Here is a 112781-nt window from a genome sequence, read left to right on the forward strand (position 1 = left end):
GGTACTCATTCCACAGGCCGACGAAATTGAGGATCGCCACCGTCGCGATGCCGGGACCGGCGAGCGGCAGCATGACATGCCGGAACACTTGGAAATCCGAGCAGCCGTCGATGATCGCCGCCGATTCCAGTTCCGAGGGCAGCGAGGCGAAGAAGCCCTCGAGCACATAGATGCTGAACGGAATGGAGAGTGCGACATAGACGATGGAAAGCCCGGTCAGGCTGTCGCCTAGCCGCATCGTCGTCATGATGACGAAAAGCGGCACGAAGAGCAGCGGTATCGGCACGCCCATGCCGAAGGCAAAGAAGTTGGACAGCGCCTGCCGCCCGGCAAACCGCCCACGGCTCAGCACATAGGCGGCCGGGACGGAGACGAGAAGCAGGGCTGCGACGGAAACGGAGGTGACGATCAGGCTGTTCAGGAAATAATCGCCGAAGCGGTTGTTCACCCACGTCTTGACGTAGTTGCCCCAGGCAGGATCGATCGGAATGGACCACGGCTTGCCGAAGAGGTCGCGATTGCGCTTCAGCGAGGCGAGGATGATCCAGAGGATGAAGAAGACCGAAAAGGCCGACCAGCCGCCGACGACGAGATAGGAAAACCCGCGTTTTGCACCGCGCAACGTGAGGAACTTGTTCATCTCAATACTCCACCCGCTCGCGCTTGAAGACGAAGCGCAGGAGCACGATCGTGACCAGGGTCAGGAAGAACAGCGCGACGCCGATGGCGGTCGAATAGCCGAGCGCATAGACGGGTTCGCGCTGGCCGAAGCCCATGATGTAGAGGTAGATCGCCGGCGTATAGAGGTTCTGGTCGATGTTCGGCCCGCCGAAAGCATAGGGAAACTCAACGATCTTGATGGCGTGGATCGACCACAGCACCAGCGTGATCAGGATGACGTCCCAGATCATCGGCAGGGTGATCAGGCGAAAGATCTGGAAGGTACTGGCGCCTTCGAGACGCGCCGCCTCATACATGTCGGTCGGCACCTTGTCGGCGCCCGCAAGAATGAGGATCGTGTAGAAGCCGGCCGAAATCCAGACGAGACCGACCATCATCGCGAAGAAGACGTTTTCCGGCGCTGTCCAGGAGATGGAGGCAAGGCTCGTCAGGCCGAGCGCCTTCAGCACGCTGGTCAGAAGCCCGTAGCGCGGCATGAAGACGAAGGACCAGAAGGTGGTGATCGCGACGACCGCGATGATGTTCGGGAGGAAGATCAGGGCACGGAAGAGCTTCTTGCCGCGCAGGCCCGAATTCAACAGCATGGTGAAGAGGAAGGCGAGACCGAAGGTCGCGACACCGCCGACGACCATGATCATCGACATGTTGCGTAGCGCGCCCCAGAAAATCGGGTCCGACAAGAGCCGCGTGTAGTTGCCGATCCCTACCCAGGTCGGCGTGTCGCCGAAGCCGGAGGTCTCGAACAGGCTCAGATAAAAGGCCTGAAGTGCCGGAAAGATCAGCAGGCCCAGATAGAGGATGAGGGCGGGCGCCAGAAACGCCACCACCATACGTCGCCTCATCATCGCGGATTCTCCATTCAGCAAAACCGTTCATGGCCGCAAGGCCGGTCGAAGCGATACGACTGCACCGCCCCGACCCGTTGCGAAAGCCCTATTGCTGGCTTGCCCAATAGTCCTTCGTCTTGTCGACGAGGACCTTGACGAAGTCTTCCGGCGTCGACTGGCCGAGGAACATCTTGCTGAATTCAGGCGTCAGCACCGTCGCGTTGAACTCCGGATAAGAAACACCGAGACCGCCGCCGAAGCCGGACAACGCCGTGGCGTTTTTGGCCGAGGCATAGGCATCCGAAAGCACCGGCGGCCATTCGACGCCATCGCGCACCACGCCGACGCCGCCATCCGCAACCAGTGTCTTCTGCGCTTCCTCAGAGAGGAGATAGCTGACGAAACCCGCCGCTTCCTTGGCATTCGGCGAGGCCTTCAGGACCATCACCGACACCAGGCCGACTTCGATATCGGTCGCCTTGCCGACGCCGCCGGCGACGGCCGGGAAGTTGAAGGCGCCCCAGGGGAAGTCTGCGCCGGCACTTTCCGTCAGTTCGGTCGGAAGCCACGAGCCGACGAGCTCACCCATCGTGTCGCCGAGCGCGATCGTCTGCTGACCTGCCGGATACTGGAAGCCGCGAGCGTCTTCCGCAATACAGCCGACCTCCCAGAATTTGCGGGCCGACTTCGCAGCCTCGAGCACGGCCGGATCAGACCAGCCGGAGCCGTCCTTGACCTCGAAGGCCTTGATCATGGCATCCGAGCCCTTGGCGCGCGCCAGAAGGTGGGAGAAGAACAGGACCTGGTAGAAACCGACATTGCCTTCGGTCACCAGCGCGTGTTTGCTGGTTTCCTTGAGCTTGCCGCAGAGCGTGAAGAGTTCGTCGAGCGTCTGCGGGACCGTGCCGCCGACTTCCGCCAGCATGTCCTTGTTGTACCAGATGTTCACGGTGTTGTAGATGTAGGGGACCTGTTCGACCTTGCCGCCGGCCGCATAGAGATCGAGCACGCCGGGCAGCAGAGCGGCCTTCGCGTCGCCGAGGTCCGCGCCAATCTCGTAGCCGAGCCCTTCCTTCTGCAAGCCGCCGGCGAGCTGGTCGCCATCCTGGTCTGCAAAATCAACCTGCGTGCCCGCCTGTAGGGCGGCGCGCAGCTTCGTCTGATTCTGGCGGCCGTTCCAGACGACCTTGAAGGTCGTTTCCGGGTGGGCCTTGGTGTAAGTATCCATGATCCTGCGCAGCGCCGCGGCCTGCGGCTCCGGCTCGTTCCACATGGACCAGAAGACAAGTTCGGCTGCATTGGCGGCGCCCGCCATCATGCCGAACGAAAGCGCAGCCGCAGCGGCAGAGCGCCACAAAATCGTGTTCGTCATTCAATCCTCCCAAATTGAAAGCGCGCTGAATTGACCCGTGTCTGCGCGGCTTCGAAATGTACCTTAGAGGATGAATTTGAAGCTTTGCAACAGGAAATTCTCGCAAAGCTTCATTTTTGTAATTTTACTACATTTACTCATCAAGGGCAGGCACGTTCGCGCGTTCGAGCAGCACTGTGTCAATCTCCATGCGAAACTGAGCCGATTATGCAGTGAATTCATGAGGCTGGACGCTGAAGCACTTCAAACGTGGCGGCGGCTATCTGGGCCTCAGTCCGCCATCCATTGTGAAGCGCGGCAGCTCTCCAGCCCGGTCATAAACCTGCCAGTCGATCCCGTCCGTGCGGATCCGAAACACCGCCGTGGCGAGCGTGTTCTCGTGGTCCGGGTCATCGGGCTGGGCACGATAGATTGGAAGCGGCGATACCGCCATGTCCCAGAGGATGTCGAGAGGATCGGGGGATGTCCCGGTGGCGTCACCGAGCATGGCATCGCCGCGCTGCTGGCGTGCGCGGGAGGAGCCGGTGATGATCTGTTTTTCGCCTCTCATCACTTCATGGATGAGATGATTGGCATGGCACTGGGGTCGTTCGATCGTGCTGACCGAGCAGGATGCGTGCGTGAACTCGATGCTGAGCAGACGCGGATCGCCCTTCTGGCCGAGCGTCATGTGAAACGCCCCGGCACGCTCGGCGGTTTTCAAGAGGCGGACGGCGTCGTCAAGCGTGCGGCAATCGAAGAGAGCCCGGCCGAGGACCATGCGCGGGATGCCGATGCCGATCCCGCGCGAGCGGATATTGTTGACGGTCTGGATGAGGCCTGCGTCCGTCGCGGCGAAGGTATGGCCGGGGATCGATGCGGGATAGATGAAGCTTGTAAAGGCGACACCACCCTCCGGGCGGACATGGGCAAGCGCGCAGTGGCCACGAAAGCCCGGATCGCCATCCTCGTTGTGGGCAAGAACCGGTTCAGACCCCGGCATCTGCACCGTCGTGCAGCCATCCGGCGCAAAAGCCCAGACATCGCCGCGGCAATTCCAGAGGAAAACATCATCGAATGGAAGATCGAGCCCCATGGCGAGCCCCTGCAATTCGGCCCAATATTCTGGGAAACGCGCTTCGACCAGCCCGCGCATGCCCGCCACGCGGGGATCATCGCGGAAGGTCATGACGGAGGCCCAGGCATGACCCGCGATGAGATGGCGGTGGACGATCTCGCGGCCGAAGCGGCCGAGTTGCACGCCGATTTCGAACGGCGTGCCGGCCATTTCGACGAAACCCAAACCATTGTCAGTGAACATGCTGCAAGAACTCGCGAAGGCGGGGATTTTCCGGGTTGGCAAGCAGGGCGGCGGGGTTACCGTCGACCGAAATCTTGCCGTCCTCCATGAAGATGAGCCGCGTGCCGACCTGGCGGGCGAAGGCTATCTCGTGTGTCACCACGATCATCGTCATACCCTCTTCGGCCAGCGCCTGCATGACGCGCAGGACCTCGTGGCGCAGTTCGGGGTCGAGTGCGGAGGTCGGCTCGTCGAACAGCATCAGTTTCGGCTTGACGGCAAGTGCGCGGGCGATCGCCACCCGCTGCTGCTGGCCACCCGAGAGTTCCGATGGATAGTGATGGCCGCGCTCGGCAAGCCCCACCTTGGCCAGCAGCGCCTTCGCCTGCTCCAACGCCTCGGCACGGGTGACGCCGCGAACGCGGCGGGGGCCGAAGGCGACGTTGTCGAGTGCCGTCATCTGCGGGAAGAGGTTGAACTGCTGGAAGACCATGCCGGCTTCCTGACGGATATGGCGCACCTGCGAGCGGCCGGCCTTGACGCTGATATTGTCAACGACGAGATCACCACCGTTGATCTCTTCCAGCGCGTTGATGCAGCGCAGCAGCGTCGACTTTCCCGAGCCGGACGGCCCGATCAGCACGACCACCTCGCCCTTGTCGATGTTGAGATCGACCTCGCGCAGCACCACAACGGGGCCAAACGTCTTGGTGACGTTGCGAAATTCCACGATGCTCATAGGATCCGCATCCTCTTTTCGGTGACACGCAGGACCAGCGTCAGGGTACCGGTCATCAGGAGGTAGAGGATCGCCACCGCACTCCAGATTTCCACTGCACGGAAATTCGCCGCCATGATCTCCTGCCCCTGGCGGGTCAATTCGCCCACGCCGATGACGATGAAGAGCGAGGTATCCTTGAGGCTGACGATGAACTGGTTGCCGAGCGGCGGGATCATGCGCCGGAAGGCGACCGGGCCGATGATGTAGACAAGCACCTTCCACATCGGCAGGCCAAGCGCGAGCCCCGCCTCCTTCAGCCCCCGATGTACCGAGAGGAAGGAGCCGCGCACGATCTCGGCGATATAGGCACCGGCGTTGACGACGATCGCCGTGACGGCAGCGGTCATCGGATTGACCCTGATATCGGCGAGCACCGGCAGCGCGAAGTAGATGAACATCACCTGCACCACGATCGGCGTACCGCGGATCAATTCGACATAGGCGAAGGCGACGGCATTGAGGAAGGCGTTGCCATAGGCACGCATCAGGCCCGCAAGGAACCCGACAAGCAGGCCACCGACCAGGCCGGCGATGGTGATGAGGATGGTAAGGCGCGCGCCGCTAAACAGGGCGGGCATGGCCTCGCCTATGATGGACCAGTCGAATTCCATGAGTGGGCTCCCCGGGGTGAGGAGAGCGCGCCGGAAAGGTCGGCGCGCTCGGCTAAGGCATCAAAGCTTCGGCTCGGCACCGAACCACTTCTTGTAGATTTCGGTGTAGCGGCCGTCTTTTTTCATGTTGGCGAGCGCCGCATTGACCTTTACGACCAGCTCGCTGCCTTTCGGGAAGCCGATACCGTATTGATGCGCCATCATCTGTTCACCGACAGCCTTCACCTTGCCGCCGCCGGCGGTTTTTACGTAGTAGAGCACGTTCGGCGTGTCATGCATGGCGGCATCGACACGGCCGGTCTGGAGTTCCAGATAAGCGTTGTCGATATTGGGGAACTGGCGCAGTTCCGTTTCCTTGAAATGCTCCTTGGCATAGTCCGTCGAGGATGTGCCGGTCTTGGTCGCCAGGATCTTGCCCTTCAGGTCTTCGGCGCTCTTGACCGCGCTATCGGCCGGCACCATCAGCAGGAAGCCGCTGTCATAATAGCCGTCGGAAAAATCGATCGCCTTCTTGCGCTCGTCCTTAATGGTGATGCCGGCAAGCGCCACGTCCACCTGCTTGGTCTGAAGCGCCGGAATGATGCCGTTGAAATCCATCGGCTGCAGCGTGTAGGTGGCGCCGATCTCCTTGGCGATGGCATCCCACAGGTCGATGTCGAAGCCGACATATTTGTCGCCTTCCTTGAATTCGAAGGGCACGAAAGCCGTGTCGGTGGCAACCACCAGGTCTTCGGCACGCGCGCCGGGAGCCAGGGCGATCGCCGTGGCGAAAGCGGCAAACAGAATTGAACGCAGTTTCATGGTAGTTCCCCTTTTGCTTGGTTATGCGTTTGAAAGAGCACGCGTGGCGGCGTCGATGGCATCGCCCAGCCGTTCGACGATGCGGCCGATATCGGCGCGATCGACGATGAAGGGCGGGGCCAGCAGCACATGGTCGCCGAGGCGGCCGTCGATGGTGCCGCCCATCGGGTAGACCATCAGGCCGCGCGCCATCGCCTCCTTCTTGATGAGGGCATTCAGCTTGAGTTTCGGATCGAACGGCCGCTTGCTGGCACGGTCCGCAACAAGCTCGACACCGCGGAAGAGGCCGCGCCCGCGGATATCGCCGACATGGTGATGGTTGCCGAGGCGTTCGGTAAGCTGGCGCTCCAGCTCCGCGCCCATCGCAACCACATTGGCGAGCAGATTTTCACGACGGATGACCTGTTGCACGGCAAGGCCGGCCGCCGCCGCCATCGGGTGCCCCATATAGGTATGGCCGTGCTGGAAGAAGCCGGATCCGCCCGCAAAGGCGTTGTAGATCTTCTCCGAAAGCAGCACCGCGCCGACCGGCTGGTACCCGCCGCCAAGTCCCTTGGCGATCGTCATCAGGTCGGGCGCAACACCGTCCTGTTCGCAGGCATGCAGCGTGCCGGTGCGACCCATGCCGCACATCACCTCGTCGAGGATGAGCAGTACGCCATAGCGGTCGCAGATCGCGCGGATGCGCTTGAGGTAATCGGCAACGGGCGGCACGGCGCCGGCCGTGGCGCCCACGACGGTTTCAGCAACGAAGGCGATCACCTCATCGGCGCCAAGTTCGAGAATCTTGTCCTCCAGTTGCCGGGCGGCTCGCTCGGCATAGGCCTCATCGCTCTCGCCCGGCTCCTGTAGGTGATAGGCGTAGCAGGGATCGATGTGGTGGGTTTCGATGAGCAGCGGCTTGAATTGTGCGCGGCGCCATTCGTTGCCGCCTGCGGCAAGCGCCCCCAGCGTGTTGCCATGATAGCTCTGCCGACGTGCGATGATGTGGCGGCGCTGCGGCTCGCCCTTTTCGACGAAATACTGCCGCGCCATCTTCAACGCCGCCTCGACCGCTTCGGAACCACCGCTGACGAGATAGACGTGGCCGAGCCCGGCCGGCGCATCCTCGATCAGGAGATCGGCGAGCCCCTCGGCGGCTTCGGAAGTGAAGAAGCCGGTATGGGCATAAGCGAGCCGGTCGAGTTGTTCGTGCAGGGCAGCAAGCACGGCCGGATGGGCATGGCCGAGGCAGGAGACCGCCGCGCCGCCCGAAGCATCGATATAGGCATTGCCCCCGGCATCGAAGAGTTCGATGCCCTTGCCGCCAACGGCGACCGGCATGCGGGAATGAATGGCGCGATGCAGAATGCGGGTCACGGACGCTTCATCCTTGTCTTGAGATGGGTATTGAGGGCGGCGGACTGGCGGTCGACGCCGGCAAGGGCCGCACTGGCAGCATCGCCGACCTGCCCTGCGACCAGCGCACCCAGCACTTCCGCCACAACGAAGGCCGGCGACATGGCGTGCAGAAAGGACGGGCTTTCTGTCGGTACGACGACCGTGCAGGCGGCACGCTGGGCGAGCGGGGCAACGGGGCTGTCGGTGATGGCGATCAGCGACACGCCCGCGTCGCCGGCATAGTCGGAAATCTCGATCGTCTGGCGCGTATAGGGCAGCACGCTGACGGCGACCATCACGTCATCGGCGGTCGCGCTGCCGAGGGCATCCGCGCCGATGCCGCCGACGGTATCCAGCATGACCGAGTGTTTGCCGGCGAGGGAAAGTATGTAGTGCAGGTGCCAGGCCGGCGAATGGCTGGAGCGCAGGCCAAGGCAATAGATGCGCCGCGCGGCGCTGAGCCGCTGCGCCGCCTCGACCAATGTGTCGAGAGCGGCGGGCTGCGAGAGCTGACCGACCTGCGCGGAGATGCCGACCAGCATGTCGGCCGCCAGCGCATGGTCGCCCTTGAGTTTCTGATTTTTCGCCTGCGCCCCGACACGGCCGGCAAAGCCCGTCACGTCATTACGCATGGCATCGGCATAGAGCTGGCGGATATCCTCATACCCGGCAAGACCAAGATGTTTGGCGAGCCGCGTCATCGTGGCGGGTTGCACGCCCGCCTGCCTGGCCTGTTCACGCATGGAAAGAAGCGCGACGTCGCGCGGCTGGTTCAGCACATAGCGCGCAGCCGCCTGGAGCTGCTCCGACATCGTGTCGAAGGACTGGACGATCGGATCTGCGAGAGGGCCAGTTTGCATGGGCATCGGATACACTCTTCCTTCGTGAATTGCAACATATGTTTCATTAACGTATAAAAATGATCCATATGAATCATTCTTAGGATCCATGGATGACAGACCCCTATAGACCGCATCGGGTGGCGATTGCAGTGGCGCCGAACGGCGGGCGCCGCACAAAGGTGGATCATCCCGCCATTCCGCTGACAGCGGCGGAACTCGCCCGCACCGCGGCCGAATGCAGGGATGCCGGCGCCTCGATGATTCACGTTCATGTGCGCCACCCGGACGGTCGCCACCTGCTCGACGCCGATGTCTACGGCCAGGCGATCGCTGCCATCCGCCAGGAGGTCGGCGACGGACTTGTGATCCAGATCACGACGGAAGCCCTCGGCATCTACAGTCCGGCTGAACAGATTGGCGTGCTGAAGGCCGTGCGGCCAGAAGCCGCCTCGCTGGCCCTGCGAGAGCTCGTTCCGGACGCCGCCGCCGAGCCGGCCTTTGCCGAAACGCTCGGCTGGATGAAACAGGAAAACGTCCTGCCGCAGATCATCCTCTACGATCCTACGGAAGCCGTGCGACTTGCAGGGATGATCCGGCGCGGGCTGATACCCTGGCCCGACATTCCCGTGCTCTACGTGCTCGGCCGCTACACCGTCTCCCAGACATCGCAGCCCGCCGACCTTCTCCCCTTCCTCACGCCGGACATGCCGCGATTTTCCCATTGGAGCGTCTGCGCCTTCGGTCAGCACGAAGCCGCCTGCGTTACCGCCGCGGCCCTCATCGGCGGCCATGCCCGCGTCGGTTTCGAGAACAATCTTCACCTGCCGGACGGCACCCTGGCCCCCTCGAATGCCACGCTCGTCACAACCGTCGCCAAGTCAGTTCGCCAGCTTGGATACGATCTCTGCAATGCGACCGATGTCCGCGACACGGTTGCCCGTCAGGGCTGAAGGATCGAAGCCTCGACGTGTGGCTTGCACCGCAGCTGTGATCGGAATGCCAACTTCCGGCATGCTGGTGCCGGGAACGTGCAACAGACCGTGAATTCAGACAATATTGAAGGCGGGATTCATAGTACTCTCCAATTGGACGAGGCCGGGGAAGGCTGAGGCGAAACGAGAAAGGCGATCCAACAGGGGCGGCTCCGCCGCCCGGGCGCCTGAATGAGGATGACCTTGTGCGCGACCTGCAATTCGGACCGTTCACGCTCGCGCCTGCCCGCCGCACGCTTCTGCGCGATGGCAGGCGCGTGGTGCTGGGCAGCCGGGCGGCCGATATCCTCATTTTCCTTGCCGCGCACGCGGGAGACCTGAAGACCAATGCGGAAATCGTCCGGCATGTCTGGCCGGACACGTTCGTCGAGGAGGCCAATCTTCGCGTCCATATTTCCGCGTTGCGCAAGGCTCTGGACGATATCCAGAAGGAACCGAAGGCCATCGCCAGTTGTCATCGTGCCCGGCAGGCATGTCGACATCGCTCCCGAAGGGGCGGGCAACGGCCTTCTGATTATCGGCGAAAATGCGCAGTCGCCGCTTTGCGCGGCGACGATACTCATACAGGCCGTTGCCGAGATGCGCCTGCGGACATGACACCGGTGCGGGGGCAAGCGAAAGCCCTTTGCATCGATTTACGACGCTTAACTCGTGTTGTGGCCTGGCTTGCGTCAATCTCATGTTGATCAAAGAGACACGGAAAATCCGCACAGGAGGCAAGTCATGCATGAACGAGCCATTGCTTTTCCGGTCGAAGCCACGCGCCGCGACCTTCTTCTTGGCGCTGCTGCCGGCCTCGCGGCGCTCGCCTTGCCATTCGACGCCTTCGCTCAGGCATCGACCAATGAAAACAGCGAAACGAAGGGAACCAACGCCATGCCTTTCATCAAGACTGCCGACAATGTCGAAATCTTCTACAAGGACTGGGGTCCGCGCGATGCGCAGCCCATCGTGTTCCATCACGGCTGGCCACTTTCGGCCGACGATTGGGACAACCAGATGATGTTTTTCCTCAATGAGGGTTTCCGCGTCATCGCCCATGACCGCCGCGGCCACGGCCGCTCGACGCAGACCGACACCGGCAACGAGATGGACACCTATGCCGCCGATGTCGCTGCGCTGACCGATGCGCTCGACCTGAAGGATGCCGTCCATATCGGCCACTCGACCGGCGGCGGCGAGGTGGTGCACTACGTCGCCCACGCGAAGAAGGGGCGCGTCGCCAAGGCGGTCATCATCGGCGCCGTTCCGCCGATCATGGTGAAATCCGACAAAAATCCGGGCGGCCTGCCGATCGAGGTTTTCGACGGTTTTCGCGCGGCGCTCGTCGCCAACCGCGCGCAATTCTTCCTGGATGTGCCGGCCGGCCCCTTCTACGGCTTCAACCGCCCGGGCGCGAAGGTTTCCCAGGGGTTGATCAACAACTGGTGGCGGCAGGGCATGATGGGCGGCGCGAAGGCCCATTACGACTGCATAAAAGCCTTCTCCGAGACGGATTTCACGGAAGACCTGAAGGCGATCGACTTGCCGGTCTTCGTCATGCATGGCGATGACGACCAGATCGTGCCCTATGCGGATTCCGCCCCGCTTTCGGCAAAGCTGCTGAAGAACGGCACCTTGAAGACCTATCAAGGCCTGCCGCATGGCATGTGCTCGACCCATCCGGAGGTCGTCAACCCGGACCTTCTCGCCTTCATCAAGGGCTGATCCGCGCCTCCCGACGCCCCGCGCGCCGCGGTCTCCGCCGGCCCGGCGCGCGCCTTTCCCATCGTGCAGAGGGTTTTGGCATGCGCATCCATCACCTCAATTGCGGCTCGCATTGCCCTTTGGGCGGTGCGCTGTTCGATGGGGCAAGCCGGGGGATATTTGCGCATATCTGCACCCACTGCCTGCTCATCGAGACGGCGGACAGCCTTGTTCTCGTCGATACCGGCTATGGCCTTCAGGATGTCCGGCCGACGGCAGGCAGGCGGCTGGCCTTTACCTGGCCGTTGCTGCTCAACACGCAACTGCGCGAAGGCGACACCGCGATCCGCCAGGTGGAGGCGCTCGGCTATTCCCCGCGCGATGTCCGCCATATCGTGCTCACCCATCTCGATTTCGATCATGCCGGCGGCATCGCGGATTTTCCCGAGGCACGCGTCCATGTGCTTGCCAGCGAAAAGGCGGCGGCGGAAAGGACACGCCGCGGCTTCATCACCCGCCAGCGCTATCGGCCGGCCATGTGGGACTGCGTGCGCGATTGGCGCATCTATGCCGCAGGCGGGGATGATTGGTTCGGCTTTGAGGCCGTACGCCGGCTCGACGGCCTGTCCGAGGATATCGTGATGGTGCCGTTGCGTGGCCATACGCTCGGCCATGCCGGCGTCGCGATCCGCACAGCGGAGGGATGGCTCCTTGATGCCGGCGACAGTTTCATGTCCCACGGCGAACTGGACGTCCGGCCACACTGCCCCGTGGGACTGCGCGCCTATCAGGCGATCATGACGAGCGACCGCCAAGCGCGACGCGCCAACCTCGAACGGCTGCGGGCGCTTCAGCAGGATACCTCTGCCGGCGTGACGATCTTCGCCGCTCATGACGATATCAGCCTTGCTGCCCTCAGAGGAGCAGCCGGTTCGCAATAGACCAGACAGGGAAGGGAGACCAGCAATGCCCGATTTCGAGACCAACACGCTTCATGCCACCCGTCGGCAACTGCTTCTGGGCGCGGCCGCGACGACCGTCTCTTTGGCCTTGCCGCGCCATGTCCTTGCGGCGCCCGCGCATACATTCACCCACGGAGCCTTCGACATCACGGTCGTCAGCGACGGGATGCTGATGCTGCCGCCGGAAATCCTGCTGCCCGATGCCAATGCCGAGGAGCGCGCCGATTTCCTGAAGCGGCTCGGCGGCAATGAGAAGGGCGCGGCGGTACAGGCAAACATCCCCCTCATCCGCCACGGCAGCGACCTCATCCTCATCGACACCGGCGCAGGACCGTATTTCCAGGCAAGCGCGGGGCGCCTTGCGGAAAACCTCAAGACAGTTGGCGTCAAGCCGGAGGAGATTACGAAAGTCGTCTTCACCCATGTGCATCCCGATCACTCCGGCGGCACGACGACACCCGACGGCAAGCTGCTTTTCCCGAACGCGCATTATTATGTCGGTGAGGCGGAGGCCGCGTTCTGGACGGACCCGGCCTTCGAAACCCGCCAACCCGCCCCCCTGCACGGTTTCGCCAAGGGCGCGCAGCGCGATCTCGGCGCCGTCGAGGATCGCCTGACACTGGTCAAGTCGGGCGACGAGATCGTGCCCGGCATGGCGGTCTTGCCGACGCTCGGCCATACGCCGGGGCATCTCTCGCTCGAACTGGCCGGCGACGGCAACCTGCTCGTCACGGGCGATGCCTGCACCAGCGATACCATTTTCTTCGCGCGGCCGGACTGGCATTTCGGTTTCGACACGGATGCGGAGATTGCGCTGAAAAGCCGGCAGACGCTGCTCGACCGGGCTGCTTCGGAGAAGATCAAGATGCTGGGCTATCACTGGACCTATCCAGGGGTCGGTTATGCCGAGCGCAACGGTGCGGCCTATCGCTTCGTACCAACCTGACACTTTCTGCGGGAGACGTGTCATTCAATTCTGGGTCGACGCCGCCCGAAGACCGGGTTACCGGTCGACGGAAGCACCCAGCACCGAGCCGATCAGCCCCGGAAACCGTGCCTCGAGGTCGTCCTGCCGGAGGCTGAGGCGGCGGCCGCGGCCCAAAGTCTCGTTGCGGATGACGCCCGCCTCGCGCAGCACCTTCATCAGATGCGACTTGGTCGATTTCGGCGTCGAGGGGTCGGAGAGATGACATTGCGCCATTTCGAGCGGACCATCGGCAAGCTGGCGCACGATGGCCAGCCGTTCGGGATCGCTCAAGGCAAAAAGCACGTCCGTCAACCGCAGATCGGTGCGGTCGGGATGGGGAAGGTCGGTGATATCGGGCGCCATGGTTCGAATTTAGTTGAACTGTTGCGGAAATAATAGTAGCAATTGGTTCGATATTTTTCGAACCATAAGGTGTCCTGTGGCCGATACGATGCTTTCCATGCCGCTGCGCAGTCACGCGGGCTTCCGCATTACGCTTGCCGGCATGGCGGTGATGATGGCCGGCGCCAGCGCGCCCTCGCCTTTCTACCCCTCGCTTCAGCAGGAGATCGGCTTCTCGGCGGCGACGCTGACCGGCATTTTCGCCGTCTATACCGTCGCGCTCTTGATATCCCTGCTCGTTACAGGGTCGCTGTCGGACCATGTCGGCCGGCGGCCGGTGATCTCCGCGGGTTTTGTCCTGATGGCGTTGAGCCTGCTGCTCTTCTGGCAGGCGGGGGATGTCGCCGGGCTGATGGTGGCGCGCACATTGCAAGGCGTCGCAGCCGGACTGCTGCTCTCCGCACTGTCTGCGGCCGTGGTCGATCTGGAGCCGAGAGACCGGCCGGGCAGCGCCTCGGTGTGGAATTCTGTCATTCCGCTCGGCGGGCTTTCCGTGGGCGCACTCATATCAGGCATTCTGATGGACGTGACCGAGATGGCGGAAGCCGATGTGTTCGGCACGCTGGTCGTCGCCTATGTGTTGTTTGCCGCCGTGATCTGGCTCATCCCCGAGACCGCACCGCGACACGAGGGCGTCTGGGCATCGCTTCGGCCGCGGGTCGGCGTGCCAGCCACGGCTGCCAAAGCGTTTTGGCGCAGCGCGCCGGCCGTTGTCGCGGGCTGGGCGACCGGCGGGCTCTATCTCTCGCTCGGCGCGCCGATCGTCCGCCACGTCTTCGGCGCGGAAGACCACGTCACGCAGGCCGGCGTGGTCGCGCTGCTCTGCGCTGCCGGCGCCGTCGCCTGCTATCTTGCGCGCGGTCACTCCTCGCGGCAGGTCACGCTCTATGGAACCTCCGCGCTCTCGATCGGCACGGCATTGACACTCCTCGCAATCGGCTGGCAGTCGCTACCCGCCTATCTCGCCGCGCTGATCATTGCCGGAACGGGTTTTGGAACCTGCTTCTACGGCGTGCTGCGCTCCATCGTCCCAGTGGTGCGGCCGGACGAGCGCGGCGAACTCTTCGCCTCGCTGTTCACCCTGAGCTATCTCGCCTTCGGCCTGCCGACGCTGCTCGCCGGTATGGCCGTCGGCATCTTTGGCCTGACATCGACGACGCTGGGCTATGGCGCGCTGATCGTGCTTTTCTCGGCAACGGCCGGCTTGTTGCGGAGGTTCGGAACGCGGGATTGACACTGTCCTGCCAACCGCCGCGCGACGACGGTTCCATCCGCCCCAGGGAATGTAGGCGTCAATCGGCCGACGTCGGATCGATAGCCAAGGCTCGCACGGCAAGGTCTACCTGTTCCGTCGTCGAAAGAGCGACATCGACAACGACGCCATCTTCATCCGGGCCGAGCGGTTCGAGCGCTGCAAGCTGCGATTCAAGCAAGGAAGCCGGGAAGAAATGCCCGGCGCGATGCGAAAGCCGGTCGGCCAGCACCGCGCGGTCGCCGTGGACATGCACGAAGCGCACGCGCGGCGCGCCGCTGCGCAGGATGTCACGATAGGCGCGTTTCAGCGCGGAGCACCCCAGCACGGAAGACCGGCCGGCGGCTTCGTCGCGGGCGATTTCCGCAGCCAGGGCCTTCAGCCAAGGCGCGCGATCATCGTCATCGAGGGGAATGCCGGCAGACATCTTGGCGACGTTCTGCGGCGGATGAAAGCTGTCGCCCTCGATGAAGCGCCAGCCGAGCCTTTCGGCCAGCGCCTCGCCAACGGTGGTCTTGCCACTGCCGGAAACGCCCATGACGACGATATGCTGTAATCTTCCGTTCATAGCAGCCACCATCCGACGAGCGCGAAACCGAAGCCGATAACGCCAAGCAGGGTCTCCATCACCGTCCAGGTTTTGAGCGTGGTGCGCTCGTCCATCTGGAGGAAGCGGCCGACCAGCCAGAAGCCGGAATCGTTCACATGGCTGAGAACCGTCGCGCCGCAGGCGATGGCGATGACGAGGAAACACAGATCGAGAGAACTGAGCCCCGTCGTCGCAGCCACGGTGGGCGCCAGCAGGCCCGCCGTCGTGGTCAGCGCCACGGTGGCCGAGCCCTGCGCGACACGAAGCGCGGTGGAGATCAGGAAGGCGGCGACGATCAAGGGCATGCCGACCGTCTCAAGGCTGCCGGCAAGCGCCTGGCCGATCCCGCTCGCGCGCAGCACGCCGCCGAACATGCCGCCGGCCCCCGTCACGAGGATAATGCCGCAGATCGGTCCCAGCGCCCCATCCATCAGCTTTTCCATGTCCTTCGCCGTTCGCTCACCGCTGAGCGTCCACATGCCGACAAGGACCGTGATGAGCAATGCCACCGGCGTCTGCCCGGCCATGCGCAGGACATTCACCCACAGGGCGGAACCGTCGATCGCCTTCGCGGTCGCCAGCGTGGTGAGCCCCGTATTGAGGAAGATCAGCACGAGCGGCAGCAGCAGCACGAGCATCACCGTGCCGAAGGACGGAGGCTGGCGGTCACGCGCCGCCTCGCTGCGCACGCCGAGAATTTCCGGAACCGGCAGTTGGAAGCGCTTGCCGGCCCACAGGCTGAAGAGATAGCTGCCCAAATACCATGTTGGCAGGGCGATGACGAGACCGACCAGCACCAGAAGGCCGATATCCGCTCCCAGCAGCTCGCTCGCGGCGACCGGGCCCGGATGGGGCGGTAGGAAGGCATGCATCACCGCGAAGGCACCGGCCGAAGGCAGCGCATAAAGCAGCACAGAGCCGCCGAAACGATGGGCGACGCTGAAGATGATCGGCAGCATCACCACGAGCCCGGCATCAAAGAAGATCGGAAAACCGAACAGCAGCGAGGCGACACCGAGCGCGAAAGGCGCACGGTCATGCCCGAACTGTCCGATCAGCCGATCGGCCAGCACCTGCGCGCCGCCCGAGACTTCGAGCATTCGCCCGATCATCGCGCCGAAACCGACCAGCAGCGCCACCGAGGCAAGCGTCGAGCCAAAGCCTTGCAACAGGGTCGGGACTACATCCTGAAAAGAGATGCCCGTGACCAGCGCGGTGAGCAGGCTGACCAGCACCAGCGCCACAAATGCATGCAAGCGGAAACGCAGGATAAGCAGAAGGAGCAGCGCCACGGCTGCCACCGCGATCAGCAACAATGTGGCTGTCCCGTAGACGGGTTCGATCGAATTCATGTGTCCTCCCTCGGCAAATCGAGTCAAAGTCCATGTATTCCATGGTCTTTCTTCAAAAAACTATGCCGAAACAGGGACGACGGAAAGCGACGACTTCGATAGTTCACAGAAAGACGGCCGCGCTTCGTCGGAAAGCGCGGCCGCCATCATCATTTGACCTGCGTCACGGTCAACTTGCCGTTTACGCGCTCGGCAACGAACTGCACCTTTGCGCCGACCTTGAGCTTCTCGAGAAGTGCTTCATCGCCAACCTGGAAGACCATGGTCATGGCGGGCATTTCGAGGGATTTCAGCTCTTCGTGGATCAGCGTGACCTTCTTGGCCTTCTCGTCCACTTTCTTCACCGTGCCGTTGGTGAACTCCTGCGCGAACGCGCCGGTGGCGGAGATGAGGGCGATTGCGGCGGCGATGGTGATCTTCGCAATGTTTTTCATGTCGGTTTCCTTTGAGGTTTACTTCTTTGCGACCGTGACGTCGCCGTGCATGCCGGCGTCGTAGTGGCCAGGCACCAGGCAGGCGATCTTGAACGTGCCGTCATTGGTGAATTTCCAGACGATCTCGCCGGTCTTGCCGGGAGCGAGACGGATGGCGTTCGGATCGTCATGTTCCATATCCGGGAACTTCTCCATCACGGCCTTGTGCTCCATAACCTTGTCCTCCTGGTCGAGAACGAACTCATGATCGAGCTCACCGGCATTCTTGATCGAAAACACGATGGTCTGGTCCTTTCGGACGTTGAAATTGTTCGGCGTGAAGATCATCTTGCCGTCCTCGGTCTCCTTCATGGTGACCCGGATGGTCTGGGTGGCCTTGGCCTTCTCACCGGGCTCACCGGCGGCCATTTCGCCATGGCCGCCCTCATGGCTGCCGGAGGCAAGCACAGGCGTCGCGAGCGTGGCGAGCAGCAGGCCGAAATATAGAGGTTTCATGTCATTGTCCTTGATTTGCGGTTTTTCGGTTGGAGTTTTCGTCAGCCGTGGTCCGAATGTTTCGGCGTGAGCTTCGTCTTCGCATCCTTGGCCTTGGGGATATCCGGTAGCGCGCCCGTCCATTCCCAGGCCTGCGTGCCGGGCGGGTTTTCGTACCAGCCCGGATCGCTGTAATCGCCCGCGGAGATGCCTTCGCGGACCTTCACAACGGAAAACATGCCGCCCATTTCGATGGGGCCGTGCGGTCCCCATCCCGTCATCATGGGAATGGTGTTTTCCGGTATTTCCATCGACATCTCGCCCATGTCCGCCATGCCGGCGGTGCCCATGGGCATGTATTCGGGACGGAACTGCCTGATCTTCTTGGCGACCTCCTTCTTGTCGACGCCAATGAAGGTCGGAATGTCGTGACCCATGGCGTTCATGGTGTGGTGGGATTTGTGGCAATGGATCGCCCAGTCGCCGACATATTTGGCGTCGAACTCATAGGCCCGCATTGCTCCGACCGGGATGTCGATACTGACCTCCGGCCAGCGCGCTTCTGGCCGCACCCAGCCGCCATCCGTGCACGTCACCTCGAAGTCGTAGCCATGCATGTGGATGGGATGGTTCGTCATCGTCAGATTGCCGACGCGCACACGAACCTTGTCGTTCTTGGAAACCACCAGCGGGTCGATGCCCGGGAACACACGGCTGTTCCAGGTCCACAGGTTGAAGTCGGTCATTTCCATGATGCGCGGCACATAGGTGCCGGGATCGATGTCGTAGGCGCTGAGCAGGAACACGAAGTCGCGGTCGACCGGCATGAATTTTGGGTCCTTCGGATGGACGACGAAGAAGCCCATCATGCCCATCGCCATCTGGACCATTTCGTCCGAATGCGGGTGGTACATGAAGGTGCCGGACTTGATGACATCGAACTCGTAGACGAATGTCTTGCCGACCGGGATATGCGGCTGCGACAGGCCGCCGACGCCATCCATGCCTGACGGCAGGATCATGCCGTGCCAATGGATCGTCGTGTGCTCCGGCAGCTTGTTCGTCACGAAAATACGAACCCGATCGCCTTCGACCACCTCGATGGTCGGTCCCGGGGACTGACCGTTATAGCCCCAAAGATAGGCCGTCATACCTTCGGCCATCTCGCGCTCGACGGGCTCGGCAACAAGGTGGAACTCCTTCACGTCGCCGTTCATGCGATGGGGAAGCGTCCAGCCGTTCAGGGTGACGACCGGCGTGTAGTCCGGCCCTGTGGTCGGACGGACCGGAGTCTGGGTGGCTGCCGTGTCCATGATCGCGGCTTCCGGCAATCCCATATTGGAGGTCTGCCCCCAGGCGGTGGAGGAGACGAGCGCCGCACTGGCAGCGCCGGCGCCAAGAAATTGTCTTCTGTTGAACATCATCGTTTCCTTTTCAGTGACCGCCGCTTTCGGCGTCCTCGGCCGATGCGACCTCGGCTTCCGCCACGGCCGACCCGGTGCTGCCGCCATAGATGACGGGAGCAAGGTTCGCTTCGGCGAGCCAGAAATCGCGCTTGGCGTTGACGGCGAGAATGGTGGAGTCGATCTTGTCGCGGGTATCCGCGATCAGCTCGAACGTGCTGGTGATCATACCGTTGTAGGTGAGGAGGGACTGCTCCTCGATGGCACTGCGCAGTGGCAGGACGCTGTTGCGATAGTGCCGCGCGATGTCATAGGTCGAGCGGTATGCCACGTAGCCGGAGCGCGCCTCGGAGCGAACGTTGACGGCCTTTTCCGCAAGCTGGTTGGCGGCCCGCATATAGGCGAGTTCACCCTTGCGCATGCGCGCCTGGCCGGAATCGAAGATCGGTATCGTGAACTCGAGGGATGCGGTCTTCGAGATGTTGCGATGGATCTTTCCATCCTCGCGTTCCCGCTCCTGTTCCAGCGTGCCGACCAGCTCGATATCGGTGACGAACCGGGTGGCATCCTCCAGCTTGTAGGACTGCGCTGTCGCGTCGAGTTCCAGGCGCGAGACCTGAAGGTCCATGCGTTTGTGGATCGCTTCGGCCTCGATATCGTCCCGCTTGATCAGGGTCTTCGGCAACGAAGGCAAGCGGTTGGGAACCTGGAAGGCGATATCGGCCCCGGACAGGCCCATCAACCGGACCAACTCTTCCTTCGCCAGCTTTGCCGCCAGCCGTGCCTTGGCGGTTTCACCGGTGAGCTCGGCGTAGAAGACATGCTCACGCGCCTGATCGCCCTTGGTCATCGATCCGGCTTCGCCGATCTTCTTGGCGAGTTCGGATGCGGAGTCGGCAGCGATCTTCGCCTGGTTGAGATAGCCGACGTTCTCCCAGGCCGCCACGGCATTGATCCAGGCGCGGCGGGTTTCCGACGCAAGCGAGATCGTCGCCAGGGCTGCATTCAACTGGGCCTGCCGGAAGCGGGTATCGGCGAGCTTGATGTCCTTGTCATAGGTCGCCAGGGCCAGGATGTTGGTGGCAATCGCTCCTTCAAGAACCCGATATGCCTCGAGGCCCGGCGTGCCGATGCCGGAAAGCCCGACCGAAAATTTCGGAAGAACGGAAAGCTGCGTCTGCCATGCGTCGGCGGCGCTATCGCCGAGGTCGGCGTAGGCGGCCTGCAGCCCCTTGTTGTTCAGGAGCGCAACCTGAACCGCCGTTTCCACGTCGATGGTCTTTTTCGCCATCAGCGCATTCACGCGTTCACGGATTTGCTCGGCCTGCTGGCGGTTCTGGACCCAGACCGTCTGCTTGCCGGTTGCTTCAGCACTCCTTGCGGAGGCGTTGGCGAAGCCCGCATCCTTGGCGGAATAGCCGGCGCTGACGCAGCCGGTTGCGAAAACGGGAAGGACGAAGGCCGAGATCAGTTTGATTTTTAACGACGCCATCATGCACCTCCATCCGGTGCCTGCGCATCGTTGAGATTGCGCCACGGCTTGGGATCGACAGGCATGCGATGCGAATAGGCGCCTGCGGGGTTCTTGTAGGCGATCGGGATTGTATCGATTGCCGTATCGGGATGATTGGCCGAGGCAACGACATCAGGCAGCGTGGATGCGCATCCGCTCAACGCGAGCGGAATGGCAACCACCAGGAACACATGTTTCATGGTGAAAATCCGAGAAATAGATGACGGGTGCGTCACGGCGCGAGATCGCGCACGGACACAGCAACACCCTCAAAGGGCAATCACTTCTCAGATATTGGGCGGCAGATGGAGGCTGGGCGCCAGGCCGACATAATGCGCGTCGTCGAGAAGCGCATGAACCAGTTCGAGGCGTGGATGGGTAAGTGCTAGCCCGCCACAATCGATGGCCGCGACACCACAGTAATCCTGACAGCAGGTGTTTTTCGAGCTTTTGGAGTCTGCGTGATCGTGCTGATCACCACCGTGATCCATGTCGGCGGTAGCCGCATGATCGCTGTCATGGGTCATGGAATGATCCATTTCGACCAGCATCGCTTCGCCCGGCAGATCCGGATGCATCGCGGCATTCACGGTGGACAGGCTATATCCTGCCAGTGACACAACGATCACCAGCCGAAAAAACAGCGCCACCGCTGAAGATGCGAATCGCAACATTCCGCTCATACCTATCTAGATCAATGGAGCCTTGAGAATTGTCAACCGGCAAGCCTTCAGGCCAGGAGTTCGTGCCGCTGTGCGCAAGCACTGTCAGGCGCATCACTCCGCGGATCGCGTGCGCCCGGCAACCTGCAGGACGCCGGGCTTGCGCTCGCTTGCGACTACCTGCGGTTCTTCTTCAGATAGTCGGTCATCGGATCGATAGTGGACACGATGCCGTAACGGCTGTTCGTACGTTCGACTTTGCCATTGTCGAGCACACGGAAGCTGACATCGGGATCGGAGGATGAGGACGCCGTGTCGCCGGACGCACCATGTCCCTGCGTGATTTTCGAAATGGGCGAGGCGGTCTCGCTGAGGGTCGTATTGGCGAACGCGCCTGATGTGACGGACATCACGACGATAAGCGCGACGGTGATTTTCTGCATCATGATCTATTCCTCGTTTGTAGCTGCCACATGCAGCATCGAGACTTTGGACCATGCGTTTTTCAGGCGCCTGTCGCGCACTATACAAATTTGTAAAACCGGACGGCGAGAACTTGCCGCAAGAATGCCCGATTTCAAAGCGCTGAAGATGAGACTTGAACTGTCACCTGCGCTCGAAACCAAAGACGACGACTTCACGCATGAAAATACTTCTTGTCGAAGACGATCAAACCACGGGATCCTATATTCAGAAGGGTCTCAGCACGGCTGGGCATGCCGTCGATTGGCTGCGGGATGGTCGCGATGCGCTCGCGGCGGGCCTCGATGTCGGATACGATGCGCTGGTCGTCGACCGGATGATCCCGGGGCTGGATGGCCTGAACCTCGTCAAAAGCCTGCGCGCCGCCTCGGTGCGAACGCCGGTCCTGTTTCTGACGGCGATGAGCAGCGTGGACGACAGGGTGGAGGGGCTCGATGCGGGAGGCGACGACTACCTCGTAAAACCGTTTGCCTTTTCCGAGCTCACTGCCCGGATCAATGCTCTCGTTCGACGCCCACCCATGGCAACCGAAAGGACAAAGCTGCAGGTCGGCGACCTGGAAATGGACCTGGTCGCCAGAACGGCCTATCGCGATGGACAGCGCATCGATCTCCTGCCGCGCGAATTCTCGCTGCTCGAACTCTTGATGCGCAATGAAGGGCGGGTGCTGACAAAGACGATGTTTCTCGAAAAGATCTGGAACTTCAACTTCGACCCGCAAAGCTCCGTGGTCGAGACACACATCAGCCGCCTTCGGGCGAAAATAGACAGGCCGTTCGCTACCCCCCTCCTGCACACCGTAAAAAACACCGGCTATACGCTGCATGCCCGCAGGTAGCCTTTTCAAAAGCACCGCTGTCCGGCTTGCGATCCTCTACATCGCTCTGTTCGTCATTGCCTACCTCCTCGCCAACATTGCTGCCTACCAAATGGTGGTGCGGTTCCTCGACGAGCGGCTGAACGCCAGCGTCATGGAACGGTATCGCGAAATTACGACGGCCTATGAGGCGCGCGGCCTCGGCGGCGCTGTCCAGATGATCGAAAGCCACGGCCCCGCCATTCGGGGCCAGGAAACCATCTACACCTTGCGAAGGGCGGTGGGTGAACCGATTGCCGGCAATAGCGACCTATCCGACGTGCCCGAGGGATTTTCCACGCTGCGACCCGAAGACCAGAACGGGAGCGCGCCCCTCTACAAGCTGTTCAAGGGGTCATTGGGTGACAATGACCTGATCGTCGGCATCAGCTATGACGACACGGACCGGCTGGCCCACATCGTCCTGACGAGCTTCGGATGGGCCACGGCCATTATCCTCGTCGTGGGAATGACAGGCGCCGCGATCCTGGCTTACCGGACGCGCGAGCGCATCATCGTCCTTTCCCAGACCGCACACGCGATAGGCCATGGCGCGCTCTCAAGGCGGCTGCCCGTTTCCTCCCGGATGGATGACATCGATATCCTTTCCAGCGAGGTCAACATCGCCCTGTCCCGCCTCGAGATGAGCGTCGTCGTCCTGAAACAGGTCAGTACCGATATCGCGCACGACCTGAAGACGCCGATCGGCCGCACGTTTCTGATGCTGGAGGATGCCCTGCAATCGGACGAGACCGATGCGATGAGGGATGGCATCGAAGCCGCCTTGGCGGAACTGGCCTCCATTGCAAAGACGTTCGACGCGCTGCTGCGGATCGCCCAGCTGGAATCGCAAAGCCGGACCGCAAATTTCACGATTTTCGACCTGAAACCATTGGTCGACGACCTTTACGAAATCTACGACGCGACCGCCTCCGAAGCCGGCTATTCACTGACACTGGACGGCACCACAGCCGCATGCTGGATCGAAGGTGACCCGGACCTGATCAGACAATTGATCGCAAATCTGCTGGCGAATGCGATGCGCCACACACCCGCCGGATCGCAAATCGTGCTTAGCCTCTCCCATCGCTCCCGCCTCATCCACCTGAGCGTCGCCGACAACGGACCGGGTATTCCGCCCGAGGATCACGCACGCGTTTTCGACCGCTTCTACCGGGTCGAGAAAAGCAGAACGACGGCGGGCACAGGACTGGGTCTCAGTCTGGTGAAAGCGATAGCGGATCTCCACGGCGCAAGAATGATGCTGTTCGACAATGCCCCAGGCCTACGTGTTGTCGCCGAATTCCCGGAGGCGAAGGCGGTAGACGGCAACGCCCCGGACAGGCAACCTGGCTAAAGGGCGGCGTAACAGCTTTTCGTAATTCGCTCGTCCACGCTACCGGGGTCCACGATAGCGCAGCGCATCGACGAACAGCTTGAAGGCGGCCGACGTGTGTCGGCGGCTGGGATAGTAGAGGTGGTATGCGGGTAGCGGCGGCGTCCATTCGCCAAGCACGCGCACAAGACGCCCGTTCTCCATATGCGCCTCGACCTGATCCAATGGCAGATAGGCGAGACCGAGGCCGGCGACCGCCGCGTCGAGGATGAGATCGATCGTATTGAAGATCAACGGTCCCTCTACCCGCACCCGCACCTCGCGACCGTCCTGGATGAGCCGCCAGGCATTCAACGTGTCCGACGTCGGCAGGCGCAGGTTGATGCAGCGGTGATCGATGAGCTGTTGGGGCTCTGATGGCGCGCCGTGCTTGCGCAGGTAATCGGGCGCGCCGACGATCGCCATGGGAATGTCGGGCGACATGCGCACGGCGATCATGTCTTTGGCTACCTGCTCGCCAAGCCGCACGCCCGCATCGAACCTGTCTGTCACCACATCGGCGAGGCCGTAATCAACTGTCAGTTCGACCGTGATGTCGGGATAGTCCGTCAGAAGCGGCTTCAGTGCCGGTGCAATGATGGTCTTGGCCGCGTGCTCCACGGTCGTGATGCGGACGAGGCCAGCCGGCTTGTCACGGAACTCGCTGAGATCGGCCATGCTCTGGTCGAGATCGCGTAGCATCGGCGAAAGCCGCTGGACGAGCCGCTCGCCCGCCTCGGTCGGCGCGACGCTGCGGGTGGTGCGGGCCAGCAGGCGAATGCCGACCCGTTCCTCCAACCGCCGCACGATGCCGCTCAGCGCGGACTGGGAAAGCCCGAGCTTTGCGGCCGCTCGGGTAAAATTCCGCTCCTCGGCCACCACCACGAAGGCGGTCAGGTCTGCCATTTCCTCGCGCCGCATTTATCACTCCAGTGATAGGTTCAAGCAGTTCACTGCCATAGAGTGATAGGCGAGAGAGGCCTATATTTCCAGTCATCCAAGCCGGAAAACATTTTCAACTCCGGCCAAACCGAGGAGACCACCATGGGCAAGATCAGCTTTACCAACACCAACAACCCGGCCGTCACGCTCTCGGCCGTCATCAATTTCCCGGAAGGCTTTAGCGAAGCCGGTAGCTATCCGGCCGTCGTGGTTTCCCATCCGGGTGGCGGCGTGAAGGAGCAGACGGCAGGCACCTATGCCAAGAAACTCGCCGAAGCCGGCTTCGTCACCATCGCCTACGACGCCTCCTACCAGGGAGAATCCACCGGCGAGCCGCGCCAGCTGGAAAACCCCTATATCCGCACCGAAGATGTCAGTGCCGTCATCGACTACCTGACGACGCTGCCCTACATCGACCAGGAGCGCATCGGCGCCATGGGCATCTGCGCCGGCGCCGGCTACACGGCCAATGCCGCCATCCAGGATCGCCGCATCAAGGCGGTCGGCACGGTCAGCGCCGTCAATATCGGGTCGATGTTCCGCAATGGCTGGGAAAATAACGTCGCCTCGATCGAGGCCCTGCCCTATGTCGTCGCCGGCTCGAATGCCCGCACCGCGGATGCCAAGGGTGGTGCAGCCGCCATCATGCCGCTCGCCCCGATGAAGGAAGAAGACGCACCGAACGCCGAACTGCGCGAAGCCTGGGAATACTACCACACGCCCCGCGCGGAATGCGCCACGGCGCCCGGTTTCGCCACGCTGCGCAGCCTCAACCAGATCATCACCTACGACGCCTATCACATGGCCGACGTCTACCTCACCCAGCCGATCCTCTCGGTCGTCGGCTCGGCCGCCGGCAGCAAGTGGATGAGCGACGACCTGCTCGCCCGCGCCGCCAGCACGGACAAGGCCATGCACATCGTCGAGGGTGCGAACCACATGTCGCTCTATGACGGCAAGTCCTATGTCGACGAAGCCGTCTCCGTCCTCGCCCCCTTCTTCCGCGCAAAGCTTGCTGGCGAAGCCGCCCGCCAGGCCGCTGAATAACCCATCCACACAGTCGGGCGACACACGGCCCCGGCCTCTCTTGGAGAAAAGACATGAAAAGCGTCACATTCCAGAACCCGGACATGGCCTGGCCCATCGCCGCGACCATCCAGTTCCCGCCGGGCTTCGACGAGACGAAGACCTATCCCGCCATCGTCAGCATCCATCCCTTCGGCAGTTGCAAGGAGCAGACCTCGGGCAATGTCTATGGCAAGGCGCTGGCCGCGGAAGGCTTCGTCGTCATCGCCTATGACGCCAGTTTCCAGGGTCAGTCGGGCGGTGCGCCGCGCTGGGTCGAGGACCCGACGCAGCGGGTCGAGGATGTCAGCCGCGTCATCGATTATCTCGTGACCCTGCCCTATGTCGACGAGAACCGCATCGGCGTTCTCGGCGTCTGCGGCGGCGGCGGCTATGCCGTCAACGCGACCATGACCGAAAAGCGCATCAAAGCCGTCGTCTCGATCACCGGCGTCAACATCGGCCGTCTCTTCCGTGAAGGCTTCAGCGGCTACAACCCGCTCGGCGCGCTTTCTGCCATGGCCGCCCAGCGCACGAAGGAAGCACGCGGCGGCGAGCTTCAGGGCAACGAACTGCTGCCCGCCAGCCTCGACGTGGCGAGACAGGCTGGCCTCATCGAACGCGACGTGTTCGAGGCGACTGACTATTACAAGACCCCGCGTGGCCAGGAGGAAGGCGGCGCGACGCGCATGCTCTTCTCCCACGCGCAGAAGACGCTCGCCTGGGATGCCTTCGCCTTTGCCGAAACCCTTCTCACGCAGCCCGTGATGGTGGTGATCGGCCAGAAGATCGGCGCATTCGGCGCCTTCCGCGACGGCATGGAAATCTACGGCCGCGCCACCGCGTCGAAGGACCGCCAGTTGGTCTCGCTCGAGGACTGGTCGCACTACGACCTCTACGACAAGCCGGAGCCGGTCGGCCTCGCGCTCGAGAAGGTAACGCCCTTCTTCAAGCAGCACCTCGCCTGAAAAAAATGGGTATCCGCCATTCCCGAACCGGGAGCGGCGGCCACAGACAGCGAAACCGAACCGTACCCGTCGGACAGACGGGTACGGTTCGGCGGAAGGCGGAAGGCGGAAGGCGGAAGGCGGAAGGGTCAGTTGATCCTGAGACCTTCGGTAGAGAAAAGGTGGATTTTCTCTGATTTCGGCATGAGATGGATGTGCTGGTCAGGCTTGAGATCCACTCGACGGTGCAGCACGATGGCGGCCGTCTGCGTGCCGACGCGCACCGAAAGATGGGTTTCCGCACCCGTTGGCTCGACGGTCAGTACCCGCGTGGGTATGCCGCTCTCCGCGAGTTCGAGGTCCTCCGGGCGAATGCCGTAGGTGTGCGCCTCGCTATGGCCGCCATGGGCCGGCAGCGGCAGGGTGACTCCGCCCTCGATATGGAAGACGCCATCCGCGACGACGCCCTCGAACAGATTCATGGACGGCGAGCCGATGAAGGTGGCGACGAAGGTGTTGCCGGGGCGGTCGTAGAGGTCGAGCGGCCGACCGACCTGCTCGACGCGGCCGGCGCGCATCACCACGATCTTGTCCGCCATGGTCATCGCCTCGATCTGGTCATGCGTGACATAGACGATGGTGGTGCCGAGCCGCTGGTGCAACTCCTTGATCTCGCTGCGCATGGTCACGCGCAGTTTTGCGTCGAGGTTGGAGAGCGGTTCGTCGAACAGGAACACCTTCGGGTGGCGCACGATGGCGCGGCCCATGGCGACACGCTGGCGCTGGCCGCCGGAAAGCTGCTTTGGCAGGCGCTCTAGCAAGGGTTCGAGGGCGAGGATACCGGCGGCTTCGTTGACGAGCTTGTCGATCGTTGCCTTGTCACGTCCCTGAAGCTTCAGCGCGAACCCCATGTTTTGCCGCACCGTCATGTGCGGGTAGAGCGCGTAGCTCTGGAACACCATGGCGATGTCCCGCTCCTTCGGCGCGACGTCATTGACGGCGCGCCCGTCGATACGGATCTCGCCGCCGCTGATCTCCTCCAGCCCCGCCAGCATGCGCAGAAGCGTGGACTTGCCGCAGCCCGAGGGACCGACGAGCGTGACGAACTCACCGTCCTCGATATCCACGGATACGCCATGGATGACGGAAGCCGCGCCATATTGTTTCAGAACCCGATCGATCGCTACCGATGCCATTGTGTTTCCTCCCTCAAAGTTTCAGCTGCCAGATTTTTGCAGCAGCGACGGTGCCGGTGAGCCTTGCCGAACGCGCGGCGGAAAAACCCGGAATGCGCTTGGTGCCGGTCCAGCGACCGTTGTCGGCAAAAACCTCGATGGAGCCGGCATCGAGGAAGATGCGCAATTCCTTCGGGTTTGCACCGGCGGCGATATAGCGCGGCGGCGTCTTGCCCGTGCCGACATCGAAGACGATGGCGAGGCCCTCGTCATCGAGCCGTACGCCGAGTTTTACATCCGGGTGATCGAAAGCGAGGTCGAAGGCAGCGCCTAGTTCGGCAAGATCAAGCACGATCTCGACGGCGCCGTTGCCGAGCGGCACGGCCTCGCCGGCCGCGAGTGCGGTGTCGTCGATGAGCGTGTGACGCAGGCTTTCCACGGCCGCGATGGGCGGCGTCAGCACGGCGTCGCCATCGAGCAGCACGCGGCGCGGCAGTGTCATCGCTGTCGGGAAATCCTCCTTCTTGGAAAAGTCCGTCCAGTTCGCCAGCCAAGCCATGCCGACAGGCTCCTCGCCATCGACGAAAGCCTGGAAAGCATAGGCGTCGGAACCGAAGTCCAGTTCCTGCTCGAACTCCGGTTCAAAGCGTCGACCATCGAAGCGGCCGACGGTGACGGAGGTGAGGTTACGGCGGCCGGTGGCCGGATCGCGGCTGGTGAGAAGGCCGAAGATCAGCGCCCAGCGCGTCTTGGGATCGTCGCCCTTACCGCCGAGCGGCACCATGCACGGGCATTCCGCCGCCGTCATGCCGAAACGATCCTCGCGGTGGACGATCCCGACGAAGGTCCAGCCGTCTGCGCCCTGCGGATCGGTGGTCTCGTAGAGTAGCACGACGCCGCCCATCTGGTCGCGGCTGCCGAGCAGCATCTTCCAAAAACCATCCGGACCTTTGAAGACATACGGATCACGGAAATCGGTGGTGAGATTCAGCCCCTCCGGGCGCAGCGGCAGCACGATCTTGGATGTGCCGGCGACGATGCCATCGCGGCTGACGGCGGAAAGCTGGATCTGCTCCTCCGGCTGCCGATCGCGAACATGCTCCGTGTAGAAGATGCGGATTTCCTCCCCCTCGGGGCCGGCGATGGGAATGGCCGAACCGGAAAAGGCACCGCCGCGGCCATCGTCCTTTTCCGAAAGATGTGCCGCCGGGAAGAGGAATATCGGCAGATGCGTCCAGCGGAGGAAATCCTGCGAGACCGCGTGGCCCCAGTGCATGGTGTTCCAGCGCGGGTCGTGCGGGTAGTGCTGGTAGAACAGATGTGCCTTCCCGCCGAAACGGCCGAAACCGTTCGGGTCGTTCATCCAGCCGAAGGGCGGACGGAAATGGTAGCTTTCCGGCACCTGCGGCGGCGCGGTCCGGGCATCGCGATGGAGCACATGAATGCCCTCTTCCAGCACCGTGTCCGGACGGAAGGCATAGGCGATGGAGAGCGTCGTCGTAGTGACATCATAGGCGAGCACGGTGCGCCCGCCCGTCCCGAGCGTGACCTCGAAGAATTCGAATTCCTCAATGCGGCGGGTTGACGGATCGGCGACATCGCGGCGCTCCACGGTGACGAAGAGCCTTGCCTCGTCGCCGTCACCCCACGCCTTGAGCCAGAGATGCAGCACCGTTCCGGCCGGAAGGTCGGCCTCGATCGTCTGGAGCATGGGGGCCACGGATTCTGCTTGGAGTGTCATAGTCAACCTTTCACGGCGGAGCCGACGAACGAGCTTACGAACCATCGCTGGAAGGCGAGGTAGAGAATGAGGACGGGGATCATCATCAGCACGGAAGCGGCCATGGCGCGGTCCCAGTAGATGCTGTCCTGTCCGAAGAAGGTGGCGATGGCGACGGCGATCGGCCGGGCATAGTCGGTCTGGGTAACGAGCGTCGGCCAGAGATATTGGTTCCAGCTCTCGATACCCATCAGAATGGAGACCGTGGCGAGTGCCGGCAGGCTGAGCGGCATATAGATCGACCGGTAGATGCGGAACGCCGAGGCGCCATCCATTTCCGCTGCTTCATAGAGTTCCTTCGGTAGCTGCGCGAAGAACTGGTAGAAGAGGAAGACATAGAGCGGGCTCGCCACCCAGGGCAGGATCTGCACCGCAAACGTGTCGGTAAGGCCGGCGCGCGACATCATGACGACCAGTGGCATGATGATGCTCTCCTGCGGGATGACATAAAGCGCGACGACAAGTGCAAGCAGGATCGCCTTGCCGCGCAGCGAGCCCCAGGCGAGCACGAAGCCGGCCATGGAATTGACGATGAGGCCGGAGATCACGGTGACGACCAGGATCGCCAGCGAATTGAAGAGATAGCGGCCATAGGCCAGTTCCCCAGAGAAATTGGCGATCTCCTTGTAGTTGGACAGCGTCGGCTCGCTGACCCAGAAGGCGCGGAAACTGCCCATGTCGGCAAGGATCTGGAAGCGGTCGTCCTTGAGGCTGGCAATCAGCAGCATGAAAAGCGGCGAGATCATCACCAGCGCGATCAGGAGGATCGAGAAGGATTGCACGATGCGCAGGCCCGTCTTGCTGTTGCCCCTGGATTTTGCCAGCGGGGCGGCTTGGCTCAGTGCGAGATCAGACATCGAAGCGCCTCAGGAGTTTGCGCTGGAGGAGCGCGATCAGGAGAACGATGACGAAGAGGATGACGGAGACGGCCGATGCATAGCCGAGTTTCTGCTCCTCGAAGCCGGCACGCACCATGTAGTGGACCACGGTTTCCGTGCTTTCCTTCGGCCCGCCCTGGGTGAGGATTGCCACCTGCGTATAGAGCTTGAAGGCCTGGATCGTCGTGATGACCAGCACGAAGACATGGGTGGGGCGCAGGCCCGGCATGGTGACGTGCCAGAAGCGGCGCAACGCGCTCGCCCCGTCGATGCGGGCGGCATCGTAGAGTTCATCGGGAATGCCCTGCAGGCCGGCGAGGTAGATGATCATCTGGAAGCCATAGGCCTGCCAGGCGGAGAGCAGCACGATGGAGAACATCGCCCAGTCGGGATCGCCCAGCCAGTCGATCGGCTGGATCAGGCCACCGGACAGGAAGCCGACGATCTGGTTGAGCGGCCCGCTCGGATACTGGAACAGCGTGCCCCAGATGACGCAGACCACCACCATCGACGTGATCGCCGGCAGGAAGAAGAGGCCGCGCAGAAGGTTCTGCATCGGCAGCTTCTGATGCAGGAGCAGCGCCGTCAGGAAGGCGAGGCCGCACTGCACCGGCAGCACCCAGATGGTGAACCGGGTGACATTCCACAGCGACGTCCAGAACAGGGGATCGGTGAAAACACGCTGGAAATTGAGGAGACCGACGAAGCGCACCGGGGTCGGACGCGGCACCAGCGGCTGGTTGGTCATCGCCGTCCAGAAGGACAACAGGAACGGCGTGATCAGGAAAATCGCCAGAAGCAGCATGGCCGGCGCGATCATCCCGACCTCCTGCCAGAAGCGCTGCCGGTCGCGACGACGACCGGGACGCGGCAGAACGGCCGCAGGGGTTTCTTGCAGGGTCATGGTTTCCTCCTCATCGCTCATCCTCCCGTAAAACGCGGGGCCGGCCGGAGAGCCGGCCCCGCGAAACGCCTTACTGCTGCTCGTCGAAGGGCGGGTAGCCGGCATTGTCCTCGATATCTTCGTCGATCTTCTTCGCCGCCGCCGTCAGGGCATCCTGAGCGTCGTCGCCGTTGAAGATCTTGTCGACGGCCTGCATGAACGCCGAGGTGATCGTCGGATAGGCCGGGTGCGGCGGGCGCGCGATGGCGGTCTTGGAGGCCTGCTCGAAGGCAACGGCGAGAGGACCGCCCTCCGCATAGAGCGGGGAATCGGCCGCGAAACTCTTCAGGCCTGGATAAGCGGATTGGGTCTTGGCATATTCGCGGTATTCCTTGTCCTTCAAAAGGAAGCTCAGGAATTTGCCGGCGATTTCCGGATTCTCCGAGGTCGCGGAAATGCCCCAGATCCAGGTGCCGTTCGGGCTGACGCCCTTTTCGCCGATCTTCGGCAGCGGCAGCACGACGATATTGTCCTTCATCGCCGCGGCCGCCTCGGCATAGAACCAGTGGCCGCCCATGGCGAGCGCGGCCGGCTGTCCCTCGGCATAAAACTGGTTGGTGCCGGAGGAGGTGGGAACCACCCAGCCCTTCTTCACCCAATCCTGCATCATGGTCAGCGCCTTGACGCAGGCCTCGCCGTCGAGCGTGCCGCTGGCGGTCCAGGTTTTGCGGTCGATCAGGTCACAGCCGGCGCTTTCGAGCAGCGGGCCATACGCATATGTGATCCACTCGGTCTTGATGCCGTAACCGCGGAACGTGTCGATCGGCCATTTCACGCCGTCGAGCTTGGAAAGCTTTTCGAGATAGCCCTCGAATTCCTCGCGCGTCCAGGCGTCCTCGACGGATTTCGGAATGCGCGCGCCGATGGCTTCGAGATATTTCTTGTTGCCGTAGAGCACGACCGAGGAATCGGTAAGGCCGATCGCGTACAGCTCCTTGTCGATCGGATAGGTGCCCTGCGAGATGTTGGATTCCGTCATGTCCTCAAGCAGGTCCGCGTCGACCAGCGGCTTGACCGGCTGCAGGTAGCCCGACCAGACGTAGTTTGCGAGGAAGGGCGCGTCCAGTTCCATGATGTCGGGCAATTGCTTGGCCATGACGGCGGCGCTGAACTTTTCGTTGTAGGCATCATGCGGCGCGTGGATCAGCTCGACATCGACATCCGGATTGGCTTCCTCGAAACGCCGGGCGGCATCGCCATAGGCCTTCACCCAGCCTGGATCGCCCTGGTGCATCATGTGGATGACGGTCTTCGCCTCCGCGAGGCCGGCAGTCGCCAGCAGCGCGGCGGAAGCGATGAGCGCCGAAAGTAATCGATTACCCATTAACGTCGTCATTGGTATTCTCCTCCTGTTGAATGCAGATAGCCCAAGTTTTTTCAGACGGATGCCCGTTCCACCAGATGGAACGGCAGTGTGCGCAAATGCGGCTCCTGCAGCTCACCGGCCAGAAGGATCTCCATGGCGAGGCGGCCCATGGCGCGGTGCGGCAGGGCCATCGTCGTCAGGGGCGGGTCCAGTCGCGAGGCGAGTTCGACCTGATTGTCGAAACTCGCCACCGCAATATCGTCGGGTATGCAGAGGCCAGCACGGGCAAGCGCCGCATAGACCTCCATCGCCACGCGGTCATTGCCGCACAGAATGGCGTCCGGCCGGTCGCCGGAATGGAGCAGCGCCTCTACATGGGAGGCGACGAGGCTTGGCGCACGGTCGCTGTAGACGCTGCGGCGCACGGCCGGGTAGACGCCGAGTGGGGCAACGCCCGCTTCCGTCAGGGCCGCATGAAAACCCTTTTCGCGCAACACGCCGGCCATGATACCGGGCAGGTTGATGAAGGCGATGCGCCGGCGGCCGGCGGCGAGGAGATAGCGCACGATCTCGCGCGCGCCGCCCTGCTCGTCCGGCACCAGCGAGGTGATCCGACCCTCTGCCTCGCGGCAGTTGATCATCACCCCGACCGCGCCGACGAGCTTTTGCGGCACGGCCACTTCCTTGTGGTACATGGCGGCATAGGCCACGGCACGCGGGCGAAACTGCCGCACCTCGTCGAGGACCGCACCGATCTCCTGCCCGCTGGAATGGTTGACGGCGAAGACCGCCATGCCGGCGTTACGCGCCGCGCCATCCAATCCGCGCACGATCTCGGTGGCGAAGGGCGAGGTGATGAGGCCATCCGAGACGACGCCAACCAGCGGCAGCCAGCCCTGGCGCACGCCGCGCGCCGCCAGGTTCGTCACATAGCCGAGTTCTTCCGCGATGGACTTGATCTTCAGCCGCGTATCGTCAGACATGCGGGCGGAGCCGCCATGCAACGCACCGGACACCGTCTTCACCGAGACGCCCGCACGCTCCGCAATGTCAGAAAGCGATATTGCCACGATCTTCACCATCCTCCTTGGGTTATCGATTACCCAATAATGGAGGCGGACAGGTCCTGTCAAGGAGATATTTCAGCCTTCCAATGGTAGAGTTTTTGGTGCCTTCCGTAAGGCGTTGAAGGGATTTGAACCACCAACCAGACTATAGCTGATCGTGTTTGACAGATAATTAGAATTTCGGTGACATTCGGCGCTCTGGCGAGGTAGTCTTCCTGCTTCGCCTCCTCCGGCAGCACGTGCTGGTTGGAGGTGGAGCCGCATTCCTTGGCCAAGGCGACCCTTGGCGTCGATTTAGCACAGTCTTTACGGCTGCTTCCCTATTCGAGTACCGAGGTCGTAGCCTCCACAGCCTCGATTCCCGACGCTGCGACTTTCTTCCCTTCAATTCGCGTCACGACCCGATGGTCTTGTTGCCGTTCATGAAGACGCAGCCGTGGACGTGCGCATGCACGGCGCAGGCTAGAACCTAGCTCCCCACATCACGGCCCTACGGTTTCGCTCGGTCAGATCAGCTGTGACAACAATGCCGATAACGGTGCTACGTTTTGTGTAGTGTCGGCATCCGTCATCCATTTGAGGGGAAGCCCATCCTTCGACAAGGGCGGTCGCTGGCAAGGCAAGACACTTTCGTTGGCAACGAGCGTTATTGTGCCCTCGAAACCGTCCTCTCTCAGCGTCAGCGCAGCGCGTTCACTCTTCCTGCTCCGACGATAACGAATGAAGATATCCTTTCGAGCCTTCTAAATGGCGGCATCCGCTACCTGGCGTCTCCGCGCTGCAGATCTGCGCCCTGACGACGTTAAGTCGTCCTGGCGCAGAAGATCAGATGCTGACGAAAGGCAGCCTTCATCTCTTTGAAACTCCGGTAGCCCGCTTTCGCGGCCAGACGGATAACAGTTGTCCCTGAAACGCCGCAGGCAGTCGCGACCGACTGCAAGGTTCCGAAGGCGACGATCTCCGGCCGGCTGAGAAGAAGCCGCATCGCCTGTTCCAGCGAAGCGGGAAAGCCGATGTGCCGCTGCGCAATCTGCCGTTTGAGCTCGATGACACTCGGTGGCGATGTCCTGTTTGCAGATGCTGACAAATCCGATCCTCCCAGCCGCGCCGCCTCGGCCTAGCCGATGAGGCTCGCAATCGAAACCGGCGCGCCGGTTCTCACCGAAAGGGTTGCCGCTTCAGCCATGGCGAGTGCCGCGACGCCATCGTCCAACGTGACGGGCAGCGGTTTTGCACCGTCGACCGCTTCCACGAAGGCTGCCCATTCCGCGGCATAGGCCGGCATATAGCGCTCAAGGAAGAAGTAGGTGGGTTTGGCGCCTGTTACACCTTGTGTCGTTGATTTCACCACGGTGTTCTCAAGCATGTTTTGCGCCTGGAGCAGGCCGTCGGAACCGAGCAGTTCCACGCGTTGGTCATAGCCGTAGACCGCGCGGCGGCTGTTCTTGATGACAGCGATGCGGCCGTCGGCATAGCTGAGTGTCACCACGGCGGTATCGACGTCGCCCGCGCCACCGATCTCGGGGTCAACGATGGACGAGCCAACGGCTGTTACCGTGGCCGGCGCCCTACCCATGATAAAATTCGCCATGTCGAAGTCGTGGATCATCATGTCCCGGAAGAGACCGCCCACACCGTGATATAGGAAACGGGCGGCGGCGCGGGATCGAAGGACGTGATGGAGAGCAGTTCCGGCTTGCCGATCTCGCCCGCATCCACCGCCTTCTTCAGCGTTGAAAAGTTCGGATCGAAACGGCGGTTGAAGCCGATCATTACCGGGCATCCCGTCGAAGCGACCGCTTCCTGGCACGCACGGGCACGCGCCAGACTGAGATCGACCGGCTTTTCACAGAGCACTGCCTTTCCGGCGGCGGTCGCCCGCTCGATCAGGTCGGAATGTGTATCTGTCGACGTGGCGATCAAGACGGCGTCGATCGTTCTGTCCTGGAGAATGTTATCTGTATCGCGCACCTCGGTACCGTACTGGGCAGCAATTTTTTGGGCAGCAGCCGTGTTGATGTCGGACACGGCCACCAGCGAGCTGCCAGGGTGGCTGGTGATCGCCGTGGCGTGCACGCCGGCAATGCGTCCGGCGCCGAGAAGACCAACTTTGAGCATAGGATTTTCCTCTTCTGATCAGAGACCGATGTCGGCCTTGAAAGCATTGAATTCCGTGTCGCCGATCGCGACGTTGTGCTGGGACTGCGGATAGGCACCCGTGTTCACATCCGCGATGAATTCGCGGAAGGCTGCGATGCGTTCCTTCTGCAGCCTGTCGAATTCGGCTGCAAAATTGCGATAGGTCTTGGCGTGGCGCGGCCGATGTCCGTCGGTGTGTCCGAGCACGTCTTCCGCAAAAAGATATTGTGCGTCCGCACCCGGGCCGGCACCCATGCCGAGCATGATCATCGTGGTATTCTTCGCGATCAGTTCGCCGACCCGGTCCGGCACGACCTCCAGCTCCGCCCCGAAGCAGCCGATGGCTTCGAGCTGCTTGACGTGCCGGAAAACTCTGGCCGCCTCCTCGGCCGTCTTGCCCACCGCGCGAAACCCGGTCCAGGTAATGTAGGAGGGAATGAGCCCGACATGGGCGACGACCGGGACATGATTGTCGCAAAGCACCTTCTGGATATCGAGCGAGGCGGCGCAATAGAAGCAGTCGCCGCCCATGGCGGAGAAGTGAAAGGCGGCGCGCAAATAATCCTCGGCCGTTGCCAGCGGACGCCCCTCGAATTTGCCCCATCCTCCAAAGGGGAGACCGACCTGCACGAAGCAACGGCCCGCCGCCTCGCGCATCTCGGGGGAGAAGAAGCGCCCCTCGATCGAGAGCATGTGGATGCCCGCAGCATCGGCGGCGGCCGCCTCCTCAATCGTGGTGACATAGAGCATTGAAATCTTTTCGCCCCGCGCCTTCATGGCGCGGATGTCGGCGACGGTCGGACGCGTGTTTTTGTGAACCATGGGATTACACCGTGAATGCGTTGCGGAAGGCCTCGAGGGCGGCCTCGGGATTGCCCGAAGCGAAGGCCTCCATGCCGACCGGGCCGGCATATCCCATGGCCTTCAGCGCCCTGGCGATGCCATGCCAGTTCACCTCGCCGGTACCCGGTTCACAGCGTCCCGGCACGTCGGCCACCTGAATTTCGCCGATCCACGGCAGACATTTACGGCAGAGTTCGATCAGGTTCCCCTCGCCGATCTGGGCATGGTAGAGGTCGAGATTGAGCCGCAAACGCGGATGATCGATGCTCGACACCAGAGCAAGCGTATCCTCAGCCCGCCCGAATGGCACGCCGGGATGATCGACGGGCAGATTGAGGTTTTCCAACGTGAAGATGACACCTTCCGCTTCGGCCATGTCGGCCACACGGCAAAGTGTATCGCGCGCCTTTAGCCACATATCACCTGTCACCACCTCGATAGGCTGGACCGGGAGCCCGCGCTCTCCCAACCCCGTGCCGTGCAGGTTCAACCGCTGGACGCCGAGACGCTTGCCGATCTGCGCGGTTTCCCGCGCGGTGCGCAGAAGCTCGGCAGCACCTTCGTCATCCGTCAGGCGACCGGCGAGATAACCGTTCATGATGGTGAAGGTGGCGCCAGTGGCTTCGAGCTTTGCCAGATCATGCTCCGGCCAGTTCCAAAGGCCGACGCCGAAACCCATTTCCGTGAGGCGGGAGGCTCGCCATTCGATGGCTCGCTCCCGCCAGATCATTTCGGCGCAAGCCGCCAATGCAAACTGTGTCATGTCATCAAATCTCTATGAAAACGTCGCCACCCTCGACCTTGACCGGCCAGGTGCGAAGGTTAATGCAGGCAGGCGCGCGCATCGCCTCTCCGGTCTTGTAGTCGAATTGCGCGCTGTGTTTTGGACACTCGATGATGCCGTCCATCACCAGACCGTCGGCGAGGTGCACATGCTCGTGTGTGCAGATTCCGTCGACGCAGAAGAATTCGTCTTCGGGGCTGCGGATCACCAGAAAGGTGCGTCCGTCATGATCGAAACGGATCTGCTCTTCGAGCTCGACGTCTTCGGTTGCGCAAGCGCGGGTCCAGGTCCCCATGTCTTCATCCTTTGGCAGTTCAGGGTATGTTGATGCGGTGGCGTCAGGCCGATGCACCGGCGTGTTGCGGCGCATGGCCGTCATGTGTCGCCATGTAGCCATCGATCTGGGCCTCCAGTTCCGCCATCGTTTCGCCACCGGCCATCAGGTCGGTTATCTCTTCGCGCGTTTTTTCCCCCTTACGGAAATCGGCGGCGACGGCGCCACGGATCAACACCGCGAAGTGATCACCCACCGCCATGGCATGCATGACCTGGTGCGTGATGAAGACGACGGCGAGACCCCGCCGCTTCGCCTCGTTGACGATCCTCAAGACATGGGTCGCCTGCTTCACGCCAAGCGCTGCCGTCGGCTCATCTAGGATCAGAACCTTCGCGCCGAAATGCACCGCGCGGGCAATGGCGAGGGACTGCCGTTCACCGCCAGAAAGCCCGCCAACCAGCCTGTCGCCATCCTCGATCCGGGTAATGCCGAAGTCGCGGACGGCCTTCACGGCGATCTCGTTCGCCTTCTTGCGATCGAAGATCTTGAACGGCCCCCAGCCCTTGGTCGGCTCGACGCCAATGAAGAACGAGCGACCGATGCTCATCAGCGGGAAGGTGCCACCGAACTGATGGACGGTCGCGATACCCCGGTTGCTGGCATCGCGGGGCCCAGTGAATTCGATGGGCCTGCCGTCCATCTCGATCGTGCCGGAGTTCGGGCGATACACGCCGGAAAGCGTCTTGATGAGCGTCGACTTGCCGGCGCCATTGTCGCCGAGCAGGCAAAGGACTTCGCCTGGACAGATATCCAGCGAGATGTCCTGGAGGACGTCGATCGGGCCAAAGGACTTGCAGATGTTTCTGAGCTTCAGGATGGGTGTAGACATGATCGACCTCACTTCTTCTTCGGCGAATAGGAGAGCGCCATGCTGCGGAAGGTGTTGTTCATGAGCACCGCGAGAAGCAGCATCACGCCGATGATCAGGCTCGACCAGTTGCGGTCGAAGGTCGTGAAGTAGATACCCTGATTGACCACGGCGAAGGTGATCGTACCGAAGAAGATGCCGACGATGGAGCCGAAGCCGCCGGTGAGCAGCACGCCGCCCACGACCACCGAGATGATCGAGTTGAAGATGAAGGACATGCCGGCGGAAACCTGGGCCGAATTGAACAGGATCGCCTGGCACATGCCGACGAAGGCCGCACTCGTCGCGGAAAGGACAAACAGCACAATCGTCAGGCGGGATGTTGGAATGCCGGCATTGCGTGCGCTGATCTTGTCGCCGCCCATGGCGAAGATCCAGTTGCCATAGGGCGAGTAGTGGATGACGTAGATATAGATGGCGGTCAGTGCCAGCCACCAGAATATGATGACCTGGAAGGTGTTGGCCACGAACTGGCCGAAGAGAAACTTCGCCAGTTCCGGCGCCTTGAGAGCGACGCTGGTGGTGCCTGTGAGCAGAACGGACAGGCCGAGCACGAGTCCGGCGACGGCAAAGAGTGTGCCGAGCGTGACGATGAGGGACGGCACGTTGGTGCGCACCACAAGAAAGCCGTTCACCAGCCCGACGACGACGCCCAGGCCAAGGGTCGCGGCGATACCGAGCCAGATCGGGAGGCCGTAGTAGCCGGAGATGATCGCGACCGTCATGGAACCGGCCGGGATCATAGAGCCGATCGAGATGTCCAGTTCCCCGGCAATCATCAAAAGTCCGATCGGAAAAGCGACGATCCCGAGGTTGGCTGCAACGTTCAGCCAGCTTGCGGCACCTGCGGGCTTCAGGAAGTCGATGCTTCCGAAAGCGATAAAAAAGACGAAGACACCGAAAAGACCAAGAAAGGCGCCTGCCTCGGGCCTGCGGAAAAGACCGCCGATAGAAAAGCGTGTTGCCGATGATGACGCCGGCGCATTGGCGACGACAATTGGTTGGCTTGCGGTTTTCGAATTCATGATTGTTCCCCTTTCCGGTCGCCCGGATGTTACGAAGCCGCTCCCTGGGGAGGTGCAGGGAGCGGCTGGCGAGCGCGTGTTAACGTGCGCCCTTCGACACGCCAGCAAGCGTCGATTCGATATTCGACGCATCGACGATGCCTGGTCCGGTCAGCACCGGCCTCACCGGCAAATCGGTTCCGAAGTCGATGTGGGAGGCGAGCAGAGACACGGCGAGCAGAGACTGGAGATAGGGCTGCTGATCGATCGCAAAGAGCTGTGATCCGTTCTTGATGCGATCAAGGCTTGCCTCGTTGAAATCAAACGAGCCGAGCTTGACGGCCTCAACCTTGCCAGCCTGCTGAATGCCGCTCGCTGCCGCATCGGCATCACCGGCGGCGATCGTGATGACGCCGTCGATCGTGCCATCCTGTGAAAGCGTCGCCTTGACGGCCTCCGCGATCGCCGTCGGATCACCGAAGCTGGTTGCCGGCAGCGGCAGTTGCTTGCCGGCACCACCGGCCTTGGTGACACCGTCGATCACGCCCTTGCAGCGTGCTTCCTGGTTGGCACTGCCCGGCAGCGTGTTGACGCACAGCACGTTCTTCTGGCCGTTCTTACCGAAATAGTCGCCGCCGGCGGCACCAGCGATATACTCGTCGGACCCGACATAGTTGATTGCGCCTAGCTCCTTGGCCTTTTCGAGGGAACCGGCGTTCATCAGGATAACCTTGATGCCGCCGTCGACGGCCGCCTTGATCGCTTCATCTTCCGCTTCGGGAACCCAATTTGGAATGACGATGCCGCTGACGCCCTGGCTGATGGCGGTGCGCACGAGACCCGCCGCATCCGGGCCGAGATTGTCGTAGGTCTGGAGTTGCAGGTAACTGACCTTGCCGCCATTCGCCTCGACGACGAGCCGGCTGTCATCGACACCCTTCTTGATCTTCGTCCAGAAGGCATCGTCGGTCTTGCCGCCGACGACTGCGATGTCGGCGGCTTGCGCGATACTTGCGGCAAGACAGATGGCAGCCGTCATTGCGAGCGCCCTGGTCATGGTGGTCAGTCTGGTCATCGGGTTTCCTCCCCCTGTGTCCGCCGAGTGGCGGGTTGCAAATGTTGAATGAATGGCTCGAAGCAGCCCTTCTCTTGTCGGCCCCCGCCTCCCCGCGGGTGCCGAGCGCCGGCTGAGATCAGGAGTTCGCGCGCGCCGTCTTGGCGTTCATGCGCTCCTTCTTCTTCTGGAAGCGGGCCTGCATCTGCACGTCGCCGTCTTTTGTGCCGTCGTGCCAGGTGCCGAACCACTTATCGAGCGGGATCAGGCCATCGCCGCCGTAGTTCACCTCAAAATACTTGTGGTGCAGGTAGTGGGCGTAGGCATGCGTATCGAGCGGCGTTTCCTCGGTGATTTCCAGTTTGTCGAAGCCGATGTGACCGTTGACGGCACCAAAGCCTGCAATGTGAAGCTGGAACATCGCGACGATCGGGTTGGACGGGATGACGAGGTGCCAGAAGGCGACCGCGTGGTAGAGAAACCCCTCGACCGGATGCATGGAGAGCGAAGACCACGGCGACGGATTGACCGAATTGTGGTGCACCGAATGGATCCAGCGATAGAGCGGACCCCAATGGATGAGCCGGTGGATGAAGAAGAAGTGCACCTCGTGGATCATCGGGGCCACGGCGACGAGGAAGGCGAGATAATAGGGATTGTCTGCCCAGCTCAGCCACGGCACCCAGCCATTGGCGAACACCCAGAGGAACACGACCTCGACCAGCGTCCACAGCGGGATCGAGATGAAGAACGAGCGCAGGAAATTATCGATATTCTGGCTTTTGAACCAGAAGACGTCGGACGGCTGTTCGCCGGGGAACTTGGCGTTGTACTTGAAGCGATTGCCCTGCTTGCGCTTGACGTAGAAGAGCAGTTCGACCGAACCGTAGAAGACGAAGATGGCGCCCGCATTCACGGCGTAAAGCCAAAGCGGCCAACCCCAGCTCAGCGTCTTCATCACCGCGACCTCCGGCACGACGTAGAACCAGTAAAGCAGGGCCGTCGCCATGTGGAAGGCATTCCACGGCCAGACATACTCCGGCAGCCATTTCAGCACGGTCATCAGCTTGGGCGGCCAGGCCCAGAACGGCGCAACCTCGATATGTCCGTTCGGTGCCCAGTCACCGCGCTTGTTACGAGTTCCAAAATTGTGGTCGTCCATCGTCCTGCCTCCGGCGCGCGTCTAGCCTTGTCGTCAAAGGAGGGAGAAACGCTGCTCGCGCGCTGTCGCGGGCACAGCACGACGTTCCTCGGGCGAAAGCCCAAAGTGCGCAGTTCCGACGATGTCGAAGGCAGTTCCTCCCGGCGTGTGCACCGCATTCGCGTCACCCGCCGTCCTGTGAACAGACAATGCCAACTTGACGTCTATTAAATCAAGGTGCATTTCTCTTGGAGGGTACGAACGTATCATTCGTCTCACGAGAGCTCGAAAATGGTACAATTTATCTCATGAGGAATCCGTGAGAAGACCAACCATCCGCGATCTCGCCGAGGCCGCCGGCGTGTCCATCGCCACGACCAACCGGGTTTTGTCCGGTGCAGACAATGTGAGCGGCGGCACGCGGGAGAAGGTGCAGGCTGCGGCCACCACGATCGGCTTCTACGGACTGGGGGCGATACAAGCTCGCAACGCGGCAGCGCGTCCCAAATACCGTTTCGGCGTGCTTCTTCTCCAGCCGCACCGCCCGTTCTACAGACTGGTCGCGCGCGCCCTGATGGACGCAGCCGCGCAAGCCACCTCGGCCGACATCGATCTCAGGATCGAGCATCTGGAAGACCTCTCGCCACAGAACACCGCCGATCGGGCGCTGGCGCTTGCCAAGGAATGCGACGCCATCTGCATTACCACCGCTGTCCACCCCGTCGTCACGCAGGCGCTCGCCGACATACAGACGAAGGGCATCCCCGTGTTCGCGCTGATCTCCCAGCTCGCCGCAACGGGCCAGATCCACTATATCGGGCTCGACAACTGGAAAGTCGGCAGAACCGCCGCCTGGGCGTTCGATCACATCTGCAAGGTTCCCGGCAAGATCGGCATCCTCATGGGCAACCCGCGCTATCGCAACCAGGAAATGAACGAGACCGGCTTCCGTTCATATTTTCGCGAGCACGCCCGAGACTTCGTTTTGCTCGAGCCTCTCTCGACATTCGAATCCTCGGCCGTTGCCCAGGAAATGACAGAGCGTCTTCTACACGACCATGCCGATCTCGCGGGCTTGTATGTCGCCGGTGGGGGCATCAGCGGTGCCCTCGCCGCCCTGCGCGCCAGCGACCGGGCTGGCAAACTGATCGTGGTCGGTTACGAGCTGATGGACAATGTCAGGGCCGCTCTGCTCGACGGAACCATAACCCTCTCCATCGCCCATCCCCTGACGCAACTGGCAAGCGAAACGATCAGCGGCATGACGCGAGCGATGGCGTCCAACGGTGAGAATGTCAGTCATACCAGGATAGTGCCGTTTGACATCTACACGCGGGAAAATCTGTAGAGAGTGAGATCAAATCTCAGCGCGCTCTTGAGCCGATTCGAACCAAGGGACACACAGCTCGACCACCAACTAGCTGATCAGATTGCGGATTTTTCTTCTCCTGATATTCTGCAGCTTGAACCGCGCCAGGTTTGCCGAAGGCTTCAACTTCTGAGAGAGGGGAGCCAAAATGGGCAAGACAACGAACACGTTTTCATCCGAAGTCCGCGAACGTGCCATCAGTATGGTGCTGGATCAAGAAGCGGAACACCTATCGCGGTGAGCGGCCGTTTCCTCTATCGCGGCCAAGATCGGCTGCTCGCCAGCCACGCTGCATGAGCGGGTGAAGAATACCGAGGTCGATAGCGGCAAACGAGCAGGCCTGCCGAGCGATGTGACCGAGAAGATGAAGGCTTTGGAGCATGAGAACCGCGAGCTTCGTCAAGCTAACCAGATATTGCGAAAGAGCGTTGGCGACAGCTACGACGACGCACTCGCCGAAACGATCAACGGGTTCTACAAGGCCGAGGTCATCCATCGGCGCGGACCATGACGCAACTTCGAGGCGATCGAGTTCGCTATCTTGGAATGGGTCGACTGGTTCAACCACCTGCGAATTTTGGAGCCCATCGGTAATATACCACCAGCCGAAGCGGAGGAGCAGTATTACTGCTATGCTGGACGCGCAGCTATCGCCGCATAACTTAAACGAAATGGCCTCCGGCAAACCCGGTGCGGTTCGGCCGGCACTTATTCTTTAACTCAAAAGCGTCTCAAGCGCACCGCTGGCAGCGAGAACATCAATGTCGCGGCCCCGCGGACAGGAAACGAGTATACCGAGAGGAAGGCCATTTGTGTCCGTGCCGCATGGCAGCGAGACGCCACACCAGTCGAGAAAATTGCCGATCAGCGTATTGCGCAGGGTCTTCCCGTTCATCTGAAAGAACAGGTCTTCGTCGTCAACGAGCGGCTGGAGGGCCGGCGCCACATGCGGCAATGTCGGACTCAGCACGAGTTCCGTCGCCCCCAGCCGCGCCTCGAAGGCGGCGATCAGGCGTTCACGGGCGGCAAGGGTTTCCACATAGTCGGACAGCGTGATTTTTTCACCTAGCAGCGTGCGCTTGACGACCCGCGGGTCCATGTCCGCCGCCTCCGGCCCGGTGATGCGGGCGCGGTGAAGCACATAGGCCTCTGCGGTAACCAGGGCTCCGTGTTTTGCCATGAGGTCGAAAATCGCGGAGAATTCCGGAAAAGCGGCGCGGCGGATACGGGCGCCGGCGCGCACCAAATGCTCCACCGTGGCCTCGAAGGCCGAAATGACCGCCGCCTCCGCACCGTCGAAGACAATCGTCTCGGGAATGACGAAAGAAAGGTCGGCCGGATCGAAACGCGGCAGCACATCCGCCGCCGGCAGGCCGCGCATCGCCGCGTCGATCCAGGCGGCATCTTGAACGGTACGGCAAAGAGGGCCGAGGGAATCGAGGCTTTTGGCCAGCGGAAACACCCCTTCCATTGAATAGCGTCCGCGGGTCGCCTTGTAGCCCACGACGCCGTTGAAAGCCGCGGGGATGCGCAGGGATCCACCTGTGTCCGTGCCGATGGAAACAGGCACGAGCCCGGCGGCAACCGCCACGCCTGACCCGGATGAGGAACCGCCCGGAATGCGATGTTCACCGGCGGGGGACGCGGGGTTGCGGGGCGTACCGTAATGGGGGTTGATGCCAAGACCTGAAAAGGCGAATTCACTCATGTTCACGCGCCCGACGTTGACCATTCCCGCGTCGGTAAGCGCATGCACCACGGCGGCGTCTTTCGTTGCCGGCGCGCTGTCCCTCAGTACACTGGAACCGGCGGTCGTCGGCAGACCTTCAAGATCAAAGAGGTCCTTCCAGGCGACCGGTATACCGTCCAGAGTGCCACGCGAGCGACCTCCACGCAGTCGCTTGCGTGCGGCTTCCGCCTCCGCCCTTGCCCGCACCGCTGTCACGGTCGTGAAGATCGTCTGGTCCGCGTGTCCCGCGATGCCCGCCAGGGTCTCCTCCGCCAGATCGACAGGATCAAGCGAGCCGGATTGCAGGAGCACGGAGAGCTGGGCAATCGAGCGAGCCGGCATGGTCAGATGTCCTTTTCTGCGCGCCCGACCAACTGCATCCAGCGGCGGACGAGATAGTTGTGTTCATCCATGGTGGTGTTCCACACGGCAATGCCGTTGGCGCGCTGCCAGTAAGAGCCGCCGCTGCGCACAGCGCCGCGCTTGATGCGGACCGTGCCGTCCGGTCCCGGCAGGTCCTCCCGCGCCGGAAGGCCCTCGTACCAGTAGTCCCATTCCGCCGCCGTCATGTAACGGCGCGATCGCTCGGGCGTGGAAATGTAGTAGCCCTGGCGGGCGACCACCGCGCCCGGCCAACCGGAAATCCACCAATTGAGATATTCATAGGCGACGTCGAGCATGCGGCCCGAGAGGTTGCGGGAGAGGCACAAGCCACCGTGCCAAGCGCGGTAGCCTTCGGCCGGCGCGGCCTGATCTACGGGAAAGCCACGGCTGTTCAGGATGCCGATACCCGTCGACCACATGCTCTGGATGTCGGTCTCGCCTTCGATCATCAGGCTCGCGGCATCCTCCGCGGTGCGCCAGAAGCTGCGGAAGAACCCCGCCTTGCGCCGCGCCTCGAGAATATCCACCAGCTGGTCGATCTCGGCGATGGTCATGTTGCCGATATTGCCGAAGCTCATGAGACCTGCCGCCTGCGCGGCAAGCGCGGCATCGAAAATGCCTATTGCCGGTTCATCGACGAGCGCGGCACGACCGCTCCAGCGCGCGTCGAGCAAAGCGGCCCAGCTCGCCATCGGCGGAAGCTGCCCTGCCGCATCGCTGCGATAGGCGAAACTGTCGAAATTGTGTGTCGTCGGCAGCATGGAGATGCGGCCAGTCGGCGTATCGCCGAGCGCAAGGCTCGGCTGGACGTAGAGCTTGCGAGCCGGCACGTCACCCTGCCCCATGCGGGCGCCTGGGCCGATCTGGCCGGTCTTCGTCAGGTCGTTGATCTCGTCCCACAAGGCAATACGGGAGACCTCGATCGGCTGGATGGCACGCCAGTACCAAACGATATCGAGATTGTGGAAACACTGGTCGTAGATATCGTAGCTGTCCGGCTCCTGCGCGGCCTTGTGCTGCGTCACGATGAAATCGTTGTTGTCGAAGCTGACCTCGATACCAAGATCGGCCTCCGCTTTCACCCGCAACTCTTCCAGCAGGGAGATGGCGGTGCCAAGCACGCGCAGCTTAGGCTTGCCGGCCGTATGGAGAGCCGGGGTTGCGGGTGCCGGTTTCAAGGAATGTTTATTCATCAAGGGCTCTGGGCGTTGCGGGCCTGCGCTGCCGCCTCTGGCTGCGGGTGGGCCTCGACCTTCCCGGCAAGCGCGAAGGCGTTGAACGAGCGTTTCAACAGGTTCGCATCGAGACCGTCAACAATAAAGACGATGCGGGAAGCGCGTTCGTTGAAGGGCCACGCATCCATATGCACAGGCGGATGAACGAGATGCTGCACGCCATGCACCGCAACGGGGCGTTCCTCGCCGGAAAGGTTGAGAATACCCTTCACACGCAGCACACGATCGCCATGGCGATTGAGGAGCATGGTGAGCCAGACACCGAAGCCCGTCCAGTCTATCTGCTCATCGACGACGATGACGAAGGAGGAGATGGCCGATCGGTGCACAGCACCGTCCGCCGTCTGGAGCGCAGCCGGGGCGTCGCAGTAAAAGCCGCTCGCCGATTGCAATTGGGCGGAACGATGCACCGCACCGTCGGCAAACAACGTTTCGGCATCGGGACCATGTGGTGTTGCGATATGGCAGATCGCATCCGGGTTCAGCTGGCGGAGCCGCGTGATGAGCGTATCCGGCGCAACATCACAGAGATCCGTCTTCGTGATGACGATGCGGTCTGCAATGGCGGCCTGCCGGTTTGATTCCATATAGGTATCGAGTTGCAACTGGCCGTTGACCGCATCGACGGTCGTCACCACGCTGCCGACACGAAAATGATGGCGCAGCACGGGGTCGGACTTCAACGTCGAAAGGACCGGGAAGGGATCGGCAAGCCCTGTGCTCTCGATGATCACGCGGGCGAACGGCGGCACCAGGCCGCGTTCACGCTTGGAATGGAGCTCACGCAAGGCATCCGCCAGTTCACCACGCACGGTGCAGCAAACGCAGCCCGATTGCAGCAGCACCATCGTATCGTCGATGCGCTCGACGAGGTGATGGTCGAGGCCCACCTCTCCGAACTCGTTGATCAGCACGGCAGTATCGGACAGCGCCGGATCCGTCAGCAGGCGTTTCAAAAGCGTGGTCTTGCCCGACCCGAGGAAGCCGGTGAGCAGGTGGACGGGGGTGAATGCGGGTATATCAGTCATCCCTGCCCTCTTCCATCCGGGCGATGAGAACCGGATCGAGCGGATCGCACAGACGCCCCGAAAGCCGCTCGGCCGCCGGCCAGAGGTGGCCGAGGTCCTCGATCACCTCGCTCTTGCCGGTGCGCGTGGCGAGCACAAACGAAGCGCCCTGCCAATCGGAGAGGCTCATGCCGAAAGCGGCCAGCGCGCGGTTGGCAGCCGAGACGCGTCGGGCACGCTCGCGCCGGCGGTCGATACGTTCGACATTGCGCGTGAACACGCCGGGCCGGGCAACGGCATCCGTCCAATGCTCGTTTCCACCGATGACCCCGCACAGCGAACACATGGTGCTCTCCCCTCATGTCTTGCGAGGGAGCGGGCGGGCCGCTCCCTCGACAGGTTACTTCTTGCGCGGAAACCGCTTGGCAAAATCGTCGGCCATCTCGTTCATCGTGACGAACTTGACGCCCGGATGCTTGATCATATGCGCATAGAGACGCTCCAGCATCATCAGCACCTGCGGCCGGCCAGCGACATCCGGATGGATGGTGAGCGGGAAGACCGCATAGTCCATCTCGCGATAGACCCAGTCGAACTGGTCGCGCCACATCTGCTCGATATCGCGGGGATTGACGAAACCGTGGCTGTTCGGCGCCTTCTTCATGAACATCATCGGCGGCAGGTCGTCGAGATACCAGGAAGCCGGGATTTCGATGAGATCCGTTTCCTTGCCGCGTTTCAGCGGGATCATCCAGTCGGACGGCTTCTTCGAATAATCGATCTTGGTCCAGCTGTCGCCGACGCGCACATAGTAGGGCGTGAAGTCCTTGTGCATCAGCGAATGGTCGTACTTGATGCCGCGCTCGAGCAGCAACTCGTTGGTGACGGTGGAGAATTCCCACCAAGGCGCGACATAGCCGGTCGGCCGCTTGCCGGAGAGCTTGGTAACGAGCTCGATGCTCTTGTCGAGCACCTCTGTCTCCTGCTCGCGGGTCATGGCGATCGGGTTCTCGTGGGTGTAGCCGTGGATGCCGATCTCGTGGCCCGCGTCGGCGACCGCCTGCATCTCGTCCGGGAAGGTCTCGATCGAATGGCCGGGGATGAACCAGGTCGTCTTGATACCGAAGCGCTCGAAGAGCTTCAGAAGCCGCGGGCTGCCGACCTCGCCGGCAAAGATGCCGCGCGAGATGTCATCGGGCGAGTCCTCACCGCCATATGAGCCGATCCATCCGGCTACGGCATCGACGTCGACGCCGAAACCACACAAAATCTCTTTCGCCATTGGGTATGTCTCCTTTGGTTTTCCCTTGAAGTTTCTGGATCGTCAGTGAGCTGGAATGACCGTTGCCTCGGCAGCCTTCCAGCTCAGGAATACGTTGCTGCCGGCGGGGAAATCGCCCGGCCGGTACTTGTCGACATGGGCCTCCAGCGAGACGGACCGGCCATCCTGGAGGCGCGCGGTCAGATGGGCGATATGCCCCACCACCTCGGAGCGCTCGATGAGAGCGTCGACGAGGTTGCTCGTGCCGGCCGTCGCAAGCGCGTCACGACGGGCTGCGGGATACACCTCGATGGCTTCCGCCGGGATAACGAGGTTGACGATTCCCTTGTTTGCAAGGGTTCCATTGGCGCGGCCGGAAAGGGTGCCGATGCCGGTCGTCACGACAATGTCGTCGCCGTCGCTCCCGGCAACCTCACCCGACAGGACGGTGTTGCGCCCGATGAACTGGGCGACAAAAGGCGTGTTGGGCCGGGTGTAAAGCTGATGGGGCGGGCTCACTTGCTCGACGCGCCCCTGGTTCATCACCACGATGCGGTCGGACAGCGCCAGCGCCTCGGACTGGGCATGGGTAACGAAGATGAAGGTAACGCCGAGGCTCTTCTGCAAAAGCTTCAGCTCGTTCTGGATCGCCTTGCGCAGGTTCGCATCGAGCGCGCCGAGCGGTTCGTCGAGAAGCAGGATATCCGGCTCGACGACCAGGCCACGGGCAAGCGCGATGCGCTGACGCTGACCGCCGGAAAGCCGGTCCGGCTTGCGTTCCGCAATGTCTTCGAGATCGAGCGTCGCAAGGATGCGCTCCACCTTCGCTTCACGCTCCGCTTTGGCGAGGCCTTTGACCTCGAGCCCGTAGCCGACATTGCGGCGCACGGTCATGTGCGGGAAGAGCGCATAATTCTGGAAGATCGTGGATGTCGGGCGCCGCTGCGGCGGCACGTCGTTCATGCGTTCGCCGCGGATAAACATGTTGCCGGACGAAATGCTTTCAAAGCCGGCGATCATGCGCAACGTCGTCGTCTTGCCGCAGCCGGACGGCCCGAGGAAGGCGATGAACTCACCCTTGGCGACGGCCAGGTTGAAGTCGATGACGGCGGGGGTGCCGTTATCATAAACTTTGCCGACATTGTTGAGTTCGAGGTCGAAAATCATCGGTGTCTCCCGAAGAGGGCTGTTTTCGCAAGTCCGGACACGGGGCCGGTCGGGGACCGGAACACGTGCGTCCCGGCCCCCACGTCTTGGGATCAAGCGTTGAGGAATTCGTCCCACTTCTGGATGAGGTGATCGTATTCTTCCGGCCACTGGTGCCAGTAGGCGACGTTCTTGGCGCGCTCCTCGAGCGAGCCGCCATCGCGAAGGTCGCCTTCCTTGATGCCGCGCTCTTCCGCGCCGACCCAGGGCTTGCCTTCGTACCAGAAGGCATATTTCTCCGGCGCCATGACATCCTTGATGTTGGTGGACGGCGAATAGTAGCCCTGCTCGGAAACGGTGATGCCCGGCTCGCCCGAGAGCCAATAGTCGGCATAGGCGATGACGGCGTCCCTGTTGGTCGTGCCGGCAATCATCGACGGGCCGATCGCCCAGCCGCGATAGCCTTCCTTCGGCACGGCATACTTACAGGCCTTGCCCTGCGCCTTGACGGCCATGACGGCCGGTTGCCAGGCATCGCACACGACCATTTCGCCCGACGCCATCAGGTTGACCAGCTCGCCGAAATCGCCCCAGAGCGCACGGAACTGACCTTCCTTCTTCTTGGATACGAGGAAGGCGGCGGCTTCGTCGATTTCAGCAGCCGTCGGATTGCCCGGGTTCTTGACGTCGGAGAGGCCGAGCGAATTCATTGCCATGATGGCCTGACCGAAGGCGATGAGCGGATCGGTGTTGAGGCCCGATTTGCCCTTCCACTTCGGATCGAAGATCGCCGTCCAGGTGTTGGCTTCCTCGTCGGAAAGCACATCGGGATTGTAGCCGATGGAATCGTAGTTGTAGACGGCGGGGATCATGTTCAACACGGTCTGGGCCTCGTCCGCCCAGATCTGGCCGACGATCTGTGCGGCGCGGTCCCATTTGTCGCTTGCCGTGGTGAAGGTTTCGCGAATGTTCGCCCAGTTCTTTAGCGAAGCTGCCGGGATCGCCTCGACATTGTCCGTCATGACGATCGACGGCAGGCGCTCTGCGATGATCTCCCAGCAATCGTAGTCCTTCGAGCCGGAGAGGATCTTGGTCTGTGCGTCCGGGAAGGTGGCTGCGGTGCCGGACGTGCCGCCGACGCCTGAAGCCTTCTTGAATTCTTCAAGGATGCGCTCCTGCACCGTGACCGACAGGCCAATGGTACGCAGTTGCTGGCCGGCAAGGTCGGCCCCTTGCGCAAAGGCCATGCGTGACGACAGGAAGGGTGTGCCACCGCCCATGGCCAGCGCCATCACACCGGCCGAGCGCTTGAGGAGCGAGCGGCGATTGATTTCCGACTTGAACATGTCTCTTCTCCAGTTTGTTTATCGTTCCCCGGAGCCGCCCCGCGACCCCTGTTCGCCCGCCCTCTCGAGGCGGTTCAGTACCGGCCCACGAGCAGGCCGCCATCCACGACCAACACCTGGCCGGTCATGTATCTCGCAGCGTCGGAGGCAAGGAACGCGGCGACATCGGCGATGTCCTCCGGCGTCCCGAGCCGTCCCATCGGGATGAATTCCGCTGCTTTTTCCGCACCCGCCGGGCCAAGCGAATTCTCCTCGGAGAGAAGCTGGGCAGTGCGAATGTAGCCCGGCGCAAGGCCGTTCACGCGCACACCGTCGCGGGCCAACTCGACGGCAAGGCCGCGCACAAGACCGACGACACCGGACTTGGCCGCGGAATAATGCACATGCTCGTCCCAGCCATAGGCAACGCCCATGATCGAGGAGAGCGCGATAACAGCGCCGGAGCGGCGCGTACGCATGCCGGGCGCGGCTGCCCGTACAAGACGGAAGATGCCCTTGAGGTCGATATCGAAGGTGAGGTCCCACTTCTCGTCCGTCAGGTCGGCAAGCGGCGTGCGGTGCGCGATGCCGGCATTGGCGACGATCACGTCGATCCGGCCATGGCGTTCCTCTATATCAGCGACAAGCGCATCGGCCTCGGCTGTCGAGCGAACGTCGTAAAGCCGGAACTCGGCGGAACCGCCAGCGGCATTGATCGCATCGGCGGTTGCCCGGCCTTCTCTTTTGAGAATGTCCGTGACGACAACGTGGTCGCCCAGCACCCCGAAGGCCTTCGCCGTGGCCGCGCCGATACCGATGCCGGCTCCGGTGACGATGACGATGCGTTTTGTCTCTACGGTCATGGGCTACTCCGGTTCAAAGCATGACATCGCCGGAATTGGGTCCGAGCGTCTGTCCGACAAAAAGGCTGGCGGCGGGCGAAGCAAGGAAGGCGACCGTCTCTGCCACTTCCTCCGGCTCGCCGAAGCGCCCCAGCGGCAGGCCGGCACGTTTGGTGGCGCGCCATTCCTCCGATAGCCCCATGACCAGCGGGGTGTTGATGGGGCCGGGCGCAACCGCGTTCACCCGCACGCCACGGGAGGAAACCTCTCGGGCAAGCGCTTTGGTCATGCCGATGATCGCCGCCTTGGCGCCGGAATAGTGGACGAGCTCGACACCACCGATCTGGCCGAGTTGCGAGGCGACATTGACGATGTCGCCCGCACCGCGCGCCAGCATCGCCGGCAGCACTGCCTTGGTCATCAGGAATGTGCCGCGCACATGCACGGCGAACATCCGGTCGAAGTCAGCGACCGTAAGCGTCTCGAACAGCGCCTGATGGGCAATGCCGGCATTGTTGACGAGGAGCGAAACCTCCCCATGCGCCTCGACGGCGAGCGTATGGATGGCGGCCACATCCGTCTCGCTGGAAACATCGCCGGCCACGGCGACAGCCGTGCCGCCTGCAGCGCGGATTTCACCGGCGACGGCTGTCGCCCGTTCGAGCGAGAGGTCGTTGACCGTCACGCTGTATCCATCGGCAGCGAGCTTGACGGCGATGGCGCGACCTATGCCAGAACCGGCACCGGTGATGAGGGCGGAACGGCCGGCCATCATGCCTCCTCCTGGATCGCCATGCGCTTGGCGCGGCGCACCGACAACGCCATCAGGACCGCGTATGTGCCGAGCAGCGCGAAGGAGAAGAGTGTCGTGAGCACGCCGAACGCGAAGACGTTCGGATGCACCTCCACCGAGAAGGTGCCGTAGATGGCCAGCGGCAGCGTGAGATCCCGGCCCGATGCGAAGAGCGTGCGCGAGAACTCGTCGTAGGAAAGCGTGAAGGCGAAGAGCATGGCCGAAAGCACGCCGGGGAAGATCAACGGGAAGGTGATCTTGCGGAAGGTGCGCGCCGGGGTGACGCCAAGCGACCAGGACGCTTCCTCGACGCTCGGATCAAAGCGGTTGAAGATGGCGAGCATGACTAGGAAGGCGAAGGGGAACGTGTAGACGACATGCAGCACGAAGGCCGTGCCCCACCAATGGCGGTCGATGCCGAGCGCGTTGGCGACGAGCGCCATGCCGAGACCGACGAGCACCCCGGGTACCATCATGCCGAGGACGATGAGATAGAAGACGACGCCCGAGCCACGAAACTTCTTGCGAAACGCCTGCGCCGCGGTGACGCCGAGCACGGTCGAGACGATCATGGTCATGACGGCGAGCCCCAGCGAACGCACCAGTGCCTGCTCGATGGGCAGCGGAGCAATGCGCGACGGTGGCGTAAGGCCGAAGAGGTGTTTGTACCAGTAGGTCGACCATTCGATGATCGGGAACTGCGGCCCGCCTTCCGGTCCGGTCTGGAACGAGAGGATCGCTAGCACGGCAAGCGGGCCATACAGGAAGATGATGAAGAGCGCCGTGTAGAGGCCGAGGCTGACCTTGATGCCGGATGCATTCATGATCAGAGCTCCTTCCTGAGATCGACGACACGCAGCAGGGCGGCAACGACGGCTCCCATGAGAATGGTCAGCACCACGCCAGCGACCGCGGCGAAGGCCCATTTCAACGATCCGACCTGGGTCACGATGATATTGCCGAGGAGGTTCACCTTGCGGCCGGAAAGCGCGGCGGACGTCGCGAATTCGCCGAGCACCATGACAGAAACGAAGATGGCGCCCACCACCACGCCAGGCATGGAAAGCGGCAGGATGATGGTGCGGAAGATGCGCCAGAAGCTCGCGCCGAGATCCTGCGCGGCCTCGATGACCGATGGATCGATGCGGCCCAGCATGAAGGCGATCGGCCCGACCATGAAGACGCAGTAGATCTGCGTCATGCCGATGATGACGGAGAGTTCGGAAAACAACAGCACCTCGATAGGCTGCGTCACGACGCCGAGCTTCATCAGGATCATGTTGATCGCGCCCTCCTTGCCGAGCATGGGCCGCCAGGCCAGCACGCGGATGAGGAACGACGTCCAGAACGGGATGACGCAGAGCACGAGCAGCGCCGTCGAGAGCGTCTTGTTCTTGACGAACAGACCGACGAAGAGCGCCGCCGGATAGCCAACGAGAAGCGTGCAGACCAGCACGATCAGCCAGATGCGAACCGTCGTCCAGAGCGCACCGAGATAGGTGTCGCTGGAGAAAAAGGTGACCCAACTCTTGAGCGTCAGTGTCGGCTCGATCTTGAAGGTTGTCTGTGTCCAGAAGGATACGTAGACCATCATCAGGATCGGCGCGACGAGGAACAGCAGCATCCAGAGTGCGCCGGGCGCGAGCAGCCAGAAGGTGCGGTCGGGTTGCTTGCGGGCGTGATGTTCGGCCGTTTCGACGGGCGTGTCATGACTGGTTGCGGCCATCGTCATCTCTCATTCTCCTGGCGGATCGGGGCGCATGCAGGGTGTGCAGCATTAAACGAAGACAAGGGCGTCCTCCCGCTTCCACACGAGGGCATAACGGCCCCTCTCCTCGTAGGCCGTGGGGGCGACGTGGCTCAGATGCGTCTCCACCTCGAAAACCCGGCCGTCGTCGAGCGTGAAGAAGGAATTGATCGCCGCTCCGGAATATTCGCTGGCGACAAAGCTGCCTTCGATGCGAACCTCGTCGCCAGCCGCTGCCGCATCCTGGGGACGGATCGAAACGCGATCGTAGCGAATGGCGTAGGCCGGCGTGCCGGACGCCTGGCGGGAACCGCCAAGTGCCAGCATGCCGACGGGGCTGTGGAAGCCTTCCCCTTCGACGGTGCCGGAGAAGATGTTGTAGCAGTTGAGGAAACGCGCAACGTCTGCCGAAGCCGGGCGGCTATAGAGCGAACCGGCATCCGTGGATTGCGCGATCCGTCCGCGGTCAAGCACCAGCACCGTATCCCCCATGGCAAGCGCTTCCGTTTCGGACCCCGTGACATGCAGGAAGGTGACGCCGCAGCGCTCGCGGATGGTGCGAAGCTCACTGCGCATGCGCATGCGCAGGTTCGCATCGAGCGCGCCGAGCGGCTCGTCCAGCAAGACCATGCTTGGCTCCGTCACGAGCGTACGGGCAAGTGCCACACGCTGCTTCTGCCCACCGGAGATCTGCGTGGTCGCACGGTCCTCCAGGCCGGAAAGCCCGACGAGGCTGATGATGTCGCGCACCCTCGCTGCAACCACTTTCGGGTCTGTCACAGGATCAACGACGCGGTTTTCCAGCCCAAAGGCGATGTTCTGCGCAACGCTCAAATGCGGGAAAAGCGCGAAATTCTGAAAGACGAAGCCGATGCCGCGTTCATGCGGCGGCACGCTGTCGACACGCTTACCGGCAAAAAGGATTTCCCCGCCGTCCGGCTGTTCGAAGCCGGCGATGACGCGCAGAAGCGTCGTCTTGCCCGAACCGCTCGGTCCCAGCAGCGAGATATAGGCGTTGTCCGCAAGCGTCGCATCGATGCCGGAAAGCGCCGGCACGCCAGCGAAGGCCTTGTGCACATTTTTCAGTTGGAGGACGGATGACACCTCTGTTCCCACCAGTTTGAGCCGGGAAGCCGTTCACGCAAAGCTTCGCCCTCCACAGAACCGGTCCGTGTTCTGAGGCAGTAAGAGCTCTCATTCACGCATCATCAAATGCGCGGCGCAGCGATATTCCTGGGCATTTTCACTTCGTTCCGCATACAGCGCCTCTTTCGGGCACCTTAACTTTCAAAACCATGTCATAGATGGCTTTTGTATTCAATAGACTTTTTAGACATTTCTGTCATGACGGATTTTTGCAGGGCCTCGCCGGCATACGAGCACGCATTTTCGTGAAGACCCCTTCGTCGAAAAACGCCGTAAATCTGTTCAAAAACCCAAATATAAGCGCGAAATTCGATATCCTGCCTCATAAATTGGAAAGAGAACCGCGGAGCCCGGCAAAAATATGTACGGCTCCTTCTAAGAGCGCCACCCTATCCGTGGTCGATGATATGCCATTCTATGTATTCAATAATCATTTATGCCGATCTTTTCTTACGGCGAAGAATGCGCCAAAGTGCAGCGCGCCACGAAAGCCAACAGACGACGAGACCCATGAAAGACCAGCAGGCAGCCAACAGCACACAGCGGCGCTACGAGATCGCCGAGGATGTGCTGCGCAGCAATATAGAGTCGGGCACGCTGCCGACTGGCCTCGTGCTGCTGGAAGGGCCTATCGCCGACATTCTGCAAACCTCGCGCGCGCCCGTGCAGAGAGCGCTCCAGGCACTGGAGATGGAAGGGCTGGTGCACCGTTTCGCCGGCCGCGGCTTCCTCGTCGGTCCGCCCAGTGCCGACATCGAGCCGAACCGCACCGATATCAAGGCGCTCGGGCTGATCGTGCCGCGCCACGCCGACGAAGCGCTGCAAAACCGTTCTTCGTGGGAACGCATCTACAATATCGTCGAGGCGGATGTGGCGGCCTGCGTCGTCTTCGGCCGCTATCGTATCGTCGAGATGGAGCTTGCGAACCACTTCAATGTCAGCCGAACGGTGGTCCGCGATGTGCTGACTCGCCTTCGCGAGCGCGGGCTCGTGCGCAAGAATCAGAGTTCGCACTGGATTGCCGGGCCGCTGACGGCGCAGATGGTCAAGGATCATTTCGTGCTGCGCACGATACTGGAACCTTCGGCAATCCGCCTTGGCGCCCGCGCCGTAAGTCCGACGCGGCTGGAAGGCCTGCTCCGGCGCCTGCGCGCTGCCGAAGAGGTCAACGCCGCGGGCTCCTTCCAGGAAAATGAGGCCATCCAGGCCGAGTTCATCGAGTGCTGTGTGCTTGCCACGCCGAATGAACGGCTGAAAGACCTTGTGCGCAACAACCTCCTGCCCGTCATCGCGACCGACAGGCTGCTGCGTCGCCTTGGTCTTCCCGGCGATCCGGCGATCATCACCGAGCTGCGGTTGATTGCCGAACTCCTGCTGCGTGGCGCAACGGAATCGGCGGTCTCGATGATGGAAACCCATCTCGACGCTTCGCTCAACCGCACAATCGCCCAGATGAAGATCGTCGCGATCATTCCCGGCCCCGGCGTCACGGCCGCCTACCTGACGCCGGTGCTGGACTGATCCGCCGCACGGTGAGCCTCGTCCTGGTCGAAGTGCGGCGGCCGATTGCATCACCTTCTCCTATGCCAGCGCTTCGCGAAGGCTAGAAAGCGCAACCTGCCGCTCTTTACGTGCGGAAAGCGCCTCCCCCATCGCCACCTTGATGAAGCGTGCATTCGGTTGAACCGCCACGCTACAACAATCCAAGCTTTCGGCTTCGTTGGCCGACACATTCTCTGCCATTTTAGCCCCCACTACCCCTGTGACTGGCTCCGCGCTGCAGGCTGGGCGAACCGTCAATGTTCCCGTGTCAGCAAATAGCTGCCGCTTTCGTGCAGCACGCTGGTCCAGCCTGGCTCGATGACGATGGTCGTCGTCACTTCCTCGATGATCGCCGGGCCGTGAATGCGCGCACCGGCGCCGAATTTCGCGCCGTCATAGATAGGCGTGGATGTCGCCGTGCCGGACTGGGCGAAAATCGCGTCGCGATGGCCCTTCAGCGCATCTTCCGCACTTCCGCCTGCGGCGAGCTTTGGCGGACGCACCTTTTCGATAAGGCCATAGATGGTGGATTCGAGGTTCACGACCTCGACCACGCTATGGCGCTCCGCATAGGTATAGAGTTCCTCGTGCCGGGTGTGAAAGGCGTCCTTCACCTTCTCGATCGTGGTCTCGTTGATCGGGAAAGTGCCGATATCCACGGTGCATTCATGCACCTGGCCGACATAACGCATGTCGATCGATCGCTTGATATCGATGGCGTCAGGCGTAAAGCCATCGGCCTCGAGATGCACGACGCCCTTTGCCTCGATCTCCCTGAAGAGGCCGTCGATACGCTCATAGGCGGCCGCATTGTCGAGACGCAGGGGCGCCGGGGCCATATAATTGTACTTCACATCCGAGATGATCTGGCCGAAGGCGCAAAGGCCGGAAGCGAGCTTGGGCATGATGATCGTGTCGATGCCCATTTCCCGCGCCAGCGCCGTGATATGCGCCGCCGTCGCGCCGCCTGCCCCGACCAGCACGAAATCGCGCGGATCGTAGCCTCGCTCGACCGAGACACGCCTAATGCCGTTGACCATGTTGTTGTTGACGATGGCGAACATGCCGTAGGCCGCCTGTTCGACGGATATCCCGAGCGGCTCTGCGACCCGTGCCACCGCCGCCCGCGCCTTGGCAACATCGAGCGGCAGCTTGCCGCCGAGCAAGCCTTCCGGGTTGAGATAGCCGAGCACGAGGTTCGCGTCGGACGTCGTCGGCTCCACACCGCCCCGGCCATAACAGGCAGGCCCTGGCTCCGAACCCGCGGACTGCGGACCGACTTGCAACAGGCCGAGCGGGTCCACCCAGCCGATCGAACCGCCGCCAGCACCAAGCGTTTCCACCTGGATCATCGGCACGCCAATGCGATACCGCAGGAAATCGATGTTCTTGTTGAGATTTGTCTGGCCGTTGCGGGTCAGCGTGATGTCGAAGGACGTGCCGCCCATATCGACGGTGACGACATTCTTGTGGCCGAAGGGCGCGCCGGCATAAAGACCCGCCTGCGGCGCCGACGCCGGGCCGGAATTGATGGCATAGACAGAGCGGTCCGTCATGACCTGACCGATGGCCAGGCCGCCATTCGATTGGAAATAGCGCACCGGCTGCTTGGCGCCGAGAGAGCGGAAATAGGCATCGACCGCCGTGATGTAGCGGCTCATGACCGGCGCGAGATAAGCATTCGTCACGGCCGTCGAGGTGCGGGTGTATTCACGCACCTGCGGGTAGAGTTCGCTCCCCACCGTCAGGACAACGCCGGGTATCATCTCGCGCACGATCTCCGCCGCGCGCCGTTCATGCGTCGGGTCGAGGACAGACCAGACGAACGAGATGGCGATAGTCTCTACCTCCTCTTCGAGGAAGACCCGGCAGGCTTCGCGCACGTCATCTTCATGAAGCGGCGTGCGCACGGAGCCGTCGGACAACACGCGCTCGCGAACACCACGACGCAGATAGCGCGGCACGAGCATCGTGGCGGCCGGGTAGTCGGGATCGTAACGGAAACCATCTTCCTTGTGGCCGTTGCGGATCTCGATGGAATCTTCGTGGCCCGCGGTGCAGATCAGCCCCGTCTTGCCGCCGCGATGGGTGATGAGTGCGTTAAGACCAACGGTCGTGCCGTTGATGCAGAGGTCGCAATTGGCAATGATGTTTTCGATGGGACGCCCAAGATCGCTGGCGATCAGGCCGAGGCCGTTCTCGATCGCCTTTGTGGGATCGGAGGGGGTGGAGAGTGCCTTGAACAGCTTGACCTCACCGGTCGAGCGGTCGGCAATGACGAAATCGGTGAAGGTGCCGCCGGCGTCGATACCGAGACGATAGGAATGCATGGTCATGAGGATGTTCCTTAGCGGGAGGCTCTGAGCCGTTCGGTGCCGGCTGTATCGATCTCGAGGGTCTGCGGGTTGGCGATCACGACGCCGTAGTCGAGGCGAGCGCCTTCTATGGAGACAAGGCCGTTGCGCACGTCCAAGACGACCTTTTCGACCGGCCGCTCGAACGGATTGCCGAAGCCTCCCCCACCCGGGTTGAGGTTGGTGATCGTCTCGCCGGGCTTGATCGTCTCGATGATGTTCTTGCGCTCGACCTGCACTTTGCCATCACGACGCAGTTCGACGCGGCCGACCTTGGTATCAACCATCGCGGAGGTGGCGCCGGCGGCCCCCATGGCCGGGATGCGGCGCCCTTCACCGAAGCCGATGCACAGCATGTCGCCATTGAGCGGCTCGACTTCCCAGGCAGTGCCTGAACCGCCGCGGAATTTGCCCGCTCCGCCGGAATCGGTCATCAGCGAATAGCGATGGATGACGATCGGGTAGGAATACTCCAGCAGTTCCACATCGCCCGATGTGAGCGCCCCAAAGCAGCATTCCGGGCCGACAGCGTGCCAGCCATCCTGCTTCGGCGTCGCCCCGCCGCCGGAGATGATCGTGGCGAGCACCATGGTCACGAACTCCTCGTTGGTGCGGGAATCGCGCCCGGCAATGTTGAGACCGTTGGCATGCCCCCAGGAGGCCGAGACCTTGGACGGCACGGCCTTCTCGAAGGCGAGGCGTACCGCATCGGTCAACGTTTCCATCGGCGTCGTCGTGCAGTTCATGTGCGGCGCCGGCTCCTGCGCATTGCAGAGCGTGCCTTTCGGGCCGAAATCGACGCTAACGCAACGGTAAAGCCCCTCGTTGTAGGGTGGCGGCAGGGCAGCGAACATCATCAGGCCGAGATAGACGCCGGAATGGGAATTGCCCTCGTAGGAATTGATGAAGTACGGGATCTGCGGCGGGCTATCGATGGCGATGTGGCAGGCATCGCCATCGATCTTCACCGTCGCCTTGATCTCGAAATCGCCGAAGCCGTGGCCGGCATCCTCCAGAATGGCGGAGCCCTCATAGGTGCCATTGGGGACGGTGGATATCAGCGCGCGCATGTGCTTGTCGGCCATGTCGAGCAGCGTATCCACGCAGGCATCGACCTGTTCCTTGCCGTACTTGTCGAGCATAGCGATGAGGTTGCGCTCACCCACCTGGCAGGCGCCGATAAGGGCGCGGAAATCGCCCTCCTGGTCGCGTCGTGCGCGCATGTTGGTGAGAATCATGTTGAGGACATCGTGGCGCGGCTTGCCGCGATCCCAGATCTTGACCGGGGGAATGCGCAGGCATTCCGCATAGATCTCCGTCGCGTTCGGATTGTACCCGGCCGGCACCGGACCGCCGATATCGGTAAGATGCCCTTTGCAAACGGTCCAATAGACGAGCTCGCCCCTGTAGAAGACCGGCTTGTACATGCACGTGTCGATGGCATGGCTGCCGCCAAAGGCCGGATCGTTGTGAAGGATCAGGTCGCCTTCATGGATGTCATCGCCGAAGAAGCCGGCAACCGCCTTCATGGCAGGAATAAGCGAACCGAGATGGATCGGGATGTCCTGGCCCTGCAGGATCATCTCCGGCCGCGCATTGAAGAGCGCGGTCGAATAATCGTGCGCCAGGTTGAAGACCGAGGAACGTGCCGTCTTTTCCAGTGCGAGCGTCATTTCGCGCTGGGTCGTCTCGAGCATGCCGCGCACGACCGAGAGCGTGATCGGGTCTACTTTCGAAGTCTGGGTATGAAGCATCGTGTTCACGCTGGTTGAAGGCGAGAACCGACGGCCCGGAAACCGTTCGTCAAGCTGATAGTGTCTGTTCCCTGGGCCGCCGGTATCTGTCGCACCGTTGAAGCCAGGATCAATCTAGGCAGAGTTTTTCGCGCCGGTCTTTGCAGCGAGGGAACAACGAATTGCGCCGGGGCGCACAAGCTGCCATTTTCGTTGCCTGGCAGACATCCTGTGCGTACCTTTGCCTGAAGAGGGGAAGCCGCATGAAGACGAGCATCACCACAAGCGCGACACGCGCCCCGGATCGTAGCCGCCACTGGCACGAGGCCATCGCCTCGGCCTATTTTCCGCTCGACCTTCGCTTTCGTGAGGCGGGTCGCTTTTCCGGTGACCTGACAACCTGGCAGTTCGGCGACGTGTCGATCTCGCGACTGACCTGTGACGCACTGCAATACCTGCGCCTGCCGCACCATTTCCGCGGTGCCCGGGAAGAAGAGTTCCTCGTGACCGTGCCAGCCAAGGCTGAGGTGTTCTTCTCCCAGTGCGGTCGGGACGTGAAGTGCCGGCCCGGCGGCTTTTTTCTGGAACGCAGCAGCGAGCCCTACCAGTTCAGCCATGCCGAAGCGGCAGACATGTGGGTACTGAAGGTGGAAGCCGACGCGCTCGGCGGCCGTATGCGCGCGCCGGACCGCTTCTGTACATTGCAGTTCGAGGCCAACAACGGCGCCGGCGGTCTCTTTACCGATATGTTGCATCTGCTGCCCGCTCGCTTCGACGGCATGACGCAGGAAGCAAGAACAACGGTCGGCCGTCAGCTTGTCGACCTCTTGGTGCTGGCGATCAAGGCCGATGACCGCGTGCTGACGTCAGGCAACTCCACCGTCCGCAACGCCCATCTCGCTCGCATCGAGGCCTACATGCGCGCCAACCTTCAGGATTTTCGTCTCGACCCAGAACGTATCGCGAGCGCCTGCGGCATCTCCACCCGCTATCTTCATGAACTTTTCAAGGATACGGGCGACACCGTCAGAAACTGGATCCGCGGGCAACGACTGTCGGCTTGCCGGGATGCGCTCGCCGACCCGAACAACACCCAGACGGCTGCGGAAATCGCTCATAGCTGGGGTTTCAGCGATCAAGCCCAATTCTCCCGCACCTTCAAGATCCACTTTGGCATTCCGCCGGGGGAGTACCGTTCGAGAGCATGTGCAACGAGGATGGGGACGGTAGCATCGCCCAGGTAGGCGGTCCTGAACGATCCTTTCGGAAAAGTACCGGTCGTCATGATGGCCTTCGCGCTCCCGTGGTGAAGCGCATCCCGGCTCCAATCCACGGGCGCGCCGGGGCATTTCGAGCGAGTTGCGACTCGGGAAGAGTCTTTGCCATCGGCGTCACGCCCCGAACTTCAACCCGCCGAAGCAGGCATATTTCAGCTCCACATATTCCTCGATACCATATTTGGAGCCTTCGCGACCGAAACCGCTCTCCTTGATGCCGCCGAAGGGGGCGAGTTCGGTGGAGATCAGGCCCTCGTTGATGCCGACCATGCCGAATTGCAGCTCTTCGAGCACATGCCAGATGCGGTTGACGTCGCGCGCGTAGAAATAGGCCATCAGGCCGTAGCGCGTGTCATTGGCGAGGCGGACGACCTCGGCTTCGTTCTTGAAACGGAAGACCGGGGCGACCGGGCCAAACGCCTCTTCCTGCGCGAGCCGCATCGAGGCCTGCATGCCGCTCAGCACCGTCGGCTCGAACCAGGTCCCGCCAAGCGCGTGCGCCTTCCCGCCGGTTTCCACGCGGGCGCCGTGGCCCACTGCGTCGCCAATCAACTCTGCCACCTTCGCGACGGCCTTGGCATTGATGAGTGGCCCCTGCACCACCTCCGGCGCGGCACCGTCTCCAACCTTCAGCCTGGCGACCTCTTCCGTCAGCTTCGCCACGAAGGCATCGTGGATGCCGTCCTGCACATAGATGCGGTTGGTACAGACGCAGGTCTGGCCGGAGTTGCGGAACTTTGACGCGATGGCGCCGGTGACGGCGAGATTGAGGTCGGCGTCGTCGAAGACGATGAACGGCGCATTGCCACCGAGTTCCAGTGACAGCTTTTTCAGCGTGTCGGCGCATTGCCGCATCAAGAGCTTGCCGACAGCGGTCGAGCCGGTGAAGGAAAGCTTTCGGATGATCGGATGTTCGCAGAGCAGGCGGCCGATGCCGGCGGCGTCCTTCGATGGCACGATGTTGAGCACGCCGGCCGGAATGCCGGCCCGCCGGGCAAGCTCAGCCATGGCGAGCGCCGTCAGCGGTGTTTCCTCCGACGGTTTGACGACCATGGTACAGCCGGCGGCGAGCGCCGCGGCAGCCTTGCGGGTGATCATCGCCAGCGGAAAATTCCAGGGCGTGATGGCGGCACAGACGCCGATCGGCTGTTTCAGCACGACAAAACGCCGGTCGCGCCCGGCCGAGGGGATGACGTCGCCATAGACGCGCTTGGCCTCTTCGGAAAACCAGTCGACGAAGGAGGCGCCGAACGCCACCTCGCCTCGCGCCTCGTAGAGCGGCTTGCCCTGCTCGGCGGTGATCAACCGGGCAAGGTCTTCGGTGTGGGCGATGATGAGGTCGAACCAGACGCGCAGCAGTTTTGCCCGCTCCTTGGCCGGACGTTCGCGCCAATCCACCTGCGCGCGCTCGGCGGCGAGGATCACCCGCTCGACGTCGGACGCTGCGAGGTCGGCAACGCGGGCGAGAACATCGCCCGTCGCCGGATTGCGGACCTCGAAGGTCGCACCCGTATCCGCCGCGACCCAAGCGCCATCAATGAAGGCCTGGTCGTGAAGTAGCGCGAGCGTCATTGCCCGGCCTCCACCTTTTCCAGCGCGGCACGCAGGCTGTCCTTGAGGATGGCGACGCCTTCGTCGAGATGCTCGAACGGAATGGTCAGCGGCGTCAGCACGCGCACGACATTGCCATGCACGCCGCAGGAGAGCAGCAAGAGGCCCTTTTCGGCGGCTGTATGCGTGATGGCCTTCACCAGCTCCGGCCAAGGCTGGCGCGTCTCCCGGTCACGCACGAACTCGATTGCCACCATCGCGCCGAGGCCGCGCACGTCGCCGATGCAGGCGAACTCGTTGCCCTCCTGCCAATCCTCGAAGACCGCCTTCAAGCGGCTGCCGACCTCGTTGGCGCGGTCGATCAGTTTTTCGTCTTCGATGATCTCCATCACGGCAAGCGAGGCCGCGCAGGACAGTGGGTTGCCGGCGAAGGTCGAGCCGACGCCACCCATGGGGATCTTGTCCATGATATCGGCGCGGCCGGTGACCGCGGCGATCGGGAAGCCACCGCCAAGGCCCTTGGCCATGGTGACAATGTCGGCGGCGACGCCCGCATGTTCCATCGCGAACATTTTTCCCGTGCGGGCAAAACCCGTCTGGATCTCGTCGGCGATCAGCAGGATGCCGTGTTTGTCGCAGATCTCACGCAGCGTGCGCAGGAAGGTGACGGGCGCGGGATAGAAACCGCCCTCACCCTGCACCGGCTCGACAAAAATGCCGGCGACGCGGGTCGGGTCGACCTCGGAGCGGAAGAAGCGGTCGAGCGCCGTCAGGGACTCCTGTTCGGAAATGCCGTGATAGGGGATCGGGAACGGCAGGTGGAAGACGTCAGGCACGAGAGGGCCGAAGCCGGCCTTGTAAGGCGCGGTCTTGCCGGTCAGCGTCATCGCCATCAGCGTGCGGCCGTGGAAGGCGCCGGAAAAGGCGACGAAGGCCGAGCGGCCGGTTGCGGCGCGGGCGATCTTGGCGGCGTTCTCGATGGCTTCCGCACCGGTGGAGACGAGAAAGGTCTTCTTCGGAAAATCGCCCGGAACCAGGTCGTTCAGCTTCTCGCACACCGCGACATAGTCGATATAGGGCGTGGTCTGGAACGAGGTGTGGGTGACCTTGTCGAGCTGGTTGCGCACGCGCTCGACCACCTTCGGATGGCGGTGGCCGGTATTGTTGACGGCGATGCCGGCGGCAAAATCGATATAGCGCTTGCCTTCGACGTCCCACAGTTCGGCGTTTTCCGCCTTCTCGATGTAGACGTCGAGATGTTTCGACAGGCCAGCCGGAATAGCGGCAGCGCGCCGCGCCGTGAAGGCAGCGTTCGTGGACATGGATGTCTCCTTGGACAGTTTGTTATCGCGCGGCGCTAATCGCGGCGCTTCAAGTTGGCCGGCCCCACCCGCTCGGACGGGGCCGGCGCATCAATGCCTAGACGGCCGCCTTGGCACGGCGGGCATCCCGGTCGAGCTTCCAGTCGACGCATTCCTGCGAGCAGTAAATGCTCCCGTCATGCACCTTCTTGCGAGCGGAATCCTCGGCCGAGGCCTCGTAGATCAGCACGCCGCAATTGGCGCATTTCGTGTAGCTTTCGATGTAAAGCCCGTTCAGCGAAAACTTCATGGTCTCAGGCCTCCTGATAGCCGTAATGTTTCTGGGCGGCCGCCTTGGAGACGTAGCCCTCGCGGACATCCTCTGCGACCGCTGCCGGGTCACGCTTCGCCGGTTCGCCGTAGCCGCCGCCACCGGGGGTGACGAGCCGCACGCGGTCGCCACGGCGGATCGAGACGTTGGAGTAGCGGCTGGTCGAGGCCTTGCCATAGGCCTCGCGCATCGTCTGCCAGTCCTCGCGGCCGTTCTTCATGACCAGCGTCGCGCCGACGCCGCCTTCCGTGCCGCCGTTCAGACCCCAGGGGGCGAGCAGGTGGCGGTCGGTCATCTGCGAGCAGATGATCTCGTCGTTGAGGCACAGCATCTGCTTGGAGTAGCCGACACCACCACGAAACTCGCCGGCACCGCCGGCATCGACGTTGAAGGCGAGGCTTTCGATGCGCCAGGGGAAGCGCGTCTCGTAGACTTCGACCGGCGTGATGCGGCAATTGCCGTTGATCGAGTCGACGCCGTCATTGCCATCCGCAAAGGCGCGGCCACCCCAACCGACCGCTTCGAGGTCGTAGCAGGCGAAGTATTCGCCCGTATCCGCATCGACCCCGCCGAACACGAAGTTGCAGTGCGTCGCCCCTTCCGCCGCCATAACACGGTTCGGAATGGCAGGCGCCATGGCGCCAAGAATGGTGCCGACGATGCGCGGATGGGTCTCGGTGTTGCCGCCGACTTCCGGTGCCGGGAAATCCACGTTGACGATGGTGCCGGGCGGCGCCATGACGCGGATCGGCCGGAAGCAGCCGGAATTGCGCGGGATCGTCGGGTCGGTCATGTGCAGCACGGCATTGTAGGCGGCCGAGGTGGCAACGCCCAGCGTCGCATTGATCGGGCCGGAGGCCTGCGGCGAGGAGCCGTGATAGTCGACGATGATTTCACCGCCGCGCTTGTGTACTTCCACGGCGACCGTATAGGTGCGCTCGGCGTCGATGCCGTCGCTCTCGATCGTATCGGAGAAGGCGTAAATGCCGTCGGGGATTGCTTCCAGTTCGGCGCGCATGCGGCGTTCCGAATAGAGCAGCAGGTCGTTGACGGTCTCCTTGATCTTCTCCTTGCCGTATTTCTTGTAGATCTGCGTCATCTGCTTTTCGCCGAGATCGACGGCGGCGATGAGGGCGCGCAGGTCGCCATAGTTGACGCGCGGCGTGCGCACATTGGCGAGAAGCAGCTTCCAGACCTCGATATTGTCCTTTCCGCGCTTCTTGATCTTCACCGGCGGAATGCGGAGCCCCTCCTGGAAGATTTCCGTCGCCTCGCCGCAGAAGCCGCCCGGCGCCATGCCGCCGACTTCGGCGATATGGCCGATCGCCACCGCAAAGCCCATGATCTCGCCATCGACGAAGATCGGCTTGAAGAAGGTGTGCTCCGGCGTGTGCAGGCCGCCGCGATAGGGGTCGTTGTGGAGGATGACGTCGCCCTCCTCGATCTCGTCGATCGGGATTTCCTTGAGGCACGACTTGACGAGCAGCGGCATGCCGCCGATCTGCGCCGGGCAATAGTCGGCGACGGCGATCATGTCGCCGTTCATGTCCGCGAGGCCGCAGGTGAAGTCGAGCGCCTCGTTGAAGATCGTCGAATAGGACGTCTTCATCAGCACAATCCCCATCTCCTTGCAGAGAGAGACCATGCTGGATTCCAGAATGTTCATTGTAACGAAGTCCATGACGGTACTCCTCAGGCCGAAATGATCAGATTGCCGAGCCGGTCGACGCGGAGCGTCTGTTTCGGCTGCAGGATGGTGACGGAGGCGTTTTCCTCGACAATGGCGGGACCGGCGACGGTCTGGCCCTGCTTGAAGGTGCCGCGATCGTAGGTCTTCACCTCGTGCCAGCCGTCCTCGAAGCGCACCTTGCGGCTGCCGGAGGAGGCGGGCGTGCCCTCGCCCTTTTCTAGCTCCCGCATCTGCGGCTTTTCCGAAACGGCAACGGCCACGACCTTGAGATTGACCGTCTCGATGGTCTCGCCGGGAATGGAGAAGCCGAAGCGGTTCTGGTGCTCCTCGTGGAAGCGCTCCCAGAGGCTTGCGATGGTTTCCTCGGTAAATTGGTTGGCCGGGAAGCTCAGTTCCAGCTCGTGGTTCTGGCCGAAATAGCGGGCCTCGATGGAACGGTAGATCTCCACCTTCTGCTGGTAGCCCTGCGAGACCAGCTCGGCGATGGCGCCATCCACCAGTTCCGTCATCGCCGCCGTAGCACGGGCACCGTCGAAATATTTCGAGATTTGCTGCACCGTGCGATGCCGGTCGACACGGGCATCGGTCATGATGAAGCCGAAGGCCGAGAACTGGCCGGGATAGTTCGGCACGATGCCCTGCGGAATGCCGGAAATATCCATCAGGTCGCAAATGTGCACCGGACCCGCTCCGCCGGAGGCGACGAGCGAGAAATCGCGCGGATCGAGGCCGCGCTGGAGCAGAACGGCACGCAGCGCGCCGAGCATGTTGTTGTTGGCGATCTGCACCATGGCGAAAGCCGCCGCATCGACCTCAAGGCCGAGTTGGTCGGCGATCCTCTTGACCGCGCGATGCGCCGCCTCGGCGTCGAGCTTCATCTTGCCGCCGAGGAAGTAATTGGGGTTGATGCGGCCGAGTACGACATTGGCGTCGGTCACGGTGGCGTTCTCGCCGCCGCGGCCATAGCAGGCGGGGCCTGGCGCCGCGCCGGCCGATTGCGGGCCCATGCGCAGCATGCCGCCCTTGTCGATCCAGGCAATCGAGCCACCACCGGCGCCGATCGTGTGGATGTCGATCATCGGGATCTGGATCGGCAGGCCCCATTCGATCTCGAAGCTGGTCGTCACATGCTCCATGCCATCGACGACGGTCGAGCAATCAGTGGAGGTGCCGCCCATGTCGAAGGTGACGAGGTTCTTGATGCCGGTGAGTTCAGAGAGAACGCGGGTGGCGACGACGGCGCCGGTCGGACCGGACAGCGTCATCTGAACGGGGGCTTCGGCAGCGCCCTTCAGTGTGGATTCACCACCGTTCGACTTGATCACGCCGATCCGGTCGCCGATGCCGATGGCGTCGAGGCGTTTTTGCATGCGGTGGAAATTGTCCGAGACGATGGGCTTCAGGTAGGCGTCCGCAATGGTGGTCGAAGCGCGGTCGTATTCCTTCCACTTCGGCAGGACCTCGTAGGAAATCGAGATCGGCATGCCGGGCAGTTCTTCGGCAAGGATATCGCGGATGCGCTGCTCGTGGCTCGGGTCGATATAGGAGAACAGCGTGCACACCGCGATCGCCTCGATCGTGCCGTCGGCCTTGATGGTGGCGGCGAGTTCCCGCACCGCCGCTTCGTCGAGCGCCGTGACCAGTTCGCCCTTGGCGCTGAAACGGCCACCGATCTCATAGGTGTCGGCGCGCTTCATCAGCGGCTTGGTCTTGATCCAGGTAATGTCGTAGTGGCTGCGGCGGTCGCCGCGCTGGATGAAGGGAACATCGCGAAAGCCTGATGTCGTGACATAGGCGACCTTGGCGCCGCGGCGCGTCAGGAGCGCATTGGTCGCGATCGTCGTGCCGAGACGGATCTTGTCGACGCTGGCGACATCGTCCACCTGTCCGAGCCCCTGGAGCACGCCTTCGATCGGTTCGGAGGGCGTCGTGAGGTTCTTCCAGTTCTCGATGGTGCCGGTCGCTGCATCGTAGGAAACGAAGTCGGTGAACGTTCCCCCAATGTCGATGCCGATGATTTTTCTGTCAGGCATTGTTCCCTCTTTTCTCATGGATAGGATCAGGACGAGCGGGGTTTTTCCCGCTCGTAAGCTTCAAGCAGATGGCGCCAGGAATCGCGGATGTGATCGCGGATGGCGTCCATCGCCTTTTCGGGGTTGCGGGTGCGCAGCGCCTCGACGACCGGCCAATGATCGACGGCCGCCGCCATCTGGCTCTCGAACTGGCGCTCGGCCATGGTGATCAGCATCTGCACTTCCGCCTGGATGTTGGTGAAGGCGTGCAGCGTCTGGCGGTTCTTCGAGAGCCGGCAGATTTCGAGGTGGAAGGCGAGGTCGTTTTCGACCAGCGCGATTTCGTCATTGGCATTGGCGGCCGCGACCATCGCATCGACGAAGCCGGCAATACGCTCGATGTCGGCGTCGGTCATCTGCGGCAACGCCTGCTCGACGGCGAAGCGCTCGACCACGACGCGGAACGAGAAGATCTCGTCGATATCGCTGTGCAGGAAGGTGCGCACGAACGTGCCTTTGCGGGGAACCGCGACGAGCAGGCCACGCTCCTCCAGCCGGCGGATCGCCTCGCGTATGGGGTTGCGGCTGATGCCGAGCTGGCGAGCCAGCTCCGCCTCGTTGATGCGCTGGCCGGGCTGGAGGCGGCCGAAGATCAGTTCGCGCACGAGAAAGGCCGAAACTTGGTCGGAGAGCATCCTGTTGTCGATGATGCCAATTGGCTCGTCGCTGTTGAAGAGTAGATTGTTAGCCATTGATGAGCCCTTTCTCGCGTTGTTCCTGCTCCGGCAGGGTCATTTCTCGCCCTGCCATGATTCCGTCTTTCCGGAAGACCAGTATCAACAGCATAAAGGCCGCGATGATAAGCTCCTGCGTGCCCGCCGGCAGCGACCACTGCTCAGCGCCGATCGAAATCCCGCCTTCAAGCCGACGGAAGATATCAACCATCGCGGTGATGACGACGACACCGACCACTGCGCCTGCGAGGCTACCCATGCCGCCGACGATGAGCATTGCGAGCGCCAGGAAGGTGAAGCTCAGGAAGAAACTGTTGATCGAGACAGTCCCGAGATAGTGCGCCTGAAGGACGCCGCCGAGGCCCACCATGAAGCCCGAGAGCGTGAATGCGATCAGCCGCGACCAGTAGAGCGAGATGCCGGACGCCGCGGCCGCGACCTCGTCCTCCCGCGTCGCGCGGATCGCAAGGCCAAAGGCGGAGGTCTGGTAGAGATAGGCGATGACGATCGCGAAGACCGCACAGCCGAGCGCCAGCCAGGCCGTGACGTAGGTCGGAAGGCCGACGATCGATGCCGAGCCCATCGTGACGCTGTCCCAGTTGGAATAGACGACATTCAGGATGAACAGCACGGCAAGGGTCGAGATCGAGGCCGCCAGACCGGTGAGCCTCATGATGACGAGGCCGGTAAGGAAGGCGGCACCGCCGGCGAGCAGCACCGAGACCACGGCGGACGGCAGGAGCGGAATGCTCTGGTCGCGCAGGAACGGCGGCAGGCCGGACATTGTGATCGGCTTCAGCATCTCGCAGCAGGTCTGCCAGGCTGAGGCATAGGCGGCGATCGCCATGAAGGTGGCGTGGCCAAAGGAGATGATGCCGGAGTTGCCGACGAAGACATAAAGCCCGACGACGATGACGATGCTGATCAGCATTTCGACAACGGTGCGTTGGATGGAGAGGCCGCCGAACTGGCCGGTGACCACCACGATGATCGCAAGCGGAATGACGAGGGCGAGTACCGGGAACCAGAAGCGGCCGATCGTTGCGAAGGACATGGTATCGCTTTTCATTATACGCGCTCCTTCGCGGCGCTGGTGACGATCAAGCCCTGCGGGCGCACAAGGAGGATCAGGATGACCATCATGAACACGCCGGCATCGCGGAAGGGGCGCAGGTCCGCCGGCAGGTAGGTTTGCAGAAGCACGCTGGCGACGCCGACGAGGAACCCGCCGAGTGCCGCGCCCGGCAGCGAGCCCATGCCGCCGATGACGGTGGCGAAGAAGGCGTAGACGACGGGCATCAGGCCCATGCGCAGGTCGAGCGTGCCGGTCTGGATGGTCAGGAGCAGCGAGACCGCACCGCCGAGTAGACCGGAGATGGCGAAGGCGAGCGCGATCACCCGGTTTGCCGGCATGCCGAGCAGTCTGGCCATCTGGAAATTCTCCGCCGCCGCCCGCATCTGGATGCCGATTGGCGTCTTCTTGAGAAAGAGTACCAGGGCAACGAGCAGGCCTGCGGTCACGACCATGGTGAGCAGTTGGATGCCCGGAACGCGCACGCCGCCGATCTCTACGGCATTGGCGAGGCCCTGCCCGATGCCGACCGATTTCGGCCGGCCGGTGTGGATGAGCATGACGAGGTTCTGCAGGAAATAGCTGACGGCGAAGGAGGAGATGAGCAGCGTCGACGGATTGGAATTCCGCAGCGGCCGGAAGGCGACGCGCTCCGTCAAAAGCGCCAGCGCCATGACCACGACGAGCACGCCGCCGATCATCAGGGCCGAAGGCAGCGCACCGAGCAGCAACGGCGGCGTGACGCTCGCGGTGGGCACGACCAGTGCATAGGCGCCGATGGTAATGTAATCGGCCTGCGCGAAATTGACGAGCCGCATGACGCCGAAGACGAGGCCGATCGCCAGAGCGACGAGGGCATAGAGGCTGCCCAGCGCGATGGCATCGACGAGAACTTGAACGATGTTGGCCATGGCGTCCTGTTCCTAGATCGCAAGGGTGCTGTCGGTCGCCTTCTCGCCCAGATAGGCGCGGCGGACGGCGGGGTTTTTCTGGATATCCTGGGGCGAGCCTTCGGCAAGGCTCTGGCCACCATCGAGCACATGGATGCGCTGGCACACACCCATGATCACCTTCATATTGTGTTCGATCAGCAGCACGCCGCAGCCGAACCGCGCCGGCAGCTCGGCTATGACCTCCATCAGCGCCTCGCATTCCGCGTCGTTCATGCCGGAGGCCGGCTCGTCGAGCAGCGCGAAGGACGGCTGCAAGGCGAGTGCCCGGGCGATGCTGACACGCCGCTCGTCGCCGTAGGAAAGGCTGTCGCACCTGTGATCGGCCTTTTTCACGAGCCCCATCCAGTCGAGAATTTCCAGCGCCCGCTCCCGAGCCACCCTGCGCGACAGCCCGCTGCCGATCGCGGCGACCGAAAGGTTCTGCTCCACCGTCATCGCCCGAAAGAGACGTGCGGCCTGAAAACTGCGGCCGACACCGGCCTGGGCGATCTTGCGGGCCGTGAGCTTCGAAACGTCGGTTCCGTCGAGGCTGATGCTGCCGCTGGTCGGCCGCTGGAAGCCGCTCAGCACATTGACCATGGTCGTCTTGCCTGCGCCGTTCGGGCCGATGAGGCCGAGCACCTCGCCGCGCCGGAGTTCGAGGTCGACCCCGCTCAAGGCCCGGATGCCGCCAAAGGCGACGGCAACGCCGCGGGCTTCCAGCCGTTCTTTCGATGGACGTGACATATCGGGCGAGACCTATTCGTAAGCTCGGCTATGAATTTGTTTGGAGATTTGGTTCCGTCGGCTGCACCGCCATGCAGCCGACGGATCGCTGCCGGTTACTGACCGACGCGGAACAGCAGTTTCATGTCCGGCTTAAACGAGTTCCGGTAGACCTCGACGGCGCGGAAGGAGTCGTTCTCGACCTTCATGATCAGCCAGGGACGATCGATCTGGATATGCAGCTGATCGGTGAAGGATGTCGGGCCGGCGGTGAACGGCTGGTCCTTGAAGGTGTTCATGACGCCGACGACAGCTTCGGAATCCGTCGTCTTCGCTTCACCGACCGCATAGGCCCACTGCTCGATCAGGCTATAGCCGAGAACCGAATAGGAGGAGACCGGCGGTTCGCCGTAACGCGCCTTGTGGTTTTCAAGGAACGTGTTCATTTCCGGGCGTGGATCATCGCCGTAAAGCGACATGAAGGCGGGAAGGTAGAAATCCTTGAGGCCCGGCACGGCATTGAGCCAGTAATTGTCGACCATGGCCGTGTTGGCGAGGATCGGCAGATCGACTCCGGCAGCGCGAAGCTGGCGCACGGCCGAAGCGCCACCCGGCGTGAACGAGCAGACGAAGACCGCATCGGGCTGCGTTGCCAGTCCCTTGAGGCGGGTTATCTGGGAGGCGATCGACGGATCGTCGTTCTTGAACGTATCGTTGCCGAGGATGGTCTCCTCGCCGGCGCTTGCAGTCCAGGCCGCGCGGAAGCCGGCGCAGGCCGACTTGTTGTATTCGATCGTCAGGTCTTCCAGCACGTAGACCGACTTCAGGTTCATTTTCTTGTTGCCATATTCGGCAATGGCGATGCCTTCCGATTGCGCCGCGCTGTTGGCGGTGAAGGCGAGCGGGCCGACGCCCTGCACGCCCATCTTCGGATCGGCGGCGCACAGGCTGAAGGCAACCTTGCCGGCCTGCTTGGCCGCAAGTGCGGATGGTGCGCCGAAATCGTAGTCGCAAGAGACGACCAGCATATCGACGCCGCTATCGACAAGCTGGGCGCCCACCGTCGCGGCGCGAGCCTGCTCCGTCTTGGTGTCCATGACGGAATACTCGATCTGGCGGCCCAGGAGACCGCCGGCCTTGTTGATTTCCTCGATCTTCATGACGGCCGCCTTGAACGGTGCGCTGTCATAGTTGGAAAGCCAGCCGGATTCCGCGATGGCGAAGCCGATCTTGATCGGCTCTTCGGCCTGAACGCTGGCCACCGGCAATAGAAAGGCGATTGCGGCCGAAGCGGCCACAGCAACAGATTTCATCGTCGTTCCCCTTTGACGATGAACGATGCATCGCCATAATTTTTTGCACATAGTCCTCTGTGGACAGAAGACAGAATGCGGGTTAGATTTTTTTTGTCAACGGCAAAAAACGGTAAGCCTTTCCGATTTCTATCGGCGGCCTCAACCGCGCTAAAGGGGAACGACATGCTTGAAATCCGCGGCCTCACTGCCGGCTACGGCCGGCTTGCTGCCTTGAAATCGATCGATCTGGAGGTCCGCACGGGCGAGATTGTCTTCGTCGTCGGCCCCAACGGTGCCGGCAAATCCACGCTCCTGAAGACGATTTCCGGGCTCATGGTGCCGACCGGAGGTACGATGACCTTCAATGGAGAGCCCATCACCGGCCAGGTGCCGGAAAAGCTGTGCCGCAAGGGCCTGGCGCTGGTACCGGAAGGGCGCAGCATTTTTCGCACGCTGACGGTACGAGAAAACCTGCTGCTCGGCGGCATGATCCGCAAGGACAAGGCAGAAGCCGCTGCCGATCTGGAGCGTGTGCTCGCCATCTTCCCGATACTGAAGGCCCGCTACCGCGGCGTTGCCGGCCACCTTTCCGGCGGCGAGCAGCAGCAGCTCGCCATTGCCCGCGCCATCCTGCAGCGCCCCTCGCTAATGATGATCGACGAACCGTCGCTGGGCCTCGCACCGCTCGTCATCGACCAGGTCTATGACAGCCTTCGCCAACTCAATGCCGATGGGCTGACACTACTTGTCGTCGAGCAGTCCACCGCCCGTATCCTCGATCTCGCCTCGCGGATCTATGTGCTGCGCAACGGCCACGTGGCGCTGGAAGGGTCGGCCAGCGATCTCGCGGACGGCCACGCGCTGGAGGAAGCCTATTTCGGCTACAGCGATCCTCAGGCTGCACAGGCATAATTCGGTATATTCAGGGCAGGACAGATGATTTTCGACTATTGCATCATCGGCGGCGGCATCGTCGGCTTGGCAACCGCCATGCGTCTTCTCGAAGACAGGCCGGGCAGCAGCCTCATCCTCCTCGAGAAGGAGGACAGGCTCGGCAAGCACCAGACAGGCCACAACAGCGGCGTCATCCACGCCGGTATCTATTATCCGCCAGGCAGCCTCAAGGCCGAACTCTGCCGCAAGGGCGCCGAGGCAACCAAGGCGTTTTGCGCAGAAAATGGCATTCGCTTCGAGACGTGCGGAAAACTGCTCATAGCCACCTCCGATCTCGAAATGCAGCGCATGAACACCCTGTACGAGCGCTCGAAGCAGAACATGATCGAGGTCCACCGGGTCAGCGAAGGCGAATTGCGCGAGCGCGAGCCGAACATCAGCGGCCGCGGCGCGCTGTTCGTGCCTTCAACCGGCATTGTCAGCTATGCCGAGGTCTGCCAGGCCATGGGCCGACGCATCGTGGCACTCGGCGGCGAAATCCGCCTTTCTACCCGCGTCACCGATATTCATGAGACGGCCGATGCCGTTGACATTGCCTCGGACGGCGAAAGCTGGCGTGCAAAAAAGCTGGTCGCCTGTGCCGGCCTGCAATCCGACCGACTGGCGATCCTTGCCGGCCTCGCCATCGAACACCGCATCGTGCCCTTTCGCGGCGAATATTTTCGCTTGCCGGCCAACAAAAACGACATTGTCCGCCATCTCATATATCCGGTCCCGGATCCGGCCCTGCCCTTCCTCGGCGTCCACCTCACCCGCATGATCGACGGCAGCGTGACCGTTGGCCCGAACGCCGTCATCGGCTTCGCCCGCGAGGGTTATCCGCGACTCTCCGTCAATCTCGCCGACATGGCCGATTACGCTCTCTTCCCCGGCTTCTGGAAGACCGTCTTCGCCAATCGCAAGTCGGCGGTGACGGAGTTGCGCAACTCTCTCTGGAAATCAGGCTACCTGGAGGAATGCCGCAAATATTGTCCGAGCCTCACCATGGCCGACCTGTTGCCCTACGAAGCGGGCATCCGCGCCCAGGCCGTGCGCAAGGACGGCGCCCTCATCCACGATTTCCTGTTCGCCGAAACCGACCGCATGCTGCACGTCTGCAACGCCCCCTCACCCGCAGCAACCTCAGCAATCCCGATTGCAGAAATGATCGCAAGCCGGTTGGCAGGACGAGCAACTTGAAACATCAGTTTTTGAACTCTTGAGAGGATACGAACCGACGCTCCAGCAGTTGCGCTACCTCTATGCCGTATCTGGAGGACACCAAACGCAAAGGAGGCTGTCCTTCATTGCACCCAGAATGATTTTTCCGACAAGATCCCTTCCGACGGAACCTGGGTAATGCACAGGCGAAGATGATTGTCGAACGTGTCTCAGCCAGGTGGCGGGAGCACTTTCTATGCTCCGGCTTGGCACACCTCCCACGACGGTACCGGGAGACTACGGAAGAAACTATCGGTCGATTTCAAATCCTCGCCTAACCGCAATTGTCGACGCACTTCAGAAATGAAAGCGCATCCCTAACGGAACCACGGACCCTTCACCACTCGCCGACATGCAAAGTAAGATCGCCATTACTGTGTTGCCTGATGGGAGGTTTGCGGAGCCGATCGCCGGTTCCGGCGCCCCGACTGTTGATTGCCACCGAGACCTGACTCGCGGGTCAGGTCTCGGTGGCGATCAACAAGCTCCAGAGGGTTTTGCAGCAACGAGATTGCGACAACATTGTCAGTTTGGAACAGGAAACCGAAATTTCATTGTCATGGAGAAGCGTCTGTCGCACGGGTTTCAGGTCCCCGCGGAAAAAGAAAAGATACTCGTCTGCCGAAGCCATCGAGATAGGTCAGGACCACCGGTACGAAGACGAGCGTCAGCAAAGTCGAGGAGATCAGCCCGCCGATCACCGCATGTGCCATCGGCGCTCGCGATTCCCCGCCTTCACCCACGCCGATCGCCATGGGCAGCATGCCGAAGATCATGGCGAGCGTCGTCATGACGATGGGTCGCAGACGGACCGCGCCGGCATTGGCGAGGCTTTCCTGTAGAGACTTTCCGGCCTGCCGCTCCTGGTTCGAGTAATCGACGAGGAGGATGGCGTTCTTTGTCACCAGCCCCATCAGCATGATGAAGCCGATGATCGAAAACATGTTCAGCGTCGATCCGGTGACGAGGAGACCGATGAGAACCCCGATGAGCGACAGTGGGAGCGTCATCATGATCGCAACCGGCTGGATGAAGGAGCCGAATTGCGAGGCGAGGATGATGTAGATGAAGATAACAGCGAGTGCCAAGGCCTGGATGGCGTAGCCGAGGCTTTCGGCGAGGTTCTCTGCGTCGCCGCCGAAGGATATGCGGTAGCCGGGTGGGATATCCATCATGGCGATTGCCGCATCCAGATCCCGCCGCACATCCCCGAGGGGGCGACCTTCTACATTGCTGGAAATTCGGATTTCCCGAGACAGATCCTTGCGAGTGATCGCATCCGGCGCCGTGCTCTCGATCACATCCGCGACCTGATCGAGGAGCACCGTGATCGGCTTGCCGTTCTCGTCCGTACGGTTCGTGGAAATCGTGAGGTTACGCAATTGCGCCGCGTCCTGGCGACCTGCGGCCGGCAGCCGCACCATGACGTCATAGGTTTCACCGTCTGGCGCATTCCAGACAGAAACGGCATCGCCAGCCACCAGCGGCCGCAAAGTGTCGCCGATCATCGCGATGGATACGCCGAGATCGCTCGCTGCCTCCCGTCGGACCTTGACAGCCAGCGTCGGACGCTCGCTTTCGATCGAGGATTCCACCTCCGTCGCGCCGGGAATTTTCGACAGCGCCGCCGTGATCTCGGCCGAGATCTTGCGCAACTGGTCGTCGCCGTCACCGAGAACGGAGAGTTGTAGCGGCTTGGCCGTCGCTCCGCCTTCCGACTGGCTCACCGACACCTTCAGCCCCGCAACCGCCGCGAGCCGTTGGCGGACAGGTTCGAGTGCTTCGGAGGTCGTGATGTCACGGCGGTCGTTCGGGACAAGCTGCACGGCGACGACGGCCTGGTTGAAGCCACGCGCACCGCTGGCATTGATCGTCGAATAGATCGTGTCGACATAGTCGAATTCGCGAAGAGCCCTCTCGACCTGACCGACCTTGGCGGCCATGTATTCCAGCGATGCGCCTTGGTTCGCCTCAAGAGAAACCGACACCTCGCCCTCATCGGCGGGCGGCAGGAATTCTGCGCCGATCTTCGGTATCAGCATCAGACTTGCGATGAAGACGGCGACGACAATTCCGATTGTCGTCTTGCGGTGGTCGAAGGTCCAGTGGATCAGCAAGCGATACCTGTCTGCGAGCCTTTCGAACCAGAGGTCGAAACGCCGGATGAGCCTGCCGAGCGGCCCGCGCCGTGCGTCCTTTTCCGAATGGGGATCGTACCAGACGCTGGATAGCATCGGGTCCAGGGTGAAGGAGACAAAAAGCGAGATCAGAACCGCAACAGCGACCGTGACGCCGAACTGCAGAAAGAATCGGCCTATCAGCCCTCCCATGAACGCGACCGGCAGGAAGACCGCGACGATGGATAGCGTCGTCGCGAGCACTGCAAGACCGATCTCGTTCGTGCCATCAAGCGCGGCTCGAACGTGATCCTTGCCCATATGAAGATGCCGTGTGATGTTTTCCCGTACGACGATCGCATCGTCGATAAGGATACCGATCGAAAGCGAAAGCGCCATCAACGTCATGGTGTTGAGCGTGAAACCGAGCGCATAGATGACAGCGAATGTGCCGATCACCGAGATCGGCAGGGTCAACCCGGTGATAACAGTCGAGCGCCAAGAGTTCAGGAACAGGAAAACGATAACGACGGTCAGGATACCCCCTTCGATCAGCGTCCTCTGAACCTCGGACACCTGCGCGGAGATCGCGCGCGCATTGTCGCGGGTGACCTTAAGTTCGATACCCTCGGGCGCGAGCTCGACGTTGAGGACCGCGATCTCCTTCTGGAGGTCTCCAGCGACGGCGACGGTGTTCGCCCCCTGAACCTTGACGATGTCCATGCCGAGCGAGGGAACGCCCTGATACGTGGCGCGGCTTGTGACCTCCGCTCCCGTATCCAGCACTGTCGCGACGTCGGAGAGATAGACGGGATAACCGCCGCTTTGGGCAACGATGATGCTGTTGAAACCTGCAACGTCTTCGATCCGCCCTTCAACCGTGACGATCCGCTGGTCGATCCCGGAAATCAGCGTGCCGGCGGCCCTGTCCTGGTTCTCGCGCCGGATGGCGTCCATGACCAAGGCGACGCCGACACCATGGGCCTCCAGCCTGTCCGGATCGACAACGATGAGCATCTGCCGCTTGCTGCCGCCGACAAGCGTGATCTGGCCGACACCGGATATCACGCTCAGGCGGCTGGTAATGACGCGATCGGCGAACGTCGTGATTTCTGAGAGCGAGCGCGTGGACGAGGAGACCGCCAAGGACAGGATTGGCGCATCCTCCGGATTGAATCGCGTCACCTGGGGTGTATCCACCCCATCTGGAAAACCGGCCTCCAGTCGCGCGACGCGATCGCGAACCTCCTGAGCGGCGGCCTGTGAATCCACGTCGAGCTCGAACTGCACGACCACGACCGCGCGGCCCTCGTAGGATTCGGAGGTGATGGTGTCGATGCCGCCAATCGTGTTGAGCGCGGACTCGATCGGCCGCGCGATCTCGCTTTCAATCGTCTCGGGCGATGCACCGGTGTATCCGGCGGTGACCACGACGATGGGAAGATCCGTCTCGGGGAACTGATCCACACCAAGCCGGCTGAACGAGAAGAGGCCGACGACCAGAACGGTCACCATCATCATGGTGGCGAAGACAGGGTGGCCGACGCTGACGCGGGTGAGAAACATGGTGTTACTTCCCCTCGACCGTTACGGGCGTATCGGCAACGAGCTGAGGCAGGGGGGCGGAAACGACAATTTCTCCGGTCGACAGCCCCTTCACTTCCACCAGACCCTGATCACTCCAGGTCGTTCCGAGTGTCACATCTTGGCGGCGGAGAAAACCATCCGCGACTTTCAGGACGAAGGGGCCGTTGCTGTCATGCCGGATAGCCGCCGTCGGCAGGGCCACCACGTTCTCCTGCTGGTCAATCCTGAGCACGCCCGTCGTGAACATGCCGCCCTTAAGAAGAAGATCGTCATTGCGAATGGCAATGAACACACGAACGGCACGCGAGCCGGCCACCGCCGTCGGCGCGATACGGGTCACTTCTCCTGCGAAGGTACGATCCGGAAACCCCTCAACCAGAAGATCGACCCGCTGGCCGATCCGCACACGCGGGATGCGGCTTGTCGGAACGCCCGCATCAACTTCCATTTGCCGGAGGTCGACCGCGGTCAAGAGTTCGCCATTGACCGGCACAGTCTGTCCCTGCTCGGCACTGCGCGCAGCGACAATGCCATCAAATTCGGCATGAACCTCGGCGTCCTTGAGCGCCCGCTCGGCATCATTGACCGTGGCCTGCTTGGCCTTCAGTTGTGCGCGCAGATCGAGGACCTTCGCGTTCGCCTCAAGCCGCGTGGCTTCGGAGGCAGCGCCCGTGTCGCGAAGGCTCGAATTGCGCCTCAGCACATTCTCGGCAAGCTCGAGCTGCGCCTCGATCGCCTCGACCTCGGCGCTGCGAGCCGTAAGGGCGGATGAGAGGCCTGCCGTGTCGATCCGCACCAGCAGATCGCCCTTCTTTACGATATCACCAACGCGTACGGGCAAGTCGATGATCGTGCCGGCGACCCGTGCCGTCAGGCTCGTGCGCCGAACCGGGGTGAGCGAGCCCGAGATACGCACATCGCTGCCCAGATTGCGTGGGGCGACGGTCGTGACATCGACGCGCGCAAGTTCGACCATTTCCCCGACCGTCGATGGCGCCTGAGCCGCAACATAGTCTGCCGCGCCAAGTGTCGGGATGATCAAGGCGGCGAGAATGAGAGCTCGGATCGTCTTCATGCAGGACTCCATTAAACGGCACAGGCGCCTTCTGGCAGGTGCGGAACTGGAGAAACCCGCATCGAGGCAAAAGGCGTAAAGATTTGGGCGCAGCTTATCGCGCAGACAAGATCAGGTTTTCAATTTAACAGTTTCCGCATGGCCGCTGGTGACGCCTCTTTTGACCCTCCCAATGACCCGAACCGGAGGGTGATGCCGCCACATTGCGGCAACATTGCAGGATGGTGGCCTCACCGCAAATTTTTGCCGCACGCGAAAGACATGATGAAAATTTCATTCAAATTCCAGTCTGTATGGTCGAGCTCTTGCTCCCAAGTCCCGGTTGCGACAGGCCTCTACACGCTGTCTGGCAAGAGAGTACTTGTGCGCGAAAGACATGACACGAAAGGGCGGACATGTGTTTGCTTCTGGTGGACGACAAGCCGGCAATGGCTGCGGCGAATCATCGGTGTTCTCACGAAACGCGGCAATATCGTCGACCACGTGCCGACCATCGAGCAAGCGCGTGAAGCAATGAAGATGGGCGTGCATGAGACGGTCCTGCTCGATCGGCAACTTCCTGATGGCGATGGCATTACATTGCTTTCGGAAATGCGCCGCAACGCAGACACGACGCCCGTCATCCTTGCTGACCGCGCATGATACCTCGAAAGATCGTGGCCAGGGCCTGGATTAGGGAACGGACGACTATATTGGCATACCCTTCGTCGCGGACGAACTTCTCGCACGAATCCGGGCCGCGGGCAGGCAGGCTTCGAACTACGCCGCGTCAGTCGTGTCCGAAGGAAACCTTTCCATGGACACGAGGACGCTTCAGGTGACCGTTGCCGATGAAGCGTTGGAACTGCCAAGACGCGAGGCCCTGGCACTGCAGATTCTTCTCCGGCGGGCGGGACGAACGGTCATGCGGTCGATGCTTGGAGAGGCCGTTTACGGTTTCGATGACGAAATCCAGTCCAACACCCTCGGCAGCCATATTTCGCGCCTGAGAAAACGGCTGGGAGATTCAGGGCTGCGGCGGCGATCCACACCGTTAGAGGTGTCAGCTATATACTCAGGGGTGCCGAATGAAATTCCCGTTCAAGCGGCATTCGCTGAGATGGTGCCTGGTCTCCCGGTTTTCACTGGCGCTCGCAGCAATAATGGTCGTCTTCCATTTCGGGCTCATTGCGTTGATCGTAGCCGAGACCTCCGACGCCACCCCCGTAGATGACACGATCACGTTCGAGATTGCCGCATCGATCGTGCCCGCTCTTCGCTGGGAAGTCGCTACTCCATTGGTCACTCCGAAATTTTCAGCGCATCGTACTGTTTGCAAACTGCAATTGGTTTCATCTACCAAAACCAATTGCAGTTTGCAATCAGTACGCCGCCGCTTGCGGCTTTCCAGAATGGGCTGCAACCTGGCCAGAGCCCTTTGCCCGCCTGCCGGATAGAAGTGATCCCCATTTCCGGGGCACGTTCACCCGCAGGAACGTCCATGAATGTCTCTGCCTCGATGCCTGAGGCCGGTTTGAGAGGCACCGGTTCACCATCGACGCTAGCGATCACTCCTGCCGATCATTGCCGTGATGTTCTCATAGAGTTCGTCCTGTGCCTGCTGCACCGTGATCTCCCCGCACGCAGCGGCATGGGACAGGCCGTCGGCAGCGCCAAGCATCCCCCAGAAGCCAGCGAGTTCGACACCTGCCGCCCCCGAGAATGGGGCCAACACCTTTCGGCATTTCTCGATGAACACGAGCTGATACTCGCGCTTGACAGCCTCCAGTTCGGGGGAACCGGCAAGGCCGGCCAAAACGCCGGGAATCTCGCGACCTTGCGCAAGCACACATTCGACATAGGACGAGGCGATGACCCTTGCGAGCCCCTCCAATGTCGGCACGCTGGCCGCAATGGCGGCATCGATCAGCGCCGTCTGCCGTGCATCGAAATCCTGGTACAGCGCCGTCAACAGGCCGTTCCGGGTGCCAAAATGGTCGTAGATCACCGGCTTCGTCACACCGGATTCATGAGCCATACGTGGCAAGGTCAGCGCGTCGGTACCCTCTTCCCGGGCCAGTCGCCACGCGATGCCCAGAAGCTGGCGGTGCCGCTCGTCACGGCTGAGGCGTACCCGTTTCGCAGTGGAATTAGCATCCGGGGGAGTGCTTGACATCGTTATATACCTAAAGTAACTTACTAAAAGTATATAACAGAAACCCCTTCATATGCAACCACCAAGCCGGCAGGGAGCCGGCCACGGAAGCGGCACGCGATTGTGCGCCGTTTGTAGAGGATCTATGCCCGATGAGTGATATGACACTACCGGATTCCACCAATCGAAACGCATGGCTTGGCCTCCTTGCTGTGCTACCGCTTGTGCTGCTCGTCGCCATGGACGGTTCGATACTTTATCTGGCGATGCCACATTTGACATCCGCCCTCACGCCGTCGGCCGACCAAGCACTCTGGATTCTCGACATCTACGGATTTGTCGTCGGATCACTGCTAATAGCCTTCGGGAACATCGGCGACCGTTACGGCCGGCTCAGGCTCATCATGACCGGCGCGATCGTCTTCGGCGCCGGATCACTTGGAGCGAGCTACGCACAATCGCCGCCCGGCCTGATCATCGCCAGGGCGTTGATGGGACTGGGGGGCGCTACACTGCTACCTTCGGGGCTGGCGATCGTCAGCGCACTGTTTCCGGATACACGCCAGCGCGCGCAGGCCATCGGAATCTTCTCCGCCACATTCGCCGCAGGTTTCGCCATCGGCCCCCTCATCGGCGGCATGTTGCTCAGGCACTTCGAATGGAACATCGTATTCCTGATCAACATCCCGGTTGTCCTCGCCTTCCTGATTGCCGCACCGATACTGCTCCGCGAAGTCCGCTCGACGACCGGCGGGCGTATTGATCTGCCGAGCCTTCTGCTGTCGTTTGCAGGGATCCTGCTGTTCACCTGGTCGCTCAAGACCGCCGCTGCCGACGGCTTCACGCTCCGACAATCCATCGTCGGGGTCATCGGCATCCTTTCCGTCGCGCTGTTCCTGCGCCGCCAGACGAAAATCAGCGATCCACTCGTCGACCTCGATCTGTTTCGCGACCGCATATTCTCGATCGCCATCCTGACCGGCCTCTTGTCCCTCGTCGTATGGTCCGCCGCCAGCTACCTGTCAGGCATCTATCTGCAGGCGGTGCTCGGCTTCGACGTCTTCACAACCGCGCTGCTGACACTGCCTGGAGCCGTCATGCTCACCGCAACCTGCGTCGGCACTGCCCGCGTGGTGGAATGGGTCGGTCGCAGGACCGCCCTTGTGGCAACCCTGCTGCTCATCAGCGCCGGTGTCTTCCTGTTGCTGCTCACGAGCACGCAGACCGGCGTCGCCCCCTTCATTGCCTCAACCATGATCGCGGGCATCGGATTCGGCCTGTCGTTCAGCCTCGTGGCCGAAGTCGCGGTCTCTGCCGTACCGGCCGAGCGCGCTGGTGCGGCCGGATCCCTTGCCGAAACCAGCAATGAGCTGGGCAATGCATTGGGCATCTCGCTTCTGGGGTCACTGGCGACTTTAAGCTTCCGCCTTCTCGGCCCGGGCGTTGGCGGAACCTTGAATGAAACCCTCGACCATGCCGGCGTCACACCCGAAGTCACCGCACAAGCCAAGGAGGCTTTCCTGACCGGTTTGCACATGGCGGTCGGCGCCGGGGGGCTGATGACACTCACGCTCGGCATCGTCGCATGGATCTGGCTGCCGAGAAAATTGCCGGAATGAGAGAACGACGACAGCCCTCCGCAGGCGATGTTCCGACACCCGGGCCACTGGTTTTCGCAGAACATTTGCGGCAATGGTCTGGACACGGGCGCGGTGGAAGCAACTCGTGCCGAAACCGTTTTCCGTTAAGGGCTGGCCTCATGCGCCGGCTTCGTCCTTCGGCTTATTCGAAATCGACAGCAGCAGAGCGAGGGCAGCCAGCACGGAAGCCACGAAGCCGAGGTTGCCAGGGCCGACCCATTCAATCCCAAGGCCGCCGATCGAACCGGACAGCGCGATTGCAAGGTAGAGGATTGCCTGGTTGAGCGAGATGAGAACCCCGGCTGTCTCAGGTTTCAACGAAATCAGCCTGTGTTGCTGCGGCGTCGTGATTGCAAAGGCAGCGACCCCGTAAAAGGCGATCATCGCAAACGCCCACGCCAAGTTTCCGGTCGCCAGCCGTAGAACCAGCATACTGACGATCAGCCAAAGCAAGGCGATCACCACAACCCTTGGCCCGCCGATCCTGTCTGCGAGCATGCCAGCACCCAAATTCCCGAGAGTACCGACCACGCCGAGCGTCGTCATGAGGCCCGCAAGATAGACGCTGTTTCCTTGCGTGGCCGTCTCAAAGATGACGCCCATGTAGGTGTACGGCATGTAGACCGCGGTGAACGCCAGCAGGGTTACACCGAGGACCGTGACGATTTGAGGCTCGAGCAGGAGCCGCAATTGCTGGCGCAACCCGGTGGCGAGCGCGACCGTGGTTCTTTTCGGAATGAAAAGGAAGATACCGATGACACCGACCGCAGCCAGTCCGGTTGCAAGCCACATGGTCGATCGCCAGCCGAACATCCCGCCGAACGCCGTCCCCAGGGGCGCACCGAGCGCTGTCGCCGCAGTAAAACCGCTGACCACAAGGGCGATGGCTTTGCCCCGATGCGCGGGGGAGACCATGGCGGCAGCCGTGACCGTTGCGGTGGGAACGAACAGTCCGACGCCGAGCGCCGCCACGACTTGGCCGATCAGAACCTGAAGATAGGATGGCGCGAGCGCCGTCCAGACGCTTCCCACCAGGTAGACCGCCGCTGCCACGACCAACACGGTCCGGCGCTCCCACGATCCAGTAGATGTCGTGAGGATCGGTCCCGCGAGCGCGCAGGTCAGGGCGAAGATCGTGATGACCTGGCCCGCAACGGATGGCGAGACTTCAAGGGATTTGCTGAGCAGCGGCAACAGGCCGGCGAGAACGAACTCACCTGTCCCGACGACAAAGACACCGAAGGCAAGTATCGAAACCGGCAGCCATCGGTTCCTGGCCGGCCGTTGCTCGACCTCGCCGGAGTTTTGCAGGGATGCACTGACCATAGATAGACCTTTCCGGCGCGGCAATATCAACACCGGCGCCAAGCTGTTGATTGAGCAGCGGGATATCAGCGGGCTAGGGGCGCCGCTGCGTGGTGCGGCTCATCAAGACGTCGGGCTTGAAGCGCACCAGCCCGTTTACCGGGAGGCCTTCCGGGGAGCGTGTCAGATTGCCGTCGAAACCTTCCAAAGCGGCGTGTCCGGTCAGCATCAGCAACTCCCCGGAACCAAAGTCCGGAAACAGCAGACCACAGGCCGGATCGAGCAGAAGATTGCCCAGCGTATTGAAGTAGAAATTGCCGCGATACTCGGGCCAGATCAGGCAGTCACCATCCCATCGGGCAAAGCCGGGCGGGCCGCCGCGATGCGAGACATCCATGTCGAACCCCGTATCGGACGCAGCGCGGGTCGCAATGAAAAACGTGTCTGCATGGGCGACGACACGCGCGATCACGCGCGTGTCAATCGCGGCCTCCACTATGCCGGGCGCATTTTCAACAAGCCTGGGACGAATGAACTGCGGGCAGTTGCCAAAGGCTTGCTGCACGCTGACGCCAAATCCATCCTCTCCAACGGATATGATACTCCCGTTGACCCTTATTCGGCGCCGGGTCAGGAGATCGATCGCGAGGATAGCGATCGGGGCTCCTTCAGCAATACCTGCAGCCGCAGGGTCGGCAGGATCGGGCCGCGATCCGACATGCATCTGCATCGCATCTATCGCGCGGACGAACCCGGCCGCCCCAAAAACCATCGTCACCCACAGGCGCCCGCAGCGGTCCGGCACAGCCAGCACGACATAGCTCAACTCTTCAAGGAAGGCTTGAAAGCCGGGAGGCAAACTCGCTTGTATCGCACGCGAACCTGCAAGCCGGTCACGGGAAGCAAACAGGCTCTGGAGGTGCCGCTCCCCGGCGTGAAACGGATCGCCGTTCATCACGCCCCCCGCGCCGCCGCGATCCGTTGTCCGGAAGCACGGCGCGCCAGTTCGAATTGTGACGTTTCCCCCATCAGCGCCGCCACATTGGCGGATGCCTGGTGGGACATCAGCTCAAAGGCCAATTGCTCCACATCCGTGCCGGCCTGAAGCTCCCCCGCCCGCACCGCCTCGTTCGACAGATCGATGATGCGCTGCCGTGCTCCGATCCGGTGATGCTCCACACGGTCACGGATCTCTCCCGGGCGTGTGCGGTATTCACTGCTAAGCGCATGGACCAGACAACCGCCGGGGAGCGTTCTCTGCTCCACGAATGTGTACCACCCCTCGACGAGAGCGATCAGTCGCTCGACTGCCGTCGGTTCCGCCATGGCCGGGCCAACAACCGTTTCGGCATAGAGTGCAACGCCACTCTCGATCGTCGCCAGCTGCAAGGCTTCCCTATCACCAAACAGCACCTGGATATTGCCTTTAGCCACGCCGGCATCCGCTGCGACCCGCCCGAAAGTCAGCCCTTCCAATCCCTCGACGGAGGCGATCTGGATAGCATGGTGGAGTATGTTTGCCCGGGCGCGATCACCCCGTTCTTTCCGCTTGTCAGTCGTCCTCATGGTCGCCTCGCTTCAACATAAAACAGAATGATTAAAATATACGGTCGTATGTATATTGTCAAGCTCGGATCACATGCAGTTATGCGGCTTTCAACGCACCCGGCGGCGTGAAGCTCACATGGTCAGGGATCAACACGAGAACGGCAGGCGATGAGAGATGCGCGACAGCGATCAGTCCCGCCAGACCGATGGCATTACCGACATTGGGCGCATAGCCATGGCGAAGGATGGCTCACGTCTTTCGGATCAGCGGACGAGATGGATGAAGGTGAGCACCCTTGGATTTCCGATGACTTCTTGCGCCGCTGGTCCGTCGAAAAACCTGCGGCCAGCCCGCCGCCTCCTCAACTCCGAAGCAGACGTGCTTCCGCGAACGTTTTTTCGTTTCCGGGTTGACGGCAAGGCATTCGCCTCGCTCTTTGCACCGATAGAAGAGCGTTTCCGTTCCCATGCGGAATGGACCTATGTCGAGATCGAGACAAACCATTGCGGTCCGTTAGTTGCCCCGGAGCTGATGGCCGGCGCGCTGATAAGTGTCCCCATGGCGGTCGAGACGAAGAGCCCTGCCAATCCACCCGTTTGCCAGGGGGAGTTTTGCGTGGCACGTCTTTCAAAATTTGATCAGGCGGCAGGCGGCTCCGACTACAGTGCGGGCGGCGACCAGGACGCAAACGCCCGCCTCGTTGCGCCGGCCGACCTCGACAAGCAGATCGGATCGGACGGTGCGACGGACGAATCTTCTATCGGCGCAGCCTACACGCCCGGTTGCGTGAGCAAGAGGTTGCCGGCATCTGCGCACCGTCGGCGAGTGCAACGGCGTGCCACTCCGTGCCGTCACGGATGGCGAGAACGCCGGCTTGGCCTCGAGGTGATCCATCTGGAGATCGGTCGCGTTTTGGTCATAACGTCGTCATTAAACGATGCGTATGAGGATGGAGCATCCTCACCGCGGTAATCGGACGGGCCAAAAGCCAAGTGCGTCGCTCACCGATGAAGACTGGTGCTTTCGGGTCGATCTCTAGTAGTGTGCCTCCTCGGCGCTTGGCAAGCCGGCAAGATAAGGTGAACTCCGCCCGCGAAAACGGTGCGACGGCAACCAGCCACTCGTTCGGCCCCTCCTTTTCAAAACTCTCCTGAAGCGTATCCGATGCGATCGCCGGATTGATGAGGCGATCCTCAAGCTGATAGCGCCGGTCGTCGGAATAGTGCAGGCAACGGACGTGCAGCAAGGTCGCGCCGGGCTCGATTCCAAGCCGGTCGGCATCACACGCGCTCGCCGCCCGTTCCGCGCGAAGAAGAAGGCGATAGCGATAGGTTGCACCGGAAGCGGCGATCTCCTGCGCCACCAACGGAATGGCAATGCGTGCCCCGCGCACCGGGTGCAAGACGACGCGTGTGCAGGTCCTTCGCTTTCGTTCGACGAGGCCGGCACGCGCCAGTTCCTGAAGCGCCCGATTGACGGTACCCCGCGCAACGCCAAACTCGACCGCAAGGGCCCGCTCGCTTGGAATGAGGCCGCCCGGCTCCCACATTCGATCGCCGATGCACTGCGTGATCTCTTCGTTGATCGCCCGAAAGGTCATTCGGGAAGGAGATGTCATGGCGCGCCCATGACGGCCGCTGCCACGGCGTTGCTCGGGCGATCGTCGCCAATCCGTTAGAGAATGGATTTTGATTCATGGCCACACCTGCCTTTTGCGTGCCAAAACGCTGAGATCAGGCCGAGGGTGATACTACCCCTCGACCTGACCACATCCTCTCTATGCCGCCTTGACGCTGAGCGCAGACCGACTGCCGCTACGAAGCTCGGCATCAACAGCGCTAGCACGGCAATGGGCCATTCGATTGATCGCTATGAGGTGTCGAACGGCGAAGATCTTTCTTTCGCGGGCTTTGCCCTTGTTCGTTGACTTTTGTCAGCACCAATGACTAATGTCAGGCGATCCGATGAAAGAACGCCGATGCCACTTCGACCGAACGACCAGATCATTCACAAAGCCGCTTGGTTATACTACACGCACGGCCTGCGACAGGACGAGGTCGCGCAGCGACTCGGGATTTCCCGCGCCTCCATCGCCATGTATCTGCGCAAGGCGCGCGATATGGGCATCGTCACGATCTCCACCTCCTCGGAACTGTTTTCCGACGACGTGCTGGCCCGCGAGCTGGAAGACGCGACCGGCCTGACCACCGCCTGGCTAGTGCCGGAAGATCGCCAGGCAATGGATCCGGCGGCGGAAATGCCCGTTGTTGCTGCCTCGGTCTTTCTCGAACTCATTAACAAAGGCGATCGGATCGGCGTGGCCTGGGGCCGCACCGTCTATCACATCGCCGACGTGATGCCCTTCGCCGACCTGCGCGGCGTCACCGTCGTGCAGCTCTGCGGCAATCTCGGTGCGCCCTATTCCTATAGGCCGGACCAGTGCACCACGGAAATTGCCCGCCGTCTGAATGCCGAGGGCATCAATTTCTATGCACCGCTCGTGCTCTCCTCCGAGCGCCTCGCCGAGGAGCTGCGCGGCGAGCCCGTCATCCGCGAGCAGCTTGCGACGATCTCGGATTGCAATCTCGCGCTCTATTCCGTCGGTGGAATCGAGGATGACAGCCATCTCGTCAAATGCGGCGCGCTGTCGGCCGCCGACATGCATGCCATGGGCAAAAAGGGTGCCGCCGGCGTGATCGCCGGCCAGCTGATCGACCATGACGGCCAATGGATGGACTGCAATCACAACCGGCGCTGCATTTCCGCCGATCTCGATTCCATCCGGGCGATCCAGAAACGCATGCTCGTCGTACAGGAAGACAACAAGTTCGAGCCGCTGATGGCGGCGTTGAAGGGCGGTTTCGTCTCGCACCTCATCGTCACCACGTCGATGGCGCGCCGCATTCTGGAACGCTGGGAAAAGGGCGGCTCGGGCAAGGCTTGAGCCAAGACTGTTTGGGTCCGCCGATGCCGGCCGGGCCGGTTTATCGGGAGGCTGACACGATGGAAAATCTCTGGCGCGACGACGAGGCGGAAAAGGTCGTCGCGAGCTATGCCGCAAAGGGCGTCAATCGCGATCTGGCGCTGCGCACCTATACGACGCGCCTGCTCGGCGGCGAGCCGCGGCTCGTGCTGCATGGCGGCGGCAACACCTCCGTGAAGACCGAAGTGACCGATCTCGTCGGCGACACGCACGCCGTGCTCTGCGTCAAAGGCAGCGGCTGGGACATGGGCGTAATCGAACCGCCGGGCCTGCCCGCCGTGAAGATCAGCGCGCTCCTCAAGAGCCGCAAGCTCGAAAAACTCTCGGACGAGGACATGGTGACGCTGCTACGCGCCAATCTCATCGATCCTGCCGCGCCGAACCCATCGGTGGAGGCGCTGCTGCACGCCTTCCTGCCGCACAAATTCGTCGACCATACCCATTCGACCGCCATCCTCGCTATTGCCGACCAAGCCAAGAGCCGGGAGATGAGCGCCGAACTGTTCGGCACGAAGATGGGGTTCGTGCCCTATATCATGCCCGGCTTCGCGCTCGCCAAGGCCGCGGCGGAAGTGTTCGAGCAGGACCCGACGGTCGAGGGCCTGATCCTCGACAAACACGGCATCTTCACCTTCGGCGACACCGCCAGGGAAGCCTATGACCGGATGATCCATTACGTCACGGTCGCCGAGGATCACGTCAGGAAAAACGGCCGCAACCCCTTCACGCCAGCCACCCTGCCGTCCAGGCTCGCAAGCCCGGCCGACATCGCACCGATGCTGCGCGGCGCCGTCGCCGTCGACAAGCGTGAAGGCCGCTATGACCGCATGGTCAGCGTCTTCCGCGCCTCGTCGGCCATTCTTGATTTCGTCAACGCGGCCGAAGTCCGGGACATGGCAGAGCGCGGCGTCTCGACGCCCGACCTCTCCATCCGCATCAAGACCGGCCCGATGGTGCTGCCGGCACCGGCGAGCGACAATCTTAACGGCTACCGTGCGGTCATCGACCAGCACGTCGCCGCCTTCGCCGCCGACTATACCGAATACTTCCACAGCAACGACGCGCGCGACGACGTCAAGCGCATCATGCTCGACCCCATGCCGCGCCTGACGCTGGTGCCCGGCCTCGGCATGTTCGGCCATGGCCGGACCTTCAAGGATGCGACCATCGCCGTCGATGTCGGCGAGATGTGGATCGAGGCGGCGCGTGACGCCGAATCCGTCGGCCGCTTCGAGCCGGTCAGCCGTCCCGATCTCTTCGATCTGGAATACTGGTCGCTGGAACAGGCGAAGCTCGCCGGCGCCAAGCCGAAGCCCTTCACCGGGCAGGTCGCCATCGTCACCGGCGGGGCCGGCGCCATCGGTGCAGCCGTCGTCAAGGCCTTTGCCGCCGAGGGCGCCCATGTTGTGGCGCTCGATCTCGACGGAGAGAAGGCGGCGGCTGTCGCCAAGGCGGCCGGCAACAACTCCATCGGCATCGCCTGCGATATCACCGATCCCGTCTCCGTCCGCACCGCCTTCGACAAGGCGATCGCCACTTTCGGCGGCGTCGATATCGTGGTTTCCAATGCGGGTGCCGCCTGGGAAAGCCCGATCGCAACGATGGACGATGCGCTGTTGCGCAAGAGTTTTGAACTCAACTTCTTCGCCCACCAGACGGTGGCGCAGAATGCCGTTCGCATCATGAAGGCGCAGAAAACCGGCGGCGTGCTGCTGTTCAATGCCTCCAAGCAAGCGGTTAATCCCGGCGCGAAATTCGGTGCCTACGGCCTGCCGAAGGCAGCGACCCTCTTCCTGTCGCGGCAATACGCGCTGGAACATGGCGCCGACAACATCCGCGTCAACGCCGTCAATGCCGACCGCATCCGCTCCGGTCTGCTCAACGACGAGATGATCGCCAACCGCGCCGCCGCCCGCGGCCTCTCCGTCAAGGACTATATGGGCGGCAACCTGCTTGGCCTCGAAGTGACAGCCGAAGACGTCGCCCGCGCCTTCGTGCACCACGCCCTCGCCGAACGCACCACCGCCGACGTCACGACGGTCGACGGGGGTAATATCGCAGCGGCGATGCGCTGATTTCTGGGACGGGGCAGGCAACTGTCCCGTTTTTCGTCTTGAACGGACATGCAAAAGGGGCGGCCCAATGGACCGCCCCTTACTCATTCCACCCTGCCGAAATCAGGGCTTCGGCATCCATGCCGGCATGGCGACATCGGCATGAGCGAACTGCGGCAGCTTCGTGCCGAGTTCTTCCATGTTCTTGATGTCCTGATCGTTGAGGTCCTTCTGGGTGATGAGCGTCGGCGGCACGATGACCTGCTTGCCCGGATCCTCACCGGCCAGCAGCATGGCGAGAGAGCGCACCGAGACCTGACCGACCACGGCCGGGTTCGTCGCGGCCGTCGCAGCCCAGGCCGAGCCCGCTTCGCGCATCGCGGCGATGTCGGACGTCGAGATGTCGGCCGAGTAGATCTTGACGCTGGAGGACAGGCCCGCTTCATCGACGGCGATCTTCACGCCCTTGGCGAATTCGTCATAGGGGGCGAACATCACGGTGATATCGGGATTGGCCGAGATCACCGAGCGCGCCTGGTTGGCGACGGAGTTGGCGATCGGGTTGTCCATCGTGCCGAACTGGGCGGCCTCGTTGATGCCCGAATACTTCGCCTTGAATTCCTTCCAGGTCTCGTCGCGGCGGTCGAGCGGCGCGATGCCGGCGACATAGACGTAGCCGGCCTTGAAGCTCTCGCCATTGTCCTTGATCGCCTGCTCGAGCGCGAGGCGGGCGAGGTCACGGTCGGACTGCTCGACCTGCGGGATCTTGTCGTTTTCGACATTGACGTCGAAGGCGACGACCTTGATGCCGGCATCGACCGCACGCTGGGCGGCCTCCTTCATGGATTCCGTCAGGCCGTGCTGGATGATGATGCCCTGCACGCCGAGCGCAATCGCCTGGTCGACCATGTCGGCCTGAAGTGCCGCGTCCTGACGGCTGTCGAAGACCTGAAGCTGGACGCCGAGTGCCTTGGCCTGCGCTTCCACGCCGGCGAGGTACGACTGGAAGAAGTCGCCGGTCGAGAGATAGCGCACAAGCGCGATCTTCACGTCGCCGGGCTTATCGAACGGCTTGGGCACATCCGCTGCAAAGGACGGCACGGCAAACGATGCCGCGGCCATCAGCCCGAGCGTCAGCTTGCCCAGGGTTCTACGCGTAAAATTCATATCAGTCTCCTCCACTGGTGAACTTTGGTTATCCGCCGAGGCTCCCCCTCAGCGTTTGCCTCTTTTCGAGAGCGCAAAGGTGAAGATCAGGGCGATGACGAGCACGGCGCCCTTGACGAAATCCTGGGTGTAGTAAGGCGCGTTCATCATCGTCAGGCCCTGCAGCAGGATGCCGACGAAGAGGGCGCCGATGGCCGTGCCGAAAGCGTTCGGCTTGGCGGCGCCGAGCACGGCGAAACCGATGAGCGCGGCCGCGACGGCATCGAGCAGCAGGTTGTTGCCCGAGGCGATATCGCCGCGCCCGAGCCGGGCGGCGAGCAGGATGCCGCCGATCGAGGCGAAGACGCCGGAGATGATATAGGCCGAGATCTTGTAGGCATTGACCGGCGCACCGGCGAGGCTGGCGGCGCGTTCGTTGGAACCGACGGCATACATCATGCGGCCGAAGCGGGTGTATTCGAGGAAGAACCAGATGACGATGGCGAGCACGATCAGCACGACCACCGAGACTGGCACGAGATTGGGCAGGATCAGATCGAAGCGGTGGCGGCCGAGCGCCAGGAAGGCGGGGCTGAAGGCGCCGGTCGCCGTCGAACCGTCGGGCAGCGTCATGCCTGTCGCAATCGAGCGCCCTTCGGTCGGGATGCGCTGGAGGCCGAGCAGCAGGAACATCATGCCGAGCGTGGCGAGCAGATCCGGCACGCGCATATAGACGATGATGATGCCGTTGATCAGGCCAACGAGCACGCCGACGGCAAGGCAGACCAGCGTCGCCGTCAGCGCGTCGCCGCCCATCACCACCATCACATAGGACGAGGCCATCATGGCCGTGGTGGCGACGGAGCCGATGGAAAGGTCGAAACCGCCGACGACGAGCGTCGCGGTGACGCCCAGCGCCAGAATGCCCGTGATCGACACGGATTGCAGGATGAAGACCGCGCTCTGCGGTGAGGCAAAGCCGCCCGTCACCGCCGAGAAATAGAGCACCATGCCGGCAAGCAGCACGAGGAAGCCGTATTTGATCGCGGTTTCCCGGATGTTGAAGGCGGCCGGCGGGACGGCGCCGGTGGAGTTGCTCTGTTCACTCGTCATCATGCACTGACCTGTTGATAGAATTGCCCGGCGATCTCGGAGAGCAGCCGCTCGACATCGATATCGGCATTGCGGTGCTCGCCGACGATGGTCTGTTCCGACATCACCAGGATGCGGTCGGCGACCTCGAAGGCTTCGTCGAGTTCCGTCAGGAAAAGAATGGTGGTGCGCCCCGCCGCGGAGGCGCGCAGCTTCTCGCCGATGTCGCGGCGGGCGGCAATGTCGACGCCCTGGAAGGGTTCGTCGAGGATGAGCAGGCGCGACGGCTCGGACAGCCAGCGGCCGACCATGACCTTCTGCTGGTTACCGCCCGACAGCGTCTGCATCTCGTCGCGCTCGCTGCGGCAGACGACGCCGAGCGCCGAAATCTGCTGGCGCGCCTTGGTCTTTTCCGCGCGCCGGCTGGCAATACCGAAGGACGAAAGACGGCGCAGGAACGGCAGGCTGATATTCTCGTAGATATTGAAATCCGGCACGATGCCGCTGATCGCGCGGTCCTTGGCGACGAGGAAGACGCCCTGGGCAATCGCCTGCCCCGTCGTCTTTGGCGCATAGCGCTTGCCGTCCAGTGTCATCTCGCCGGCCGCTGGCGTACGCGCGCCAAATAGCGTTTCGGCAAGCGCCGTCTTGCCGACGCCGACAAGGCCGGTGACGGCGACAATCTCGCCATCGCCGAGATCGAAATCGAAGGGCCGCGTCTGTTCGGAGAGTTTCAGGCCGCGCACACTGAACACCGGACGGCCCGCCTCGCGCACCGCGACGGCACCGGCCGAGACCTTGCGGCCGAGCATCGCATTGACCGCGCCTTCATAGTCGAGCTCCGGCCCCTCGAAACGACCGGTAATGCGGCCGTCGCGCAGCGCGAGAATGCTGTCGGCGAGACGGCGAATATCCGACATGCGGTGCGAGATATAGAGAATGGCGACGCCGCGCGCCTTCAGGCGGTCAACGAGATCGAACAGGCGATCTGCCTCCGCGCTCGACAGCGACGAGGTCGGCTCATCGAGGATCAGCACCTTCGGCTCGTGCGCCATGGCGCGCGCGATCGCCACCATCTGGCGGTCAGCCAGCGTCAGGTCATTGATATTGGCGGTAAGGTCGATGGAGAGGCCCATGCGGGAGGCGACGGCGGCGGCTTCGCGGCGCACCCGGCGCGGATTGAAGAACAGCCGCGCGCCGCGCCCGTTCAGCCGGTCGAGCGTGAGATTGGTCGCGACGTCGAGATCGGCGACGATGCCGTCATTGATGTTCTGGTGCACGGTGACGACACCGGCGCGGATCGCCTCGGCCGGCGTTGCCGGTTCGAAGGCGGTGCCTGCCAGCGTGATCGTGCCGGCGTCCTTCGTGTAAACGCCGGAGAGGATGCGCACGAGCGTGGATTTGCCGGCACCGTTGGCGCCCATCAAAACCGTCACTGCGCCTGCCTTGAGATCGAGATCCACACCCTGCAGCACCGGAACCGGGCCAAAGGATTTGCGCACGCCCTCAATGCGAAACACTGCCTGTTCGCTCATTCAATCCTCCCAATGACGCCACGTTAGGATAGGCTCTCATCAAATGTCAAGGCCGTTGACATTTGCCAGAATGATGCCTTAGCTGTGGGCACAGACGGCACGGCGGCAGGCAATGGAGGCAGCCCCGTGCGCAGGAGGAGAACACCATGAACAGTCCCGTCTTCGAGGCGCTGAGCGCCGAGACATTGCCGGAAAGGCTTGGCAGCAACGCCGCCCTCACCGAGAAGATCGGAAGCGATAAGTCACGCTGGACGGTCAACGAAGTCGGTGACGGCAACCTCAATCTGGTCTTCATCGTCACGGGCGAAACGGGCGCCGTCATCGTCAAGCAGGCGCTGCCCTATGTGCGCCTCGTCGGCGAGAGCTGGCCGCTGCCGCTGAAGCGCTCCTTCTTCGAATATCACGCGCTGAAGCGCCAGGGCGCGCGCGATCCCGGCATGGTGCCTGACATCCTGTTCTTCGACGAGGCACAGGCCATCATCGTCATGGAATTCCTGACGCCGCATGTCATCCTGCGCCGCGCGCTGATCGACGGGCGAGAATTGCCGAAGATCGGCCGCGACCTCGGCCTCTTCGTCGCCCGCACGCTGTTCCGCGGCTCCGACCTTTCCATGGTGACGCGCGAGAAGAAGGCGGATGTTGCGCTGTTTTCCGACAATGTCGAACTTTGCGACATCTCGGAAAACCTCGTCTTCTCCGATCCCTATTTCGAAGCGGCTCTCAACCGCCACACCACGCCGCAGCTCGACCCCATCGTTGCCGAATTGCGCGCCGACCGTGACCTCAAGGTCGAGGCGCAGCGGCTGAAACACTTCTTCTCCGCCAAGGCCGAAACGCTCTGTCACGGCGACCTGCACACCGGTTCCGTCATGGTGACGGACGACGAGACCCGCGTCATCGACCCGGAATTCGCCTTCTACGGTCCGATCAGCTTCGACGTCGGCATGCTGATCGCCAATTTTTGGATGAGCTATTTCTCGCAGGCCGGCCATGAAGCCTCCCCCGGCGCGCGCGACGGCATGCGCGCCTACCTGCTCGACACGATCGATACGCTCTGGGAGACGTTCCGGGCGGAATTTTCCCATCTCTGGCGCACCGAGCGCAAGGGTATCCTCTATCAGGCGAGCCTCTTCGAGGACCGCAACGACCCGCTCGCCGCCGAGCAGGCGCTCAATATCGTCATAGACGAGATCTGGCGCGAAATGCTCGGCTTTGCCGGCATCGAGATCCATCGCCGCATCCTCGGCCTTGCCCACAATGCCGATTTCGAAACCATCACCGACCCCGACCGCCGCGCGCCCTGCGAAAGCAAGGCGCTGAAGTTCGGGCGTCACCTCGCCGTCAACCGGCAGCGCATCCACAGCCTCCGCGATATCCGCGAGACGGTGGAGCGGCTTGAAAAGGAGATCCTCGCGTGAAAGTCGGAGAACGCCACTATCATACGATCTGGCTGAACGAGGACGGCCGCGCCGTCGACATCATCGATCAGCGCTGGCTGCCGCATGAATTCCGCGTCGTCACGCTGAAGACCGTCGCCGATGTCGCCGTCGCCATCCGGGACATGTGGGTGCGCGGCGCGCCGCTGATCGGCGTCACCGCCGCCTATGGCGTCGCCATAGCCATGGCCAAAGATCCGTCGGACACCCATCTCGATGCCGTCTGGGAAGAACTGAACGAGACCCGCCCGACCGCCATCAACCTGCGCTGGGCGCTGAATGCTATGCGCGATCATCTTCGCCCGTTGCCGGAAGCCGAACGCGCCGCCGCCGCCTATACCCGCGCCGCCGAGATCGCGGAAGAGGATGTCGAGCTCAATCGCGCCATCGGCGCCAACGGCCTCGACGTTATCCGCAAGATCGCAGCGGGCAAGAAGGCGGGCGAGCCCGTGCGCATCCTCACCCATTGCAATGCCGGCTGGCTTGCGACCGTCGACTACGGCACGGCGACGGCACCGATCTACATGGCCATCGAGGCGGGCATTCCCGTCCACGTCTATGTCGACGAGACCCGCCCCCGCAACCAGGGCGCCTATCTCACCGCCTGGGAGATGAACGGCCACGGCGTGCCGCACACACTGATCGTCGACAATGCCGGCGGCCACCTGATGCAGCATGGCGATATCGACATGGTGATCGTCGGCACCGACCGCACCACGGCGAACGGCGACGTCTGCAACAAGATCGGCACCTACCTGAAGGCGCTCGCCGCGCGCGACAACGACGTGCCCTTCTATGTCGCACTGCCCTCGCCCACCATCGACTGGACCGTGCATGACGGCATCAAGGAAATCCCGATCGAGGAGCGCACCGCCGATGAGGTGAGCTTCGTGCAGGGCCGCGCCGCCGACGGCTCGATTGCCAGCGTGCGCATCTCGCCGGAAGGCAGCCCCGCCGCCAATCCCGCCTTCGACGTCACGCCCGCCCGCCTCATCACCGGCCTCATCACCGAGCGCGGCATCGCCACGCCGTCGCCCGAGGGCCTGAAGGCGCTCTTCCCGGAACGGAGCTGAGACGATGGACCTGTCCAACCAGAAATCCACCGAGGAGATCGCGCTCGGTATCCGCCGCCGCGTGTTCTTCCACACGATGAAGCACAATGGCGGTTATCTCAGCCAGGCCTGCTCGGCCGCCGAAAGCCTCGCGCTGCTCTACAACGAGGTGCTGAAGCTCGGCGAACCGACGCTGCCGAAGGTGCCGCTGCCGTTCCGCGGCGTGCCCTCAGCACACAATCCGGATGCCTTCACGGGCGCTGGCTATCACGGCCCCGTGGGTCCGGACTACGACCGCTTCTTCATCTCGCCGGCCCATTATGCGCTCGTCATCTATTCCGCGCTGATCGAGACCGGCCGCATGGACGAACATGCGCTCGACCATTTCAACAAGGATGGCGGCTCGGTCGAGATGATCGGCGCCGAGCACAGTCCCGGCATGGAAGTGACGACGGGCTCACTGGCGCAGGGCCTTTCCATGGCCTCGGGCGTCGCCTGGGCGCGGCTGCGCAAGAAGGAACCCGGCAAAGTCTGGGTCTATATGTCGGACGGCGAGTTCCAGGAGGGCCAGACCTGGGAATGCCTTGCGGCGATGAGCTATCACAAGATCGACAATATCCGCGTCATCGTCGACGTGAACCGCCAGCAATGCGACGGCGCCATGTCCTCGGTGCTCGATCTCGGCGATCTCGCTTCCCGTGTCGCCGCCTTCGGCGTCACCTGCCGTTCGGTCGACGGCCATGATCTCGGTGCGCTCAGCGAAGCGGCCGAGAGTGCCGAACCCGGCAAGCCGCTCGTCATCCTCGCCAACACCTCGCCCTATCAGGGCATGGATTTCCTGAAGAAGCGCTTCCCGCGCCTGCACTATGTGCGCTTCAAGAGTGCGGAGGAGCGGCTGGAAATGCGCGACGCTCTCGCCGTCGAACTCGGCATCGATCTCACCGCGATGGAAGGGGCCTGACCATGGTCGAAATCGTCAACCGCCCCTATGCCAAAGCCTTCGAGGCCTTCGCCACCGCACGCCCCGAAGTCCTCTGCCTGTCCGCCGACCTCACCTCCTCCTGCGAGGTCGATGGCTTCCGCGACCGGCATCCGGACCAGTTCCTGTCGCTCGGCATGGCCGAGCAGAACATGTTGTCCTTCGCCGGCGGCCTTGCCATGCAGGGCTTCCGGCCGTTCATCCACACCTTCTCGGTGTTCCTCTACCGCCGGCCCTATGACCAGCTGATCAACTCGATCGCCTATTCCAACCGCAAGGTGCGGCTGATGGGTTTTCTGCCCGGTATCACCACGCCGGGCGGTATCACACATCAGGCCATTGAGGACATCGCGGTGCTGCGCGCCGTGCCGAACATGACGATCCTCGAAACGGGCGATGCCACCGAAGTCGAGACCGTGCTCGAGGTCGCCGACAGCATCGACGGTCCGGTCTATGTCCGCATCCTGCGCGGCGAGGTGCCGCGCCTGTTCTCGACACCCTTCGAATTCAACAAGCTGCGCACCCTCTCGGAAGGTGATGACATCCTCGTCGTCTCCTCCGGTGTGTGCACCGAAGAGGCGTTGCGCGCCACCGGGCCGATCGCGGCACGCGGCATCGGCGTCCACCATCTGCACGCCTCGACGCTGAAACCCTTCGACCGCGACGGTTTGCTGAAAGCCGCGCGCGGCAAGAAGGGCGTGGTCACGCTGGAGAACCACACGATCGTCGGCGGCCTCGGCTCGCTGGTCGCGGAAATCCTGGCGGAGGAAGGGCTCGGCATTCGCCTCAAGCGCCTCGGCCTCAACGACACCTTCGCGCACGGTGCCTCGAAACCCTATCTCATGAAGAAATACGGCCTCGATGCCGGCGCACTCGTCGCGGCCATCGAAACCCTTGTCGGCAAGCCCCTTGCCATCGGCGAGGAAGAGCTGGCGGAAGTGCGTCTCGACCACGTGCATTCCGCGCAGAAGGCCGAGGCGCTCTGATGGCGGCACGCTTTACGGTCACCTATTTCGTGCGCGCTGCCGACGAGGCGGAAGCCAAGGCGCGCGCGCTCGACATCGCGCTGGAACAGACCGTGGAAATTCCGCGCAGCGTCGTGCCGAAAGGTTATGTCGAGGACGAGATTCTCGGCCGGCTGGAAAGCCTGCAGAAGGATACCGAGGGCCGGCCGGGCTTTCTCGCGGCAATCTCCTATTCGGAGGACGATGTCGGCGGCGATTTTCTGCAATTCCTCAATATCGTCTTCGGTAACAGCTCGATCAAGCCGGGCCTGAAGGTGGAGGACATCGGCCTCTCGCCCGGCCTGCTCGCCCTCTGCACGGGGCCGCGTCACGGCATTGCCGGCCTGCGCGCCCGCGCCGGCATCGGCGAAAAACCGCTTCTGATGTCCGCCATCAAGCCGGTCGGCCTGTCGACGGCGCAGCTTGCCCGCCTTGCGCATGATTTCGCGCTGGGCGGCATGCATTTCGTCAAGGACGACCACGGTCTCGTCGACCAGAAGACGGCGCCGTTCGACGAACGGCTGAAGGCCTGTATCGAGGCGGTCGGCGAAGCGAACGCGAAAAGCGGTGCAAGAACGAGCTTCGTGCCCAACATCACCGGCCCCGTCACCGCGATCATCGAGCGGGCAAAACAGGCGCAGGAACGCGGCGCCGGTGGCGTGATGATTGCGCCGGCGCTCGCCGGCTACGACATCGTGCGCACGCTGGCGGCCGATCCGGATTTCTCCCTGCCCATTGTCTCGCACCCCGCTTTTTCCGGCGCCAATGTCATCTCGCCCGATTGCGGTTTCTCGCACCGCGCCTTCTTCGGCACGCTGCATCGGCTGATGGGCGCAGACGCCGTGGTCTATCCGAATTTCGGCGGCCGCTTCGGCTTCACCCGCGCGGAATGCCAGTCGATCGCAAGGCAATGCGCCGTCGATATGGGGGGGCCCAAGGCCATCATCGCGGCGCCCGGCGGCGGAATGACCTTCGCCCGCCTGCCCGAAATGCGCGACGCCTATGGAAATGACGTCATGTACCTAATCGGCGGCGCGCTGCTGTCGGAACCGGACCTCGTCGGCGCCTGCAAACGCTTGGTCGCGGCCGTCGAACATTGAGAACACCGGGCGCCGGTGCGATGTTCGAGTGCAAAGCTCTTGAAGGGAGCTGAACCGTTGACCTTTCCGGCAAGCAAATCGGATGATTTGGTCGCTCCACGTTGTCTGATGGGATGCTGCAGACGCCGCAGATCTCAGCCAAGAGCGAGCTTCCCACACAGCACTGATCTACGGCTTTGAAGGGGGGCTGGCGGCGCCCCCTTCTTGTTGTTGCGCCGTTTCTATTCCTTACCACCCCAGCGCTCCGGATACCCCGGCAGCTCCTGGCAGCCGCAAAGGCTGTAGTGCAGCGGCGGCATGCGCTCGTCGATGTACTTGGTCAGCACATCCTCGGTGATCGCGGGCTGCGGCAAGACCCATTCCGGGCCAGGAACCTGCTTGCCATCGAGCACGTCGAGGGCGGCGATAATGGCCGTGCGCCACTGGTAGGTCGGATAGGCAGGGCCGATCGCCGTGAGCTTTTCCGACTGCCATTTGCGCAGGAAGTCCTGCTGGTCCTCGCCGCTGATGACCGGATAGGGCAGCCCCGCATCCTCGAACGCTTCCAGTGCCGCGGTTGCCGTATCGCCGGCATCCATCCAGACCGCGTCGATCTTCTCGCCACGGTTGATATAGTCCTCCACCGCGGACTTGGTCTTCGCCCGGTCGCTGCCGGTGAACTCCGAGCCGACCACATTGATACCGGCCTCGTCAAAGATGTTCTTGGCCGCCGAGTAGCGGGTTTCCAGGACGTCGACGCCGGGCATAATGCGTAGCGCAAGCACGTTGTCGCCCTTTTTCAGCTTGCTGGCGATGAACTCGCCCGAGGTGATGCCGAAGCCGTAGCCGCCGACCGGATGAATATAGGTCACGGGGCAACTGGTATTGACGCCGCGGTCGAAGACGATGACCGGCAGCTTTGCGCAGGCCGCCTCAACAGCCGGCGTCAGCGCCGCCGTCGTATTGGGCGAAACGATGAGCGCATCGCATTTACCACCGCTGACCAGCGCCTCGATGTCGGAGATCTGCTTGTCGTCCTTGCCTTCGGCATCGACGACGATCAGCTCCTTGAGTCGATCCTTGTGCAACTCGGCCTCGGCATTGAGGTTGTTGAGGCCGACGACGCGCCAGGGATTGAAGACTCCAGCATTCGAGAAGCAAAGCGTGACCTGACCCTCCTTTTTGTACTTCGCCGTATCGGCCATACCGTCGCCAAGATGCTGCGCCCAGGGCTGATCCTCCGGCCCCTGCGGCGTCATCGAAAGCTGCTCGCGCTGCTTCTTGAATTCGGCCGGATCGTTGAAATCCTGCGCCAGCGCCTGACCGACGAATGTGAGCGCCACCGTTGTCGCCAGTAGTGTTCTTAGTGTCATGTCTTCCTCCTCCAGAATGCTGGCCACGCCAGCGGTTGATATCGAATGCCGGTTCACGTCCGCCGACGGTTGCCCCACATGCTGGCGCCGACAGCAGCGATCAGGATCAGACCTTGAATGCTGTCACGCAGTGCCTGCGGAAGGCCCAAGAGATTGAGCAAGGTGAAGAGCGCAAAGAGGCTAAGCGCTCCGAAGACCGCGCTCCAGACCGAACCGCGCCCCCCGAGAAGCTGCGCGCCTCCGATGACGCAGGCGGCAATCGCCTGCAGTTCCAGCCCCTCACCCGCATTGACGGAGACGCCGGAGAAGCCACCAAGCAGAATACCGGCCGTTGCGGCCGAAACCGCCGAAACCACGAAGGCCAGAATGCGTGTCGCCGCGACGGGTGTTCCGGCAAGTTCTGCCGCGCGCGGGTTGTCGCCGACGGCAAGTGCCCGCTTGCCATAGACCGTGGCGTTCAGGCCGAACCAGGCGAGCGCCACGAAGCCGGTAAGAACCAGGGCCGCGAGCGGCAGCGTGCCGATCACAGGCACATTGCGCCAGACGAGCCGCCCGAGATTGCGGAAATTGTCCGGCAGGTCGCCGCGTGCCGCGCCACCCGACCAGGCGAGCGCCAGTCCGTTGACGAGCAGCATGGTGCCGAGCGTGGCGATGATCGAGGGCACCTTGAGGAAAGCGACGACGAGGCCGTTTACAAGGCCCACGGCGATGCCCATGGCATAAAGCGCGCCGATGACCGCCCAGGTGGTTTCGGGATCGCCGTTGATGAGGATCGAAGCGGCGAGCACCACCAGCGTTGCAACAGCCCCCATCGAGAGATCGAAGCCACCCGTCAGGATGACATAGAGTTGGCCGCAGGAGAGAATGACGAGCGGCGCCGCTCGCCGCAGGAAGTTCATGAACAGGCCCGGCTCCAGATAATTCGGTTGGAGAAAGGCGATGACGGCATAGAGCGCGACGAAGATCACAAGACCGGAATTGACGGTGATGCGCGCCGCCTGGCGCCGCGACGGAGAGGACTGCGGAACGGTCGTCATGCGACATGCCCCTTTGTGCGAACGGCATGGACGGCGACGGCGGCGATCACGATGGCTCCGCGCAGTACCTGTTTCAGGAAGGCGTCGATGCCGAGCATGTTGAAGCCCGCATCGAGGCTGGCAAAGAGCAGGACGCCGGCAAGCGTGCCCGCGACACCGCCCTTGCCGCCGGCAAGGATTGTGCCGCCGATGACGGTGACGGCAATAGATTCGAGGTCGTAGATGCCGTCGCGGCCGATCCATGGCGTGCCGGATTGCAGCCGCGCGGCGAGATAAAGCCCTGCTGCGCCGGCAAAGAAGCTGGCAACCATATGGGCGGATAGAATGACCCGTTCCGTGCGGATACCGGCAAGTCGCGCCCCGTCGGGATTGCCGCCCACCGCGTAGATGCGCGCGCCGAATAGCGTGCGGTCGAGCACGAAAGCGGCGGCTAGCGATAGCGCGGCGAGAAGCAGCAGCGAGTAGGGCACGCCCAGCACGCCGCCATAGGCGATGATCTGAAACTCCCGCGCCACGGAACCCTGAAGCGCGCCGAACGAGGCGGCAAGCACGCCCTGGATGACGAGCCCGGTGCCGAGCGTCGCGATCAGCGGATTGATGCCGCCATAGGCGACCAGCGCGCCATTGACGAAGCCCACGGCAGCGCAAAGGCCGAGACATAGGAGGACCGCCGGCAGCAGCATGGCCGGATCGCCCTGCATGACATGCGAGGCGAGGACGGCGACGGCGCTGATCAGCGCGGCGACCGAAAGATCGATCGAACCGACGAGGATCACGAAGGTCTGGCCGATCGCGACCAGCCCGAGCGCGACCATGCGCTGGAGCAGGCCGGCAATGCCCTGCCCGCTCAGCTGCGCGGTCTCGCCGGTGGCAAGCGCCACGACGACGAAAAACCCGATGGAAAGTCCCGCAAGCAGGACGGCGACAGGCAGGCCGGGCTTCGGCTTCATACGATCCGTCGTCATGCCCCGGCCTCCGCAGATGGCGCATCCGCAAGGCCGAGCGCAAGATGCATGATGTCCTCCTCGCTCGCGCCCCGCCGCACAACGCCGGATATGCGGCCCTGATGCATGACCAGCACGCGGTCGGCTATGCCGATCAGTTCCGGCATGTCCGAGGAGACGACGACGATGCCCCGGCCGGACCCGGTGAAAGCGCGCATCGTCTCGTAGATCGCCGCCTTGGCTGCGATGTCGATACCGCGCGTCGGTTCGACGAAAACGAGAATGTCCGAGGCCTGGGCCAACCAGCGCACGATGATGGCCTTCTGCTGATTGCCGCCGGAGAGCGTACCGACCTCCTGGCCGAAATCCGCGGCGCGCACGTCCATCGCACGCAGCCTTTCATCCATGGCGTCATGGGCAAGCGCCCCGCGCTGCGGGCGCGTGAAAAGGCCGGTCATGGACCGTAGCGTCAGGAGCGCGTTGTCGCGTACGGATTGACGCAGCGCCAGCCCCTCGCGTTTTCGATCGCCGGGCAGATAGCCGATACCCGCGGCTGTCGCCTGCCGCGGCGTGCGAAGCGCAATCGGCTGGCCGCGCAACGCGACCGTGCCGCTTGTGAACGGAACGTCCCCGACGAGCGCCTGCGCCAGCGCGCCCTTACCGGAATCCTCAAGGCCCGCCACGCCGAGGATTTCGCCGGCTCGTACATTGAAGGCAACGTCGCGCAAGCCGGCATTCATCCCGCCCTCAATGGCAAGCAGAACCTCATCCGCTGGGGAGACCGGCACGGCCGGATAGAAATCCTTGAGATCGCGGCCGACCATGGCGCGCACGATCTCGCTGATGGGTGCGGCATCGCGCGGCCGCGTCCAGATCTTCCGGCCGTCCTTGAGGATGGTGATACGGTCGGCAATCGCCGTGACTTCGGGCATGCGGTGCGAGATGTAGACGATCGAGACGCCCTCGCCACGAAGGCCATCGACCAGCTTGAGCAGCGTCCGGCTGTCGCGTTCGTCGAGGGCGGCCGTGGGTTCGTCCATGACGAGGATGCGCGCATCGAGAAGCAACGCCTTCGCAATCTCGACGACTTGCTGAAGCGCGATGGAGAGCGAGGAAACCGGCGCCTGTGGATCGATCTGCGCGCCGACGCGACGAAGAAGCTCAGCCGCCCTCTCCCGCATCGCCACCTTGTCCAGGATGCCGCGCCGGGCGAGCTCGTGTCCCATGAAGATGTTTTCCTCGACAGTCCGGTGCGGCAGAAGGCTGAGTTCCTGATGGATGATGGCGATGCCGGCCTCTGCCGCCTGCCGCGGATGCGTGAACTGCACCGCCTTTCCAGCGAGATGGATAGCTCCGGCATCGGGCTTGTAACTGCCGCCGAGGATTTTCATCAGCGTCGATTTACCGGCGCCGTTTTCGCCGCAGATGGCATGGACCTCCCCCGGAAGGCATTCAAAATCGACATCGTCAAGCGCACGGACACCCGGAAAAGCCTTGCTGATGCCGGTCATGCTGAGAGCGGGAACAGCCGTCATGCCAGCCGCTCTCCGGCCGCAGCCCATTCCCGGCGGATGAACGCGACGCTTTCGGCAAAGAGGCCGTCGAGATTGTCGAAAAGGTCGCGCCAGATGCGCGTCGCCCCGGCAAGCTCCGGCAAAGCGCGACCAAAGGATTCGACCGTCAGCCAGCCGTCATAACCGCAGCGGCGCAACGCATCGAAATGCGCCGCGAACGGCACATGACCGGAACCGGGCACGCCGCGATCGTTTTCGGAGACATGGAAATGGTTGATCTCGCCGTGGTAGCGCTCATAGGTCGCCGGCGGGTCCTTTTCCTCGATGTTGGCGTGGAACGTGTCGAACATGTAGCCATAATTGGGATGATTGACGGCGCGGTGGATCGCCGACGCCTGGGCGATTGTCGACATCATGTAGCATTCGAAACGGTTGACGGCCTCGGCCGAAATGCGGATACCGGCGGGCGCGGCATATTCGGTCATCACACGCATCGCTTCGACACACCGGTCGAATTCCTCCGGGGTCGGCCCGAAGCCGGTGAAAACGCCGACCGGCGAATGCAGCGGGCCTGCAATGATCTCGCCCCCCATCGCCGCCGTGCAGTCGACAATCCAGCGGTGGTGGTCGCGTGCCCTTGCCCGCATGGACGCGTCGGCGCTGACCGGGTTTGCCTCTGCTGTCGCAACGGCGGCGGCACCGGCCACGAGACCGACATCGCCAAGCAACCGGCCAAGCGCCGCATAGTGCTGCTCGTTGCCGGAGAATACGGGAATTTCCACCGCGTCATAGCCGAGCGTCTTTAGTCGTTCGAGCTGGCGTGCGTGCTGCAGGCCGATGTGTGCGCCGATGACAAGCAGGTTGAATGCGACTTTCACTGGTGTCCCCTTCCCTTCGCCGTGTGGCCCGTCTCCGTGAGGCCGTTCGCGACGAGAACACAATGGCAGGCTTGACTCGGCGATTCTTGCGGACGACAACAGTGGTAAATTTCTTAAGTCATTTTGTGTTGGGAGGCGCGAAGTGAACAAACATGCCGTCATATCTCCGGCCGATTGCCGCCCCTCGGTCTTCCGCCAGCCCGACTCAGTCATGTATGCCGACAATTGCAAGGAACTGCAGGCCGCCGCTCGGGAGGGCGAGGTCGAGCTGCACGCCTGGACGCGTGGCAGCTATCCCGGCATTTCGCTTGGCGAGCGCCTGCCGGGAATCCGCACCGTCGGCTTCTGGGATGCACGCCACAGCCAGTCCTGGGGGCTTGGCCGGCACTGCAACGAAGGCTTCAAGATTGCCTATCTGGCGCGCGGCAGCCTCGACCTTGCGGTGGACGACCAAACGTATGCACTTAAGCAGGGCCAGTTCATCGTCATCCGTCCGTGGCAACTGCACGCCATCGGCAACCCGAATGTTGGTCCAAGCCGGCTCCTGTGGATCATTCTCGATGCCGGCCTTCGCAGACCGAGCGAGAGGCTCGAATGGCCGGACTGGCTTGTCCTCTCGCGGGACGAGGCCGAACGGCTCGGTGAAATCCTGACGCAGAACAACCAGCCGGTATGGGACGGCGGCGCTGAACTCTGCCGTGCGTTCGAGGCGATCCCGTCCATTCTGCTCGACCGCAGTCCGCAGGACGGTGAAACGCGCCTGAAGGTGGCGATCAACGCCATGATGCTCAACCTGATCGACCGGATGGGCGAACAGGTACCGACGCTCGACCCCGATCTGTCAACCTCGCAGCACACCGTCGCGATCTTCCTGCGGCGGCTTGCCTATGCGCTGGAAGAGGATTGGTCCCTTGAAGGCATGGCCGAAGAATGCGGACTCTCGCGTACGCGCTTTGCCGATTACTGCAAAAAACTCACGAACATGGCGCCACGCCAATATCTCCAGCACCTGCGCCTGGAACAGGCCTCACGTCTCCTCCAGGAGCCGCACAATACCAGCGTCACGGAGATCGCATTGAGCTGCGGCTTCAATTCGAGCCAGTACTTCTCCAACGCTTTCAAGAAACGCTATGGGCACTCCCCAAGCAGCTACAAATAGACAAAGCACGACTGAAGAGAGACTTGGAGCCAAGTATCAACCGCCTTGAGTGGCGTGGGCCACGAGAGATGTCCTCAATAAGCTCTTGATCGGAGTCGAACCGCCGACCCGTCGTTTAGTTGTCTTGTTCGCGCCGAATATCCCTGTACGACCAGCTGTTTGCCATCGGGAATGGCCGATATTGGGGCCGATGGCAGACCGTCTGCTGCCAGGACTCTCAACAGAAAAGCGGAGATCAGAGCTCTTGCCGCCAAGGTCCTGAATTGGCCCAAGCGGACACCCTACCTTCGGAAAGTCGGTCCCGAAAAGCATCGCTGACGGGACATAATAGCCCCGCCAACAATTGTTCGCATCAATCCGACGGAAGGGCTTCGACGGCGTCGAGCACGCGCGCCGAATATGTAAGCGCGGCTCCGGCGTTAAGCGCATGGCGACACCCAGAGCTTCGGCGATCTCTCCTTTCGATGCCCCGAGTTCGACGGCCTTCTTCGCGTGGACGGCGATGCAGCCGTCACAACGGGTCGTGACAGCCACGGCAAGGGCGATCAGTTCGTGGATTTTCGGCTCGAGGTGCTTTGTTTTAGCCCCGCTGCCTTCGACCATGTTGAGCCCACGCAATACGTCGGGGCTCAACTTCGCGAATTCCCCGACCCGCCCCATCAGCGTTCCGCGGTAGGCGTTCCAGTCCTGCATGGTATCCATGACGACCTCCTACCGGCGACCGGCGGTCACGCCGCCATCGACAGGAAGGATCGTGCCGGTGATCCATGAGGCCTGCTCAGACGCGAGGAACAGGATCGCCTCGGCGACGTCACGTGGCTGGCCGTTCCGGCCCAGCGGATGGAAGGCGTTGAAGGTCGGAAGAACCTCCTTGACCTGATCGTCCGAAAGGAAGGTGTTGTAGACAGGCGTCTCGACAACTGCCGGAGCGACCGCGTTGATGCGGATGTTATATGGAGCGAGTTCGATCGCCAGGTTACGGACCATTGCGTGGACCCCGGCATTCGCCGCGGAATAGGCCGCCGAAGGCGTTGCGCCGATAGCCTGGATCGCCCACATGGAGCCGGTCTGAACGATCGCGCCGCCCTTGTCCCTCATCGCCTTGGCAGCGGCCTGCGCCGTGAAGAACTTACCCTTGAGGATCGTGTCCAGATACCAGTCGTAGTCGGCTTCGGTCAGTTCGATGAATGGCTTGGGATTGAAGACCCCGGCGTTGTTCACCAGAACATCCAGACCACCGAAGTGCGACACTGCCGCTTCCACGAGAGCTACTCCGGTCTCCGGCTTGGCTATATCGCCTGCAGACACGACGACGTTCTTGCCGCTCGCATCGATATCCCTTGCCGCGGCCTCCAGCTTTGCCAGATCACGTCCATTGATCGCGACCTTCGCTCCCTCCGCAACGAAGCGAGCTGCCGCTTCCTTACCGATGCCAGAGCCGCCGCCAGTAATCGCAACCACCTTGCCTTCAAAACGCATGTTCAATCTTCTATTTGACTATCTAACGTTAGATAGATGGCTGATACATAGGGATTGAGTTTTCGAAGCGCAACCCCTATCTAACATTAGATAGATAGGAAATTGACATGACTGATACAGTGAGCGCAATTCTGGATGCGGCCGAAGAGAGAATCCGCGGAGCTGGCTATCACGGCTTCAGTTTCCGTGACATCGCCAGCGATGTCGGAGTGAAGGCATCCTCTGTCCACTACCACTTCCCTGCCAAGGAGAAGCTCGCGGCAGCAGTCGCGCGCCGTTACACGGACCGTTTCGTCGAAGCCGTGGATGCCGAGGTCGCGCAGGGTGCAGATGTCGTGGAGGCGTGGCGACACGTCTTTCGGACAGCCTTGCAGCGGGACGGCCGCATGTGCCTTTGTGGCGCGCTGGCCGCTACCTCGCACGAACTTGCCGAGGAGATCAGGGTCGAGGTGAAGAGGTTCTTTGAGCTTGGAATAGAGAAGCTGCAGGAAGGCGGCCTGGATCGGGCCTCAGCAGTCCGGGTTCTCTCGGCTCTGGAGGGCGCGATGCTCACGGCGAACATCCTGGATGATCAGTCGATATTCGAGACCGGCAGCTCCGCTCTGGTCGCTTGATTGATGTCAGTTCAGGATGCGGCTGCACCTGACGTGCGCAATCCGGCTCTAAAGGTCCATGCTCATCTCATGCCAGGCCATGCCTCCATGATCCGACGCTGAAGGCTTGATGTAGCGATAGCCCATCTTCTCGTACGGAGACACATGCTGATCCTTGCACATGAGATGGATGCTCGTCTTATCCATGTCTTTCATCTGCTCGATGAAGCGGTGCATCAAGAGTTTCGCATACCCCTTGCCCTGTTCTGCCGGATCGACCACGACCGACATGATGACGACATTCGGGGCTTCCGGATCGTGGCCGATCAGTTCCTTGAACTCCTCATCCGACATCACGACATCGAATGCGCCGCCGCTATTGATGAAGCCTGCGATCTTCCCGCCCGTTTCTAGGATGAGGAACCCCTGAGGACACTGAGCGATGCGGGTTCTGATTTTCTCCAAGGTCGCGGCCTCGTCGCCGCCGTAGGCGGATGTTTCGATCTCGAAGCATCGTGCGGCGTCCTCAAGGACCGGCGGGCGAAAAGAACATGTAGCTGTCATTTCAGGTTTCCTGATCTGTGAGAAAGGTCGGAAGGCAATCCAATGGATCGTTCGCCCGCTTCGACAGCCTGATCGCGAAGACCAAGTCGGTGTCCTCCACTGCACGCAAGACGCTGTCCTACCGCGAAAGATAATTGGCTACGGCCCGCCTTGCGGCCGTAACCGCGCCGGAGAGATAGCCGGGCTCGGAATCGCTGGTTTCGCTTCCCGCGAGGCTTAGGCGTCCCTGCCAGGTTCCTGTCACCCAGGCATCGTCCTGGACAACCGGATGGCTGGAAGCGACAAGGTCGTGTGCCGTCGCGGTCAGAGGATCGGCCGCCCAGTCCTTCAGCAGGGTTGCCGTCACGTTCCGGGCTTGAGGCCCGAACAACCGCTCGAGCTGCGCAAGGCACGCAGTTTTGAGCGCGTCCTCCCCCGCTGCCGCCCGCTGCTCAGCCGCGACGCCGAGGAAACCGAACAGTGCGGCTTTGCCGGATGCCGTCGTAGCATCGTGGATTTCCACCATCGGCCCGACCATGCTCTGGGCAGTGCCGGAG

106 protein-coding genes and 3 pseudogenes (2 of these 109 cut by a window edge) are annotated in these 112781 nt (G+C 62.3%); 30 read left to right on the plus strand and 79 right to left on the minus strand.

The genetic code is table 11. The annotated features are described in order from the left end of the window. The 9 genes from GR138_RS10330 to GR138_RS10370 all read right to left on the minus strand — a co-directional run. Window positions 1-640, minus strand: partial view of a carbohydrate ABC transporter permease gene (locus tag GR138_RS10330; RefSeq protein ID WP_160859026.1) — the 5' portion only. It extends 206 nt beyond the left edge of the window; only the first 640 of its 846 coding nucleotides appear in the window; it begins with the start codon at window positions 638-640; the stop codon falls past the left edge of the window. Window position 641: 1 nt separating this feature from the next. After that, complete coding sequence (locus GR138_RS10335) at window positions 642-1526, minus strand: carbohydrate ABC transporter permease (RefSeq protein ID WP_160859028.1); 885 nt, start codon at window positions 1524-1526, stop codon at window positions 642-644. 88 nt (window positions 1527-1614) lie between these two features. Then, window positions 1615-2880, minus strand: a complete 1266-nt coding sequence (locus tag GR138_RS10340; protein WP_160859030.1) for an ABC transporter substrate-binding protein — start codon at window positions 2878-2880, stop codon at window positions 1615-1617. Window positions 2881-3139: 259 nt separating this feature from the next. Next, window positions 3140-4180 carry a C45 family autoproteolytic acyltransferase/hydrolase gene (locus GR138_RS10345; RefSeq protein WP_160859032.1) on the minus strand — a complete coding sequence of 347 codons (1041 nt, stop codon included), beginning with the start codon at window positions 4178-4180 and terminating at the stop codon, window positions 3140-3142. Beyond that, window positions 4170-4898 (minus strand): glutamine ABC transporter ATP-binding protein GlnQ, encoded by a 729-nt coding sequence (gene glnQ, locus GR138_RS10350; RefSeq protein WP_160859034.1) that lies wholly within the window; start codon window positions 4896-4898, stop codon window positions 4170-4172. Before glnQ ends, GR138_RS10345 begins: the two co-directional genes overlap by 11 nt. After that, the gene (gene glnP / locus GR138_RS10355) at window positions 4895-5551 is read right to left on the minus strand and encodes a glutamine ABC transporter permease GlnP (RefSeq protein ID WP_160859036.1); all 657 of its coding nucleotides are present in this window, start codon (window positions 5549-5551) and stop codon (window positions 4895-4897) included. The genes glnQ and glnP overlap by 4 nt, the downstream gene beginning before the upstream one ends. 60 nt (window positions 5552-5611) lie before the next feature. Continuing rightward, on the minus strand, window positions 5612-6352 hold the full coding sequence (glnH, locus tag GR138_RS10360; RefSeq protein WP_160859037.1) for a glutamine ABC transporter substrate-binding protein GlnH: 741 nt from the start codon (window positions 6350-6352) through the stop codon (window positions 5612-5614). A gap of 21 nt (window positions 6353-6373) precedes the next feature. Then, window positions 6374-7711, minus strand: coding sequence for an aspartate aminotransferase family protein (locus GR138_RS10365; protein ID WP_160859039.1), 1338 nt, complete (start codon window positions 7709-7711; stop codon window positions 6374-6376). Next, window positions 7708-8592: a MurR/RpiR family transcriptional regulator gene (locus tag GR138_RS10370; protein ID WP_160859248.1), complete on the minus strand. Its 885-nt coding sequence runs from the start codon at window positions 8590-8592 to the stop codon at window positions 7708-7710. Before GR138_RS10370 ends, GR138_RS10365 begins: the two co-directional genes overlap by 4 nt. Before the next feature lie 92 nt (window positions 8593-8684). Between GR138_RS10370 and GR138_RS10375 the strand changes: the two genes are divergently transcribed. The 5 genes from GR138_RS10375 (at window position 8685) to GR138_RS10395 (ending at window position 13160) form a co-directional block, all read left to right on the plus strand. Next, the gene (locus GR138_RS10375; protein WP_160859041.1) at window positions 8685-9524 is read left to right on the plus strand and encodes a beta-keto acid cleavage family enzyme; all 840 of its coding nucleotides are present in this window, start codon (window positions 8685-8687) and stop codon (window positions 9522-9524) included. A 227-nt stretch (window positions 9525-9751) separates the two neighbouring features. Beyond that, window positions 9752-10252, plus strand: a complete 501-nt coding sequence (locus GR138_RS31035; protein WP_476749638.1) for a winged helix-turn-helix domain-containing protein — start codon at window positions 9752-9754, stop codon at window positions 10250-10252. A 190-nt stretch (window positions 10253-10442) separates the two neighbouring features. Next, window positions 10443-11273: an alpha/beta fold hydrolase gene (locus tag GR138_RS10385; protein WP_160859252.1), complete on the plus strand. Its 831-nt coding sequence runs from the start codon at window positions 10443-10445 to the stop codon at window positions 11271-11273. Window positions 11274-11353: 80 nt separating this feature from the next. Next, entirely contained in the window at window positions 11354-12193 is an 840-nt protein-coding gene (locus tag GR138_RS10390) for an MBL fold metallo-hydrolase (protein WP_160859043.1), read from the plus strand. A gap of 25 nt (window positions 12194-12218) precedes the next feature. Beyond that, the gene (locus GR138_RS10395; protein WP_160859045.1) at window positions 12219-13160 is read left to right on the plus strand and encodes an MBL fold metallo-hydrolase; all 942 of its coding nucleotides are present in this window, start codon (window positions 12219-12221) and stop codon (window positions 13158-13160) included. A 57-nt stretch (window positions 13161-13217) separates the two neighbouring features. Here the strand turns inward: GR138_RS10395 and GR138_RS10400 are convergent, their stop codons facing one another. Beyond that, window positions 13218-13544: an ArsR/SmtB family transcription factor gene (locus GR138_RS10400; RefSeq protein WP_160859047.1), complete on the minus strand. Its 327-nt coding sequence runs from the start codon at window positions 13542-13544 to the stop codon at window positions 13218-13220. Window positions 13545-13641: 97 nt separating this feature from the next. Here GR138_RS10400 and GR138_RS10405 point away from each other — a divergent pair, with 97 nt between their 5' ends. Beyond that, complete coding sequence (locus tag GR138_RS10405; RefSeq protein WP_210253451.1) at window positions 13642-14817, plus strand: MFS transporter; 1176 nt, start codon at window positions 13642-13644, stop codon at window positions 14815-14817. 58 nt (window positions 14818-14875) lie between these two features. On the opposite strand, the gene GR138_RS10410 is transcribed toward GR138_RS10405, so the two are convergent. The 9 genes from GR138_RS10410 to GR138_RS10450 all read right to left on the minus strand — a co-directional run bounded on the left by GR138_RS10410 (window position 14876) and on the right by GR138_RS10450 (window position 21708). Next, window positions 14876-15403: a gluconokinase gene (locus tag GR138_RS10410; RefSeq protein ID WP_160859049.1), complete on the minus strand. Its 528-nt coding sequence runs from the start codon at window positions 15401-15403 to the stop codon at window positions 14876-14878. Continuing rightward, window positions 15400-16776, minus strand: coding sequence for a GntP family permease (locus GR138_RS10415; protein WP_160859051.1), 1377 nt, complete (start codon window positions 16774-16776; stop codon window positions 15400-15402). Before GR138_RS10415 ends, GR138_RS10410 begins: the two co-directional genes overlap by 4 nt. A gap of 149 nt (window positions 16777-16925) precedes the next feature. Further along, on the minus strand, window positions 16926-17210 hold the full coding sequence (locus GR138_RS10420) for a copper-binding protein (RefSeq protein ID WP_160859053.1): 285 nt from the start codon (window positions 17208-17210) through the stop codon (window positions 16926-16928). An 18-nt stretch (window positions 17211-17228) separates the two neighbouring features. Further along, window positions 17229-17705, minus strand: a complete 477-nt coding sequence (locus GR138_RS10425; protein WP_160859055.1) for a cupredoxin domain-containing protein — start codon at window positions 17703-17705, stop codon at window positions 17229-17231. 41 nt (window positions 17706-17746) lie between these two features. Then, window positions 17747-19105 carry a multicopper oxidase family protein gene (locus tag GR138_RS10430; protein WP_160859057.1) on the minus strand — a complete coding sequence of 453 codons (1359 nt, stop codon included), beginning with the start codon at window positions 19103-19105 and terminating at the stop codon, window positions 17747-17749. A gap of 13 nt (window positions 19106-19118) precedes the next feature. Further along, the gene (locus GR138_RS10435; RefSeq protein WP_160859059.1) at window positions 19119-20579 is read right to left on the minus strand and encodes a TolC family protein; all 1461 of its coding nucleotides are present in this window, start codon (window positions 20577-20579) and stop codon (window positions 19119-19121) included. Beyond that, complete coding sequence (locus GR138_RS10440) at window positions 20579-20800, minus strand: hypothetical protein (protein ID WP_160859061.1); 222 nt, start codon at window positions 20798-20800, stop codon at window positions 20579-20581. Before GR138_RS10440 ends, GR138_RS10435 begins: the two co-directional genes overlap by 1 nt. Window positions 20801-20887: 87 nt before the next feature. Next, window positions 20888-21274 carry a hypothetical protein gene (locus GR138_RS10445; RefSeq protein WP_160859063.1) on the minus strand — a complete coding sequence of 129 codons (387 nt, stop codon included), beginning with the start codon at window positions 21272-21274 and terminating at the stop codon, window positions 20888-20890. 164 nt (window positions 21275-21438) lie between these two features. Further along, window positions 21439-21708 carry a hypothetical protein gene (locus tag GR138_RS10450; RefSeq protein ID WP_160859065.1) on the minus strand — a complete coding sequence of 90 codons (270 nt, stop codon included), beginning with the start codon at window positions 21706-21708 and terminating at the stop codon, window positions 21439-21441. A 197-nt stretch (window positions 21709-21905) separates the two neighbouring features. Between GR138_RS10450 and GR138_RS10455 the strand changes: the two genes are divergently transcribed. Then, window positions 21906-22583, plus strand: coding sequence for a winged helix-turn-helix domain-containing protein (locus GR138_RS10455; protein WP_160859067.1), 678 nt, complete (start codon window positions 21906-21908; stop codon window positions 22581-22583). Further along, window positions 22570-23958 (plus strand): sensor histidine kinase, encoded by a 1389-nt coding sequence (locus tag GR138_RS10460; protein WP_160859069.1) that lies wholly within the window; start codon window positions 22570-22572, stop codon window positions 23956-23958. Before GR138_RS10455 ends, GR138_RS10460 begins: the two co-directional genes overlap by 14 nt. Window positions 23959-23997: 39 nt before the next feature. Here GR138_RS10460 and GR138_RS10465 read toward each other — a convergent pair whose 3' ends face one another. Continuing rightward, window positions 23998-24897 (minus strand): LysR family transcriptional regulator, encoded by a 900-nt coding sequence (locus tag GR138_RS10465; protein WP_160859071.1) that lies wholly within the window; start codon window positions 24895-24897, stop codon window positions 23998-24000. Between the two features lie 123 nt (window positions 24898-25020). On the opposite strand from GR138_RS10465, the gene GR138_RS10470 reads away from it, so the two are divergent. Together GR138_RS10470 and GR138_RS10475 are read left to right on the plus strand one after the other, a co-directional pair. After that, on the plus strand, window positions 25021-25965 hold the full coding sequence (locus tag GR138_RS10470) for an alpha/beta hydrolase (RefSeq protein ID WP_160859073.1): 945 nt from the start codon (window positions 25021-25023) through the stop codon (window positions 25963-25965). A gap of 53 nt (window positions 25966-26018) precedes the next feature. Then, window positions 26019-26951, plus strand: a complete 933-nt coding sequence (locus GR138_RS10475) for an alpha/beta hydrolase (RefSeq protein ID WP_160859075.1) — start codon at window positions 26019-26021, stop codon at window positions 26949-26951. A gap of 128 nt (window positions 26952-27079) precedes the next feature. Here the strand turns inward: GR138_RS10475 and GR138_RS10480 are convergent, their stop codons facing one another. The 15 genes and pseudogenes from GR138_RS10480 to GR138_RS10550 all read right to left on the minus strand — a co-directional run bounded on the left by GR138_RS10480 (window position 27080) and on the right by GR138_RS10550 (window position 42270). Further along, a complete protein-coding gene (locus GR138_RS10480) occupies window positions 27080-28126 on the minus strand; it encodes an ABC transporter ATP-binding protein (RefSeq protein ID WP_160859077.1) in 1047 nt (348 codons plus the stop codon). Between the two features lie 13 nt (window positions 28127-28139). Next, complete coding sequence (locus tag GR138_RS10485) at window positions 28140-29846, minus strand: glycoside hydrolase family 32 protein (RefSeq protein WP_160859079.1); 1707 nt, start codon at window positions 29844-29846, stop codon at window positions 28140-28142. 2 nt (window positions 29847-29848) lie between these two features. Next, window positions 29849-30742 carry a carbohydrate ABC transporter permease gene (locus tag GR138_RS10490; protein ID WP_160859081.1) on the minus strand — a complete coding sequence of 298 codons (894 nt, stop codon included), beginning with the start codon at window positions 30740-30742 and terminating at the stop codon, window positions 29849-29851. Then, window positions 30735-31667 (minus strand): carbohydrate ABC transporter permease, encoded by a 933-nt coding sequence (locus GR138_RS10495; RefSeq protein ID WP_160859083.1) that lies wholly within the window; start codon window positions 31665-31667, stop codon window positions 30735-30737. Before GR138_RS10495 ends, GR138_RS10490 begins: the two co-directional genes overlap by 8 nt. 70 nt (window positions 31668-31737) lie before the next feature. Next, window positions 31738-33030 (minus strand): ABC transporter substrate-binding protein, encoded by a 1293-nt coding sequence (locus GR138_RS10500; protein ID WP_160859256.1) that lies wholly within the window; start codon window positions 33028-33030, stop codon window positions 31738-31740. Between the two features lie 53 nt (window positions 33031-33083). Further along, window positions 33084-34094, minus strand: coding sequence for a LacI family DNA-binding transcriptional regulator (locus GR138_RS10505; RefSeq protein ID WP_160859085.1), 1011 nt, complete (start codon window positions 34092-34094; stop codon window positions 33084-33086). 787 nt (window positions 34095-34881) lie between these two features. Further along, window positions 34882-35166: a MurR/RpiR family transcriptional regulator gene (locus GR138_RS10510; protein ID WP_160859087.1), complete on the minus strand. Its 285-nt coding sequence runs from the start codon at window positions 35164-35166 to the stop codon at window positions 34882-34884. A gap of 30 nt (window positions 35167-35196) precedes the next feature. Then, window positions 35197-36197 (minus strand): annotated as a pseudogene (iolG, locus tag GR138_RS10515) (inositol 2-dehydrogenase). An 18-nt stretch (window positions 36198-36215) separates the two neighbouring features. Continuing rightward, window positions 36216-37040 carry a 3-methyl-2-oxobutanoate hydroxymethyltransferase gene (locus GR138_RS10520; RefSeq protein ID WP_160859088.1) on the minus strand — a complete coding sequence of 275 codons (825 nt, stop codon included), beginning with the start codon at window positions 37038-37040 and terminating at the stop codon, window positions 36216-36218. A 4-nt stretch (window positions 37041-37044) separates the two neighbouring features. Next, window positions 37045-37824, minus strand: a complete 780-nt coding sequence (locus GR138_RS10525) for a TIM barrel protein (protein ID WP_160859090.1) — start codon at window positions 37822-37824, stop codon at window positions 37045-37047. Between the two features lie 4 nt (window positions 37825-37828). After that, window positions 37829-38140, minus strand: a complete 312-nt coding sequence (locus tag GR138_RS10530; RefSeq protein WP_160859258.1) for a MocE family 2Fe-2S type ferredoxin — start codon at window positions 38138-38140, stop codon at window positions 37829-37831. A 43-nt stretch (window positions 38141-38183) separates the two neighbouring features. Further along, on the minus strand, window positions 38184-39011 hold the full coding sequence (locus tag GR138_RS10535; protein WP_160859092.1) for an ATP-binding cassette domain-containing protein: 828 nt from the start codon (window positions 39009-39011) through the stop codon (window positions 38184-38186). An 8-nt stretch (window positions 39012-39019) separates the two neighbouring features. Continuing rightward, window positions 39020-40000 (minus strand): ABC transporter permease, encoded by a 981-nt coding sequence (locus GR138_RS10540; RefSeq protein WP_338091068.1) that lies wholly within the window; start codon window positions 39998-40000, stop codon window positions 39020-39022. 154 nt (window positions 40001-40154) lie between these two features. Continuing rightward, window positions 40155-41129 carry a substrate-binding domain-containing protein gene (locus GR138_RS10545; protein WP_160859096.1) on the minus strand — a complete coding sequence of 325 codons (975 nt, stop codon included), beginning with the start codon at window positions 41127-41129 and terminating at the stop codon, window positions 40155-40157. 118 nt (window positions 41130-41247) lie between these two features. After that, window positions 41248-42270, minus strand: coding sequence for a sterol desaturase family protein (locus tag GR138_RS10550; protein WP_160859097.1), 1023 nt, complete (start codon window positions 42268-42270; stop codon window positions 41248-41250). A 298-nt stretch (window positions 42271-42568) separates the two neighbouring features. On the opposite strand from GR138_RS10550, the gene GR138_RS10555 reads away from it, so the two are divergent. Next, entirely contained in the window at window positions 42569-43597 is a 1029-nt protein-coding gene (locus GR138_RS10555; protein WP_160859098.1) for a substrate-binding domain-containing protein, read from the plus strand. 445 nt (window positions 43598-44042) lie between these two features. Continuing rightward, window positions 44043-44279 (plus strand): annotated as a pseudogene (locus GR138_RS30955) (IS3 family transposase); the annotation flags it as partial. Window positions 44280-44333: 54 nt separating this feature from the next. Here the strand turns inward: GR138_RS30955 and GR138_RS10565 are convergent. The 12 genes from GR138_RS10565 to GR138_RS10620 form a co-directional block, all read right to left on the minus strand. Then, the gene (locus GR138_RS10565) at window positions 44334-45695 is read right to left on the minus strand and encodes an amidase (RefSeq protein ID WP_160859260.1); all 1362 of its coding nucleotides are present in this window, start codon (window positions 45693-45695) and stop codon (window positions 44334-44336) included. After that, complete coding sequence (locus GR138_RS10570) at window positions 45692-46924, minus strand: ABC transporter substrate-binding protein (protein ID WP_160859099.1); 1233 nt, start codon at window positions 46922-46924, stop codon at window positions 45692-45694. The genes GR138_RS10565 and GR138_RS10570 overlap by 4 nt, the downstream gene beginning before the upstream one ends. After that, a complete protein-coding gene (locus tag GR138_RS10575) occupies window positions 46924-47994 on the minus strand; it encodes a CobW family GTP-binding protein (protein ID WP_160859101.1) in 1071 nt (356 codons plus the stop codon). Before GR138_RS10575 ends, GR138_RS10570 begins: the two co-directional genes overlap by 1 nt. Next, window positions 47987-48319 carry a hypothetical protein gene (locus tag GR138_RS10580; RefSeq protein ID WP_160859103.1) on the minus strand — a complete coding sequence of 111 codons (333 nt, stop codon included), beginning with the start codon at window positions 48317-48319 and terminating at the stop codon, window positions 47987-47989. The genes GR138_RS10575 and GR138_RS10580 overlap by 8 nt, the downstream gene beginning before the upstream one ends. 54 nt (window positions 48320-48373) lie before the next feature. Next, entirely contained in the window at window positions 48374-49255 is an 882-nt protein-coding gene (locus GR138_RS10585) for a polysaccharide deacetylase family protein (protein ID WP_160859105.1), read from the minus strand. 42 nt (window positions 49256-49297) lie between these two features. After that, on the minus strand, window positions 49298-50401 hold the full coding sequence (locus GR138_RS10590; RefSeq protein WP_160859107.1) for an ABC transporter ATP-binding protein: 1104 nt from the start codon (window positions 50399-50401) through the stop codon (window positions 49298-49300). A 92-nt stretch (window positions 50402-50493) separates the two neighbouring features. Continuing rightward, a complete protein-coding gene (locus GR138_RS10595; protein ID WP_160859109.1) occupies window positions 50494-51726 on the minus strand; it encodes an ABC transporter substrate-binding protein in 1233 nt (410 codons plus the stop codon). Window positions 51727-51800: 74 nt separating this feature from the next. Next, complete coding sequence (locus GR138_RS10600; protein WP_160859111.1) at window positions 51801-52568, minus strand: SDR family NAD(P)-dependent oxidoreductase; 768 nt, start codon at window positions 52566-52568, stop codon at window positions 51801-51803. A gap of 13 nt (window positions 52569-52581) precedes the next feature. After that, window positions 52582-53319: an SDR family NAD(P)-dependent oxidoreductase gene (locus GR138_RS10605; protein WP_160859113.1), complete on the minus strand. Its 738-nt coding sequence runs from the start codon at window positions 53317-53319 to the stop codon at window positions 52582-52584. Further along, the gene (locus tag GR138_RS10610; protein WP_160859115.1) at window positions 53319-54164 is read right to left on the minus strand and encodes an ABC transporter permease; all 846 of its coding nucleotides are present in this window, start codon (window positions 54162-54164) and stop codon (window positions 53319-53321) included. Before GR138_RS10610 ends, GR138_RS10605 begins: the two co-directional genes overlap by 1 nt. A gap of 2 nt (window positions 54165-54166) precedes the next feature. Continuing rightward, window positions 54167-55072, minus strand: coding sequence for an ABC transporter permease (locus GR138_RS10615; protein WP_160859117.1), 906 nt, complete (start codon window positions 55070-55072; stop codon window positions 54167-54169). 45 nt (window positions 55073-55117) lie between these two features. Next, window positions 55118-56191: an ATP-binding cassette domain-containing protein gene (locus GR138_RS10620; RefSeq protein WP_160859119.1), complete on the minus strand. Its 1074-nt coding sequence runs from the start codon at window positions 56189-56191 to the stop codon at window positions 55118-55120. Window positions 56192-56743: 552 nt separating this feature from the next. On the opposite strand from GR138_RS10620, the gene GR138_RS10625 reads away from it, so the two are divergent. Next, window positions 56744-57754 carry a GntR family transcriptional regulator gene (locus GR138_RS10625; protein WP_160859121.1) on the plus strand — a complete coding sequence of 337 codons (1011 nt, stop codon included), beginning with the start codon at window positions 56744-56746 and terminating at the stop codon, window positions 57752-57754. A 60-nt stretch (window positions 57755-57814) separates the two neighbouring features. On the opposite strand, the gene GR138_RS10630 is transcribed toward GR138_RS10625, so the two are convergent. Genes GR138_RS10630 through capB form a run of 3 tightly spaced genes read right to left on the minus strand, consistent with a single transcriptional unit; the run spans window position 57815 to window position 61883 of the window. Next, the gene (locus GR138_RS10630; protein ID WP_160859123.1) at window positions 57815-57976 is read right to left on the minus strand and encodes a hypothetical protein; all 162 of its coding nucleotides are present in this window, start codon (window positions 57974-57976) and stop codon (window positions 57815-57817) included. Window positions 57977-58029: 53 nt separating this feature from the next. Next, a complete protein-coding gene (capA, locus tag GR138_RS10635) occupies window positions 58030-60111 on the minus strand; it encodes a caprolactamase subunit alpha (RefSeq protein ID WP_160859125.1) in 2082 nt (693 codons plus the stop codon). A gap of 11 nt (window positions 60112-60122) precedes the next feature. Beyond that, window positions 60123-61883, minus strand: a complete 1761-nt coding sequence (gene capB / locus GR138_RS10640) for a caprolactamase subunit beta (protein ID WP_160859127.1) — start codon at window positions 61881-61883, stop codon at window positions 60123-60125. Between the two features lie 242 nt (window positions 61884-62125). Between capB and GR138_RS10645 the strand changes: the two genes are divergently transcribed. Continuing rightward, window positions 62126-63106 (plus strand): AraC-like ligand-binding domain-containing protein, encoded by a 981-nt coding sequence (locus GR138_RS10645; RefSeq protein ID WP_160859128.1) that lies wholly within the window; start codon window positions 62126-62128, stop codon window positions 63104-63106. A 147-nt stretch (window positions 63107-63253) separates the two neighbouring features. Here the strand turns inward: GR138_RS10645 and GR138_RS10650 are convergent, their stop codons facing one another. The 10 genes from GR138_RS10650 to GR138_RS10695 form a co-directional block, all read right to left on the minus strand. Continuing rightward, entirely contained in the window at window positions 63254-64711 is a 1458-nt protein-coding gene (locus GR138_RS10650; protein WP_160859130.1) for an NAD-dependent succinate-semialdehyde dehydrogenase, read from the minus strand. Next, window positions 64708-66012, minus strand: a complete 1305-nt coding sequence (gabT, locus tag GR138_RS10655) for a 4-aminobutyrate--2-oxoglutarate transaminase (protein WP_160859132.1) — start codon at window positions 66010-66012, stop codon at window positions 64708-64710. Before gabT ends, GR138_RS10650 begins: the two co-directional genes overlap by 4 nt. A gap of 97 nt (window positions 66013-66109) precedes the next feature. Then, window positions 66110-66301 (minus strand): hypothetical protein, encoded by a 192-nt coding sequence (locus GR138_RS10660; protein ID WP_160859134.1) that lies wholly within the window; start codon window positions 66299-66301, stop codon window positions 66110-66112. Window positions 66302-66305: 4 nt separating this feature from the next. Beyond that, window positions 66306-68003, minus strand: a complete 1698-nt coding sequence (locus GR138_RS10665) for a hydantoinase B/oxoprolinase family protein (protein WP_160859136.1) — start codon at window positions 68001-68003, stop codon at window positions 66306-66308. Window positions 68004-68014: 11 nt separating this feature from the next. After that, the gene (locus GR138_RS10670; protein ID WP_160859138.1) at window positions 68015-70045 is read right to left on the minus strand and encodes a hydantoinase/oxoprolinase family protein; all 2031 of its coding nucleotides are present in this window, start codon (window positions 70043-70045) and stop codon (window positions 68015-68017) included. A gap of 26 nt (window positions 70046-70071) precedes the next feature. Beyond that, window positions 70072-70776 carry a GntR family transcriptional regulator gene (locus GR138_RS10675; RefSeq protein WP_160859140.1) on the minus strand — a complete coding sequence of 235 codons (705 nt, stop codon included), beginning with the start codon at window positions 70774-70776 and terminating at the stop codon, window positions 70072-70074. Continuing rightward, the gene (locus GR138_RS10680; RefSeq protein WP_246200346.1) at window positions 70769-71827 is read right to left on the minus strand and encodes a branched-chain amino acid ABC transporter permease; all 1059 of its coding nucleotides are present in this window, start codon (window positions 71825-71827) and stop codon (window positions 70769-70771) included. The genes GR138_RS10675 and GR138_RS10680 overlap by 8 nt, the downstream gene beginning before the upstream one ends. After that, window positions 71827-72741 carry a branched-chain amino acid ABC transporter permease gene (locus GR138_RS10685; protein ID WP_160859142.1) on the minus strand — a complete coding sequence of 305 codons (915 nt, stop codon included), beginning with the start codon at window positions 72739-72741 and terminating at the stop codon, window positions 71827-71829. The genes GR138_RS10680 and GR138_RS10685 overlap by 1 nt, the downstream gene beginning before the upstream one ends. Before the next feature lie 12 nt (window positions 72742-72753). Further along, on the minus strand, window positions 72754-73509 hold the full coding sequence (locus GR138_RS10690; RefSeq protein WP_160859144.1) for an ABC transporter ATP-binding protein: 756 nt from the start codon (window positions 73507-73509) through the stop codon (window positions 72754-72756). Window positions 73510-73604: 95 nt separating this feature from the next. Next, a complete protein-coding gene (locus GR138_RS10695) occupies window positions 73605-74801 on the minus strand; it encodes an ABC transporter substrate-binding protein (protein ID WP_202402592.1) in 1197 nt (398 codons plus the stop codon). 165 nt (window positions 74802-74966) lie between these two features. Here GR138_RS10695 and GR138_RS10700 point away from each other — a divergent pair, with 165 nt between their 5' ends. Beyond that, window positions 74967-75695 carry an ABC transporter ATP-binding protein gene (locus GR138_RS10700; protein ID WP_160859148.1) on the plus strand — a complete coding sequence of 243 codons (729 nt, stop codon included), beginning with the start codon at window positions 74967-74969 and terminating at the stop codon, window positions 75693-75695. Window positions 75696-75719: 24 nt separating this feature from the next. Then, the gene (gene lhgO, locus GR138_RS10705) at window positions 75720-76916 is read left to right on the plus strand and encodes an L-2-hydroxyglutarate oxidase (RefSeq protein ID WP_160859150.1); all 1197 of its coding nucleotides are present in this window, start codon (window positions 75720-75722) and stop codon (window positions 76914-76916) included. 578 nt (window positions 76917-77494) lie between these two features. On the opposite strand, the gene GR138_RS10710 is transcribed toward lhgO, so the two are convergent. Next, window positions 77495-80620, minus strand: coding sequence for an efflux RND transporter permease subunit (locus GR138_RS10710; RefSeq protein WP_160859152.1), 3126 nt, complete (start codon window positions 80618-80620; stop codon window positions 77495-77497). A 4-nt stretch (window positions 80621-80624) separates the two neighbouring features. Next, window positions 80625-81716: an efflux RND transporter periplasmic adaptor subunit gene (locus GR138_RS10715; RefSeq protein WP_276508778.1), complete on the minus strand. Its 1092-nt coding sequence runs from the start codon at window positions 81714-81716 to the stop codon at window positions 80625-80627. Between the two features lie 138 nt (window positions 81717-81854). Here GR138_RS10715 and GR138_RS30545 point away from each other — a divergent pair, with 138 nt between their 5' ends. The 3 genes and pseudogenes from GR138_RS30545 to GR138_RS10725 all read left to right on the plus strand — a co-directional run bounded on the left by GR138_RS30545 (window position 81855) and on the right by GR138_RS10725 (window position 83152). Beyond that, on the plus strand, window positions 81855-82358 hold the full coding sequence (locus GR138_RS30545; protein WP_246200347.1) for a response regulator: 504 nt from the start codon (window positions 81855-81857) through the stop codon (window positions 82356-82358). A 154-nt stretch (window positions 82359-82512) separates the two neighbouring features. Then, window positions 82513-82668, plus strand: a pseudogene (locus GR138_RS30550) (DNA-binding response regulator); the annotation flags it as partial. A 115-nt stretch (window positions 82669-82783) separates the two neighbouring features. Next, the gene (locus tag GR138_RS10725; RefSeq protein ID WP_160859156.1) at window positions 82784-83152 is read left to right on the plus strand and encodes a hypothetical protein; all 369 of its coding nucleotides are present in this window, start codon (window positions 82784-82786) and stop codon (window positions 83150-83152) included. A 104-nt stretch (window positions 83153-83256) separates the two neighbouring features. Here the strand turns inward: GR138_RS10725 and GR138_RS10730 are convergent, their stop codons facing one another. After that, window positions 83257-83871: a TetR/AcrR family transcriptional regulator gene (locus GR138_RS10730; protein ID WP_160859158.1), complete on the minus strand. Its 615-nt coding sequence runs from the start codon at window positions 83869-83871 to the stop codon at window positions 83257-83259. A gap of 131 nt (window positions 83872-84002) precedes the next feature. Between GR138_RS10730 and GR138_RS10735 the strand changes: the two genes are divergently transcribed. Then, window positions 84003-85469 (plus strand): MFS transporter, encoded by a 1467-nt coding sequence (locus tag GR138_RS10735; RefSeq protein WP_160859159.1) that lies wholly within the window; start codon window positions 84003-84005, stop codon window positions 85467-85469. 138 nt (window positions 85470-85607) lie between these two features. Here GR138_RS10735 and GR138_RS10740 read toward each other — a convergent pair whose 3' ends face one another. The 3 genes from GR138_RS10740 to GR138_RS10750 all read right to left on the minus strand — a co-directional run bounded on the left by GR138_RS10740 (window position 85608) and on the right by GR138_RS10750 (window position 88361). Further along, window positions 85608-86816 (minus strand): MFS transporter, encoded by a 1209-nt coding sequence (locus GR138_RS10740; RefSeq protein ID WP_160859160.1) that lies wholly within the window; start codon window positions 86814-86816, stop codon window positions 85608-85610. Between the two features lie 73 nt (window positions 86817-86889). Then, window positions 86890-87750 (minus strand): pyridoxamine 5'-phosphate oxidase family protein, encoded by an 861-nt coding sequence (locus GR138_RS10745; RefSeq protein WP_160859161.1) that lies wholly within the window; start codon window positions 87748-87750, stop codon window positions 86890-86892. Further along, a complete protein-coding gene (locus GR138_RS10750) occupies window positions 87750-88361 on the minus strand; it encodes a TetR/AcrR family transcriptional regulator (RefSeq protein ID WP_160859162.1) in 612 nt (203 codons plus the stop codon). The genes GR138_RS10745 and GR138_RS10750 overlap by 1 nt, the downstream gene beginning before the upstream one ends. 157 nt (window positions 88362-88518) lie before the next feature. Between GR138_RS10750 and GR138_RS10755 the strand changes: the two genes are divergently transcribed. Continuing rightward, window positions 88519-89316, plus strand: coding sequence for a hypothetical protein (locus GR138_RS10755; RefSeq protein ID WP_160859163.1), 798 nt, complete (start codon window positions 88519-88521; stop codon window positions 89314-89316). Here the strand turns inward: GR138_RS10755 and GR138_RS10760 are convergent. Next, on the minus strand, window positions 89261-89962 hold the full coding sequence (locus tag GR138_RS10760) for a UTRA domain-containing protein (protein ID WP_160859164.1): 702 nt from the start codon (window positions 89960-89962) through the stop codon (window positions 89261-89263). The two genes, GR138_RS10755 and GR138_RS10760, sit on opposite strands and share 56 nt — an antisense overlap. Window positions 89963-90286: 324 nt before the next feature. Here GR138_RS10760 and GR138_RS10765 point away from each other — a divergent pair, with 324 nt between their 5' ends. Both GR138_RS10765 and GR138_RS10770 read left to right on the plus strand, forming a co-directional pair. Further along, a complete protein-coding gene (locus GR138_RS10765) occupies window positions 90287-91288 on the plus strand; it encodes a sugar-binding transcriptional regulator (RefSeq protein ID WP_420853629.1) in 1002 nt (333 codons plus the stop codon). Between the two features lie 59 nt (window positions 91289-91347). Further along, window positions 91348-93402, plus strand: coding sequence for a bifunctional aldolase/short-chain dehydrogenase (locus GR138_RS10770; protein ID WP_160859166.1), 2055 nt, complete (start codon window positions 91348-91350; stop codon window positions 93400-93402). A 102-nt stretch (window positions 93403-93504) separates the two neighbouring features. Here the strand turns inward: GR138_RS10770 and GR138_RS10775 are convergent, their stop codons facing one another. The 3 genes from GR138_RS10775 to GR138_RS10785 are packed head-to-tail and all read right to left on the minus strand — an operon-like array spanning window position 93505 to window position 97154. Beyond that, window positions 93505-94548: a substrate-binding domain-containing protein gene (locus tag GR138_RS10775; protein WP_160859167.1), complete on the minus strand. Its 1044-nt coding sequence runs from the start codon at window positions 94546-94548 to the stop codon at window positions 93505-93507. Between the two features lie 48 nt (window positions 94549-94596). Beyond that, window positions 94597-95640: an ABC transporter permease gene (locus GR138_RS10780; RefSeq protein WP_160859264.1), complete on the minus strand. Its 1044-nt coding sequence runs from the start codon at window positions 95638-95640 to the stop codon at window positions 94597-94599. Next, window positions 95640-97154: a sugar ABC transporter ATP-binding protein gene (locus GR138_RS10785; RefSeq protein WP_160859168.1), complete on the minus strand. Its 1515-nt coding sequence runs from the start codon at window positions 97152-97154 to the stop codon at window positions 95640-95642. The genes GR138_RS10780 and GR138_RS10785 overlap by 1 nt, the downstream gene beginning before the upstream one ends. A gap of 146 nt (window positions 97155-97300) precedes the next feature. Here GR138_RS10785 and mtnK point away from each other — a divergent pair, with 146 nt between their 5' ends. The 5 genes from mtnK to GR138_RS10810 are packed head-to-tail and all read left to right on the plus strand — an operon-like array spanning window position 97301 to window position 102725. Beyond that, complete coding sequence (gene mtnK, locus GR138_RS10790) at window positions 97301-98572, plus strand: S-methyl-5-thioribose kinase (protein ID WP_160859169.1); 1272 nt, start codon at window positions 97301-97303, stop codon at window positions 98570-98572. Beyond that, complete coding sequence (gene mtnA, locus GR138_RS10795) at window positions 98569-99663, plus strand: S-methyl-5-thioribose-1-phosphate isomerase (RefSeq protein ID WP_160859170.1); 1095 nt, start codon at window positions 98569-98571, stop codon at window positions 99661-99663. The genes mtnK and mtnA overlap by 4 nt, the downstream gene beginning before the upstream one ends. 4 nt (window positions 99664-99667) lie before the next feature. After that, a complete protein-coding gene (locus GR138_RS10800; RefSeq protein ID WP_160859171.1) occupies window positions 99668-100603 on the plus strand; it encodes a transketolase in 936 nt (311 codons plus the stop codon). A 2-nt stretch (window positions 100604-100605) separates the two neighbouring features. Then, window positions 100606-101607: a transketolase family protein gene (locus GR138_RS10805; RefSeq protein ID WP_160859172.1), complete on the plus strand. Its 1002-nt coding sequence runs from the start codon at window positions 100606-100608 to the stop codon at window positions 101605-101607. After that, window positions 101607-102725, plus strand: coding sequence for a RuBisCO large subunit C-terminal-like domain-containing protein (locus tag GR138_RS10810; RefSeq protein ID WP_160859173.1), 1119 nt, complete (start codon window positions 101607-101609; stop codon window positions 102723-102725). The genes GR138_RS10805 and GR138_RS10810 overlap by 1 nt, the downstream gene beginning before the upstream one ends. A 221-nt stretch (window positions 102726-102946) precedes the next feature. On the opposite strand, the gene GR138_RS10815 is transcribed toward GR138_RS10810, so the two are convergent. Genes GR138_RS10815 through GR138_RS10835 form a run of 5 tightly spaced genes read right to left on the minus strand, consistent with a single transcriptional unit; the run spans window position 102947 to window position 108450 of the window. Beyond that, a complete protein-coding gene (locus GR138_RS10815; RefSeq protein WP_160859174.1) occupies window positions 102947-104077 on the minus strand; it encodes a substrate-binding domain-containing protein in 1131 nt (376 codons plus the stop codon). A 53-nt stretch (window positions 104078-104130) separates the two neighbouring features. Next, on the minus strand, window positions 104131-105114 hold the full coding sequence (locus tag GR138_RS10820; RefSeq protein ID WP_160859176.1) for an ABC transporter permease: 984 nt from the start codon (window positions 105112-105114) through the stop codon (window positions 104131-104133). Further along, window positions 105111-106079: an ABC transporter permease gene (locus tag GR138_RS10825; protein ID WP_160859178.1), complete on the minus strand. Its 969-nt coding sequence runs from the start codon at window positions 106077-106079 to the stop codon at window positions 105111-105113. Before GR138_RS10825 ends, GR138_RS10820 begins: the two co-directional genes overlap by 4 nt. Then, entirely contained in the window at window positions 106076-107593 is a 1518-nt protein-coding gene (locus GR138_RS10830) for a sugar ABC transporter ATP-binding protein (protein WP_160859180.1), read from the minus strand. Before GR138_RS10830 ends, GR138_RS10825 begins: the two co-directional genes overlap by 4 nt. Further along, window positions 107590-108450, minus strand: a complete 861-nt coding sequence (locus GR138_RS10835; RefSeq protein ID WP_160859182.1) for a TIM barrel protein — start codon at window positions 108448-108450, stop codon at window positions 107590-107592. The genes GR138_RS10830 and GR138_RS10835 overlap by 4 nt, the downstream gene beginning before the upstream one ends. A 142-nt stretch (window positions 108451-108592) precedes the next feature. On the opposite strand from GR138_RS10835, the gene GR138_RS10840 reads away from it, so the two are divergent. Continuing rightward, the gene (locus GR138_RS10840; protein ID WP_160859184.1) at window positions 108593-109609 is read left to right on the plus strand and encodes a helix-turn-helix domain-containing protein; all 1017 of its coding nucleotides are present in this window, start codon (window positions 108593-108595) and stop codon (window positions 109607-109609) included. A 36-nt stretch (window positions 109610-109645) separates the two neighbouring features. Here GR138_RS10840 and GR138_RS31040 read toward each other — a convergent pair whose 3' ends face one another. Together GR138_RS31040 and GR138_RS10850 are read right to left on the minus strand one after the other, a co-directional pair. Then, a complete protein-coding gene (locus GR138_RS31040; RefSeq protein WP_476749639.1) occupies window positions 109646-110311 on the minus strand; it encodes a carboxymuconolactone decarboxylase family protein in 666 nt (221 codons plus the stop codon). Window positions 110312-110320: 9 nt separating this feature from the next. After that, the gene (locus GR138_RS10850; RefSeq protein WP_160859186.1) at window positions 110321-111088 is read right to left on the minus strand and encodes an SDR family NAD(P)-dependent oxidoreductase; all 768 of its coding nucleotides are present in this window, start codon (window positions 111086-111088) and stop codon (window positions 110321-110323) included. Window positions 111089-111195: 107 nt separating this feature from the next. Between GR138_RS10850 and GR138_RS10855 the strand changes: the two genes are divergently transcribed. Further along, on the plus strand, window positions 111196-111702 hold the full coding sequence (locus GR138_RS10855) for a TetR/AcrR family transcriptional regulator (protein ID WP_160859188.1): 507 nt from the start codon (window positions 111196-111198) through the stop codon (window positions 111700-111702). A 48-nt stretch (window positions 111703-111750) separates the two neighbouring features. Here the strand turns inward: GR138_RS10855 and GR138_RS10860 are convergent, their stop codons facing one another. Next, a complete protein-coding gene (locus GR138_RS10860) occupies window positions 111751-112245 on the minus strand; it encodes a GNAT family N-acetyltransferase (protein WP_160859190.1) in 495 nt (164 codons plus the stop codon). 118 nt (window positions 112246-112363) lie between these two features. Beyond that, window positions 112364-112781, minus strand: the 3' portion of a protein-coding gene (locus tag GR138_RS10865) for a flavin monoamine oxidase family protein (RefSeq protein WP_160859192.1). It continues 674 nt past the right edge of the window; 418 of the gene's 1092 nt are visible here — the last part of the coding sequence; the start codon falls outside the window, past its right edge; it ends in the stop codon at window positions 112364-112366.

It is taken from the genome of Shinella kummerowiae (assembly GCF_009827055.1).
Lineage (GTDB): Bacteria > Pseudomonadota > Alphaproteobacteria > Rhizobiales > Rhizobiaceae > Shinella > Shinella kummerowiae.

What these genes read in the sequence shown, in the direction of transcription:
- GR138_RS10335 (WP_160859028.1), bottom strand. Translation starts at nt 1,526, where the DNA reads ATGATGAGGCGACGTATGGTGGTGGCGTTTCTGGCGCCCGCCCTCATC.
- GR138_RS10340 (WP_160859030.1), bottom strand. Translation starts at nt 2,880, where the DNA reads ATGACGAACACGATTTTGTGGCGCTCTGCCGCTGCGGCTGCGCTTTCG.
- GR138_RS10345 (WP_160859032.1), bottom strand. Translation starts at nt 4,180, where the DNA reads ATGTTCACTGACAATGGTTTGGGTTTCGTCGAAATGGCCGGCACGCCG.
- glnQ (WP_160859034.1), bottom strand. Translation starts at nt 4,898, where the DNA reads ATGAGCATCGTGGAATTTCGCAACGTCACCAAGACGTTTGGCCCCGTT.
- glnP (WP_160859036.1), bottom strand. Translation starts at nt 5,551, where the DNA reads ATGGAATTCGACTGGTCCATCATAGGCGAGGCCATGCCCGCCCTGTTT.
- glnH (WP_160859037.1), bottom strand. Translation starts at nt 6,352, where the DNA reads ATGAAACTGCGTTCAATTCTGTTTGCCGCTTTCGCCACGGCGATCGCC.
- GR138_RS10370 (WP_160859248.1), bottom strand. Translation starts at nt 8,592, where the DNA reads ATGCAAACTGGCCCTCTCGCAGATCCGATCGTCCAGTCCTTCGACACG.
- GR138_RS10375 (WP_160859041.1), top strand. Translation starts at nt 8,685, where the DNA reads ATGACAGACCCCTATAGACCGCATCGGGTGGCGATTGCAGTGGCGCCG.
- GR138_RS10385 (WP_160859252.1), top strand. Translation starts at nt 10,443, where the DNA reads ATGCCTTTCATCAAGACTGCCGACAATGTCGAAATCTTCTACAAGGAC.
- GR138_RS10390 (WP_160859043.1), top strand. Translation starts at nt 11,354, where the DNA reads ATGCGCATCCATCACCTCAATTGCGGCTCGCATTGCCCTTTGGGCGGT.
- GR138_RS10395 (WP_160859045.1), top strand. Translation starts at nt 12,219, where the DNA reads ATGCCCGATTTCGAGACCAACACGCTTCATGCCACCCGTCGGCAACTG.
- GR138_RS10400 (WP_160859047.1), bottom strand. Translation starts at nt 13,544, where the DNA reads ATGGCGCCCGATATCACCGACCTTCCCCATCCCGACCGCACCGATCTG.
- GR138_RS10405 (WP_210253451.1), top strand. Translation starts at nt 13,642, where the DNA reads ATGCCGCTGCGCAGTCACGCGGGCTTCCGCATTACGCTTGCCGGCATG.
- GR138_RS10410 (WP_160859049.1), bottom strand. Translation starts at nt 15,403, where the DNA reads ATGAACGGAAGATTACAGCATATCGTCGTCATGGGCGTTTCCGGCAGT.
- GR138_RS10415 (WP_160859051.1), bottom strand. Translation starts at nt 16,776, where the DNA reads ATGAATTCGATCGAACCCGTCTACGGGACAGCCACATTGTTGCTGATC.
- GR138_RS10420 (WP_160859053.1), bottom strand. Translation starts at nt 17,210, where the DNA reads ATGAAAAACATTGCGAAGATCACCATCGCCGCCGCAATCGCCCTCATC.
- GR138_RS10425 (WP_160859055.1), bottom strand. Translation starts at nt 17,705, where the DNA reads ATGAAACCTCTATATTTCGGCCTGCTGCTCGCCACGCTCGCGACGCCT.
- GR138_RS10430 (WP_160859057.1), bottom strand. Translation starts at nt 19,105, where the DNA reads ATGTTCAACAGAAGACAATTTCTTGGCGCCGGCGCTGCCAGTGCGGCG.
- GR138_RS10435 (WP_160859059.1), bottom strand. Translation starts at nt 20,579, where the DNA reads ATGGCGTCGTTAAAAATCAAACTGATCTCGGCCTTCGTCCTTCCCGTT.
- GR138_RS10440 (WP_160859061.1), bottom strand. Translation starts at nt 20,800, where the DNA reads ATGAAACATGTGTTCCTGGTGGTTGCCATTCCGCTCGCGTTGAGCGGA.
- GR138_RS10445 (WP_160859063.1), bottom strand. Translation starts at nt 21,274, where the DNA reads ATGTTGCGATTCGCATCTTCAGCGGTGGCGCTGTTTTTTCGGCTGGTG.
- GR138_RS10450 (WP_160859065.1), bottom strand. Translation starts at nt 21,708, where the DNA reads ATGATGCAGAAAATCACCGTCGCGCTTATCGTCGTGATGTCCGTCACA.
- GR138_RS10455 (WP_160859067.1), top strand. Translation starts at nt 21,906, where the DNA reads ATGAAAATACTTCTTGTCGAAGACGATCAAACCACGGGATCCTATATT.
- GR138_RS10460 (WP_160859069.1), top strand. Translation starts at nt 22,570, where the DNA reads ATGCCCGCAGGTAGCCTTTTCAAAAGCACCGCTGTCCGGCTTGCGATC.
- GR138_RS10465 (WP_160859071.1), bottom strand. Translation starts at nt 24,897, where the DNA reads ATGCGGCGCGAGGAAATGGCAGACCTGACCGCCTTCGTGGTGGTGGCC.
- GR138_RS10470 (WP_160859073.1), top strand. Translation starts at nt 25,021, where the DNA reads ATGGGCAAGATCAGCTTTACCAACACCAACAACCCGGCCGTCACGCTC.
- GR138_RS10475 (WP_160859075.1), top strand. Translation starts at nt 26,019, where the DNA reads ATGAAAAGCGTCACATTCCAGAACCCGGACATGGCCTGGCCCATCGCC.
- GR138_RS10480 (WP_160859077.1), bottom strand. Translation starts at nt 28,126, where the DNA reads ATGGCATCGGTAGCGATCGATCGGGTTCTGAAACAATATGGCGCGGCT.
- GR138_RS10485 (WP_160859079.1), bottom strand. Translation starts at nt 29,846, where the DNA reads ATGACACTCCAAGCAGAATCCGTGGCCCCCATGCTCCAGACGATCGAG.
- GR138_RS10490 (WP_160859081.1), bottom strand. Translation starts at nt 30,742, where the DNA reads ATGTCTGATCTCGCACTGAGCCAAGCCGCCCCGCTGGCAAAATCCAGG.
- GR138_RS10495 (WP_160859083.1), bottom strand. Translation starts at nt 31,667, where the DNA reads ATGACCCTGCAAGAAACCCCTGCGGCCGTTCTGCCGCGTCCCGGTCGT.
- GR138_RS10500 (WP_160859256.1), bottom strand. Translation starts at nt 33,030, where the DNA reads ATGGGTAATCGATTACTTTCGGCGCTCATCGCTTCCGCCGCGCTGCTG.
- GR138_RS10505 (WP_160859085.1), bottom strand. Translation starts at nt 34,094, where the DNA reads ATGGTGAAGATCGTGGCAATATCGCTTTCTGACATTGCGGAGCGTGCG.
- GR138_RS10520 (WP_160859088.1), bottom strand. Translation starts at nt 37,040, where the DNA reads ATGGTTCACAAAAACACGCGTCCGACCGTCGCCGACATCCGCGCCATG.
- GR138_RS10525 (WP_160859090.1), bottom strand. Translation starts at nt 37,824, where the DNA reads ATGACACAGTTTGCATTGGCGGCTTGCGCCGAAATGATCTGGCGGGAG.
- GR138_RS10530 (WP_160859258.1), bottom strand. Translation starts at nt 38,140, where the DNA reads ATGGGGACCTGGACCCGCGCTTGCGCAACCGAAGACGTCGAGCTCGAA.
- GR138_RS10535 (WP_160859092.1), bottom strand. Translation starts at nt 39,011, where the DNA reads ATGTCTACACCCATCCTGAAGCTCAGAAACATCTGCAAGTCCTTTGGC.
- GR138_RS10545 (WP_160859096.1), bottom strand. Translation starts at nt 41,129, where the DNA reads ATGACCAGACTGACCACCATGACCAGGGCGCTCGCAATGACGGCTGCC.
- GR138_RS10550 (WP_160859097.1), bottom strand. Translation starts at nt 42,270, where the DNA reads ATGGACGACCACAATTTTGGAACTCGTAACAAGCGCGGTGACTGGGCA.
- GR138_RS10570 (WP_160859099.1), bottom strand. Translation starts at nt 46,924, where the DNA reads ATGAATAAACATTCCTTGAAACCGGCACCCGCAACCCCGGCTCTCCAT.
- GR138_RS10575 (WP_160859101.1), bottom strand. Translation starts at nt 47,994, where the DNA reads ATGACTGATATACCCGCATTCACCCCCGTCCACCTGCTCACCGGCTTC.
- GR138_RS10580 (WP_160859103.1), bottom strand. Translation starts at nt 48,319, where the DNA reads ATGTGTTCGCTGTGCGGGGTCATCGGTGGAAACGAGCATTGGACGGAT.
- GR138_RS10585 (WP_160859105.1), bottom strand. Translation starts at nt 49,255, where the DNA reads ATGGCGAAAGAGATTTTGTGTGGTTTCGGCGTCGACGTCGATGCCGTA.
- GR138_RS10590 (WP_160859107.1), bottom strand. Translation starts at nt 50,401, where the DNA reads ATGATTTTCGACCTCGAACTCAACAATGTCGGCAAAGTTTATGATAAC.
- GR138_RS10595 (WP_160859109.1), bottom strand. Translation starts at nt 51,726, where the DNA reads ATGTTCAAGTCGGAAATCAATCGCCGCTCGCTCCTCAAGCGCTCGGCC.
- GR138_RS10600 (WP_160859111.1), bottom strand. Translation starts at nt 52,568, where the DNA reads ATGACCGTAGAGACAAAACGCATCGTCATCGTCACCGGAGCCGGCATC.
- GR138_RS10605 (WP_160859113.1), bottom strand. Translation starts at nt 53,319, where the DNA reads ATGGCCGGCCGTTCCGCCCTCATCACCGGTGCCGGTTCTGGCATAGGT.
- GR138_RS10610 (WP_160859115.1), bottom strand. Translation starts at nt 54,164, where the DNA reads ATGAATGCATCCGGCATCAAGGTCAGCCTCGGCCTCTACACGGCGCTC.
- GR138_RS10615 (WP_160859117.1), bottom strand. Translation starts at nt 55,072, where the DNA reads ATGACGATGGCCGCAACCAGTCATGACACGCCCGTCGAAACGGCCGAA.
- GR138_RS10625 (WP_160859121.1), top strand. Translation starts at nt 56,744, where the DNA reads ATGAAAGACCAGCAGGCAGCCAACAGCACACAGCGGCGCTACGAGATC.
- GR138_RS10630 (WP_160859123.1), bottom strand. Translation starts at nt 57,976, where the DNA reads ATGGCAGAGAATGTGTCGGCCAACGAAGCCGAAAGCTTGGATTGTTGT.
- capA (WP_160859125.1), bottom strand. Translation starts at nt 60,111, where the DNA reads ATGACCATGCATTCCTATCGTCTCGGTATCGACGCCGGCGGCACCTTC.
- capB (WP_160859127.1), bottom strand. Translation starts at nt 61,883, where the DNA reads ATGCTTCATACCCAGACTTCGAAAGTAGACCCGATCACGCTCTCGGTC.
- GR138_RS10645 (WP_160859128.1), top strand. Translation starts at nt 62,126, where the DNA reads ATGAAGACGAGCATCACCACAAGCGCGACACGCGCCCCGGATCGTAGC.
- GR138_RS10650 (WP_160859130.1), bottom strand. Translation starts at nt 64,711, where the DNA reads ATGACGCTCGCGCTACTTCACGACCAGGCCTTCATTGATGGCGCTTGG.
- gabT (WP_160859132.1), bottom strand. Translation starts at nt 66,012, where the DNA reads ATGTCCACGAACGCTGCCTTCACGGCGCGGCGCGCTGCCGCTATTCCG.
- GR138_RS10660 (WP_160859134.1), bottom strand. Translation starts at nt 66,301, where the DNA reads ATGAAGTTTTCGCTGAACGGGCTTTACATCGAAAGCTACACGAAATGC.
- GR138_RS10665 (WP_160859136.1), bottom strand. Translation starts at nt 68,003, where the DNA reads ATGGACTTCGTTACAATGAACATTCTGGAATCCAGCATGGTCTCTCTC.
- GR138_RS10670 (WP_160859138.1), bottom strand. Translation starts at nt 70,045, where the DNA reads ATGCCTGACAGAAAAATCATCGGCATCGACATTGGGGGAACGTTCACC.
- GR138_RS10675 (WP_160859140.1), bottom strand. Translation starts at nt 70,776, where the DNA reads ATGGCTAACAATCTACTCTTCAACAGCGACGAGCCAATTGGCATCATC.
- GR138_RS10680 (WP_246200346.1), bottom strand. Translation starts at nt 71,827, where the DNA reads ATGAAAAGCGATACCATGTCCTTCGCAACGATCGGCCGCTTCTGGTTC.
- GR138_RS10685 (WP_160859142.1), bottom strand. Translation starts at nt 72,741, where the DNA reads ATGGCCAACATCGTTCAAGTTCTCGTCGATGCCATCGCGCTGGGCAGC.
- GR138_RS10690 (WP_160859144.1), bottom strand. Translation starts at nt 73,509, where the DNA reads ATGTCACGTCCATCGAAAGAACGGCTGGAAGCCCGCGGCGTTGCCGTC.
- GR138_RS10695 (WP_202402592.1), bottom strand. Translation starts at nt 74,801, where the DNA reads ATGAAATCTGTTGCTGTGGCCGCTTCGGCCGCAATCGCCTTTCTATTG.
- GR138_RS10700 (WP_160859148.1), top strand. Translation starts at nt 74,967, where the DNA reads ATGCTTGAAATCCGCGGCCTCACTGCCGGCTACGGCCGGCTTGCTGCC.
- lhgO (WP_160859150.1), top strand. Translation starts at nt 75,720, where the DNA reads ATGATTTTCGACTATTGCATCATCGGCGGCGGCATCGTCGGCTTGGCA.
- GR138_RS10710 (WP_160859152.1), bottom strand. Translation starts at nt 80,620, where the DNA reads ATGTTTCTCACCCGCGTCAGCGTCGGCCACCCTGTCTTCGCCACCATG.
- GR138_RS10715 (WP_276508778.1), bottom strand. Translation starts at nt 81,716, where the DNA reads ATGAAGACGATCCGAGCTCTCATTCTCGCCGCCTTGATCATCCCGACA.
- GR138_RS30545 (WP_246200347.1), top strand. Translation starts at nt 81,855, where the DNA reads ATGGCCGCTGGTGACGCCTCTTTTGACCCTCCCAATGACCCGAACCGG.
- GR138_RS10725 (WP_160859156.1), top strand. Translation starts at nt 82,784, where the DNA reads ATGAAATTCCCGTTCAAGCGGCATTCGCTGAGATGGTGCCTGGTCTCC.
- GR138_RS10730 (WP_160859158.1), bottom strand. Translation starts at nt 83,871, where the DNA reads ATGTCAAGCACTCCCCCGGATGCTAATTCCACTGCGAAACGGGTACGC.
- GR138_RS10735 (WP_160859159.1), top strand. Translation starts at nt 84,003, where the DNA reads ATGAGTGATATGACACTACCGGATTCCACCAATCGAAACGCATGGCTT.
- GR138_RS10740 (WP_160859160.1), bottom strand. Translation starts at nt 86,816, where the DNA reads ATGGTCAGTGCATCCCTGCAAAACTCCGGCGAGGTCGAGCAACGGCCG.
- GR138_RS10745 (WP_160859161.1), bottom strand. Translation starts at nt 87,750, where the DNA reads ATGAACGGCGATCCGTTTCACGCCGGGGAGCGGCACCTCCAGAGCCTG.
- GR138_RS10750 (WP_160859162.1), bottom strand. Translation starts at nt 88,361, where the DNA reads ATGAGGACGACTGACAAGCGGAAAGAACGGGGTGATCGCGCCCGGGCA.
- GR138_RS10755 (WP_160859163.1), top strand. Translation starts at nt 88,519, where the DNA reads ATGCGCGACAGCGATCAGTCCCGCCAGACCGATGGCATTACCGACATT.
- GR138_RS10760 (WP_160859164.1), bottom strand. Translation starts at nt 89,962, where the DNA reads ATGACATCTCCTTCCCGAATGACCTTTCGGGCGATCAACGAAGAGATC.
- GR138_RS10765 (WP_420853629.1), top strand. Translation starts at nt 90,287, where the DNA reads ATGACTAATGTCAGGCGATCCGATGAAAGAACGCCGATGCCACTTCGA.
- GR138_RS10770 (WP_160859166.1), top strand. Translation starts at nt 91,348, where the DNA reads ATGGAAAATCTCTGGCGCGACGACGAGGCGGAAAAGGTCGTCGCGAGC.
- GR138_RS10775 (WP_160859167.1), bottom strand. Translation starts at nt 94,548, where the DNA reads ATGAATTTTACGCGTAGAACCCTGGGCAAGCTGACGCTCGGGCTGATG.
- GR138_RS10780 (WP_160859264.1), bottom strand. Translation starts at nt 95,640, where the DNA reads ATGACGAGTGAACAGAGCAACTCCACCGGCGCCGTCCCGCCGGCCGCC.
- GR138_RS10785 (WP_160859168.1), bottom strand. Translation starts at nt 97,154, where the DNA reads ATGAGCGAACAGGCAGTGTTTCGCATTGAGGGCGTGCGCAAATCCTTT.
- mtnK (WP_160859169.1), top strand. Translation starts at nt 97,301, where the DNA reads ATGAACAGTCCCGTCTTCGAGGCGCTGAGCGCCGAGACATTGCCGGAA.
- GR138_RS10800 (WP_160859171.1), top strand. Translation starts at nt 99,668, where the DNA reads ATGGACCTGTCCAACCAGAAATCCACCGAGGAGATCGCGCTCGGTATC.
- GR138_RS10805 (WP_160859172.1), top strand. Translation starts at nt 100,606, where the DNA reads ATGGTCGAAATCGTCAACCGCCCCTATGCCAAAGCCTTCGAGGCCTTC.
- GR138_RS10810 (WP_160859173.1), top strand. Translation starts at nt 101,607, where the DNA reads ATGGCGGCACGCTTTACGGTCACCTATTTCGTGCGCGCTGCCGACGAG.
- GR138_RS10815 (WP_160859174.1), bottom strand. Translation starts at nt 104,077, where the DNA reads ATGACACTAAGAACACTACTGGCGACAACGGTGGCGCTCACATTCGTC.
- GR138_RS10820 (WP_160859176.1), bottom strand. Translation starts at nt 105,114, where the DNA reads ATGACGACCGTTCCGCAGTCCTCTCCGTCGCGGCGCCAGGCGGCGCGC.
- GR138_RS10825 (WP_160859178.1), bottom strand. Translation starts at nt 106,079, where the DNA reads ATGACGACGGATCGTATGAAGCCGAAGCCCGGCCTGCCTGTCGCCGTC.
- GR138_RS10830 (WP_160859180.1), bottom strand. Translation starts at nt 107,593, where the DNA reads ATGACGGCTGTTCCCGCTCTCAGCATGACCGGCATCAGCAAGGCTTTT.
- GR138_RS31040 (WP_476749639.1), bottom strand. Translation starts at nt 110,311, where the DNA reads ATGGATACCATGCAGGACTGGAACGCCTACCGCGGAACGCTGATGGGG.
- GR138_RS10850 (WP_160859186.1), bottom strand. Translation starts at nt 111,088, where the DNA reads ATGCGTTTTGAAGGCAAGGTGGTTGCGATTACTGGCGGCGGCTCTGGC.
- GR138_RS10855 (WP_160859188.1), top strand. Translation starts at nt 111,196, where the DNA reads ATGACTGATACAGTGAGCGCAATTCTGGATGCGGCCGAAGAGAGAATC.
- GR138_RS10860 (WP_160859190.1), bottom strand. Translation starts at nt 112,245, where the DNA reads ATGACAGCTACATGTTCTTTTCGCCCGCCGGTCCTTGAGGACGCCGCA.